Genomic DNA, 112,939 nt, shown 5'->3' on the forward strand with positions numbered 1-112,939 from the left:
TGGTTAGGATTTTCAGCTTTATTACAAATACACTTAGCCCCATTTACCACATAATATTGCCCATCGTGTTCACTCTTTCCTTCTTGTTTTTGTTGTTCGGCAGCGGCTTCTTTCTCTTTTTCTTCTTGCTGTTTTTGCTCTTCCTCTCGTTGTTCTTGTTTTACTTCATCTTTGAATGGTTTTTCCTCATTAAGTTCTCTTACCTCTTCAGAAGAAGGCATCAATAGGGTTATGTTAGGGTGCAACTCATTACCTACCTGACTATTGAAGTCGGCACGCTCATTATGATACTCTTTAAGTTTCATTGGGTCTTTTAAGCCTATTTGTTTAGCTATAGAAACAAAAGTATCTTTACTTTTTACTGTGTATTTTGATTGCTCTTGCATAATCCTTATTTTTTTGTTAGCGTTAGTTTTTGGTCGTATAGAAAAATATTTTCAACTTCAATAGTTACATTGGTTTCTGAATACTTTATTCTTCCTGTTTTGCCTGTATAATCTGTTTGGTGTACAAAGTTAGCATACATTGGTACATTTTCTTGCTCAATTTCTACATAGTATTCTTGTTTATGGATATATGTGATTACTTTATCCATCATCTCTTGTGCATTTGCTATTTTGGGTTCATAATATATTTGGTTGCTTTCTGCTCTTTTTTCTATTGCCCCTTTCCAAAAAGACAATCCTATGGGGAGGATATTCCATTGCAAAGGATAATGAGTATCAGGAGCAAACTTGCGTATGCTAAAGCTCAATGCTTTTACAATATGTAACTGTTTTATGAACTCTCTTAGTTTTTCTTGAGTATCTGTTGCTTTAAAAAAATGTGAGCGGATATGTTCTAATCCTTCTCCTTCATACGTTGCTAAGAGTTCATTATCTACTTGTTTTATTCGTTGTTGTATTTCAGAGATGTTAGTTACAAAAAGCTCATAGTCCTTGCCCTTGCATTTCAGAGGGAAGATGGCTTCCATATATTTATGTGATATAGATAAGAATTTAGTATCTATTTCCTCCCCATTTACTAAAAACTGACTTCTCTCAATCACCACATCATAAGTAGGCTTTTTCTCTGTCTTTACAAAGATATTATAGGTAAGAGTAGTGTTATATTCTTGTTCTCCTATTTTTAATGTAAGTACATCTTCAACGGCATAAGTAGCGGTTGGGAATAAATGAGGTGTATTAATGTAATTATTCATTATAATAAATTATTTTGTCACCTTGTTTATACTTTATATATATAGTATCAGGAGTGTAAAAATCCCCATATTTTTCATAATATCTTATTATTCCTATCTCTTGAATTGAATCATTTTCATATTCTTTTACATCAAAAAGAGCTATGCCTTCCTTTTTTTGATAATTAGATAAAAAATACATACTTGTGGGACCTCCATCATCTTCTATATTTTCTAAAAAATACTTTGTATTTGACGAATATTCATAAATTTGAGCATACCTTACTTTTCTTTCTATCAAATACTTCTTTATTTCTATTTTTAGAATAGAAATATCTTTTGGCAAGTTTTTAATTAAAATCAAATTCATTTCTTTAGAATAAAAAAAAACGGTATTCTTATTCTTGCAAGAAAGAATTAATACTCCTGCCAACAACAATATATAAAAGTAATTTTTTTTCATCTTTTATTCTTTTTCCAATCTTCTATTCTTTCTTTCCTTACTTCCTACTTGTAAACTTTCTGTAAATGTTTTTTCAAATGAAATTTTAGTAATAAAGGGCTTATATCCTCTTAAATGCTGAAGAACCATCCAACATATAAAAACTTCCTTAATAGATGGATAAGCAATAAATTTTTTTTGAATATCTGGAAAATCCAATCCAAAGTGATCCCACAAAATCACTTCATATTTAGCCGAATAAATTATTTCATTTTCAAAAATAATCTCTTTTAAAATAATTTCAGATGCCCAAATGTCATTCAAAGAAATTGTTAATCCTTTTGAAGCTTCCCTTAATCCTTTATTATAAGAATAGGCAGGCTTAGAAAATAGTTTGTTTCTTTCCCCTTTACTTTTATTAAAAAATTTTTGATGCCCAATTTCAAAATAAGGTTCTTTATCTTCTAATATTTGAAGATTTTTTAAATTATTTTTTAGTTGTTCAGCAATATAATCTTCAACTAAAATACAAAAATCTGTTGTATTAGAATGTTCTACTATATGTTTAGTTAGAATTCTGTCTTCATAAATCCCACCTTCATTATTTTTAAATTTATCAATCATTCGATCTAAATTACCTTCTAATTCTCCTTCCGCAAAGTATAATTTTGCTGTTTCTCTAAAATCCCAAAATAAATAGTTGTCATCCCTAAATTTTCCTGTTATTGGAGAGTTCTCTTCATTAAATTTTTTAATATCTTCTCCTGATGAATGATCTTTTTCTATTGTTATACTTTTATCTGTAAAAGGTATTTTTTCTTTCCAATCAAACTTAGCTAGATAACATTCTTCCTTTGAATAAATAGCTTTTTTATTTGCTTTTTTGCTAATCTCCTGAAATTCTTTCACATGATTCGATATTTTTTCCAAAAAAGACTCTTTTTTTTCATTTTTACCAACGACAGTTACTCCTTCTAATTCATTTTCAATATTAGCAAACTGATAATGAGAGTTTATGTCAAACCCTCCTTCTGTATATTCTTTTATGTATTGAGTAATTTCATCTTGTGTGTATATTTGTTTACTCTCGGAATTAGGACGGCCAAAACCATAAGCCATATCTTCAGCTATTCCAGTTCCTTCTGGGTTCAAACCAGGCATCTTATAACGATCTATTACAATCGTTCCTAAACGTAGATAATCTTCCTTATCGAAAGGCAAAGCACAATGTTCTTTTTTTCCTCTGTTATTGTAAGAACAACGAAAATAAAGTTCAAATACTCCATCTTGATCTAATTTTGACCAATTAGCCATTAAATCAGTTGTTAGACGAAATTCTAAAACAACTTTATAGTTTTTATCTACTTTTGCCCATTCATAAGGCTTCTTTGTTTCTTCATACTCCAAAGGAATATGGTCATCATCTTTTTTTACAGTGTCTTTGCCAAAAGCAAATCTATCACAATCATATAGTCCAAAATAAACAACATCCCCCACCTGAGCAAAGTTTTTATTCATTTGAATATGAAAACGAAGTTTTTGCCCATAGATAGCCCTCTTAATGGGCTCATCTCTATGGTTTGTCCACCATCCTTTCATAAAAAAAATACTTGCGGGAGGATTCTTTTTTGAATCTTCTCGCTCTATTTTTTGCCATTTGCCATATTCTACTGCCATAAATAAGTTTTTTGAGTGATGTTATTTTTAAGTTGTTTCTTAGATTTTTTATTTCTAAAGGTTTTTAGATTTTTCTTCTAACTTAGCAAACAATACTTTAATACTTTATCCTGTAGTTGTTTTTTGTATTTTTTTTTGAGAATATCACTCAGTTTTGCTACCTCAGTGTATTTAACCTTTGCATCACTACTTCCCGATAAATTTGCTACTCGTATTATATATGAAAATTTCTCTTTATATTTAGAGTATAGATAAATATCACCAATTTCTTTCTAAAAAAAACAAAATATATAAGACAAATATTAAGAAACTCAAGTTAAATAAGAATTTATTTTTTATGAAATAAAGACAAACACTTAATGTAAAAAACAATATAAAGAATACGTTTGTTATTATATAATTTTTTACAGAACAATAAGACCAAGAATTACAATTTAGTGGATATTTTTGTACATTTGTAGCTATATCGTAAATATCTATTAAGAGAACTACAATAAGAATTAAATAAATTAGTATTATTATATATTGAAATATTTTTATAAATAAATTCATTTCTTTAATATTTTACAAATAGTTTTATTTTTGTACTTTCTTTTCTATATTGTTCTATCTTTCTAAAGAAATCAACATCATTATTTGTCAAATCAATACAACCCGCACTCCCTTCTTCTCTTCCTCCATGTATAGAAAAGTTATTTCTAAGTATTCCATCTATATAAACTTCTGAAGGTTTTATCCATATACGACCTTTTCCCCAGGAATATTCTCCTCCTGGCATAGTTCCTCTTCCAATACGTCCCTTTAGCTTATCAATTTTAGTTCTATTTTCTGAATATTGTATTTCCTGTGGATTGATATAATATTCTCCTTCAGGCAAAGGTCCTTCACTTTTCATTTTTTGTCTTTCTTTGCTATAATCAAATTTTCCATTCTTTAATGCGCGACCTGATACGGCTTTATATGAAAATTTTAGTATTTTGTCTTTTTCTATTACCTTAAATATAAGGAATTTTCCATTGAAGTATAAAGAAAGTGTTTCTTCTAAAACTTTAACTTTTACACTCACCTTCTCCGTAGCTTTTTTCAAAAAAGACATCACAATAATCTCTTTTCCTGTCCATTCTTCTTTTATAGTCAGCTCTAATGTATCGCCTTTTTCTTTTAAAAGTTGCTTTTCTCCGTCAATTTTCATTGCCCATTGTATACGTTTTTTGTCATTTTCAGAGACTTTATCTTGATTATATTTAGTTACTTTGTAAGTTACTTTTTCATAAGGATTAGCACTATTTTTTCCTTCTACTTTTGTTACTAAAAGTTGAGTCTTGTTGTTTTTATCATCACCTTTCCCTTTCCCTAATCCCTGCATCACCACTTTTTTCTGACTAACAAGCTCTAAATCACCATTGGTTGCTTCAATAATTACCTCTTCGGCTTCTTCATAAGAAGAGCCGCTTATAGAGGTATAAGTATCACGAACGGTAATATATATATTATTTGCCTTTTTAAAAATTCCCATAGCTTTACTTTTTAATGTGAACTACCTTGTTCGCCGCTATTAGATTTTACAGATTTTTCACTTTGTAAAATCATATTTTGCTTGGTGCTCACTACGGTTATTTTATCGGAATGAGAGTCGCTCTTCTTAGCTTGTATGCTTCTTTCGTTTTTAGAGATTTCACCTCTTACATTAGAGTCTTCTCGTATATCACCAGAAGCAGATTGAGAAATATCTTTACCTGCTATATCTACCATATTCACCCCTGCATTGCTAACAATGTTTAAAGAAGCTGTTGAAAATATGTTTTTATTTGCATTTATATTAATATCTCCGCCCGCTTTGAAAGTAATATCTTTTGGAGCACTTACATTGATATTTCCTTGTCCGTCCATTAGGTAAGTGTTGCCACTGGGGTCTTCTATAAACACACTACCTTCGGCATCATTGAGAATGATTTTAGTACCTGAGCGGGTGTGTATCACTTTCTTGTCGTTGCCTGTTGTGTGGTATTTACTAAACTCCTTACCGTTGTAGTTGCTGCCTATTACATAAGGGCGTTCGGCATTTTGGTCTTCAAAATCAACTAATACTTCTTCGCCTACTTCGGGGATGAAGTAAAAGCCTTTGTCGGCTCCTGCGTGGGGTTGTACTACGCGTATCCAAGGGGTTTGTAATTTCTTGGCTACTTGCCAAATAAATTGTACGCGCACGCGTCCTAAGCCCTTAGGGTCGTTGTTGTCCACTACTCTGGCTATTTGCTGTTCGGCTCTCGGAAGAGCTTCTTCATCGTAATAGTAAGCGATATATACATCAGGAATAGCGATAAACTCGTTGTAGTAGTCTTGACCTGATTGATAGTGTTTGATATCTATCACTCGGTAGGTTTCCATTGGCTTGCGATTGATGTCTTTGAGTTTTACAAAGCCTCCGATGCGCACGTGTGGGTTGCGACTTTTGCCTCGCACTTGCATCAGCTGTTCACGGCTTTCTTTCTCTCGGCGTACTACATCTTTTAAATAATCACCTCTGAACTGTTCGGGTATGGCTACATAGGGCATCTCGGGTACTTTGGTAAAGACTTTGTTTGAGGCTTTGATAGCAGCAAACTGAAAAGGATTCACTTTGTCCTGCACTCGTACCTCTTGAGTCTTTTTTTGTTCTGTACCTGCTGTTTCGGCATCATAGGACAAATAGGTGAAGTTTTGAGGCTTGATCATTAGTTCAAACTCTACATCGATCATATCATCTCCTTCAAAAAGCTCTACTGTGTTCTGTGCTTCGTTGCTAAAAATGAGCTGGGTGCCATTGTAGTAGAAAAACTCGCCATAACGACGGGCTAACCTACTGATAAAGCGATAATCGGATTCTTTGTATTGTACCGCATAAGGAATTTTATACTTGGTATTGATCATTCCTTCGGTATTTACCTTGGCTTCTTGTGGATATTCAGTCGTGGCTTCAGCAATGATTTCAGGAAGGGTTTTGTTCTCATACGACTGACAGTCTTTGCCATTTTCTAAAATGATACTTGGTGCATAGCCAGAGATATAGAGCCTGCCGTGTCCGCCTCCTTCGTCTTTGCGGTTACGAATATTGGCTATAATGCCTTTGAATGACTGTACAATGTTTCCGCGATGATGGAAATGAATGGTTATATTCTCTCCCAGAAGATTTTTGGAGTTTTTCATCACTTGCCCTGTGAAGTCGTCGATAGCTGTATCGTTTACTACGATGGTAAATTCGTCGTGGGCATTGGTGTGTTGGGAAAGTTGTAAAGAAAAAGTAGCTCTATCTAAAAAACCTTCTCCTTTGAGGGAAAGGGTAATCATCACTACAGGATTATCTTTATCTTTCAAAAAATCTTGAAAACTTTTCACCGAAGCAAATTTTGCAAAGGTTTTGGGGTCGTTTACACGACCTGGGACTGATGAGGTGTTGTTATTATTATTTTTCATTGCTAGTTAGCTTTTGTATTGCTGCGGACAAATGTACGGAAGTTTTTTTGAAAAAACAAGTTTTTGAATAAAAAATCTTTTGAATTTTAGGAGATTAGGAGTTTACAAATAAATGAGTTTCTGTACTTTTCCTTTGTTATCAAAAGAGAATTCTTTGGCTATTTTTGTGCGTTTGATAACTTGGAGTGTTACTTTAGGGGTGAGCTTTAGCATTTTTTCTCGATAGGAAATATCTCCTATAAAACTTTGTCCGTCATTACTATCTACAATGATAAAGTAACTATCTATATCTGTAGGTTTTGTAAAGTCTTCTAAGCTCCCTGCATAGATAAGGAGTTTTTTATCTCCACTTTGAAACTGATAGGACAAAGAATCGTTGGACAATTTGCGATAATGCGATAGCTCGAAACTCTCTATACTGTCTTTTTCAGGTTCAAAGGCTATATTTTCATACAAGAAAGTGGTTTTATCAAAGCGTTTGATGCCTAAGAATGAAAAAAAGCTCTTTTGGGTAGTTTCTTTTTTAAAGGTAAGGAAGTCACGAGTAACCTGAAAAGTCTTTATTTCTTCAGTTTTGTCGTCTGTAACCGTAAGTTTGTAGGTAGGAAGTTCCACCCAATGGTCGTCTATTTTTAGTTGTACACTTCCTATGGATTGTTCTGAAATGAGGAGACTGATGGTGTGTTTTTGAAAATGGGTATCGGTACGTACCACTACTTTATCGGCATCTCTATCATTCCATTTTTCTGACAGATAGCGGTCTTCATATCGCAGTGTTAGTTTTATTTCAGGTAGTGGCATAGTATTTTTTATTATTTCACCTTGTACCTTCTTAGACATTGTATTAGGGTAATGATATCATCGCTTTGTTTAGGACTTATCAAAAACTCATAATTTTTATAATAGGTATAGATACTGATTTTCGTTAGTTCTTTAAAAATAATTTCATCTATTTCTTTGGCATTTAACTTATGTGCAAAAGCTCCTTCACAATTGATGGGAAATTGATTTTTTAGGGTCATCTTTTCTCCTGAAGCAAAGAACATATCAAAATTTTCTTCTTTTTTCAAGCAAACAGATTCGTCTAATATTTTGACATATAGGAATAAATCTTTTCCTCTTCTGCCAAACTGAAACACTCCATAAGTGAGTGTATCTTTATTAGCACGCAAATATAAAGGTTGTGCACTTGCAAAATGTCTTCCTTTTAGTTTTTTATGACCTTGTACTATCTTGCAATTGATAGTAACAGGCTCTTTGGGGTTCTTTGAGATGATTTGCAAGCTATCTTGCTTTTTTTCTTCTTGAGCAAAAGTGATAGAAGAAAAGCATATAAAACTTATGAATGAAAGTAAATATATTTTTAACATATCCAATTTGTCTTTTATAGTTACTTTATTCCTGTTGGTATAGTTGTTTGCAAACTTCTAAATCTACTTTCATCTTATCATATTCCTCTTTTAAAGTTTTGTTGATAGTACTAAGGCTATCTAAGGTTTTTTGATTGATGGTAAGTTGTTTTATTTGTTTCTTAGCATCAATGAGCTCTTTGTATACCAAGATAGTATTGTTGTACATATTTTTATTTCTAAGAGAGTCTTTAGGGATTTGCTTGTACATATCGGCAAGGATAGAAAGGGCTAATTTTTCGTTGAAAAAATCGTTTTTATAGCCCCCTTGAGGTGTTCCTATAGAATCTACAGCCACTTTTACTTTTTCTAACTGAAAAGAAAAGCTATCTTGAAATTTCATTTCTCGTTGTATACGAGCATTTTCTTGCTTGAGCAAATCATTTTCCTTGAAAGGAAAGTAGATATTGACAACGAGTGCTAAAATTATAACAAATACAGCAAGAGCGAAAAATAACACGAAAAAGCCTAATGCTTTTGTGCGTTCTTTTTGATTTAATATTTCCATATAGGTTTATTTTTTTGTTGTTAATTTCTATTAATCGGCTAAGAAAGTCTTGCTTCTCTCAGGTTGTAGAGAGCTTTTTTCATTTGTAATTTCAGATACGAAAATGCTGCCATCACGTTTCTTACCAATGAAGTCTAAGCGGTTTAGAATAGCAAATAAATCTTCTAAGGTTTTCATAAAACGTTCAACTTTCACCACAGCATCGCTTATTTGATTGTGGTTGTATTCTGTATTGATTACCTCAGAGAAGACTGTTTCAAACTCTCCTTGACTTACGTTGCACCAATCGGCAAAGTAATTGAGCAATTCCTCTTTACCCACTCCTGAACGAGCATCGATAAAGTTCTTAAGCACTCTTGCAAAACCTACTACTGACACTAACATTTCGGCAGGGGTACTATAGAGTGTAAGCCAGCGAAAATGATTGATTTCAGTAGCTAAGTAGTAGAGCATTCTATCGGTCATTTGCTCTATGATAGTAGCTAATTTATTGGTCTGGTTTTTAGTATGTATTTTTTGAGCGATTTGGATAGCATAAATTTCCATCTGACCATAGAAACGGTCGATTTCGTTGTATAACTGCTGTAGTTTTTGATGAGAAGCTACCAGTACACAAGGTGGGATATAAGAACTATCAAGATTGGTATTGCCTCCGCTTACCCATATTTTTCCTACAATGAGATAATGCCCTCCTACACCCATATCTTTTCTAAGTTCCTCTTCCTTCACTAAAGAAAGGTAGTATTCAGGCTCGGTATAAGGGTCGCGTGGTGGGTTCTCCTCAGGGTCAGGGTCTCCACAAGGGACACGCTTGAATGGATTGACAGAAATACAAGCTAGTAATGCAACCTCATCTTCTTTTATCTCTTTGATAATTTCGGGATAGGAAAAAGAGAGCGTACTCTGTTCCGTGTTAGAACTGATGTCTATTCGAGAGCCATTAGGGGTAATCGCGTGGCATTCTTCTATACGGAGTCGGAGGTTTTTATGGGTGTCTACTGACAGGTTCATTCTCACTGGGTCATTGACGGGTAATAATCCATAGGTAAGCATTGAGGTATGTACCCCTATGGCATCGCGCACCGAATCGATGACGAAGTTTTGAATATCTATAAAATACCTTTTATTGATTTTCATTCCATCAATAAAGTTCACTGGCAAATGGGTGAGTTTTTCTGTCATTGTTATTCTATTTATTTTATATGTGTTGAGTTATTATCTTAAGTAAAGTGGGACTAATAAGCTTGAACTCGTTCATTGTCCTTTTCTTTACTATATTCAAAATCTGTTTCTTGGTCACTATTATTGATTGCGGTGTCGGAAACGAGTGTTCGCATACAAATGATGTAGCTATTCTCTTCTATTCCATTCATATATAGGGTAAACTTAGGGTCTATATATTTAGTGGATTCGTACCATTTAGGTTGTTTGAAGAATACCCAATTATAAAAGCCTTCTTCATTTTGTATCTCGATAGGGGCATCGGAAAAACGCTCGTTGTAATCTTCTACAAAATTGTAGAACAAGCGCCCGAAATCTATTCGGGTAGGCCCTTTGGCACGATATAAAGTGTAGTCTTTATCATTTTCTTCTTTTTTTATCATTAGTGTGAATACTACTAAATCGCGCATCTCATCATCGCTGACTCCTACTAATTCTTTGTAGTTTTCGGGGAATTGCCAAGTGGTGTAGATTTTAGGTGGTATCTTTAGAGAATGATTGAAGCTCGCATTTACTAAAGTAGGTATGAAAAAGACTATAAAATTGCCCATCATTAGGGGCATATAGTACATTCCGTTTAAAAAAGTGTAAATTAACAAAAAAGGCACTGAAGCATATAACACGACTAATAAGGCGAAGAATAGTTCTTTGAACACATCGTCCTCCAATTTGAATTTGTTGAAAAACAAACGATAGAAATAGCAGTGAAACACCCCAAGTGTTAAGGTACAAATTTGATAGAAGACAAATTCACTTAGAGTTTTCCCTTCAAAGAGGCGGCTATATCCTAAAAAGGCAATGACTGCATATACCAATACTGTTAAGAACAGATAGATGTAGATGTTAGTTTTATACTGTTTGAACTCAGGTACTTTCTTTGAGAAAATAATAGTAATGGCTATACACATAGCTACTAAAAATAGCAGTAATACCAATAGTTGCGGGTCGAACAAATTGATGAAGTAATTCTTTAACTCTTTCATATACAAGTGTTATAACCTAAAATAGGGTCGTTGTTTTCTTTTAATTCAAATTGGCTTTCTTCTTCTGAGAGCAATACGTTTAATTGGATTTCCACTTCTAATGGAAAAAAATGCTCACAGAACATTGTGACAAATTTTTCTTTATTGCCCCCAAGAATGTAATCGGTGAAAGCAGAATGCTTTAAAGGGCCTATCTCAAGGGTTAAATGTTTGGTATAATCTTCATAGGCCGTACCTGTGATCATATCTACTCCTAAGTAGATGTCTTCTCCCAAGCAAAAACCTTGTGATTCATCGGAATAAGTAGCAAACTCTTTTTCTTTAATATGTACTTCTTCACCTAAAAGTTTTGAGAGTATTTGCACAGTAAGAGGGATATTGCCTACTATTTTGTAGCTATAAGGTAACAACCTTATGAATTTAGACACTAAAAAAGTAGAAAAATCTTTTGAAATACCCCAAAGTTCATAGAATAATGTAGAAATTTCGTTGGCATTAAGCTCTTTAAAACTATCTTGTTCAAAGGATTCTATTTCTACTCCTAACTTAAAAATCTCATTCTCAAAAGGACTAAAAAAGGTACGAGCAGCTTTTTCTTCTTGCTTCCTTTCTCTGTAATCTTTGAGCATCGTTTCTACTCCCTTACCTTGAGTTTCATTCTTGGTATGGTGAGCAACGCTTTCGGGAAGTACATCATACAAACTATCGCGAGAAAGGCTTACCTCTATCAATTGGGTAGGATCGTAGTTGAAATCAGTAAGTTTTGCACTTAGTACATCGGTGCGATAACCACGTACAAACTGTCCTTGGTGTTTTACTATATATTCGTTGTCAGAGATGATTCCTTTGTCTAACAAATGGTTTAATAGCACTTCTGCCCTTATATCATAAGGTAACCGATTTATCTCATTTATAACTCCTGTTAGGTGTTCCATTTTGATAGTTTTTCAACGTGGCAAATATACAAATAAATTACAAAAGTGCAAATTTTTTGTTTTTTATTTTTTCTCTTTGAGCCTTCCAGCACTTGTATAGCGTTTTTGGAAGTACTCATCATTGAAATCATAGATATTTAATCCTTGTGTGGTACAAGCCAATATCCTGCCATTTCCTAAATACAAACCTACATCGGAAATAGGTTTAAACTTATCATACCTAAAAAACAAAATATCTCCTTCTTTTAAGTAAGTACGCCCTGTGAAAAGCTGTAAATCCTTAGAGCGGAAGATGCCATCGGGAGTCTTAGGAAAAGTTGTTTCATACACTTCACTGAACAAGGCTTGTATAAAGTAAGAAGCATCTGCTCCTTCTTGTTTTTCTAAAGTTTTTTCTTTGTAGGGTGTGCCTATCCACTCGTCTATAAAAGCATAGAGCTTATAGTTGGTAATTTTCTTAGGAGGAACAGCTAAAATAATAGAGTACTTCTCCCTTAAAGCTAATTCCTTATCGGATAGGTTTTCACCCTTGTCATCTACCAAGGTATATTGCTCATTGATTTGTTTCTTTTGGGCTAATACTGCTTTGTAAAAAGCATCGGTAGGGTAATGATAAGGAAGCTCAGCAAGATAACGGCTTGCCGAGCAAGATAGTAGTAAAGCACTACTTATTAAGTAAATAAACTTTCCAAACATAAATAATTCTTAGTTATTTGTTAAAAAAATATACAATTTACCATTCTGCATTATAACGATATTTTTCTTTCTCAGGGCTTAATATCTCTAATTCTATAGTATCTCCCTTGGTTAGGGTCTCTACAAGTTCTGGGTTCTTTCGTTTGAACTCAGAAAGCAGTTCTTTATAGACAAGAACAATTGTATCTTCATAAGTTTTCCCTGTTAGGTCACTCTTTCTTATAGGGTGTTTTGCCAAGGGTATATATTGCTCTAAACTCTTGTATATTCCCACAAATTCAAAAGGTTCAATAGGAATATATCTCTCATATATAATTTCTCTTTCTCCTAAAGGTGATATTTTTATTTCGCCCCATACTTCCCCTTTATCACTACCAATAAAAGATAAATTTCCATATCTATCGTAATCTAACGCATAAGCATAGATATCATCTATTTGTTCTCCTTGAACAAAATAGTTTAGTTTTACTTTTGCAGATGAAAAATAAGGGTTTCTCAATTTTATTTTTTTATTCAAATATAAAGACACTTTCTTGTCGCTATATTTAATAAAATTTACTTCAATAACATTATTACTCAACTCTACTATTTGAATTTTTTTGCTTGTATTACAACCTATAATAAATAGCATTGCAACTATAAATACACATTTATTCATACACACAAAACAATTTTTATAAATTTATAAAAAAACAATCAATTAAAATACCTTCTTCTACTTTTTTGTAAAATATAGTAACCTCATTGTGTCCTCCTTCAAGCTCTTCTATCTTTTTAATTTTACCATTGAACAAACCTTCTAATGTATTATAACTAATTTCTGCAGTTTTATATCCTTTTACCAAAAATGTAGAACGATGAAGTTCTTTTGTGAACTCCATTACTCCCTCGTACTTAGATTTATCTAACTTCTTCTTATCTAACTGTCTACCTTCTTCCATAAATTCTTCCATTGGCGAAAAAACAATATCCAACGTTTTTTTCATCAACGTTAAATGAAGAGCAACAATCCCTATAGCTCTAAATGTAGCTTTTCCGAGACGTTCAAAAGATTTTGAAAATGTAACAACATCTCTTGCAAATGCATTCACATCATTACCTCCTCCTGCTAAATCTACTAAACTAGAAAAATTAAAATATAAACTTGCTGCATTTTTTACGAAATACAAATTCTTAGGAATCGTTAGTTTTCCTCTCATTGCTTCTAACTGATTAATCCCTTTTGTCGTTTCTCCTTTCATAAAAAAACCTTTATTTCGTACTCTCTTAAAGGTTACTAGTTTATTGTTTAGCAATTCTTTATATTCTTTTAAGGTTTTTATATTTCCTTGAATAATATTCCCTTTATTAGTAACTAAAAAACCTTTTTCTAATTTAGCAATGGCCATCTTTTCAGAAATTAGTTTAGATTTTTCTTCTAAAGCAACTGTAGTTCCTACAATCATAAAATCATTTACATAAGTATTTATATTGTTATTTTGTTTATTAGAGGGTTTTATTTTAGTTAATTCATCTAAGAATTTTAATTTATCCTCTGTAGTAGTTAAAGGATTCTTTTCATCTATTACAGAATTATCCAAATAGCTGATTTCATCAATAGTTGTAAAAAGCAAAGGACTACCATCATAAGCATACATTTCTGGCACGCCATAACTATAGCCATTCTCTTCCATTACTGGTTTTATGAATATATTACGTTCATTTTTAACATTTAAGTAATTTTCACTTTTATCTGGAAGGTTAATTGTAATATCTCTTTTATTATATTTCACTTCCCAATAAAGTTCAATCTCATAGCCTGTATCTTCTTCTATGTACTTATTCCAATCAGGTTTCAAAAAGACTTCAAGTAGAGCTTTTCCATTTTTTATAATACATTCTTTAGGGTTTTCTATTTTATCATCCAAATTAAAACTATCAACCCATATAAAAGTATCATATTCATATAATTGTAAGCTAAGTTTATCCCCATCTTGTATAAGTGCTCCCATTATCTCTATATGAAAATACACAGTATCTTCTAAAGAAGCATTTGTGATAACACTTTTTCCTTCTTTATCAGCACTCCACCATCCTTTTATAAAAACACCTTTTTTTATTGTAAAAGGTACTATGGGATTTCTTTTTATTTCCTGCCATTTTCCAAATTCTACTGCCATAATTTATTATTTTTTAATCCAAACAACTTCATTATTTTCCCAGAGTACCTCTATAATATCTCCTTCTTTAAATTCACCTGCTACAAGTTTCTTAGCCAAAGGACGGCGTAATTTGGCACGAATGATACCTTTTAAAGGACGAGCTCCATAGGTGGCATCATAGCCTTGTTCTGCTAAATGTTCTTTTACTTCTTGAGCAATATTGAGTGAGATGTTTATACCCTCTGTTAGGTTCAAAAGCTCTTTTTTCAAATGTATTTCAAAGATTTTTAGAGCATTTTCTTTGCTAATAGGTGCAAAAGGTACTATCTCGGTAAGACGTCCCAAAAATTCTGGTCGGAAATAACGACTCATTATCTCTAAAAGAGTAGATGAGGAAGGAATATTCCCCTCAGTAAAGGATTTGACAATAAAGTCAGAGCCTATATTGGAAGTAAAGAGGATAATGGCATTAGAAAAATCGCCTTCTTTACCCAAACGGTCGTGCAACTTCCCTTCGTCCATTATTTGTAGGAATACATCAAATACAGAGGCGTGGGCTTTTTCTATCTCATCAAAAAGTACGATAGAGTAGGGCTTTTGTCGGATTTTATTCACTAATAAACCACCTTCCTCATAGCCTACATATCCTGGAGGTGCCCCATAGAGTAAGGCTGCCGAGTGCTCTTCTTTGAACTCAGACATATCAAAACGGATAATGGCGTTCTCATCTTGGAAAAGGAATTCGGCTAAAGATTTAGCCAATTCTGTTTTCCCTGTTCCTGTAGGTCCCAAAAAGAAGAAAGAACCTATCGGTTGTCCTGCTTTGCTCAATCCGGAGCGATTTTCGAGTACAGCCTCACTGATAATAGCAATAGCGTGGTCTTGCCCTACTACCCGTTCGGAAAGAATAGCATCCATATCACTCAAACGCTGTTTTTCTTCTTCTTTGAGTTTGCCTATAGGAATATTCGTTTTTTGAGAGATGAGTACGGCTAAATCCCATTCGGTGATGTGAGAACGTTTTTCTTGAGCTACTTTTTCAGCTTCGGTAATAAGTTTGCGTCCATAGCTCAATAGGTTATCAGCAGTTTCAAAAGTAGTAGTTTGTTCTTCTTCTAAAAGGGTAGAGGCATCTAACAAAAAGGGAATGCGTTGTTTGATATCGTTCAATAACCAAGCAGCGTTCTTTTTGCGTTGCTCTTCTGTAAAACCTTGTGTATTGTCCTCCAAGTGAATTATTTGTGTAAGCAAGGCATTTTTTTCTTTTAAGAAAGATGCTCCTGCTGTTTTCACAACTGACATTGTATGGTCTATGAGGTCTATCGCTGAGGCAGGCAGACTTTTCTCTTTTAAATACCTTTTAGAAAGGCGTATGGCTTCCCAAATTGCCTCATCGGTTATGGCTATATGATGGTGGGTCTCATAAGCTGAAAGCGTTTGACGCAACATTCTAAAATGGGTTTCATCATCACTTTCTTGCAATTCTACCTTTTCAAACAAAGGTTCTAAACCTGATTTTTCTATTTTCTTGGTAAATTCATCGATAGTAGAAGTTCCTATGACAGTAAGTCCTTTGGTAAGTTCACTTTTAAGTAGATTTGCCATAGAGGAATCAAAAGAGTTACCTAAAAGTGCGTGTAATTCCTCGATGATAAGTACTGATTTAGGATATTGCTTGAGTTCTTGGGCTATGTTCTTGATACGGTCTTCAATCTCTCCTTTGTAGGAGGCTCCTGCTATGAGAGCTCCCATATCCAATTCAAATACAGCTAAGTTAGACAACACATCGGGGACTTGACCTGCTATAACCTTCTGTACAAAACTATTGATAAGGGTAGTTTTTCCTATACCTGAATCGCCTATGATAAGCACATTTTGTTTGCTAAATCTGCACAGTATTTCGGTAATTTTTTGAGTTTCGGCAACTCTACCAACAGGTATTTCTTTTGAGGCTTTAGCTTTGAGGACATCTTTTTTATTGACACAATATTTTTGCAAAAACCCTTTAGCTGTGGAAGAAAGAGGAGCAGAAGAGAAAGGTTTTTCGGTAGAGGTAGCAGGAAGAGGAGTCGTTTCCAAAAGTTCAGCACGCGTTACAGGATAGGTTTTCATTTGGTCGAAATTAAAAGCTACTCCCTGAGTACTCAATGCTACAAATACATCCCATAAGGAAATTTCCTCTTCATCTAAAATTTCCCGAATAGCTTCTGCTTCAGTGAAGATAGTGTCTATCACTTCATCGGGGTCGCAGGAATAAGTGTTGGTAGCTTTTAGAGCTTCCTCAATGCGCACTTCAGCCCATTCTTCTAAATAGAACACATCGACTCCTTTAGATTCCAAGAGCTTTAAGAGTGGTAAATCTCTGTTGAGAATGGCTTTTAATAAGTGTCCGCCAGAGTAACGAGCGTTCATATTTTCACGAGCTATTTTCTGTGCTATCTCCAATGCTTTAGTAACCTCTGGGGCATAGCTCAATTTCTTTTCTTCCATTGTTTTGTATTTTTTATGATTGTTATTATCCTTTCTTCCAGAATATTTTTCCTTTTACTTTGTAATAAACATATATATTCTGGATACAAGCGTTATTAACGTCCTTTTGCAGGCGCAAATTTTCTATTTTTACTTTCTTTCCAGAAATTTCTTTGCAAAACTGTACAAAGGGTACGATTTTATCATCATTGATAACTACAGGGACTTGGTAGTTCTCACAAAGATAGTCTTTGAAATCATCTTTGGTTTTAGCTTGAGAGGCTACCCCATTGAGAAGCAGGATAAATTGCTCATTAGAGATATCAGGGACTTTTTTTGCAGAAGGAGGTGTGTCCTCTTTTTTAGGAGTTTTAGGAGCTACAGGAATATTGGTAAGCATATCTACCAAGGGGTCTTTCTGTGCTTTACCCATAGGTAGTGAAAAATCACTATGCGGTTGTTCATATACATAACTCTCCATATCTATAGGCTCTTTAGCCACTACGTGTTTAGGGGCTACATAAATGGTTTTGGAGGCTATATGGTCTAAATCGCCATTGACAATAAGGGTTATCTTCTTTTGTCCTACACGTTTGAACTTATAGGTTACAGAATCACCCACAGCATCAGTAGAGGAAGTTTCTCCAAAGCTCCACTCAAATGAGATACCTCCTTGTTTTTGTCCTATGAATTTAGTGGTTTCACCTAAAAAGACCACATCAGGAGCTTTGATGGTAGGCAGGTAGCCTACTTGTTGATTGAGAGAGGTAATGGTAAGCACCTTTTGAGAAGTACAAGAGCCGTTGATAGTAAGAGTTACCACATATTCTCCAGTCTTTTCATAGGTGTGGAAAGTACGCTGTCTAAAATCGGCAGGAGAACCATCGCCAAAATCCCATTTCCACGATTTAGCATTTTTGGTTTTATCACCAAACTCGATGACTTCCTTCACAGCATAGTTATCGGCAAAGACATAGAAGTTAGCCTCCTCGCAATCTACGTGACGAGAGCATTGAAAAATGAATAAGAAAATACCAAGACAAAGGAGTACTCCAAAACTCCAATAGATTTTAGGGTCAAATTTAGGAAAAAAACCAGTAGAATTATAATTCATATATCTTCTTGTTAAAGAAATAATAGTAATTTAGAGGCGCAAATTAGTGATTTTTGACGAAACAACCAACAAAAAAGAAAATATTTTTCAGTTTTTTAGGTAATTAAATTTTAAATTGTTGAATATTAATTAAATGTAAAACAAAGGAATTGAAGTATTTTTTACTTATAGATGTTCTATAAGTACTTTCTTTTAAGATGATTTTTCTGATATTTTTTGTTTTATCTCTGATTATGTGTAATCTAAAAGAATGTTTTTTGAATTTACTAATAAAATACGTACCTTTGCACAATCAAATTAGTAACTTAACATTAACATTTTAATACTTAACAACAATGGTAAAGAAAATATTTTTACTCACCTTTATGGCAATAGGAATGACTGCCTGCTCTAAATCTGACGACACTCCTACGAATAATGGAGATAACAATAAGCTGCTAGGAACTTGGGTAGGTACAGTAGAAGTTATTGCAGAAAAACCTGCACAACAAAGTAAAGTATCAGAACTTTTTAAAAAATCGTATGGAGCTTTATTAGGTAGTCCTGAAAGTAACTATCAAACCTATACTGTTAAGGTAGTTTTTGGCAATGAAAAGAGACTAAAAATCACCGATAAAACGGGGCAGTATTCTTTTCAAGAAATAAAATACTCAACTTTAGGTAACAAAATAGTTGATGATGAGAAAAAGCAACCTTTAGCTACTTATTCTATTGAGAATAACAGATTATTAGCTGAAAACACAGACTTTTTCTATTTAATAACAGATACTAATTTGGATAATTTAACTAATGCTGAAGAATATCTAAAGGAATTTGCACAGTTAGACACAACAGCTCCTGACTACGCTAACAAGCTAATAGAATTGCAATTAAAATATGGTTTAGCCTACAAGTATAAGTACAAGTACAATCTCGTACGCCAATAAATATAGAAACAGCCCCTGATAAGTAAGTCAGTTTATCAGGGGTGTTTTATTATCGTTTAAAAGCCTTGTAAGTGCGTTGCCCCTCATCTTGAGATGTTTTATTTTCTGCAACCTTATTCTCAGGATTTTCAGCAGTTGGACGAAGTTTAAAGAATGTTTTATTCTCTTCAGCCCGTTCTTCTACAAAGTTTATTTGCGGGGCATTGAGGCGCTCTTGCTTTTCTTGTTTGTACTGCGTAATAAGTCTTTCGCGGATAATCGGTAATTCCTCATTGATTGCTTTGTCTATAGAGGCTATTTTATTTTCTACAATCTCTTGCTGATGTTGAAAATCAGCTATATTGACACCCTTTTTCGCCAGTTTTTCAATTACTTGCTCAATTTCTTTTTTAGCCCTTTCTACTTGTTGAGCTCTATATGGTAGTTTCTCTTTCCAATAATCATCTGTTTCAGCCCATTTTTGCATATCTTCATAGCTTTTTTTCTCTTTTAAATATTCATCATATACTTTGGTATAATCTTCAAATTTGCGAGATATAAAACCTAAATCGGCAGCGTGTTTGGTTTTTTCATTCTCATAGCGTTTTCTCATTAACTCTACTTCAATTTCAGCACGTGTTTCGGGGTTGGTGATGATAGCGGTTTTGAGTTCCTGTGTATCCACATCAGACACATCAATGATATTTGCCCCTTTTTTGATAGCTTCCATATAGCGGGATTGCTTGGCTTGTAGTTTTTGGAGCATAAACACATCAATACTATCGTTGGTGAGCATATAGTTCATACGTACATTTTCCCATTTGTTGCCTTGTCGCCACATTCGTCCCTCTGTTTGTCGTAAAGAGGTAAAGTTGTAAGGCAAGGTAAGAAGGTACATATCGGTAGTGTTTTCCTGCAAGTTCATACCCTCTTGGATAGCTTCTGAGCCAATAACTATCTTTATCTTACCTGCATTGAATTTCTCTTGAATATCCAAACGTTGGTTTTTGTTGGTAGCCCCAGTGATGATACCTACTTCATCGGCTTTGTAGCCTACTTGGTCTACCAAATACTCTTTGAGACGAGGGAATTGTTGTACAGCTAACTCAGAATAGATGATTTGCCCCGCTTCGGGCTTGTCGGTTTTGTTCTGACGAATTAAGTCCATTGTGGTTTTGAGTTTTGGAGAGTTCTCTATAAAATCTTTAGTACTTACTTTGTCTACATCACCTTCGTAATTTTTAGAGAGGTAAGGAGAAAAAGCGATGAGTCTTGCATTGAGGATATGAGAAAGAATAGCCCCTTCTTCACTTTCGTCAAAAAGGAGGTTTAGAGTGTCGTATTCTTTTTTTGTAAGTTCATTTTGTTCAATCTTGTATTCCTTATTGATACGGTTAGGACGTACCAATTGCGGGTTATCCTCTTCGCCTTTAATATCAATAAACTCGGATAGAAGTTGTTGAAACAGCGCGTTGTTCTTAAACCTGCGTACATTAGTTTTAAACTTTACATCACCTTTGGCATCAATTTCCATATCGTTGTCGGCTTCCATAAAGGTCTCAAAAAAGTTATTTACATTGAAATAGCCTGATTTTTCTAATCGCTGATTGGCAATAAGGGATAGCACAGAATAATACTCCAAAGGCTTGTTAGTGAAAGGAGTTGCAGAAAGTAAAGTAACATTACGCCCATCGTAATTTTCTTGTATATACTGAGAAGCTACCCAAGTGTTGAGTCCCAATTTTGAGGGGCGTTGATTCTGACTGCGGAAATCGGAAGCAAAACGCCTGTCCTCAATACGTACCTTATCTATGATATGGTTGGCGTTGTGTACTTCATCAAAAGTAAGGTGGTCAAAACCAAAATCTTCCCAGTCGTATACCTTGCCTCGTTTCATTATGCCTTGCATTTTCTTTTCTTTTGCAATAGCTATTTCTATCTCACGCATCGTTTCATCGGAAACACCTCCCGTAATAGGATTTTCTAAGCTATCAACATCCTTTTTGTTGATATAAGAGAATTTTTCAGCCAATCGTTGGGTAATTTCATCACCAAAACCGATATTCTGGAAACCCTCGTAAGTTACTAAGGTTATTTCTCCATCTTTGTTATCAAAATGAGACAAATCGTAATCTTTACCAAGATTGCCTAATACATTCACTTTGGCGTTAGGAATAGCCTCAAAAATAGTTTCTACCCACTGTTTTAAGATGCTATCATTAGGTACAACAATTAGGGGGCGTTTGGCATTACCACGTTCCATCGCCTCGTGCATAGAGAGTACCCCTGAAAGGGTTTTACCAAATCCTACTTCGTGGGCTAATAGCCCAACTCCTTTGGTAGTAAGGCGACCGATACCCGCCCTCTGCACTTCTGTCAGCTTTAAAGGTTTGCCTTTGAAGTTTTGGTTTATTTTAGAGAACAAAGGAAACTGAGAATAGTCAGGTATATGGAGGTTGTTGTATTTGCGGTTGAACTCGTTTACAAAACGCTCTTTAAGGTCATTAGGAAGTTCTTCACGCAGGAACTTTTGAAAGAGGTTATTAGCCACTTCTTTACGGCGTTCACGTATCAAAGCATTCCGCTCTTTATCACTACCCGTTACCGTTTGATTATCTACAAATTCTCTGACCTCCCAAGAAGAAGAGGGCTCAAGGGCTTGGCTTGGTAATTTTAAAACGAAGTCTTTAAACTTATCCGCTAAATTATAATCTACTTTGACCATATCATAGCGCCTCATATAGCTGTTATAGACCTCTTTTTCCACCTTTCCTAAGTTAAAATTATGTACAAACTCGTGATTAGGTGAAATGATAATATCTTCTAACTGTTTTTTAGGAGGTAAAACGCTTTGCAAGAGTGATTTTTGCTTGTTATATTGTGCTTTTAGCTTTTCATCATCTAATCTACCTGCAAAATCAACTGTTAGACGCTCTAATTTTTCGTAAATATCTCCTTCGGCATAGTAAAAATCGTGAATGTACTTTCCTTTGTAATAATTAGCGTATTGAGCGTGTGCTTCAGGATTGGCTATCTCGCCATTGTAATTGGTATCAGTAAAGGCTTTTACTTGCTCAGGAGTGATGCTATGACTATTCTGTAAAGCTGTATCTACCACGATATCATCTTTTACAAAGTGGTATTTGAGTACCTTTTTACTAATCTCTGGAGTAGATTGTACTTTGTACTCACCAGTATTTTCAGTGGATTGTTTTTTGTTTTTAGCAACAACTTCAATATCCGTTGCTTCTTGTGCCTTTTTAAATTTCGGGGTATGCTCTTGAATAATGCTATCCGCTTTCTTGCTAATATCCGAAAGTTCTTCTTTGGTAAATTTAGTATTTTTTCTATCGAGTTTTCTCAGTAAGGCAGCATAATTATCCCATTCAGTAATGACTGCTAATGATTTAAACTTGATATTCCTAAAGATATTAATTGCTTGTCCTACTTTTTCTTTAGCTTCAACAAGTAAATTGTTATACTCTTCATTAGGGACAGTAGTCACAACAACATCTTCTTCTTTTTCTGCAATAGGTTCTTTGGCAGGAGCACTCTCAAAAGTTGAAAACATATCAAGTTGTACCTCTCGTGTTGTTTGAGTTTGTTCAGGTTGTATGACTTTTTTTGTAGCAAACTCTTGTAGGCGTGTAAGGGCATCATCTAAGTTGCCTTTCACGTAGTCCTCCTCACGACCAAAGCGGTTTTTACGCTGTAAAGTATCACCTAATATCTGTTGAGGGTGTTCCTTAAAATAGTTACTAATATCTTGGTTTTGTGCTTGGCTATTTTTTTTGAGAATTACAATGTCAGTACCTACATCAGTAGCTTTAAAAGCTCCGTTAGGAAGACGATACGCCTCAGAGAGTTCAGCACTTGAGAGTTTATCCTGTCTATTGAGCCAACCTGAAGGGAGTACCATTGCAAGGGTAGCCCCTTCGTTCATTACATCGAGGGAGCGTTTTATAAAATAATCTTCGTAGCGGGGGAGTTTAGTTTCTTCACCTAAACCTAAATAAAGTCCTCTGTGGCTACCATAAGGAGGGTTACCTATTACTAAATCATATTGGGGGGTAAAGTCTTTTTTGGTACCATTGTCGGTAATAAATTCGGTTTCAAAGGAACGCAGGTTAATAGTAGCTTGGGGGTGCAGAAGTTTGGCTATTTTGGCAGTAGTTTCATTGATTTCAAGGGCAGAGACATTGGTTTTTAGTCCTAAATTATCGGTAGCGTGTAAGAAGTTACCCGTACCTACACTGGGTTCTAATACGTTGATGGACTGTTTTTGAGGAAAATTGTTTTTGATAAGGTTGCGTACAGCATTCACTAACTTTTCATCGGTGTAGTATTCATCTAATACCCCGCGATTATCTTTGGTAATACCGCCACTTTTGTATTGGCTAATGGTGTTTTTTATCTCATCAGTGATTTGTACACCTTCATTGAGTTGGATAGTATTATCATCAGCAACGAAAGTCAGCGAATTGACTAAGGTAGTTATTTCCTCGTTGCTGACTTTCGTGTTGTTAGGTTTGTTTAAAAGGGTAGGTCGTACAGATTCTTTAGGTAATTGTTTGCCATCTCCTTGAGGTCGGGGTCGGTCTCCGTTTGGAACATCTCTTCCAGTGCTTTGATGTTCTTCTGTTGAAAGAGGTCTTTGATTAGGTAGAATTTGCGGTTGTGCTCCGTTGTGGCTGCCCATTTGGGGTCTTCCTGTTCGTCTTCCCAAATCGCTCCGCTCTGAGCTGCTAAGTCCATTTCCAACATTGTTGCTGCCCACTGCTTGTCGGCTTGGGTTATCTCTTTCTTGCTTGGATTGGCTTGGCGTGAGAGGCTTTCTAAGGTTTGGTTTAGATGACTGCTTTCCCACTTGCTCAGATGAGGATACTCTGTTGGGTTCAATTGTAGTGCTTCCATTTTGTGTGTAAATTTGTATGTTATTATTATCGGCAAAGATAGTGTTTTTTGAAGAAAGAAACAATCTTTTATTGTTAAAATCAAAAAAATCATAGTCGCTAAATAGTTCACTGAGATGATTGAAATGAACGCTATTCACTTTGGCGATATGACTATCGTATTCACGTTTCAAATCTATATAATTATCAGCTGTATAGCTAATGACAAAAGTCTCATTCGTACTTTTGTCTACCGCTTTCATTCCTTTTTGTAATTTTATTTCTTCAGGGGCATTACTTTGCTCTATGTTTTTCTTGTAGTTAAAAACTTTTAAATGATAGTCGTTCAAGTCTTTTACTTCACTTTTACCTATTCCATAAGCCCCTCTTTGGTCTATGCTGTTCTTCAGATTGTTGAGTATGTTTTGAGTAGCATCGTTACCTGCTTTATCTCCATCCAAAAACAAATGTATTTTACCTGTATAGTTTTGAAATTGCTCAATAAAAGTACCTGTGTTGGTAATAGAGTTTAGTACTACCAATGTACGGTCGTTAGGTTTGCCATTATCTTTAGCCATTTGCAGATAAGAAAACATATCTGTCATTCCCTCAAAGACAACAGTTTCGTTGCGAGTGCCAGTTATAATGCTTATATCACTTGCTCCTACTTTGGCTTTGACATAAGGATTACGTATATCATAACCTCCTGATTGATTGCGTAAACCAATACCAAAATAGTTTTTACCATCACTATTATTGCGGTAATGTACCTGTTGAGCGTATTGTTGTAAAATTTCTTTTGAGATACCACGCCCTGCGAAGTATTCTAACAACTTATCATTGTTAGGTACAGACACTTGAGTAATCTTAGTGCTGGGGGCTTTTTCCGTGTAATGCTGAGTGGGAGTAGGTCTTTTATTTTCTGCTTTTTGATTTTTAACACTTTGGCTAATAGTAGTATTAGAAAAGTCTTTCAGAAACTCAACGGCTTCTTTCCAAGTTTTCTTTTCGAGCTCCATTACAGCTTTGAAAATTTGTCCGCCTTTACCCGCTTTAAAGTCATAATAGCCTTTTTCATCTACTGAAAATTTTTCGTTATCCGTAAGAAAATAGTAGTCGTGTCCGCGTTGACGGTCAAATTTAACTCTACCTTGTCTTTCAAGGTAGAAGAAATAGTCGACAATGGAAGTGTTATTCACAATGTTCTCAATATCTTGTGGTGAAAATATAGCCATAAGGGTAAAATTATTTGCGTTTTAAAATAAAATCATTGAACTCAAAAATGTTTTTAGCTTCACTATCCCATTCTTTACGAGGAAGAAGTTGGAGCGATATAAACACGTCATTTTGCTTGTTGTATAGGTCTATGCGCTCTATACGCCCTCCATATTTATCACCCTCTTTTTTATATAGTGTGTAAGGTAAAAGGGTATCAGTTGGATGAACATAATAAGTTGTGTAATTCTCAGGAGTAATTATCCTAAAACGCTTGTATTCTTTTTTAAAAAGAATAGTATCATTGAGGTCTTTTCGGTAATCGAAATTCAAAAGGTGTTGCGATTTGAATACTGCTCCTTGTTCTTTTTTGTGTTTAGGGATAGAAGGAACATTAGAAAGCGTTGAAAATATGAACTGCTGAGGGTTTCTGTCAGTGATATCAAAGGCAAGTGAGTCGGTAATGATAAAGATTTTTTCAGTGAGTTCAGGTTCATCAACATAAGGAACAAGTTCTACAAGGGTGTCACCTTTGTAATTGAGTTTAGAGATAACAACGCTTTTCATATCATCTAAGCCTTTGGAGGCATCGAAATAGATGTTGGACACTATATCAATACCTCCCTTTTCGGCTTTAATCTCCTTTTTACTACAAGAAAAGCACAGCAATGTAGAAAAGAGAAAAAGAGTTTTTTTCATTGTTTATCAATTGAAGTGTTATCGTGAAATACTATGTTCAGGAACATTGTTCTTTTGTTGAGCCTGTGTAACTTCGGGTTTTACCAATTGATTTTGGATAGTTACCCTATTCATAGCGCTGTCGTACAAATTGAGCATTTTCCACTGAGGGTTTAACACAGCAAAACCTTGTATTTGACGGTTTTCTTGTTGGAAAGTTACCTGAGTGATATTGCCTTTTTCCAAATGTTTTTTAGTGCGTTCTCTCTCAATATCATTAGCAAATGTTAAGTTGGATTTTTGCATAATGTTATCTATATCCACACCATAGGCATTCTTGTTGTACCACTCGTATTTGTAGTTGCCATAGTCTGTTTTAGGCTCTTTCATATTGAGTTTGATAAAGCTCTCTGTACGTGAAAGCTCACCCGTTTCCTTGTCTACTACATCGTGCTCTATTTTTACCGAGCGTCCTTCAAGCAAGTTAATCGCTTCTTTTGCTGTGACACTGTTTTCTTTCTGTACCTTAAAAGTTTGGGAACGTTCCTCACCATTTTTGGTAGTGAGGTTCGCGCGATAAGAGTTTAAAAACACGCCTCCTTGTTCGGTTTTAGTGAGGTTCAAGTCGAATGAGACGGTATTTCCTTTCATCAGTCGGTCGGGGTAGTTGTACTCAGTGCGAACAGTTACTTTATCTTTAGGAGATAGTATAGCATTCTCTAAGTTCTTATGCAGTTTAGTGTCTTCGCCTAAACCGAGATATTTCACTTGGTTTTTGAGGTAGTTTAGCTGGTTGGATTGCTGCTCTGAAAGCTGAGGAGAGGATTGTGCTTGTTGCTGGGTAATCTTTACCACTTTTCCTTCCTTAATGGCAGTATCTAAAGCTAACTTGCTCCAGTTGAACTCTTGGTTACCTACATTTACGCCTACAGGTTTCATTGTTAGTTCATCGCTACCATCTCGGTGAGCATTTTTGTCAATCTTAACAACTTCTAAAACTGAGTTACTCTCTTTGAATTGGAATTTTTGACCTATGCTTACCTCGTTTGTTTGAGCTGTTGATTGATTAACATCTTGATTTTTTTGCTGTTCAATATTGTTAGGTTTAGCAAGTTGGTATTGACCGCTGCTTATGACCTCTTCTAAATTTGACCGATACCAAGGAATTTCTATTCCACTTCCTATAGAAGGGTCTTTTAGAATCACTGTATCTTGACCGTTTGGGTCTTTGGCAAATCTTGTTACTTCAAAAACGTCCTCTTTGTAATGGAGTTTTTGACCTATTTGCAAGTCTATTGTAGGCTGTTGTTTTGCTTCCTTTTGTTCTGTTGTTTCCATTTGTTTTACAGTGTTTAAAAAGTTATTAATCTTGTTTTCTAATTTCTCTTTTTCGTCCTTTGATAGTACATTTTCAAAGACTTCTTCAATAGAATTTACACCTTCTCTCACAGCGTTTTTCTCTACAAATTCTCTCTCTTGAGGAGAAAATGAGAGGTAGACTTGCTTGAGTCTGTTCATTTCAGTATCATTCCCCCAAGCTAAATCACCCATAAAGCTATTGAGAACATCGGTATTTAGGAATTTTTTAGGTGTATTCACCTCTTTCAATCTCTCTTCATTAAGAAGTCGCACAATGTCAGACTTATAAAGAGTAACTTCTCTATCAGAAGTGGTACCACTTAGATAGATTTTAGAGTCGGGTTGCTCACGGATGCTATACACTTGTAGTGTTTCATCGTAATCTTTGGAATAGAGTTGCTGTCCGATACTAATTTGTATGTCTTGCATTTGATTAGTTTTTTTAAGGTTATTATCTTCTAAAGCTACGATGGCGGTGTTGTTCTTCTTCTTGCTCTTCACGGTGACGATTAGCATCTTGATAGAGGTCGTCATCATTCACATCTAAACGGAGTTTAGTCTGCTGTTGCTTCTCTGATTGGCTTTCATTAGGTGTAGCATCGTCTATGGTACTGATGGTCTTGGATATAATGTTTAGATTATTGGTGATTTCTTTGCCAATCTCAGGGAACTTGTCAATTTTATCCTGTAAATAGCCTTTGAGTTTGAGAAGCTCATTTTTAAAACGGTTACTTTCCTGAATATCTTTTTTTTCTGCAACCACTTGGGCGATTTTCTCAGTATCTTTGAGCAGGTCATACTCGGTTACTTGCTGCGTTCTTTGGTCGTAGATAAAAGCTTTTTTCTCAATATCTATCGACTTGCTGTTGGTGAGTTCATTTAGCTGGCTATAGACAATTTCCTTTTGACTTTGTTTTACAATCTTGTCAATGGTTTTGTCACGCTGATAGATATTCACATTTAGACGGGTGTTGTTATCCGTTAGGAGAAAAATCAAACGGTCTTTACCATTGTCAGCAATCATAGCGTGTCCTTTGAGAAAATTTTCAATATCCTTGTTGGAGAGCTTTTTAGAGAAGGTATTGTCTTCACTCATAATACCATACTCTTTTAGGTCTAATGTAGGTAATTGTTCGTTCATATTGTTACTGATTTATTTGTTTTTAAATTTGATTAACTGTCTCACCATTTTGATTAATTCAGGAGCTAATAGCCCTATACATACTCCCAACATTAGATTAACAGGAGCTATAGATTTTTTAATAAGAATAGCTAACTCATTAGCCATTTGAGCTTCTTTAGAGGTAATGAGAGTCGAATCGTCGATAGATTGTAAAGTTTCTATTACCAAACTATTAAAATCAACTACTACTACGGTAATACCTATGAAAAGCAATAGTAGTATAACGTTGCAAATAATTTCTAATTTCTGTTGTTTTGTCATTTCTTCTTATTGTTTTTAAATTCAAAATCTACCTTACAATTTTTGAGCACTAAATACGCTTCAAAGTCTTTTCCTGCCTTGCTTTTAAAGCCTTTTAGTAGACTTGTTTTGCCTTTGGCAATAAGGTCGGCCACTTGCTTGGCGGTGATGGTTTTATGGGCTACCTCTTTCCAAATGGTAAAGTCGCAACCGTTTTTATAGTTGGTGCAGCCAAAGGCTTTTTTACCCTCCACGATTTGCCCTTGTTTACATTTGGGACAAGTTTCCAAGGTAGGGCGTTCCACCTTAACAGTAGCCTCAATGCTAAAGATGTTATGTACCATATTCTGCACGTATTGCAATAGGTTATTGTAATACTGTGTTACTAATAACTTTCCTTCTGTTATCTGCTTTAGCTGATACTCAAGGCGAGCCGTTTGGGCTACATTCACCACTTCTAAATCTTTGATAGCATTGTAAAACTGTAGCCCCAACTCTGTAGGCAAATACTTGTTCTTCTGCAAGGTGATAAACTGCCTTTTTTGAATAAGTGTATCAAGTATGCCAGGGCGAGTTCCTTTGGTACCAATTTGCAAGCCTTTTAGTTCAAACTGAGATGATAATTTCTTGTGTACTTCGGGCGATTGTTCTTGTAGGAACTTGTCCAAGTTACATAAATCATCGGTAAGGGTTGCAGGTGTGTATATAGCGGGAGGTCTGCTCTCAATTTCACGAACGTTTTTCGCCTCGATAGCGACCGCGTCGCCCTGCCTGTAAGGTAGATCCAAAACAGTAATTTTTTCATCGTCTGCTTCACCCTCTTCATCAGTAGCTGCTGTTTTGTTTTTAGGCGTGTAACGCTCCCAACCTGCATATAACAGTTTGTTAGTATTGGTTTTAAAAGGCGTTCCTTGATTGTCAAAAAGATATATTCCTTTTTCATATTGAGAGCTCTCGGAAAAGCTCTCTAAACAGCGATATAGGATAAGTTCAAATACACGGCGTTCCTGCTCGGCTAAACTCTCTAAACCATTGGTGTAACCTGTAGGTATTAAAGCATCGTGTGAACCTGTTATTTTGCTATCATCTACCGATTTGGGTTTTCCCATAAAAGAAAAGTTGGTAACGCCCAAAAAATCTCTACACAAACCGACAAAGAACTTTTGGAGGTTGTAATATCCTTCTTCAGTGATATAGGGGTCTTCAGTACGCGGGTAGGACAAATATTTACCTTCATACAGCTTTTGAGCAGACGCCAACACTTGGTCGGGCGTGTACTTATAGAGTTTGTTAGCTACAATCGTCAAACTGTCCAATGTATGCAATAGAGGCGGGTTTTTAGACACTTTTTTCACCTCGTGAGACACAAACCTATGAGCGGGCAAAAGTCCGTTAAAAACGGCTTGGGCTTGCTCTTTGCTCTCATATATGGGGCTCTCGGTCGTATAGGTAGTACCATTGTAAGAATGATTGGTGATAATCTTGTAAGTATAGGTTTTTTCGTGCCCCTTATTCTTGATGTACCTATCGCAAATAATCTTTAAGATAGTACTCTGTACTCTTCCTATCGATAACAATTTACCTTGCCCTAATTGGAGGGTGGCTGCTTGGGTGGCGTTTACGCCAATGAGCCAATCGGTAAAAGCACGAGCGTAGCCACTTTTACAAAGGTTTTCCAAAAATGGGTCACCCTGCTTGTAGGTAGGGTGTGCAAAAGCCTTGCGAATACCCTCATCAACTAAAGCCGAGTTCCACACACGAATGAAAGGCTTTTTACATTTAAAATAGTTATAGATGTATCTAAAAATGAGTTCCCCCTCACGGTCGGGGTCGGTGGCAACAATGATATTACCGATTTCAGGATTGTTTAGTAAGCTGCCTAACTTATTGAGTTGAGCTTGGCGGTTCTCCTCTTTCTTAGGTTCGTACTTATAATCTTTTATCTGCAGAAGCAGTGGCAAATAGGATTTATCCCATTTTCCTTCCCCTCGATAGGCGGTATCTTCAGCAAGTTCTAACAAGTGCCCAGCTGCACAAGAAAGGATAGTATCACCTTTCTCGTAATGGTCTCCTTTGAGGGTAAAACCTAATGCGCGGGCGTACTCACGCATTTGTGTTGATTTTTCGGCTATGATTAGGGTTTTAAGCATAATGTTTTTAGTTTATTGTTGCTCTATTTCTTTTTCTAATTCCTTAAATTTGGAAAAATTATATTGTTTACCTCCATCTGGAGTACCTAATATGTTACCTAACCTATTAGAAATTATACTATGTAATGTATTATTCTCTTTGCGTAATTTATCTCGCTCTCTTTTGAGACGATACATATTGTGTATGGCTATTGCTAAGAATAACAATAACAGTAGTATATAGTAAGTGTAATTGTCCATCTTATTTGATACTGATTAAATTGTTTAGAAAGGTTATGGGGTTGATATATTCATTATTCTGTTTCACTGAAAAATGCAAATGGGGCGCTGTAGAGAGTCCGGTATTACCGCTTTTACCAATAATAAACCCCGCTTTTACAGATTCCCCTTCTCGGTAATAGACTTCGGAGAGGTGACAGTAGATTGTTTCAAAATTCTGATGTTTAACTTTGATATATACGCCTCCGCCTTTGCTATCCCAGCCTACTGCGCTAATTACCCCGTCTAAAACAGCGTATATGTGTTGGTAGTTAGCCCGTAAATCAATGCCGTTGTGCATACGCTCTTGCTTTAGAATGGGGTGGAAACGCTCTCCAAAATGAGAGGTAACGTACAATTCTCCCTTCAGAGGCAGAGAGAGCCGTACGACTTCTTTGGTAGGAGTAGGTTGCTCATTGTCCTGCTGTTTGGTATGTGCTTCAGTCACTGCCTTTTTAGCAAGGGATAAGATGATAGAATCTTGCACCTGTTTGAGGATATTAGGTGCAGTAGGTTGTGATTGACGGATAAGTGTCTTCAGTGAATCTACCTCTTTGCGAAGGGCTGCCTTCTCACTGCGAAACAATCGCTTCCACACGCCACTACCTTTTTTTTCTGCACTTACATTGCTATTACTTAGCTCATTATTCTCTACTACTCTAAATTTTTGGTACTCTTTTTCGGGAGCTACTTTTGGGATGAGTGTATTGAACTGTGCATAGGTACTACCTATTGCAGAAAAGAAAAGAGATAGGGTTATGGTTTTGATATGTTTTTTATCGGGTTGCATTTTTGAGGTGTTAGGTCTTAAGGTTTAGGTGTCAGTTAGGCTACAGCTTCTCTAATTTCATTAATCATTATTTCAACTTCTTTGTTGATACGACGGAAATTGGTCATAAGGATTTCATTTTTACGGTCGTTACCTGCGCTGTCTTTGAATGAATAGTAGGTAGGCATTTTCACATAATTGGCTTCCTCGTGTTTGATAGCTTTCATATCAAGGTTGATCTTGCCTGAAATAGCTGATGTTTTAAACTCTTCGGTGGCGTTGTCTTCGCCTTGTACGACCATACCTACCATTTCACCTGTGCGTTGTCCTGCAATCTTGCCCGCGGGTATCATTACATCCATCTTTTCGCTGATAGTCATATTGGTACCTTGGTTGGAGATAGATTCCGAATAGCTTTTTTGTTTGATTTTACCAAAGAGTTTTTCAAGCCAATCAAGGGTACCCTTGTCGCGCACAGCTCCTGAGAGGATATTCCCCATAATAGCTGAAATGGTTTCGGCTACTTCTTTTTTGTAGAATTGGCGCAATTGTGGTTGCTCTTGCAAGCCGAGCATTACCGCTACTTTATTGCTACGTGCAGTCGCCACGAGGTTGTCTATCTTGTGAATATAGATAGTAGGGAACTCATCGGCGATAAGTCCGCTGTAGAGATTACCTTTGTCGTTTATTTGACTTATTACCCTATTGAGCACCGCTGAATACAAAGCTGAGTTAATGTCCTGTGTGCGCGGGTTGGAGGCGAGAATGAGGATAGAGGGATTTTCAGGGTCGGATATTTTGAGTTGCACTTCGTCGCCACTAAATACCCAAAAGCTTTCTTTGGTTGCCAAGCGAGATAGGAAAATCTTTATAGTGCCTATTTGTCCTTCAAGCTGGTCAAAGGCTTTGTTTTCATAGGCTGATTTGAAAGGCGACATAAGCGATACTAACTCTTCATTGGTAAAGAGAGTATCGAATATCTCTTCGTAACTGCGATTCATAAAGGCGAGTATATGAGGTAGGTCAGAGTATTTGCCATTCTCATAGGTAGCAAAGTAATAGATAGTAGAGGCAAGGAAATTCACCGCTGACTGCGTAAAGAACTGTTCAGAGCCACCCCCGCCAGAACTGCCTCCTTTTTGCAAGGCACTTACCATAGATTCAGCCATTTCTTGGGCTTGTGCTAAGGTGTTGATATACTCCTTTTTGAAAGGATTTACTCTTCGGGAGTATTCTACTTCATCGAGGTTTACCACGTGAAATTTGTGCTTGTAGTTAGGGTCGGTTTTCTTCTTTAGCAAGTGGTGGTAATAGGCAATTTCGCCTAAGCTTGGAAACTTAAAGTCGTAGATACACAAACAAAAACCTTTGCCTACTAACTGGCGGATAGCAGGGTTAATCACCCCAAAGGACTTACCCGAACCAGGGACTCCAATGACCATTGAACCACGGAAAGGGTCGATATTCATCCAGCCTTGGTGCGTTTGTTTTTGGTAGCGGAACTTGTAAGGGATGTTTACAGAGGTAGGTGTTTCTACAAGTTCCCTATTTTGGTCGAAACTCTCCTCTTCGGTATTCCAACGGTCTTTATCCATTTTAGTTTGCATTAGTTTAGAAATACTATCAGCACCTTTTTGAGTGATCATCGTCCCTGCATACGAAAGCAGGAGGTAGCCTAATTGATAACCATTGAGATAGGGCACTACATAAGGTAAATTGGGATTGCCCGCTCCCCATACAAGGGCTAAAGAGCTTATGATCATTATCAGTCCCACAGATATGGGCAAAAAGATTTCTTTGGTTGCATCTAAGTCGCGTTTCTTTTTAGCTCGTGTGCCTATAGCTACCAAGGTAATTAGTACAAGAGTGCTCAGCTTGGCATTGATAGGAGGAAAGAATACGCCCATCTTTGCAAAACTTTGCAAGATATTAGATAGCACAGGTATCTCGGCATTTTGAAAGAAAAGAATTAGGCAATCCAAAGTTACGACTCCATAGACCATTTTTTGGAAGAAGTCGTATATCTTAATTTGGTTTTGTTGTTCTTGCATACTCATAGGCTTCAGGTTTTAGGTTTCAGGTTTTAGGGGTTAGAAAGTATCGGCTTGTAATACATCGGAGTAATTGACTTTCATATCAATCACACGCCCTGAGATTTGTTCCTCGATAAGGCGTATTTTTAGTATTTTGCTATTGGGGAAAGTAAATTTCTCAAACACAAAAATATTGCGATAGTTCTTGTGTATTTTAGTTTGATTATTGAGTGCATACAAAGGGGTTAGCAAAATACTTTGATTATTTGTAGCTTTGTAAATCTTTTTATCCTCGATACTGAACTTCATAGCGTCGATATTGCAAGGTAGATTAGTAAGGTTTTCGATACTGATGTCTAAGAAAATGTAATCATCTATCACATAAACATTGTTCAGTAGCATTTTGAGTTTCAGATTCTTTTTCTTGCGAATAGGCTTTTTGATTTTCTTTGCTTGAATATCCAATGCAAAGCGTTTGAGCTCGTAATTAGAGTATTTGAGTTTAGGATATTCTAATGGTTGCATATCTTCGGCTTTGATATGAATATTAGAGGCTAACCAGTTGTGCTCTTGCTCTTGGTAAATGGCGCGGTATTGCGCTAAAAACGATTGCCCTACTACTGTGATAATACCGATGTCCATTCCTGAACGCAATTCCTTTTTTTGGGTTGCATTCTCCATTAATTCATCTCCGCTTTGTTCTACTTTAATGCGAGCAATATTTTCGGAAGGCAAATCGCCTATAAGGTAATTTGTAGAGAGGTCTACAAACTGAATGGGTTCGGGGGCGATGATGTGAATATTTACCTCTTTACCCATAAAGATAATGGGGAGGTTATCTACATTAATTTGATTGACAAGGGTTTGTGCTTGTATTTGTCCTCCCCAAAGAATGGCAAATAACACTATAGAGAGTTTTGTAATGATATTATTCTTCATTTTTGTTTAAATCTTGTTCGTTAATTAAATAGATGTAAGAGTTGTACTTGAGTTTTACTTTATTCTTGCGAATGATAGCTGCTACAGCTTCGGAGGTAGAGCGGAATAGATTAGAGGCAAGGCTGGTAAAGAAACCTTGACCTGTTTCTACATTCACCCCTTGTACGGAGTTCGCTCCTAACTCTCGAATCATTTCTCTAAAGGCACTCGCAGGCACGTATAGCCCTTTGAGTCCGTCCATATCGTAAATGGAAAGATTGATAGGGTAAATCTCATTATTGGTCATTACCGATACGATACTCAGGTAAACGCGCTGTTGTGAAAAGCCTGCAATCTCAGCATATAGGAAGCTACCTTTTCTCACCAACCTCTTCTGCTTTTTACCTATGAAAATATCTTCCAAAAGTCGTATACGAATGCGACTTCCTAAGTAGCCTTTAATGTTTTCATCTATTACCGCTTTGATGTTGTTACCCTCTTTCTCTTTAGAAATATGATTAAAATTCCCCAAGTTATTTGCTTTGGTAACCTCTAAACTGCGATTGAGAAAGGCTTCGCGTTTTTCTTTATTAGCTTTTAAACGCTCTGAAGCTGCTTTCTGCCTTATTGCTTCAGGGTCTTTAGATTTCTCCAATGAGTCTAAGAATAACATCTGCTCTCGTAAGCCCTTTACGGGGTCGTATTCTTTCTCCTCTTTTTCTTGCTTGCTACTCGCTATAGGCTGTTGCGACTCATTAAGCATACGAATCATCTCTTTAGAACGTTCATAATCTTTATCGTCTTGTGATTGCGATGAGGAATGAGAAAAAGCACTGTTGTTAGTGCGGTAATAGGTGTTATCTCCTATCTTTGTAACTTTGCTATTAGCGTTGCGCTTGCGCTCGTATTCCAAAGAATCCAAATAACGCTTTTGAGCATCATTCAAATTGTCGGAGTAGTTGTAAAGGCTATCGCTTTCCTTCTCAAAATCTTGAATCATAGAACGACTATCGTTTGTATTCTCAAACATCTTGTCGTAAGCGTCGTTCTTGTTCATAATGGGCGTTTCCACCTTTCCTAAAGAGGTACTCAGGTCTTTCTGTGCTTGCTCCTTTTTATCGTCTTTACTAAATAGGTCTATTGCTTGATAACCTATGAAGCACACAAAAGGCAAAGCAATGAGAGGAAAGATATACTTGGGGTGCTTGAAGTTGATTTTTTTCATTGCTGACTTTGGTTTTGTAGGGTTTGATACTGCTGATATAAAAACTCAATTCTAAGGCTATCAGAAGGGGTGAGGTCTCCTAATTCGCGTTTAGCTTTATATCCTTTTAGTTCCTCAGTAATGTTTTGCATTTGCTCTTGTCTGTTCTCGTTTTGCCTGATAATTTTGCTACTTTGCTCATAAAGCATTGGTATCATACCATTGTTAGCTTGCTGAGACAAACGTATATCCCAAATGGTACTTCCTATAAACGACAGCACTAAGAAAGTCATCGCATAGAGGTAAAACTTTTTAGGATTGGCATACAACCATTTACCTACTGAGGTTTCTTTAAATCTCTCTTTGAGTCTTTCTTTGAGTTTTTTATTAGGTTGCTGTTCTTGTTCCTCTGTTTGAGGCTCTATTGAGGTGTTTTGTTCTACTTCTTTTTCCATTCTAATAGCTGTATTTTTGTTTGACAGATAGTTCAGTATTATCTAAGATATTCCAGTTTTCTAATAGCACTCCGTGTGCATTGTTAGGCGTTCTGGGTATATCCCTAAAAGTACCTTGTGTAATGAGCTTTCGTATGATAAGGCTTGTCTTTCTATTAATCATCTGTGTACCATAGTACATAAACCTTTTGCTGTTCAAATCAATATTGATAGAGTCTGTTTGTATGGAAACAGTTGCATTAGAGGAGATGATTTGGTTATACCAACCTTTTTCGGTTAAGTTACTTCGCTCTTTCTTTGCTGAATCATCCATAAGGTAGAGTGCTTTATCTATATTCTTATTGATATACTCATCATCAGGAGCTAAGGTGAAAAATAAGCGGTGAAATAGTTCCACTTGTGCCTTGTACTCTACGGGGCGATTTAGGAGTTCATCAGTTTGTTTGACCAGCACAGGTACTCCGTTGTCTAAGATATAGATAGATTTTCGAGAGTCCTGTACGATTTTGTAGGAATAGCTAAACCCTACAATCACGATAACAATAGCAAATATCACGGTAGCTATAGCCATTGTTTTATTGATTTTGATACGTTTTTCTATGTTTTTTACTATCATTGTGAATTGAATTTGTTATCTAGATTTAGGTACGTCAGGCATTCTGTTGATATTCTTGCTAACAGCATCAAAAGTGCTATTTGCAACTGAGTTTTTCACGCTATTTGCTAGAGAACGTCCTGCATTTACAGTACCTCCTACAGCCTTACCACCTGCTGAAACTGCACTAGCTGCTTTGCTCGCAGCTCCTTTGGCTTTGGTCATTATGCTAGCTCCTCCAGCTGAAACTACTGAGTCGGCAATAGTAGGTGTCATTAGTACGGCTAATCCAGTTATTACATAGCCTACGCAAGGGAAAATCACAGAGTTCATCATTCCACTATAGGTGGTATATGCCATTAGAAGTCCTTGATTGATTACGTTGCCATTAGCATCAACTATCGTTGAAAGACGTGTAATATCCATAGTGTAGCCTGCCATTATAATCTGTTGCCCTATATTGATAATTGTATAGGCTATAAAGGTGTAGAGGTTGATATTGATAAACTTAGAAACCCAGTTCGTCAGCGAACTTTCAAAACCTGGTATGAGCGACATCCCGACGGCTATAGGCCCTAAAACTATCAGTATATACGACCATACCTTTTGTATAAAGAAGATGAGATAGACCCCCACCCTTAAAATCATTAAACATATTAACTCAATAGCTTCTCCTATGATTTTTTGCATTTTATAATTGAGTCTCTCTAATCCATCTTCAATAGGTGCTGTAAGTTTATCCCATTGGTCGCCAAAAGCTTCTCCTACATCACCATTGCCTACTTTTGTCCAAAAGTCCTGCCTTTTAGCCATAAGAGCTGCTCTTTCTTTGATAGTAGCATCTAATACTTGCATTTGTTTGGTATAGCGAGTTGTCCGAAGATTATTGGTTGTCTTCTCTATCTCTTGGAAAACTCCCTTGGGCATTTCAGCAAGTTTTAGAAAAGGATATTGTACCATTTGGGTGAAAGGTACCCAGTAGATGAGTATAAGTCCTATGATAACGGGTTTTATCATTGGCTCTACATCCCATTCGGCACTTCCGCTTTGCATTCTAAAACCTATGATTGAAAAGTAAATAAGCATTCCGAGTGCTCCAATAGCTTTTCCCAGTATAGAGGCTTGGTAGGCGTAACTTTCTATAAAAGTATCCAAGTGCGTAAAGGCTTCCATAAACCACTCTTCAAAGTCACCACTACCTTTCACAAACTTTACGGTTTTATCTCCTTGCTCCATACTAGGTGGTGGCGGGCCTATTATAGATGAGCCCGCCCCTGAATAAGGAGGTCTGGGTTGTGCTAAAGAAGCAGGAGTTGCCAATATAAAGAGCAAACTTGCTATAATGATTGTAATTTTCTTTAAGTTCATATACTTAGAATTTATGTTTGTATTGTCGCATTATACCTTCCATTATTTGTACATCTTCAACATAAGGAGCTATTTCATCGGTAGCTTTATAAGAATTATTAAGGAGTCGTTCTGTTTCTAAAAACCACTGATTGATGTTCCCCGTGTTCTGTAGCATACGTTTAAATTCTCGCCAGCCTATCAGTGCTTTGTGATACATTAAAAATCGCTTGCCTCGTGGCATATCTAATGTAGTTGCCTTTTCGTAAATTCCTTTGATGATGTCTAACTTCTCTTGCAAAGGCTGTAATTGTCCTGTGTGTTTAGCATTCTCAAACGCTTTTTCATCTTTAAAACCCCATTGTGAATAAGTCTCAGGTTTGTCTGGAAACTCTTTAAGAGGGGTGAGCATTCTTTTATAGTACAACAAGAATAATGGGTCGGCTTTGACGGTTAAAGATGTCCAATGTGCCATATCACTGAGACTGCGTTTATAAATACTATCTACGTGCTTTTTGATGGTTTCTGCTTCTCTTTGCATTACCATAGCTTTGAGCTGCCGTTGTGTCTCTAAGCCTGTAGCACTGAGCGGACGGATATCCTCACCGTCCATATAACGGTGGTTATACTTGCGCCCATTATAGGAGAGCCATCCCCACACCATTGAATGGTTCTTGCTCAATTGAGGGCCTACCTTTGTCCCAAATATTTTATAATACTCTGCTTCGGGCTTAAAATCTCCCCACTGCTGAAATACCTGCCGTTTTTCTTGTGCATTGAGGGCTTCATCTCTTACCTTGGTAATTTTATACTGAGCAAAGACCACAGTAGAAGCTAATAGGCACACATAAAGAATAGTTTGTTTCATCGTATTAATATTAATAATGTTTATAACGTCTATACTTTTGCATAATCTCTTCAACAAGTTGTTTGTCGTGTTCTATAAAGTTGTTGAATACAGGTATAGAATAGATATAAGCGCGACTCTTGTTAAACTCTATGATATTGATAACGTTTAAAATAGAAACATTGAGCAAACGTAACTTCATATATATACGGTCGAGAAGTGCATCTCTATCGGCTGAGTCTATCAATCGTTTTCTGTCTTCAGTTAAGAAAGCTTTCCGCTCTTCAATAATTAACAATACTTTAGAGTACACTTGATCTGTTTCTTTTTTGATCCAAAAACTATATTGAGGGTTTTCTACAGCTAATTTGTTCATTTTTCTAAGATTCCCTATAACACTAAAAACATAATCTTTTATATACTTGATTTGCTTGCTTTGACCAAAAAGAGAATTAACATTATATAGATTTTGGTAAATTTTCTCGTGGATAGCTACTACTTGTACTATTTTTTTATTAGACTCTTCATAAAACTCTTTCTGTTTTTTAAAGATACTATTAAAGTTCGCTAAACTCGCTTCCCTTGTTACGTGATTGGCACTGATATGCGCTAATAAAGAACTATTGATCACCGTCTCATAGTAGCTTTGGGCTTGCAGTGTAGTTACTGCAGAAAAGAAAAGCAATACAGATAGTTGGGTAAATTGTTTCATATGCCAAGGCTTTTTACATTTTTTAAAATATCTTGTGCTAACTCTTTATCTCGGTCTATATAGTACTGAAATAAGCTTCTTCTGCGCTGTATAGCATAACTTGTTTCACGAATGACCGTAAGAGTAGCATAAGAATCATTGTAGAGTCTATCGACTTCACTGAGGGCATAGTCAAGTAATATTTGGCGTTCAGCACGCTCCATTTGATTGATGGCTCCATAAGAGAGCACTATACCTGCTAAAAATCGGGTAACCATTTGCAAATCGTCTATAAAATTGATTTGCTTGGGCAGGATGATAGGGAAAGCTTCTCTAAAAACATCAGGTGCATTGCGCATTTCTCTGTAAATCTTCTGTTGCACCTGTTTTATTTCTTTGGCTCTCTCACTTATTACATAGCCCGTAGGAATTGCTTGCAGGGTAAAATCTACTATTCGCAAGCGGTCTTGTATCTTGCGACCTGTTTCCTTATACTTCTCCCATTGACTTCTATTAAGTGCTTCAGTAGTAGTATTGAGCGTTTGTTTGTTATTCAGCGTTTTTTGTCGCTTGTTTTCATCTACTGACCGCTCTACCTCGTTGTTAATCATCACGGGGGATAATGATTCTTTTTCCAAAGGAGCTCTACTTCTCCCTCCTGAAGAGCTAAGCCAAAAACCGAGTGTACATACTCCGATGAGATAAATAACCTTTTTCATTAGAAAGTGTGTTTGAATTTTCGCATTATGTTTTCTACTATATCCTTATCGGTATTGATATATTGGTCAAAAGGACTGATAGCCCTCCAAAAGCCAATACGCTGAGCGTTTTCCATTCCTATTTGAATGGTCAAAAGCCATAGTTTAAAGGAACGTATTTTGCTCTCTATAGAATCTAATAACCTATAACGGTCGCCAGCGGTCATTAGATTTTTACCCTTACTATCAATCACGCTGTTAATCTCTGCCGTGAGCTTGAGTATTTCCTCGTAAGCCTTTTCACTTGCTTTTACTCCAAAGACAGCGTACTGAGGATGTTTCTTAGCAAGGGTGAGTACATTAGAAGAATACTCTTGGCATTGCTTGAGTTGCTCCCATATATTTTTGAGTTGCATTCCGTTGGTAATGGTAGTAGAGACTTCTGTAAATCCTTTATATACTTTTTCTTGTACCTGATTAACCAATGCCATTTGACCACTTATAAAGGTTTGCGCTTTTTGCAATTTGGTTTGCTCATCGGCAATTTTGTTCTGACCATTTTTAAGCGAAATAGCATAACCTGCCATTGAGGCTGTAACAGCTGGATCAAAATAAATGGTTTGTGCCTCTCCTATCGCAGGCAACAACATTGTGGTAAGTAATAATTTAAATAGCTTGTTTTTCATACTGTTGTGTGTTTATAAGTTCAGATAAGGGTAATTCTCTGTCTTTTACATATTGGTCAAATTTCTTTAAGGTATCTTTAGGGTGCTCCTTCTTGAACTCCTTAAAGAATGCTACTACTTTTTCATCTAAAGGCTTTTTATAGAGGTTTACCAAGGCAAATATGGCATCTGTCTTTTCTTTGTACTTTTTTACATCAGCTACAAAAGCGCCTAAGGCTTTGTCATAATTACCTAATGCTTTTACATAGTACAGAATAGCTGATTTTTCGGGCTTTTCAGTAGTATAGGTGAGGTATTGTTCCATAGATACTTCATTGCCATATACCTCTCCTTTTGAACCTCGCTTTAGATAAAACTCCTTAAAACGCCCTCTACCTGTTTTGTTGTTTAGGTTATTAATCGTAAAGATTTTGTTTTGCTCTACTTTGTTGAGCGATAATAAAGCTGCTATACGGTCGAAATTGTCCTTAAACTTGGTTTGGTCAAGTAGTATGAACGTATCGGAGTTATTGATAATAGAGTCCTTTACTACCGTATTACCGATGATATCGTCTAACTCTTGGGTAACTACTACCGCTTCACCCCAAAACTTGCGCACTGTTTTGTACAGATAGAGTATATAACCTCCCATTAGTTTAGAGGCGATGGCTTTCCACGCCTCTTCAATAATCAGGGCTTTACGCCTATCACTGCGCAAACGCATTTTCTGAATGAACGTGTCCATAATGATAAGCGTTACTATGGGGAACAACTTAGGGTTGTCCTTCACGTTATCTATCTCAAAGACAATAAACGGCTCGTAAAACAAAGAACTATCGGCTTTTTCGTTGAGTGTGGTACCATAGCGTCCACCTCTGTAAAAGTCCTTTAACACAAAGAGAAAAGTACGCAGATTAAACTCCTGTTCAGTAATGCGGTGGTGTTTGTTGTTCATATACACGGGCAGGAACTTTTCACAAAAGTCATAGAAGGTATTAAAAGACAACTCTTGTACTTTAAATTCTTCTGCTACCTTTTTTACGCGTTTTACAATTGCTTGTCTTTGTCTATCAGTCTCTAATTCTTCATCATCTAAGGGGATTATTTCTCGTTTTACAGCAATGAGTGCCGCACTTTCATTATAGGCTTTACGCCTTTTTTCATCAGAAAGAGTTTCGTAAGCTTCGTATATCTTATAAAACATATCTGCCGTATTGGCGTTATATTCTTCCTTGCGTTTATCGGGGTGGTATTCCTTTAAAAGTTTACGTCCTCTGTCCTTTATCTCTTCAGTACTCGCATCTAAAGGCAGTCCCAGTATATCATAGAAAGTCTCTTCCTCGTTGTTGTCTAAATCTTCTTCATAGATGTTGAACTTATTGAGATAGAGCAATAACTCCTCATTTGTTTTGGTTTTGTACCACTGGGTATCTCCCTCAAAATGTTGGTGATAATAGGCAAGGAGCGCGTTGTCTATAATGGATTTCTGAGCGGGGGACATTGTTGCATCAGCTCCTTGCCATATTAAGAAAATGAGATTGGTGAGAAATTCAGTTTTTTCAATGTTAAACTCTTCTTTACCTACCGCAAAAGGATTCATTGTAATGGGTTTTTCCTCTGTATACTGCACATAGCGACCTCCTTTATAGGAACAAGTACCTGAATAAGAATCACCCGTATCCACGATTACCACATCGTAATGAAAATTAAAAAAATAGTAGAAATATTTTTGTGGATAGAAATAAAAACCTTATCTTTGTCGCACTTTTAACGAAAGTGTATAATGTAAAATTTTATAGAAATGCCAATAAAATATAAAGTTATTCAACGAGGAGAACCGGGCGTAAAAGGTGGGGGAACAAAGAAATTCTATGCCTCTGCAAATCTTACAGGAGAGAAAACCTTAGCAGACCTCACCAAAGACATTGAGAAAATGTGTACTGTAAATGGTGCAGACATTCGCGCTGTGCTTTATGCTTTAGTAGAAGCAATGCAATCTTCTTTGTCAAATGGGCAAGCTGTACGATTAGGAGAGCTTGGAAGTTTGCGTGTGAGTGTAGCAAGTGAAGGAAAAGCAACAGAGAAAGAAGTAAATTCTTCCTCTATTAAAAATGCTAAAGTTATCTTTACACCAGGGAAAGACATCAAAAAAATGCTTGATACACTTGAATACGAAAAAATGTAGTGTACCTTTGAAAAAGCTGTATGTTTTTGAATAAACATACAGCTTCTATTTTATAAAGCAATAACTATATTTTTGCAAAGCAATGCTTATATTTTTTTGAAGCGATGCTTATATTTTCACACATCATCAGTTACAATTGAAAATTAGACAGCTATAAACATAATACAAACTCACAAAAACAATGGGAATCTTCAAGAAAGCTAATAACATATACATTACAGTTCGTGATACTTACACTATGAGAGCTGGCTCTTCTTATGAAGAAGCTGAAGAAATAACTATTACAGCTACAGACGAAATAGAACTAATAAGCGCCAAGAAAGTAATAATGCAAGGTTTAAATGGAGGTGTAGAATATGGTACTGTTAATAAAGATGAACCTAAAATTATTATGAGCTATTTTACCGACCTCAATGATAAAATCTTAGGAAATAGAGGAGAGATAGGAGATGAAGTATATTTAGTAGTAGAAGGAAAAAATCTTGCAGGGAAAAAAGCAAATTTAGACTTAACTGATGATGAAATTGATTTTGAATATAATGGCGAACGCTTAGAAAACGATATACTCAAAGGATATGTTTTTAAAAACGACAAAACAGAACACATCAAACTAAAAATAATAGAACAAAAAAACGACTAAACTATGGCAGGCATAAGAATAACATTATTAGAAACAGGACAGGAATCCGTAGCAAGACTATGGGTTAATAAGCAAAATTCTGCCAATCCTAATTTAGATGTACGTGAAGAATTACGAAAACTAAGATTATGCAAAAAGTATCAAATAAAATACGAAGAAGCTATAAGAGGTAATTCAGGAATTTTATATAAAGGAAGCTGTTTTTTTGAATATGTTACTAAAGAGAATGTCGTTTTAATGTTTGAAAAAAGAGTAAATTTTATTCCTACTTTCACTAAATATTATGATGACAAAAGAAAAAAATATGTTATATTTATTTCTCAATATGGGACTATTTACTGTTCTTCAGAAAAAGACAGAGATATTATATATGACTTTTTATTAGATATTAATCCAGAGAAATATTGGGATACCAATAATGAAGTGTATATCAAAGATAAAAAAACATATACTTATTCTTTATTGTATAATGACTTAGAGAAAATAAAAGCTGGCTTGATAAACGAAAAAAAATATAATACACTTAATGAAAAAGAACAATTGATTTTAGATTTACCCTTAATTATGTGGAGTAAGAAATGGAAATATGGAAGTATTTTTATGTACAATTGGTTTATGGAAGAAGGTGATATTATTATGGATAACACCTTATTTGCTTTCTTAGATAATTGGAAAGAATTAAATGAAAAAAGGAATGAATTTTATGAGTTTATTAAAAAATACAAAAACAAACCAATTCTGAAAGAGGTAAAAGAAAAAACTTCTCGTTTATATGCCTTAGATGAATTAAAAAAAGAACTACAGAAAAGAGAAGAAAAAGAATTTCTTATAGATAGAAAATTTAATAGTAAATACACAAATTTTTCTCGTTTTAGTATTAATATTGATTTTTTTGATGATATTAATACTCCTTATGTTGCTTCTTTTGGAACATTGGGGATAGGCTATTTATTAGAAGGGAAATACAATAGGGAAAAAGAAGAAATTTATATAACAAAAATTTGGGAAGAAATAAATGATTCATTTGATTTTATTGGTTCTCAAGTTTTAGGAGGGTGGAACAAATCTATTTTTAGTTATCATTCTAAAGTTGATAAATATACTTTTTTTGATGAAAGAAATTTAAATATTAGTAATAGTACATTCAATTCTTTTAGGAACAAAGCTGAAATAGGAAAAGACTTCAGAATAAAAGGAATAAGAAATATTAACGATAAAAATCCTTTTATTAAAACTATTAAAATTAATTCTAATAAAGTTATATATGAATAAAACTTTGAAAAATAATTTCTTTTTTTCTTGTATTCTTTTTATCATTACATTTGCTATATATGAATATAAGTATTTTTGAATATTATTGAGAGGAAAAGTTATATTGGCAAGAATTAAGAACAGGAGTTGGAGGTCATTAGATGGAATAGACCTCTTTTAATTTCTCTGATTATGAGGAATATGGATCAACAAATATTAAAGATATCTTTTTACCCTACATATATAGAAAAGATAATCTTTTCTTATTGTTATTATTATTATCAAGTGTACTATTCACTTGTTATATTGCGTTACCCATTATAATGATATTGTTAAAAAAAATAAATCAAAAAATAGTATTTATAGTTATTGATAGTATTATTCTTTCAATATATCTGTTATGCACTTTTCCAAGAGTATTATATTATCCTATGATAGGTGTTATTCCAATGTGTATACTTATTTCAATGGCATTTTTTATTTTGCTATTTTTCAGAATTTATCAATATAAAAAGAAATTGATATTCTAAAATCTAAATTTAGCTTAGGAAAGGGTTGTAAAATAATAGGATTAAGAAAATTAAATAATAATTTTATTTCAAAGATAAAAATAAATAATAATTTATTTTATGAATAAAAATTTTAAATATAATTTACAATATTTTCTATTACTATGGTTATTGTTCGTCTGTACTTACGAATCTTTAGCTTATTTAGTTAATAGTATCAGTTCTATTATATCTAATTTTTGTACAGCTATTTCAGATTCATTTGTTTATTTATTTAGTGATGGCAGTGGGAAAGACACTTTTTTAGTTTTTCTTTCTAAAACAGCTTTTTTCTTTCCTTTTGTTTTTCTTCTTGTTATTCCTATTTTTTTAGAGAAGAAGAAAGGGGAGAAAAGTTATTTTTATTATTACAATATTGAACGTGAGAGCTACTATCTTTTAATAGATATTATTACACTTGTAACTCATATAATACTATTGATATTATCAATTCTTTTTTCTTTTGGTATTATAACTTCATTGCCATTATTTTTGCTCATTGTTAGCTTTAGAATTTACCAATATAAGAAGAAACTTATTTTTAAAGAATAGAATAAACTCTTTTCAGCTTGTGAGTTAGGAGCATACAAATCCTGCCCTAATAAACTTTACAACATAGATTAGAACGCACAAACACCCTATTTGCTTGGCTTTCTATCATTCCCAATAGATTGATAAATACCATTGTAGATTTTACCGATACATCAGAATACTCAAAAGGAATGATGATAAAGTCGCTGTATATGAGCAAATCAATATAACGCTCGTCCAATGTTCCTGCTAAGTCAAAGAGGTATACTGTCTCTTCTTTTTTCATATCCATTAAGGTCTGAAAATCTAAAAGACTCTCTTGGTTGTCATCGCCTATCACCTCTACCTCATAGAGTTGGGGGATAGAAAGCATTTTATCTTCTTCCCATTTTTGATGGAAAGATTTCTGAAAGTCAAAGTCAAAAGCTTTTACTTTTTTCTCCTTTACTAAGGTAAGGTAGTTAGCAAAAGCAACCGCTAAGGTAGTCTTGCCTACCCCTCCTTTTTGGGTAGCAAATGTTATAACCATTTTATTTTCGTTTTTTACGTCGTTTTTTTAATTGTTTATCTAATTCGTCTTCTGTAGTATTGCGTGGAGCATAAGTACTTTTACCTAAAGCTTTAAAGATGTCTGCTACATCGCTTAAAACCTCTGAGATTTTACCGCTTGGGCTGTGTTTGAGGTCAGTTTGGCTTCTTATCTCAGAGGTATTGTGTATGGATGTTCCTACGATAAATGCGTGGTATTCCTCTTTATCTAAAAGAAAGGATAGTTTGTGTATTTGGTGGTAACGCTCGTGTATGGCGTAATACGCTCCGTTGTCGTCTTGTTCCAAAATGACAAAATCATCATTCTGTGCATTATGAATATGTTGTCTTACATCTTCTTTGAGCTGCTGAAAATCAGGATTGCTCTCTTTGCTTTTAAAACGTTTGTTTTCAAACAACATAAAATCTTTAAGTTCTACTCCTTTTTTGAGCAAGTACTGTATAAGGATTTGCTTTTCTTTATCGCTTCTCAGATTGTAGTCCTTTAGGCGTTCAAACTCTTTTTTGTCGATACTATCTTCAGTAAAGTCAAAGATGTCTTTCATTTTCACTATCTCACTGCCTTTATATATTTGTTGGTTTTTATTGTCAATAAGCGTATAACCAAAAGGCTGTTTATCGTCTTTAAAGTGAAAAACGATGTCTATCCCAAAGATTTGGCGCAGTTTTTCTTGTAACTCGCTCACATATTCTATCTGTGGCGGAATAGGCTCTTGCGGTAGAATGTTTCGTTCGTATAGTCCCTGTTGAACTCTATTATCTATCACCTTAAAGACTTTGTTACTATACATTTCTTTGTACTTATCTATAAAGGCTTTGATTTGCTTAATGCGTTTGTCGCCTTTTTGCTTCTCTTGGTAATGGAGTTTATCACTGAAAAGTGTTTTCTGAACAACGCCATTGTACAATATATCCACCTGATTAGGGGTGTCATCACTTTGAACTAGTTTAAAACCATTACGTGTGAGTAGCATTTCTAACTGCTGAAGGTTGCTAAACCTATATTGCAAAAGCTTCTCTATAGTAGCTTGATGATTTGTGCCTAATACCTTTTCCATTGCCTTTGCTAAGGCTTGTTGGGATTTAAGTCGCTCAAAACTGTCGTTTATCTTCTTGCCTGTGCTTTTATCTACACGGGTAGAAACAATATGCACATGGTTGTTTTCTGTATCTTTGTGAAAGACTACAAGGTAAGGTTGCCGCCCATAGCCCATCTCTTGCATAAAATTATCGGCTATCTCAGTGAGCTGCTCCTTACTGTGTTCTTGGTACTTTGTAGATATTACCGCGTGAAATTGTGGTTTTCGGGTGCGTTCACTTTCTGAGATGGCTTTAAAGTAATCTCTTACCTCCTCTTGAGAGCTGCTCTCATTGATAAATGAAGGAAAGTTTTTCATCAGCATTAGCTTGCCCTTCTCGTTATGTACTTTCTTGTCGTTGTACTTTACTCCGTGAAAATCCCTACTTGCTGAGCTAAGAATTTTTACTATCATTCGCAATGAGTTTATATATCTGCCTAAAGATTTGGTTTTGTTCAGCTTTGAGCTTTACAATCTCGTCTAAACGCTGAGTAAAGGCAATGAGCTCTGCTCGGTGTACCTCCTTCTTGGCGTTGGCTACATAAGCGAACTGATTGATGTTATTTTCAATCTTAGCAAAGATGTTGTCTTGCTTTTCAATGAACTTTAAAACCTCACGTCGTTCTTGTGCGTTCATATTACCTTCCACTGCTGATATTATCAAATCGGTGAGGGTAATTTTTCTTTCTGCACTTAGCCTTTTCCACCGCTCTTTCTGACTTTCAGTAATTCTAAGAATAAGGTATTTCGATTTGTTAAGTGCTGCCTTTTCCAATGATTTTAGGGTTAATTTTTGGGCAAAGTAAAAGAGGATTTTTCAGGTGTACAATAGGTGAAGAGGGGGTGTAGACTATAATAGACTATAAACAACATAAAAGGACGTAACTTTTTAAAAAATAGACTATTTTATACATAAATAGACACAAATAGACGGTATTGGTGTTTATTGGATTCTATTGGTACGTATTAGAACGTAAAATATTGGGTTTTTGAAGATTTTTTGATGTATGATTTCTATTTCCGTTGCAGAAAGAAAAACAAGTTCCGAAGTTTTTCTACCCTTTTAGCTTCCTTTGTAAAAATGCAGACGATAGGCAAATTTTTCAAAGAAGCTAAAAGGCAAGATGAGTCTTTGTATACCGTTTTTTCAAAAACTATGTATATACAAAGACACATCTTGCTCCCAAAACCGCGACCAAATACAGAATTGAAGAATATTGTTGATTAATAATGAGTTATAGTTTTAGAGGATTTTAGTTGCAGAAAAAGAAGATACGGGGTGTAGTGTTAGTGTGTGTATATCAAGTCTTTTAATATATAATTATAATATATATGGGGGCGTTATTTACTTACTTTTGAAAAATTAAAGTATTTATTTGTAAATCAGAAGTTTATAAATTAATAAGTAGTATCAAAATTAAGCTACCTAATAGGGTGGATAGTATCAAAATTAAGCTACCTAATGGGTAAGTAGTATCAAAATTAAGCTACCTAATAGGGCGGGTAGTATCAAAATTAAGCTACCTAATGGGGTAGGTAGTATCAAAATTAAGCTACTTTGCTAATAGGTGGTATCAAAATTAAGCTACCTAATGGGTAGGTAGTATCAAAATTAAGCTACCTAATGGAGAGGTAGTATCAAAATTAAGCTACCTAATGGAGAGGTAGTATCAAAATTAAGCTACCTAATAGGGTGGGTAGTATCAAAATTAAGCTACCTAATAGGGTGGGTAGTATCAAAATTAAGCTACCTAATGGGTGGATAGTATCAAAATTAAGCTACCTAATGGGTAAGTAGTATCAAAATTAAGCTACCTAATAGGGCGGGTAGTATCAAAATTAAGCTACCTAATGGGGTAGGTAGTATCAAAATTAAGCTACCTATATTGTTCTAATGAAACAAGGACTAAAAATAAGGTTAGTCCCTGATTTAGTCCCTGATACAATATAAATTACTAATAATCAGTGTTATTTGTGGAGTCGGAGAGAATCGAACTCTCGTCCAAATAAGTCATCAAAGAGCTTTCTACATACTTAGTACTCGTTTGATTTTCGTCGTAAAACTGACCGAGCACCGCCCATTTTACGCTTAGCTTCCTGAAATTAAGAACCATTAGCAGAAGCTTACTGCAGGTTCGATGTTGACTTTTATGGTGCCTCTATACGAAACGCCGTCAACAAGGGCTTTTCAGAGACATCTCGCTTCCCTACCTTGTAGGGACTTAGCCAGAAATCTTACTAAACTTCAGATTAGGCAGCAAGAGCGTAGTTATTCTCGCCATTTAAAATTTTGAAATAGAGATTAACGAGCATTCATTTCACAGCTCGGTATGCTTACTGTTCAATGCCACTTACTGTCAAAACCGGTCGACCCCAAGTGTTCATTTATGTAATTTGGGTGCAAAGATACGAATAATTTGCAAATTAGCAAATTTGTTATAACAAACTTTGCCAAAGGCGCGAGCCGTATGGGCAGGAAGCTTTGGCAAAGTTCGCAACACAAAAGCGACTATTTTTCTTTTTCTAACTTAATGGTAAGCACTGGAGTATTAGAGTGGTTTACAAGGTCGCTACTAATACTGCCGTTGAAGAAATGAGCGATACCTTTGCGTCCGTTAGGGAACATACAAATAAGGTCTATTTTATTATCCTTCACGTAGTTGAGAATACCTGTTTCTACACGAATATCGTTGTATACGTGAGTTTCGTAATGCTGACGTACGTGTTCAGCTTCTTTGAGAAATTCTTGCATACGGTGGTTAATTTCGTGAGTGGTAAGGAATTGATAAGGGGTATTCACATACACTAAATCTACTTTAGCACCAAAGAGTTTTGCTAATTTCAACGCTTTTTCAAAAGGTTTTAAAAATCGTTTAGAGAAGTCGCAACCGAACATAACGTGTTTAATTTTGAGTTTTTCGTGTGGATTTTTAATTACTAACACGGGTACAGAAGCAGAGCGAATTACTTTCTCGGCATTGGAACCTATAAAGAGTTCTTTAGCTCCTGAAGCACCGTTAGAACCCATTAACACGAGGTCGATATGGTGTTTTTTCACAACATCTTCTACGGCATCGGGTAGAGGAGATGTTTCTACCAAATCAAGGATTTCTACATCGGTATTGAGAGTTTGGCGGAGATCGGTGAAACGTTGCTTGGTGAGGTTGAGAAAGTACATAGCCTCGGGCACAGATACTTGACTCTCGGTCATTAAGCGCAGTGGCAATTCTATAGCGTGAAGCAAATAGATTTTAGCTTTGTGTTTTTTAGCCAATTCTATTGCTACGTGGAGAGAAGCGATAGACTTCTCAGAGAAATCGGTGGTTACTAAGATGTTTTTCATAAGACTCTATTTTTTTAAATTATTTCATTTCCACAAACTTTTGTTTGATGAGGCAAATGTACGACTTTTATTTTTTATTTGCAAGAAAAAAGTTTCTTTTCTTTTCATTTTAGTAATAAATTATTATGAAATCAGCCTTTTATTATGTTAATTTCCTAAACTTCATTTTGTTACGTTACTCAAAATATAATATATAAAGCTATAAAACACTACATTCAACAACAAAAAGAAATAAGTAATTTTTACAATTTTAAAGACTTTATAATGAGACTTTTGCATTAATCTCAACACCGTTTGATATATGAGAAATATAGGCGACACTATAAAAGCAGTAAAAAATATAGTCCCCCCTATTATTTCAACCGCATTATTATACCTAAAACTATCACTTGTATGCAAAAGATTATTAAACAACATCTCCCAAAATACAAAAGGGTTGATTATCACACAAATCAAACACCAAATACCCAACAATAAAGTTACTTTTTTCATTTCTATTATTCATTCTTAATAGCACATTCTATCCATATAAAATAAAAGTTATTATCCTTTTTTTCAAACCAATAAATCCTCAAAAGGTCATCAACCTTACCATCATATTCCTTTAAAACAAGACCATAAAGTTTATGCTCTGTTTCTGGTGTAGTATTATAATCTATAGCAGGATAATAGAACAACTTAAAATCTTTTTCTTTGAGTTTTCCCTCGAAAAACTCATCAAAAATAGTGTTAAACGCCTTCTTTACTTTTGCCCTGCTATAGGTAGTAGAGTGGTGCATATCTATGGAAGGAATGCAATCAATTGTTACTTTTTTATCTATCTTAAAACTTTTATCTTTAAGCTGACAGAGCAACATAATAGAATCTTGCTGAGAAAAGCTATTTTCTTGCGCCCCAGCGAGAGTACTCACACAGCACAATATTGTTAATAGAAATGTTTTCATTATTTTTCAATTATCTTGTTTTTATGAGGTCTAATTGCCATTAGCCCTTACACAAATTTTCTATGGAAGGATACTATCGCGTTCAAACTTTTTGGAAATTAGAAGTTTCTTCATTATTTCTATTGTTTTATAGAGCCCCAAAATTACCACCTATTTATCTAATTTCCAAAACTTTTTTTACTTTTTTTCTTGTTATTTAAAAAAAACGTTGTATCTTTGCCCCGAAAAACAACATCAGAGGGGACATTTAAGTCCCCTCTTTTTATAGAAAATGAATTTTAAAGACCAAGTTAAAGAGTTAGTAGACAAAGCTTTAAGCAATCACCCTGAACTCTTCCTCACCGATTTAACCGTGGGGGCTGATAACACTATCCGCATCACTATCGATGGCGATAAAGGCGTATGTATAGATGATTGTATAGAACTCAGCCGTGCTGTAGAAGGTGCTTTAGATCGTGAAACTGTGGATTTCGCTTTAGAAGTAACCTCTTTTGGTGCTACCGAACCCTTTGTAATGGAGCGCCAATACACCAAAAACGCTGGTAGAACTGTACAAATTACAACCCTTGACGGCAAAACTCACGAAGGAGTACTCAAAGGATTGCAAGAAGGTAAAGCCGTTCTCGAAACCGAAACTCGCGAACCTAAACCTATAGGCAAGGGAAAAATCACTGTAAAAAAAGAGCAGCTTTTTGCGCTCACCAACATAAAAGAAACTAAAGTAATCATTAAATTTTAATTAAACGTATATGAATAGTCTTGAATTAATCGAATCGTTTTCAGAGTTTAAAGATGATAAACTCATCAACCGCGAAACCTTGATGGCTATTTTGGAAGAGGTTTTCCGCAACACCCTTAAAAAGAAATACGGCTCTGACGATAATTTCGATATCATCATCAACCCCGATAAAGGCGACCTACAAATCTTCCGCAACCGCGTGGTAGTGGAAGACGATGCGGTTACTAACGACAACCAGCAAATCGCCCTTTCGGCAGCTCGCAAAATCGAACCCGACTTTGAAGTAGGGGAAGACGTTTCTGAAGAAATTAAAATTAATGACTTAGGTCGTCGTGCCATTTTAGCATTACGCCAAAATCTTATCTCCAAAATCCACGAATACGATAGTATGACTATCTATCAACGTTTCAAAGACTTGATAGGTCAGCTATACGTTGCCGAAATCCACCACATTCGTCACAAAGCTATTATTCTGCTTGACGACGAAGGCAACGAAATCATTCTCCCTAAAGAAAAACAAATCCCATCCGACTTCTTCAAAAAAGGCGAACACGTGCGCGGAATTATTGAATCGGTAGAGCTTAAAAGCACTAAACCTACCATTATTATGTCGCGTACCTCTCCAGTGTTCTTAGAGCGCTTGTTTGAGCAAGAAATTCCAGAGATTGCCGATGGACTTATCTCCATTAGCAAAGTAGTGCGCATCCCTGGTGAAAAAGCCAAAGTAGCTGTAGATTCATTTGATGAACGCATTGATGCAGTAGGGGCTTGCGTAGGTGTACGCGGAGCACGTATTCACGGCATTGTGCGCGAGTTAGGCAACGAAAACATCGATGTATTGCCTTTCACCACTAATCCGCAATTGCTCATCACTCGCGCCTTAGCACCTGCACGTGTATCTTCAGTAATCATCAATGAAGAAGAAAAGCGCGCTGATGTGTATTTAGCTAACGAAGAAGTATCTAAAGCTATTGGAAAATCAGGTTACAACATCCGCTTAGCAAGTCAGCTTTCAGGTTATGAAATTGATGTATATCGCGAAGGAGTAACCGAAGAAGATATTGAACTTACCGAGTTCAACGACGAAATTGAACAATGGGTAATTGAAGAGCTCCAAAAAGCAGGTCTTGATACCGCTAAAAGTGTACTTGAACTTTCAGCTGAAGAGCTAATGCAACGCACCGACCTTGAGGAAGAAACCGTAAAAGAGGTGCTACAAGTACTTGCTGCTGAATTTGAGTAGCAGGTAAAAAGTAAGTGAAAAGAGGTAACAAAAAAAGGGAATTGACAATTGTGAATTGCCAATTGCTAATTGATAATTAAAAACATATATATGAGCGAGGGAAAAACAATAAGAATTAACAAAGTTTTAAAGGATTTGAACATCTCTTTGGCGACAGCCGTGGACGAACTCAAAAAACATAAAAATGTTGAAATTGAAGCGAGTTTGAACACTAAAATCACTGAAGAAGATTTTCAGTTTCTTTCTAACAAATTTAAAGCCGACAAAAACAAGCGTGCGGTTTCTAAAGAAATTGTAGAAGATAAGCGCAAAGAGCGTGAAGCCATCCGTATGGAACAAGAGAAGGAAAATAAAGAAAAACGCAAGCAACAAGAACAGGAAGTGATTCGTGCCAAAGCTCAATTGGCAGGACTCAAACCTGTAGGCAAAATTGACCTCGACGGGGGTAAAAAAGAGGAAAAAACTCTTCCTGCCGAAACTCCTAAAACCGAAGTAGTGAACACCCCTCCTACTCCTGTGGAGCCCATAGTAGCATCTAAAGCAGCTGTAACCCCTCCTGCTGAGCCTGCTAAAAACAACGAAAATAAAGATCATAACCACAAAGACCAGAAAGATATCAAAAAGAAAGAATCCCCAAAACCCGACGCTCAAAAAAATAAATCTGTTTATCAAAACCCTTTGATGCAAGCCCCTACCCCGCCTAAGAAAAAGGAACAACACGCCAAACACAAAGAAGAAGCTACCCCTGAGACTCCTACTGGCGTGATTGAAACTCAATACCAAAAACTTACAGGCCCTAAAGTGGTAGGTGAAAAAATTGACCTCAGTCAGTTTGAGAAAAAGAAGAAAAAACGCAAACGCAATCGCCATAAGGACAAGGACAAAGATAAAGAGGCACAAACCGCTATTGGTGCTACTGGTGCTATTAACGATAGCGAAAAACGCAAACGCAAACGCATCCGCAAAGATGAAGTGAATGTGGCTAAAGGCGGCGACACTCCTAAAAAAGAAAAGAAAAACAAGATTATTGCTAAAATAGAACCTACTGAAGAAGAGGTACAAAAACAAGTACGCGAAACCCTCGAACGCTTGCAAGGAAAAGGTGCCAAATCTAAAGGAGCTAAATACCGCAAAGAAAAACGCGAAACTCACCGCCAAAAAGCAGAACAAGAACTCGCAGAACAAGAACAACAAGAAAAAGTACTCAAAGTAACCGAGTTCGTTACCGTAAACGAATTGGCTACAATGATGGATGTGCCTATCAACAAAGTGATTGGCGCTTGTATGTCACTCGGTATTATGGTTACAATGAACCAGCGTCTTGATGCCGAAACACTTTCTATCGTAGCCGATGAATTTGGTTATGAAGTAGAGTTCGCAACCGCTAACATCGAAGAGGCTATCCACACCGAGGAAGATAAACCTGAAGATTTAGTACCTCGTGCGCCTATCGTAACCGTAATGGGGCACGTAGACCACGGTAAAACGTCTCTCCTCGACTACATTCGTAAAGAAAATGTAATCGCAGGTGAAAGTGGTGGTATTACCCAGCACATAGGGGCTTATGGAGTGAAACTCGAAAGCGGTGAACGCATCACTTTCCTCGATACCCCTGGTCACGAAGCCTTTACTGCTATGCGTGCTCGTGGTACCAAAGTAACCGACATCGCTATTATTGTAGTAGCTGCCGACGACGATGTGATGCCACAAACCAAAGAGGCTATTAGTCATGCTCAAGCGGCAGGAGTGCCTATCATCTTTGCTATCAACAAGATTGATAAACCTAATGCGAACCCCGATAAAATTAAAGAACGTTTGGCAGGTATGAACCTACTTGTGGAAGAATGGGGTGGTAAAATACAATCACAGGACATCTCAGCCAAAAAAGGTATTGGCGTTCCTGAACTATTGGAAAAAGTACTCTTAGAAGCCGAAATTCTCGAGCTAAAAGCAAACCCTAACAAGCCTGCTGTAGGTACTGTAGTAGAAGCTGCTCTCGACAAAGGTCGTGGTTATGTATCTACTGTACTCGTAGAATCAGGAACTTTGCGCGTAGGTGATTATGTGCTTGCAGGTACTAACTCAGGTAAAATACGCGCTATGCAGGATGAGCGTGGTAGAAAGGTGAAAGAAGCAGGCCCTTCAACTCCTATTACTATCTTAGGTCTCGATGGCGCTCCTCAAGCTGGTGATAAGTTTTACGTATTTGAAGATGAGAAAGAAGCTAAACAAATAGTAGCTAAACGCGCTCAATTACAACGCGAACAATCGGTGCGTACACAGCGCCACATCACCCTCGACGAGATCGGACGACGCATTGCCCTCGGCGATTTCAAACAGTTGAACATTATCCTCAAAGGAGACGTAGACGGCTCGGTAGAAGCGCTCACCGATTCATTCCAAAAACTCTCTACCGAAGAGATTCAAGTATCTATCATTCACAAAGGTGTGGGTGCTATCACCGAATCGGATGTATTGTTGGCTTCAGCCTCTGATGCGATTATCATCGGTTTCAACGTTCGCCCAATGACCAATGCACGTGCTTTGGCAGAAAAAGAATCTATCGATATCCGTACCTACTCTATCATCTACGACGCTATCAACGATTTGAAAGACGCGATGGAAGGTATGCTTTCACCTGTGTTCAAAGAAGAGGTTACCGGTACAGTAGAGATACGCGAACTCTTCAAGATTTCTAAAGTAGGAACCATTGCGGGCTGTATGGTAACCGATGGTAAAATCTACCGCAACTCTAAGATACGCCTATTGCGCGAGAATGTGGTGATTTATACCGGCGAACTTTCTTCACTCAAGCGTTTCAAAGACGACGTAAAAGAAGTGAGCAAAGGTTACGATTGCGGTTTGCAAATCAAAAACTACAACGATATTCACGAAGGCGATGTTATAGAAGCCTTCCAAGAAGTTGCCGTTAAAAAGACTCTTAAATAATAGGTAAGAGGTAACAGGTAACAAGTAATAGATAAAAAGCTGTTTAAACAATGTGTTTAAACAGCTTTTTTATAACTTAATCTTCTCAAAAAATGTCTCTTTGCAGTGTTCGGCAATGGTGATGCGCTGTTTGCCAAATACTACTTGGTTGCGCTCTACCACCTCCACTTTATCTAAGGCTACAATAAACGAGCGATGTACGCGCATAAATTGTTCAGGAGGTAACTCTTCTTCTAATTTCTTTAAACTCATCAGGGTGGTGATAGGAGGTGTATCACCGATGAGGTATATTCTCACATAGTCTTTTAGACTTTCTATATAAAGAATATCACTGTAGAGCACCTTCACTTGTTTGTAATCGGTTTTTACGAACATATAATCAGGTACTTCGGTGAGTTGAGGGGCAGTAGTTTCGGTGAGAAGTAGGGCTTTTTCTACCGTTTCCAAAAACTCGGAATAATCAAAAGGTTTCAGCAAATAGCCTATCGCATTTACTTTATAACCTTCTAAGGCATACTGATCGAAAGCTGTAGTAAAGACGATTTTAGAAGCCGTGGGGAGCTTTTTGGAGAGTTGCAAACCGTTGAGTTCTGGCATCTGTATATCCATATAGATAAGCTCGGGAGCTGGGTGGTTGTGCAGAAATTGCAATACTTCTATGGCATTGCTAAACTTCCCTACAAGTTGCAAGGAAGGAGTTTTCTTCACATAACTCTCTAGAAGGCAGAGCGCCATAGGCTCATCATCTACTATAATACACGTAAGCGGTTGCATATTCGTTTAGAAAGGATAGTTGATACCAAAGTTAAACACCGTTTCTTTTATTCTGAATTTCTTTATCCAGCGATCGCCTATAGGTTCAGCAGGATCATAGGTAGGAATACCCATATCAAGGCGAATGACAAAGAAATTGAAATCATAACGCAAGCCTAAACCTGTACTCAACCCTACATCTTTTAGTGATGAAAGATTCTTAAATTTATTTTCTTCAAAAGGTGTGTTATCGGCTACATTCCATATATTTCCCACATCGGTGAAAAGTGCACCTTTGAGTGCCCCTAAAATAGGAAAACGATATTCAAGATTGAGAGTAATCTTCATATTTGCCTCGTTGTAATCCAAAATCGACTGACTTGAGCCTGGACCTAAACGATAGGCTTTCCACCCGCGATTATCGGTAGTACCTCCCGCAAAATAACTCTGTGAAAACGGTATATTATCGGAATTGCCATACGGAATTGCTACTCCTAAGAACGAACGGAATGCCAAAGAACTTTGTTTGCCAATAGGAAAGTGTTTGATAAAATCGACTTCAGCCTTGGCATATTGGGCATATTCCACCCCAAAGAGTTTATTTTTGGTACTCCCATCGGTATTCACCACTTTATAAGTAGCTGTAATAGCATTGAGCAAACTGCCTGCTCCTTCTATTTTGAAGCGGAGTTGAGAGAAATTGCGTTCAAAAAACTGTGATTTGCTATTGATGATATAAGTAAAACTACTCGCCACGATAAAGTCGTTGTTAGTAATACGGTTATATCGCTCCAAAATACCGAATAAAGGCAACACATCATCAGGTTGAACAGTTATTGTTCGATTAAAAATATCTTCTAAGAAATTGAATGTACCTTCGCTGGGGGTAAGATTTCCTCTGCCGTCTACATATCGGCTGCCTAGGCTATATTTGCGAGCAATATCGTTCAGCTTTTCATACGTACTTTGGTAAATATTGAAAAAGTTACCAGGGTTGATATTGTTCACATATTGTACGTTTATCAAATCGAAAATGACCTTATTCTTTTGGTTACGCGGATTCCACACATAGCGCAACAAGCCCGAAGTAGTGCGTTTGTCGAGCCCTATATTCGTTTGATAGCTCATACCTCCTTGCAAAATAGTTTGAGGGGTCATATAGTATGGAATGAGTTTACGAGTATTCAGTGGAAAAACGATAGAAGGGAATATTAAGCGGATATCACCACTCACTTCTGAGGTATTGAAAAAGCGCGTATCCTTAAGTGTAGGCTGAGAGGCAAAAGCCCCTTGGAAGTTCAGTTCTAAAGTTTCAGCCCCTCTAAATATATTACGCGCTGCAAACGAAGTACCTATCCCAAAACCAATAGCTTCAATTTCCGAACGCTTAATCTCATTGGTAAGGCGCAGTGAAAATTTATCCATAGACGATAGGTAAATATTCGCATCGAGTTTGTTTTGCAAGGTATCATTGGCAGCGTATTTAAACTCCATATTGGGGTAGCGAAACACGCGCAAGTTATTGAACTGACGATAGGTATTACCGCGTTCCACATCGGAGTAGACGGCCCCTTTCCGCAGCCCCGTAGCGTGGTACAGCACACGCGGACGATAGCGAAGTTTGCCTTTGTAATAAATAAGCATATCGCGATACTGCAATGAGTCCAAAGTACTCTTATCTACCTTGCTGTCATAATCGGTGTAGAGGCGTATTTTATTGATGTGGTGTACTTTGTATTTTTTGGTGGTAATCACATCGCCATCGCGTTCTACAAGGTCGCCTATATCGGTGGTTACCTGCAATTTAGTGTCTTTTTGGGCGGTAACTGTATCACGCACAATTTGGAAGTTAATGGAACTCTGCTGAAAAGTGTAAAAACCATTATTGCGGAAAAGTTCGTATAGGCGTGAACGCTCGTTGCTAAAATCGCTAAGCTGATAGGGCGCCCCCGATTTGAGGAAAGTTTTTGATTTGTGCAATTGGTAAACCGAATCAATTTCGGGAGAAGTGATTTTCGTTTTGAGGCTATCCAAATAGTAACGCTCACCCGTGGTGATGTAGTAGCCTACTTTGGCTTGTTGTTTTTCTTCTTTAGGAAGAGGGAAAATGCTATCGGTTACTTTGTTGTTGAAATAGCCTATACTGCGGAAGTACGCTCCCAATTGTTTGGTAGATTTATGTACGCGGGCTGTATCAAGCACGGCAGGAGCTTCGCCTATACGCTGCAATTGGTGGTCGATACCCGATACTAAAAACGATTTCTGAAGTCTGCCCACCTGCTTTTCGGACAAGAATCCTTTGAGAAAACGATGCCAACGCGGGTGTGTATCAATCCATTGAGCGAAGTCTTTTTCGGCATTAGGATTGCCCAAATTGTAGATATACAAACTGATGGGCATTCCTAAAATATACGAATTAGGCTTTTGTAACACAAAATTGTTTATCTTTGCATCGTCGGTTTTAGCACCATTCACGTACACGAGATTTTCTCTGAGCAAATGGCGGTCTTTAGGCACACGCTTGGTAGCATCACACGCGCTGAGTGCAATGGTCAAGACGAGTAGCATACCGATAAGGCTTAGTGGGGAACGCGTATTTCTCACAAGTTTTTGTTTTTAGGGCTCAAAAATACACAATTATTTTATGCTTAGCAAAAATCAACTCAAATTAATTCAGAAACTACAACAGAAAAAATACCGCAATGAGCTGAATCTCTTTATAGTAGAAGGAAAAAAGAGCATCGTGGAATTTCTGCAAGCAGGCTACCGATTGGAACTGCTCATCGCCACCGAAGTGTTTGCCGAAGCTCTTAGCAATCACCCTATCACGCTGGTTAGCAAAGAGGAATTGAGGAAGGTAAGCACCCTCAAAAACCCTGATGAGGGTTTGGCAATTTTTCACCAACGCAAGCAAAAGGGCATACTGCAAGAGGGGGTAATTCTCGCTTTGGACAACGTACAAGACCCTGGTAATTTAGGCACACTGATACGCCTCTGCGACTGGTTTGGCATCGAAACTTTGCTCTGCAACACCCAAACCGTAGATTGCTATAACCCAAAAGTAGTGCAAGCCACTATGGGCTCACTTACCCGTGTAGCGGTGCATTATGTAGATTTAGCGGGATTTTTAGCTACTTGTAGTCTGCCCGTATATGTAATGGATTTGGAAGGTGAGAGCCTCTACACTACCGAATTTCCCAAAAATTGCATACTTATCTTAGGCAATGAAGCCAATGGGATAAGCTCCGAAGTGCGTGCCTTAGCAAATAAAGCAATCACTATTCCGCGTTTTAGCAAACACCAACAAACAGAAAGCCTAAATGTGGCAATGGCAGGAGCGATTGTTTTAAGTAAGGTAAGAGGTAACAATTAACAATTAACAGGTAAGAAGTAAGAGTTAAAAAAATTATCTAAACGACAAGAAATATGATAGAATTACTATTTTTAGTTGTATTTGCGATATGCTTTATACTACTATTGCGCAAATTTGTACCTATATGGCAGATTATTATAGCAGAATTCTATTTTGTTACATTTTTACTATTCCTTTTATTTTCAGGAGAGGAACACCCTTATTACGAAGCGATTGACCCTGCTGGACTTGAAAGTTATGAATTTGTTGCTTCCAAACACCGGCTGATATATATGATATTTTTTGTGTTATATCATATTTCCCTGCTACTACTTTGGTTTCGCAAATCAGATTTACCCCCACTAATTTTAGCATCGGGATTGTGTGTACTCTATATAGGGTTGTTTTTTAACGGGATACTCATCTTGCAACTTTTAGGCTCACAAGAAGGTGTTGAAATCTTAGCATGCTTCCCTATTTTCAGTCTGTTAGTAGGTTTAGGCATCATCATTCGCACGCTCTACGATTTGCCTAAAAGCTTGTCTTTTAGTCCTTCTAAATACCAATGGATCAATAAAATAAACGAAAAAATCTCTACAAAAAGCACTCTGTTTTGCTCCTCGGTAATCGCTATATTGCCTGTGTTTGTGCTCATTACCTTAATACTGATGCTCTTTGGAGATGATTACGATGCTGTGAGCAAAGCACTGACCGAGACTACTACTTGGGGGTTCTCACAACACGACCATCCTCCACATTTACCCCACCAAGGGCATTACCTTTGCACTGTAGCTGCCTGCGGAAGTCCGCAATTAGTAAAACCTTTGCGCTGGGGGATACGGGGCAAGCAGCGCATTATCGTAAACCGACAGCTGCAAATTGCCAACGCCTTTGAAGAACTCATCGCCGACCTCTCCCCTACCCTACACCGCTTTATACGCAAGAACTATGACCGCTATGGTTACGACCTCTCTAAAAAAATTAAAAGCCGCTGGGCTTCGAACCTCACTTATATACTGATGAAGCCCTTAGAATGGGGATTCCTACTTTGTTTATACACCTTTTGCTTACGACCAGAGGAGAAGATTAGAAGACAGTATTCTTTACAATTAACAATTAATAATTAACAATGAACAGATAACAATAAAGAGGTTAGAGGATAAGGTGTAAGGATTTAATTATCAACCATTAAGTATAGTTGATAGAAATATTACAAATAAAGAACAGTTAAAAAATTTGCGTATGTATTAAAAAAGTAGTACCTTTGCAACGCAAAACAGATTAAAATCGTTTTGAATGGTGCGGGACGAGACTTTGGGTCTCTATACGCCTTCACCCCTCCGGGAGGCAAATTGATGAAGAGTCAGTTTGCCTCCTTGTTATTTAAATCGTTTTGTATCTACTTGCAAAACTCTTTTGTCAGGCATTATAAATATGATAATTTCTATGTTTTTTGCACGCTTTTGTCTAAATGTAGCTTTAAGCATATTAAAAGCTTCTCTATTAGAGTCCAGCTTTTTAGTAAAATAAATAATCACTTCACTGACATTTTGGCTATTAGCCTCCTTCAAAGCGCTCTGAATAGCATTCTTCCCATTGGTACTTTCTGCTACTTTTATATCTACATACCTTAGGTTTATTAAATTAAATGCATCAGGATTTTTCTGTCTATCTTGAATTACAGGTAATAGGCGATACTTCCTCCCATTATCAGCTAAGATTTTCAAAGCCTCAATATTCTTGTACTTTTCGGTTTTACTTTGAGTACCTTCATTAAATTTCTCTACAAGTCCGCCATTGATAGTCTCGTACATTACACTAAAAGTAACATCTTTATACCTCTTTCTTAATACAATATGGCTATAGGTGGTAAGGTGGTGTTTCATTTTTATAAAGTTTGTAGGCTCACATTTTTTCTAAAAGATTGAGACGCAAAGGTAATAATAATTTGACAATTAGGAAAGTTAGGACAATAAAAAAACCACCGCTGAGCGCGTAAATGCATAGCGGTGGTTTTTGTTTGATTATTACTAAACACCTGACACCTGATTAAGGTTTAGCCTTTATAAGACTCACATAACAGGGGAGTGCTTGAAAGTGATCAAATTATTTACCTTCTACTAAGTTTTTTAGCTTTTCAAATTCTTCGTCGTTGAGACTTTGTTTATACAATTCATTCACTAACCAAAGTCCGCTTTTTTTAATCTTTTCATTAGGAGAATAACTGCCTAACCAATTTTCAGAAGGTTTTATTTCACCTGCTTTTGCAGCATTAGAAAGGGTAGAAATGATTCTGCTCTCCCAGAAAAGTCGGTCGTCTTTAGTTTTTACTTCAAATACTGCAAAAGAGAGGTTTTGCTGTATATATTCACTAATTCGCTTTTCTAAAGCCTTTTCAAAATTTACATCCAGCAAGTGAGCATATTTTTGTTTACCTTCCTTTGAGGTAGTATCATACTCCCATTTTTCAGCATAAGGGTGATGAGGATCATCTTTACGCAACAGACTACGCCCTATATTTTTTCTAAAAATGCTTCTATTCTTATTCTCTTTTACAAAATGTTGTTTTAAGCGAGAATAGAGTTGATTGTCCCCTATATGGGTACCTACTCTGATGATTCTATCACAATCATTAAATTTTTCACCTTTCTCAAAGATGATATAAATACCATTAGTAGGAATTTCATTCTTATTTACTTCAAAAGGAAAAGTAAAACGCTTTTGCGCGTTAAATAACTGATGTAATTGTACTGCGAATGAGTTCATTTTAAGCTGTTTTATTCGTTAAAAATTGTAGTCGTTCACCTATTTTCATTCCTTTTAAGGGGAGTTCGAGATGTTTTAGGTGAGATTGGATAGGTGTGAGGTAGTTTTCTCCTGCCAAAATCACAAAAGTATCTTTTTCTAAATTTGTCACTTGTTTAAGTTGCTCCACTACTTTCTTACCCCATTCTGTTCTTTCCTTTTTACTCATAGTGTTGAGAGTAAGGTTATATGGGGCGGTTACTTTATCAAGAGGGAGCAGATGATGTAGTGCCGATAATATGTAAATAGCATCGGGTCTTAGCTTTTTAGCATAAGCTAAACTTTTTACAAATAAAGGGCTTTGGTATAGCTCCTCTGCTTGCATAGGCTGAGGAGCTTTTTTTGAAACACAAGAGATTAGTACTATTTTTTTCATAAACTAATAGTATCTATTATTTTAACTCATTTATAATTTTACGACCAAATTGCTGAGTATTCCAAGTATCTTGATAGTCTATTTCAAATTCCTCAGCGATTTTTCTTAAAGCTTCCTTGACTGTTCCCGCGTAGCGATTTCCACAAATAAGAGTATTATTTTTGTTTATATACAAACAATCTTCTCCTCCCACGATAGCATTGGGGTCTCCCAATGTGTCAAGTATCTTTTTAGCAAACCATTCTATGCCATTTTCAACGGCTGTATCTTGATGAAATTTAAGCCCGTTTTCGCCAGCTATTTTATGCAGAATTGCAATAGTCACTTTTTGTTTTACATATACTTCTACAGCATTATTGTCATACAAAACCACTATATATTTCCCTTTAACTGCTATTTCTTTATATTTTTTCATTGTACAAATATTTATTTTTTCTTTCTTCCTTTCTTTTTGCTTGTGCCAAATAGGGCTCCCAATAAAGTTGCACCTATTTTGCGTTCTACCCCTTGGCGAGAAGTAGGCACTCCTATTCTGCGAGAGGTTTTACTGCGGAGTGCTGTAAGTCCTACAGCACGTTTCCACGAAAAAGAGAATCCTGTTCCTTTTAAAATACTGCTAAATAGTCCCATAAGTTGATTATTTAATATTAACTTTGCCTAAGTTAGGAACTCAGGCAAAGTTGAAAAAAGTGTGTATTGCTATTATACTAATTTTTTAATGAGTCGTGACAATACGCCGCCTTTCTTTTTATTTTTTTCTTTGGCTTTACGGGCTTTTTCCATTCTTTCGGCTATAGCTTTTCCTTCTTTGGTACGAAGGTCTACTTTACCGTCAGCTTTTCTTTTTACCCCGCTTGAAGTTGTAGTTTTCTTGTCGGATTTTTTAGCTGCCTTTTCTTTTTCTTTTTTAGCAGCTTCACGAGCTTTTTTTGCTCTTTCTACCATTTCTTTGTATTCAGTAGTTCTTTTATCTACTTTTCCAGTTGCTGTTTTTTTTAGTGCCATAGTTTTAAAATTTAAGGTTATACATTAGGCTTCGATTTCTAAATCATCAGCTTCTTCTACAAAATCGTCAAACAATTCGCTTGCTTTTTCATCGTCTATGCCAAGTAGTTCAGCAAAAGCAAAATAGTTTTCCATCTCGTCGGCAGTAATCACACCATCGGATGCTAATACTTGCAGGCTAATAAGCAATGTAGCTTCTTTTTCACCAGCTTTCACAGCTTTAGCAGCTTCCTCGAGATAAGCATCGAAATCGTCATCGCTGAGTTTTTCTATTTTTTTGAAAGCTGCCTCTACTTCTTTTTGTAGGTCGTTGAGTTCGAGTTCTTCAGCCAAATCGGCTACACATTCTTGTGCAATTTCATCGTAGGCTCCTTGTGCAGTTGCAGCAGCAGCGATAAAAGGGGCAATAGTTTTTGTTTTAATTCCCATAATATTAGAATTTTTAAGTGTTAAAAAAATGTTTTATTTAAGTACGATAAACTCCACACGTCTATTTTCATCGGAGTTGGGGGTATTAGTGTTTTTTGTTTGCTACTTCCAAAACCTTCATAGCTGAGGCGACTCTACTTTTTGTACTTCTTCAGTAAGAGAAATGGTTTGAGTAGCAGCAGGTTTCTCTTATTTATTGGTTAATAAAAAATAGGCGATTCCTGCCAAGAATACTAACAATACAATCCACACCCAAAAAGGAATTCCTTTTTTACCACCTTCATAAGTGATTGCATACCCTACTTTGTAGTTAGGGTCGGTTTTAGGAAGGTCGCCTACTTGGGCTGTGATACCATATTGTTCGGCTTTTTGTTGTAGTTTAGCAAGGCTGGGAGCTGTCCACATTTTGCAGAAAGCGATTTTATTGTCTTTTACTTTTAACCATTCACCATCTTGAGTAAAGCAAGCTTGGTCTTTTTCAAACCATTCATTTCCTGCTTTTTTCTCAGCCTCAAGGTCTTTAGTAGTGTAGAATAGTTCACCAATACCTGCATCGGGACATACACTACTTTTTGCGAATATTTGTTTTAACTCACTTAGAGTTGTACTAGGGTACATTTCTAAATAAGCAGCAATAATACCAAGGGCTGTTCTGTTCTGTGTTCTTCCTGTTACAAGAGCTTTTTTTGCCATTTTTATTTCTTTATTTAGTGTTAGTATGTTTTAGTGTTTTTTTTAGAGAGTGCCTAAAAAATAGACACTCTCTTAGAAATCAGTTCTTATCGTAAAGCTTCAATTACTTTTTTACCGAACTGTTGAGTATTCCAAGCCTCGTCGTACTTAATTTTGTACTTAGTAGCTACGGTACGCAAACCTTCTTTAGTACTACCTTCAAACTTGCTTCCACAGATAACGGTACCTTTGGCATCGGTATACACACAGTAAGTTTCATCAGCAATAGCAGGAGCTCCACCACCAAGAGCATCAATTAATTTTTTGCCAAACTGACGAGTATTCCAAGATTCGTCATACTTGAAGTTGTTTTCATCAGCGATTTGGCGCAAAGCACCTTTAGCATTTTCGTAGCGGTCGTACACGTCGATAGACTTGTTGTCGTAGATAGCCACGATATACAAATCAGTAGCTACCAATTCTTTGTATTGCTTAATCATATTATAAAAATTTTAAATTGTTTACTTGTTTATTTTTTTCTTGCCTTTTCGCGAGCAAGACTTTCTTTAGAACGCTCTATTTGTTTTTTGAGACTTTCGATAGCACGGTCGTGAGAAGCGGCTTTATCTACTTTAGTCTTTTTATAAGAAGCTTTACTACTAGGAGAAGAAGCTTTTTTTGCCATATCGCCATAATAAGCATTGTCCTTCTTCTTGTTTTCTTTCTCTTTGGCTAATCGCGCTCTGAGGTCGATGATTTGTTTTCTGTAATATTCTACTGACATTATTTATTATTTTTCGGTTTCTGTTGTTATCTTTTTTCAGGGGCAAAAGTATAATCGCTTCAAAAAATACGAAAGTCCAATTTTGTACAATTGTGTATAGAATTTCTGTACAATTTTGTACAGTTTGGTGTTTTTTGTGTATATTTGCACCCTTATTATAAATACTTGACGTGGAAAATGACAAATGATTTAGCTACTGATAACGCTTATAAACAACACATTAACCGCTTACAAAACGAAGTAAACCGCTCCTTTGGAAAAACAGTTACTTCTATAGCTGACTTTGAAGAATTATCGGAAAAAACGCGTCTATCTACCCAAACCTTGCGCCGCTTCTTTGGAAAAATTGACAAGGAGAAACAACTTAGCACTGCAAGCTTAAATTTGCTGTGTAACTACATTGGTTTTGCTGACTGGCAGAGCTTTTGTAACAACACAACCCCTGCTACCCCTACACAACTGCGCGAGGTTATCAACTCTTTCTACGACACTATTGCTTTCTCGGGCGCGAGTTTTTTCGACGTTAAACTGCGTGACACTCACGAGGCTTACGCTCCTATCATTTTAAACGATTTGCCTTATGCCTATTCGTTCTTGGAACGCTATAAGAACACCCCAAAAATCACTCAGTCGCTTTACCCTTGGTTCCCGTACTACGATTATATGGCACAAGCGAGTTATGTTCACCTCATTGAAACCTATCTCGCCACTCAACCTTTGGAACACTTGAGAGTATGCCAAAATTCTTTTCTGGCTTACGGCGTATTCTGTAGTACAAAATGGGGGGGGGGGCAGGTTTTGTAGAAAAATATACTACAGAAGCTGATAAATACATTGAATCGGTATGGCGAGATTATCCTGATAGTTTCTTTCATTACCCTGAAACACGCTATACCATAGCCAAAGTAGTATTGGCTTACTTGAACAACAATGAACAAGAAGCGATTCGCGTGGCTGAAGCTGCTTTACATCGCAATCTACGCGCCAAACCCTTACACGTGTTTGATGAGGAATTTAACACTCCTGATATCCTCATTTCTAAACTGTGTAATGCTCTTATATGGATGGGAAAAGTGGATTTTGCAATAGAGATTTATAGTACTTTTAGCGAAGAACTTTTTCTAACGAAAGATCCTGTAGAAAATATGTCGCAGCGTTTTGTATATGAGCGCGACACTCAATTTGCTGCCCAAACGGTGGATATGTTGCGTTTGTTTGACCCTTCTATTCCTGAGCTTGTTTCTAAACGTCAGCCGCATTGGAAAACGAGGGTATATGAAGAAATTCAGCAACTTCTCATCGATTTGAAGCGCTGTAAAAAAGGAGAGTTAAGCAAGCGTCTGACCTTAAAAGAGCGCTTGCGCACCCTTGCTAAGCAAACAAACTTCGGGGTCATAGAAAATTTGATACAACTATTCCAATAAAAAATAAATCTGTTTGAAGAATTTTATTTGTGTGGGCGTTTGCAAAACGTCCACACATAACATACTACAAAAGTGATTGATTATCAGATTTATAGAATCTGTCAAAGTTTTGGGACTTTGACAAAGTTTATGATGCAAAAGCTATTTTTAGACTTTTCGGACAGCCCCATTTTTCTTACTTCTTATCTCTTACCTAAACTAAACTCCTGTATAGTTCTCGGGGGTGATGACTTTTAGTTCTGCCTTTACATCTTCACTTACTTCCAAGGTATCAATGAAGTTACTGATAGTCTCGGCTGTGATAGCAGTATTGGTGCGCGTGAGGGCTTTGAGGGCTTCATACGGATTAGGATAACCTTCACGACGTAAAATCGTTTGAATAGCTTCGGCTACTACTGCCCAATGGTCTTGTAAATCTTGACGGATTTTATCTTCGTTTAAAAGGAGTTTATTGAGCCCTTTGAGGGTAGATTGCAGGGCGATGAGTATATGACCAAAAGGCACCCCTACATTGCGCAATACTGTACTATCGGTGAGGTCGCGCTGTAGACGGGAAATAGGCAATTTCGCCGATAAATGCTCTAAAAGAGCGTTGGCAATACCTAAATTACCTTCAGAGTTTTCAAAATCAATAGGATTTACCTTATGAGGCATAGCCGAAGAGCCTACCTCGCCTGCTTTTATCTGTTGTTTGAAGTAATCCATAGAGATATACGTCCAAATATCGCGATTCAAATCGATGAGAATCGTATTGATGCGTTTGAGAGCGTCGAAAAGAGCAGCTAAATGGTCGTAATGTTCAATTTGGGTAGTAGGGAATGAGTGGTGTAACACCAATATTTCCTCAACAAAGCGGGTGCCGAAAGCCTTCCAATCGATATTAGGATAGGCTACTTTATGAGCGTTGTAGTTGCCAGTAGCTCCGCCAAATTTGGCAGCATAAGGCACTGCAATAAGGGTTTGTAACTGTTGTTCCATACGCACGACAAACACCTCAAACTCTTTACCCAAACGCGTAGGAGATGCTGGCTGACCGTGAGTGCGCGCTAACAATGGCACATCTTTCCATTGGACTACTAAACTTCTCAGTTTGCCGAGTAATTGCTCTAAAGCAGGCAAATACACTTGTTGTACGGCTTCCTTGATGCTAAGCGGAATAGCGGTATTGTTGATGTCCTGAGAGGTGAGCCCGAAGTGGATAAACTCCTTATAGGGTTGCAGTTGCAGATAATCGAAAGCTTCTTTTATAAAGTATTCTACCGCTTTCACATCGTGATTGGTAGTTTGCTCTATTTCTTTTACTTTTAGAGCTTCCTCTTCGGTAAAATTTTGGTAGAGTTTTCTCAAATCGGTGTATTTTTCCTTAGGAAAGGCAGCGAGTTGAGGCAAGGGGAGTTCACAGAGCGCGATGAAGTACTCTACTTCCACTTGTACGCGATAACGAATGAGTGCCATTTCGGAAAAGAAAGGCACAAGGGAGGTCGTTTTATCGGCATAACGACCATCAATGGGGGAAATTGCGGTTAACATAATTTCAAATTAGCAAATTAGCAGATTAGAAAATTAGAAAAATTGTCTTATTGCTTAGTGTGTAATAGTCGGGTGAGTTTGATAGCCAAATCGGTAAAAATAACTTTGCCATTACCATTGCGCTCCACGTGTAACTGGGCTTCTTCGAGGAGGTTATGTATTGCCTCGATATTGTTGCCGTGAATAAAAGGCGCAAATTTAGCAAGTTGAAAAGTAGGATCGTTGAATTGCATATACACCAAATTGGAGGCTGTGTAGTTCAGCAAAAATGCCTGACGAAACACCTCTGCACAATAGAGTAAAAATTGTTTTTGCATCTCTCTATTCACCGTATTAATCTCGTCGCTCCATTGCAAGAGTCCTCGTATAGAGGCTTTGTTGCCACGCGCACGGTAGGCAGTACGCACCCACGCAATAAACCAACGTTCAAAAGTTGCTTCTTCGCTTTCTTTGTTGTCCATCAGTTGGAGGGCTTTGTTGAAGTTTCCTTGAGTGCGTAGGGCTATTTTGGTTGCTTCGGCTTCAGCCAAACCACGTGCGATGAGCGCTTCCTTGATAGCTTTCTCACTGAGTGGCGGAAAGCGCAGAATTTGGCAACGCGATTTGATAGTGTCTAACAAGGCATTTTCATCTTCTACCACCAAGAGAAAGACCGTTTTATCGGCGGGTTCTTCAAGGAGTTTGAGGAGCTTGTTAGAGGCTTCGGGATTCATCTTCTCTGCCATCCAGATAATCATCACCTTATAGCCCCCTTCAAATGATTTCAGTGCTAACTTATTAGTAATCTCTTTAGCCTCATTTACCCCTATGTTGGCTTGTTTTTTCTCAATTCCAAGGAATACGAACCAATCGAAAAGAGAGCCATAGGGCTGTTCCTTTACAAAAGTGCGCCATTCGTCCATAAAGAGCGAGCTAATAGGGTCTTTTTTCACCTTGTCGTTAGTCGCTGTGGGGAAAGCAAAATGGAGGTCGGGGTGAGCGAGTTGAGCACATTGGTTTTTTGCTTTAGGGTTATCGTGCGAAAGAATGAGAGTCGCGTAGGCGATTGCCATTAGCAGTCCTCCTTGTCCTTCGCCAGCGACAAATAACTGAGCGTGTGGAATGCGACCTGCTTCCACACTAGCTTTTAAATAGTTCTTTATAGTGTCATATCCTAAAATATTGTTCATTGTTTAGGGAGTGTTAGGGGTCAGGGATTAGGGATTAGGTTTCAGGGGGTTAGTAGTAAAGCAAGGGCAAGAAAAATAATACTGCTCCTAACAAAAATAGCACTGCCAGAATGTGAATTACAAAACTATTTTTTCTCAAAAATATATATTGTTGTACCAAACGTATTGCCCAGAACAACGAGTTACCAAGTAAGAAAAATTTTCCTAAATTAGTAGTGAGAAGTTCGTTAGTAAAACAGAAACAAACTATTGCTACTGCTACAAAATAATAGATTATTTGTATATTGAGGATTTGGATAATTCCGCGATTGGCAAAACTGAGTTTTTGCACCTCTTCCTTCCATTTAAAAAGTCTCCAAAACAACAAATGGAAAACAGCAAAAAGCAAATTATAAAATCCTAAAAAGATAATAACAGAGTACATAATAATATTTTGGACTTTTAAAGCTGTTAAAACAAAGGTTTTTGTTTGGCACTTCTAAAATAGGTAATTAGTATTATATTCCTTTCCTCATCTATTTCATAAAATATAGAAAATTTCCTATCAAGGAGCGCTTTTCTATGTGTTTTTAGTCTTTCACTATATTCATCAGAGCGATAAGGATTTTCTTTTATTTCTTTTTCAGCTTTTGCTACTGCTACTGCTATTTTTTCAGAATAAGCATTTGATTTATTTCTTCTTATCCAATAGGTAAGTGTCTCATCAAGATTATCAATAGCATTATTTGTCCAAAATAATTCCATGTTTTTCTTGTATTAATTTGTGAACTTCTGAAGTATGTTTGTAAAGACCTAATCTTTTTTGTTCTTTAGATTTTTCTATATTTTCTATATCTTCTGCCGACAAATCGTTGTAGAAATCATCGTTTTCTACAACTGTTGTCTTTATTTTAAATCTATCAAACAAAGGTTGAAACAACAATAAATCGGCGTTGTCAAAAGTTATTTTAAGTGTTGTTGTATTCATTGTTTTAATCTTATTTAGTTAAAGAAAATTTAGCTCTAATTTCAAATACCTTATAAAGGTTCTTGCTTATTACTTCTAAAGTGCATAATTGATATTACCCTTTCTTCTTCTAGAACCTCATACTATACTGAAAATTTAGAATTTAGAAAATTCTTCTTATACAATTCTAAATGTTCAATATATTTAGCCAAAAAATAGGGAGCTTCTTTCAACTCTTTCTCAAGTACATCTACAGCATCAATAATCTTTTGAGAATAATTGTATGATTTGTTATGCTTATACCAAAAATCAAGTGTATCAAGATAACTTATCCTAGCCCTCAATGACCATCTTATTTCCATAACGCGCTTTTGCATCTTGTTGTACTTCTAAATGACTAAACCATAGCCCTGCATGAGTTTCTTTTTTAGAAAGTTCTATTTGCTCAAGCTCTTTTTGGGTAAGCCCATCATAGAGGTCTTCTTTTTTAACTCCCTCTACATAATTCTCTGATTCTATTACATTTGTATTCATTGTTTTAATCTTATTTAATTAAAGAGATTGCTCGTTATTCTCGTTGTGATTTTCTTCTAAAAAGCACTTGGTTAAAACTGCTTACTCTACTGCGGTCTTGTTGGGTGATAATCGCATAGACAGCCCACGGAATCAGCAAATAGCCTCCTAATACTATGTAGTTCTTTCCTGCAAAAGCATAGATAAGTGCAGGCACTCCCAAAATGAGAATGGCTAAGGCTACTATTTGCCCTATTTTTGAGGGTTTGGCGCGAAAATCGTTGGGTTCATAAGTAAAACGGCGATTGCAGTTAGGGCAGACGAGTGATTTTTCTTCCCCCTCTTGCATCGCAAACTCCACACGGTCAGTAGCTTCTGTAGTGCAAGATAGTTCTTCAGCGCAATGTTTGCATTTGGTGTATACTTTCATTTCTTACTTTTTAAAAAGTTCTGAATGTGAGCCTAAACGGGTAAGAACAATTCTCTTTTGTTCTTCATCATATTGTAGCCAAATAATGAGTAAATCTGGCTCTATATGACATTCTAAATGACCTTTGTATTTCCTGTTAAAAAATGAGCTTTCATTTTTAGAGGTAACTGTTCTACACCTCCAATTCTTAATTGTTTAATAGTATCATCTATCTTAGCTATTTTTACCTTATCATTCAAAAACTTCTTATAATCCTTCTTAAAACTTGTAGAAGAGAATAACTGATACTGATACTTATACTCATCTTCTTTTTTAGTTTCTGTAGACTCCATAATCTTAGTTTTTTAAGAACGACAAAAACGCATCAACATCATCAAAGAAAGGTGTATCTTTGTCCTTTATCAACCTTTCTGCTTCAGCCATAGCTTCTTTGGTTTCTTGATTAGGAATCTCTTTCTCTTCCTTCTTTAATTTTTTAACATCAACAATATTAAAGTTAAGACTTTTAAGGATATTCATAGCATTTTCCAAAGAAATACCTTGTGGAGGAGTGGTTAAAATTGCATTCATATCTTTTTATTTTTTTAGTTATTAGTCTTCTTCCGCATTTTCATATTCAAAAACTCAACGCCCAATGAGAAAGCTATCGCAAAGTACAAATAACCCTTAGGCACTGCCCCTACTGTTTGTCCAGCGAGTACCGCTTCCGAAAGGTGCATACTCTCGGTAATGAGCATAAAGCCAATGAGTATCAGGAAGGAAAGGGCTAATATTTGAATTGACGGATTGCGGTTCACAAAATTACCTACTGGGTTGGCAAAGAGCATCATTATTCCCACCGAAAGAATTACAGCGATAATCATTAGGTAAATCGCACCTTCCAATCCATTGGTCATTCCCACAGCTGTGAGGATACTATCTATTGAAAAAATGATGTCTATCAGTAAGATTTGCACGATAACTCCGCTAAATGAAGCGTGTTGTCGCGCTTGAAGCTGTTCCGATTCGGTAACGTGCTCTATATGATTTACTTTGGCGTGAATTTCTTTAGTTGATTTGTATAGTAAGAAAATACCTCCCGCGAGAAGTATCAGTGCTTGTCCGTTGAAATGTGCTGAGAACCAACCCCAATCAAAACTGATAAGCGGGTCTTTAAGACGAATGAGGAAGGAAATCCCTAATAGCAAACCTATACGCATAAACATTGCCAAGAAGAGTCCCAAGCGAGTAGCACGTTTGCGTTGGTTTTCGGGTAATTTACCTGTAACGATAGAGATAAATATCACATTATCAATCCCCAAAACTATTTCGAGGAAAGTAAGGGTAAGGAGCGCCACAAGGGCATCAACAGAAAATAAAAAATCCATAATATTTCAATTAACAATTGATAATGAATAATTAACAATAATTGAGGCGACAAAGGTAGTAAAGAATTTGCTAATGAGCAAATTTGGAAATGAGCAAATTAACCTTTATCTTTGCGCTTTCTAAAAAAACTAAAACAATTCATCTGATGAAAAAAATGCTATTAGCCCTTTGTGGCTTCGCTTTTGCGCTGAAAGCAGGCGCACAAGACAATCCTTGGCAACAACAAGCTGATTACCAAATGGACGTGACAATGGATGTGAAAACCTTTCAGTATAAAGGCACCCAGAAACTTACGTATACAAACAACTCCCCCGACACTCTTCGCGTGGTATTCTACCACCTCTACTACAATGCTTTTCAGCCTAATAGCGAGATGGACAGCAACTTGCAAGCCCTCCCCGACCCCGATAGACGTATGGCTAACAACGTAGGTACTAAACAAAAACCTATCTACGAGAGTAGAATTGCCAAACTATCACCTTCCGAAATAGGCTCTTTGCGCATTACAGCTATGACTCAAGATGGGCAAAAAGCGACTTTCACTCACGAGAGTACTATCTTGAAAGTTACCCTCCCCTCCCCTATCCTCCCTCATAGCAAAACAGTGCTCGATATGACTTTTGAAGGTCAGTTGCCCGTGATGATACGCCGTGCAGGACGCAACAACCCCGATGGCGTAGCTCTTTCAATGGCACAATGGTACCCTAAAATGGTGGCTTACGATCACCAAGGTTGGCACACCACAGAGTACTTAGGACGTGAGTTCTATGGCGTTTGGGGTAATTTTGATGTGAAAATCACCCTCGACAAAACCTATATGGTAGCAGGTTCGGGTATACTCCAAAACGCTAATGAAATAGGCTTTGGCTATGAAGATGAAGGGGTGAAAGTTCCTGCGCTACCTAAAAAAGCAAAAACCAGAACTTGGCACTTTGTCGCCGAACGCGTACACGATTTCACTTGGGCTGCCGACCCTCAGTATGTACACGACAAACACAAACTTGCCGATGGTAAAACTATACACTTCTTCTACAAGAAATATCCTGAAACTTGGAAACGCATTCAGCCTGATATGCTAAAAGTATTTGATTATTTCAACAAGCTCATCGGTGCTTACCCTTGGCCTCAATACTCTTTTATCCAAGGTGGTGACGGCGGTATGGAATACGCTATGTGCACCCTTATGGTAGGCGGTGAAAAATATGAAAAATTAGTAGGTACTGCCACTCACGAATTGGCTCACTCTTGGTTTCAGCATCTTTTAGCTACCGATGAAGCGGCTTATCCGTGGATGGACGAGGGCTTTACTTCGTATATACAAACCCTTGCGGAACAGCAAGTTTTAGGACTTGTCCCTCAAAACGCATATCCTTTTGAAGATGCTTATGAGGGCTACCTCAATTTGGTACAATCGGGTTTGCAAGAGCCTACTATCACTCATTCCGATCGTTATGCAACCAACTACGCCTATAGCATTGCCGCTTATTACAAAGGTCAGTTGTTTCTCACCCAATTAGATTACTTAATGGGCAATGAGGCACTACTAAAAACTCTCAAACGTTACTACCGCGAATTTGCTTTCAAAAATCCTACCCCTAACGATTTTATTCGCATTGCCGAAAAAGTATCGGGTTTGCAATTGCAGTGGTTTCTCAACGAGTTTATGCAAACCGACCACGTAGCCGATTACGCTATCGACAAGGTGACTGCCAAAGGCAATAAAACTACTGTTACCCTCAAGCGTTTAGGCAGATTGCCCCTCTCTATCGACCTTTTTGTAACTGATAAAGCTGGAAAAACTCAATATGTATATGTGCCTTTGCGAATGACTTACGGCGAAAAACCTAATACTTATCCTGCTTACTCTCACCTTGTGCTCCCTGCTTGGGGGTGGGGTAACCTCACTTACACTTTTGAGCTTGATATGCCACTGAGTGATATCCAAAGCATAGTGTTAGACCCTAACAACAGAAGTGTGGATATCAACAGAGAAAACAACGTGTTTAAACAATAGGCTCTAAATAATAATCAAAGGTTGAAGGTGGTGTAGAGGAAAGCAAAACCATTTTTCAACCTTTGATTTTTTACTAAACCTTTGACTTTTAAGAAGAATATAACGAGACATTTCGATTGAAATAATTAAAACTATAAAAGATTCTTTCTTAGGAATAGACAAACAATATTTGACTGAAAACACAATGAAACACCTCCTATTATTCTTTTGCTTGGTTACAGCCCCTATATGGGCGCAACAGACGAAAACCATACACGTTTTGGTAGCCCTCTGCGATAATAAGTATCAGGGCATTGTGCCGGTACCCAAAGGGATTGGCAATGGGCAAGATGCTGATAGCAACCTCTATTGGGGTTGTGGTTATGGCGTGCGCACTTATTTTAAACGCAGTAAGGAATGGAAGTTCATAAAATCGGAAAAGCCTTATAGTGATATTATTTTGGAGCGAGTAACCTTTAAACACGCTACTAAAAACTATACGCTCATCGCCGATGCTTACGACGGCAAATATATCAAAACTTGTACAGAAAACTTCTTGAAAAATGCCGCTGCTGGCAATGCCGATTTGGTTGCGTATGTAGGACACGACGGACTGATGGATTTTCAACTCAACACCACTTATAAAAATACCGATGGCAAGACACGCGATGTGATTATCTTGGCGTGCTATAGTAAGCGTTTTTTCGAGCCTCACCTGCAACACGCAAAGGTAAATCCACTGGTTTGGACTTCAGGATTGATGGCTGCCGAAGCCTACACTCTTCACGATGCACTTACGGGCTATGTGAATGGTGAAAGCGATGAACAGATACGCCTGCGTGCAGCTAAGGCTTATGCTAAACACCAAAAATGCAGTGAGAAAGCAGCGAGGAACTTGTTTCGGAAATAGGTTTTATATCTTGTTTATTTGAAAATAAAATAGTGTTTTTGTAAAAAGTAACCTATCAAAAATTACTCCCTACCCCCTATAAAAATGATTGAAAAACATAAAAAAGAGAGCAAATTTCTTAGTTTGGTACTGCGACACCACCCTGAGGCGATTGGTATTACCCTCGACACACACGGTTGGGCTGAGGTAAATGTGCTTATTAAGAATATGAAGCGTAAATTCCCAGTATTCAGCCTTAAAATGTTGGAAGAAATCGTCGCTACCGATAGCAAACAACGGTATGCTTTTAGCGAGGATAACACAAAAATACGCGCCAATCAAGGGCATTCACTTGCCGTAGCGTTAGAATTACAGCCTCAAACACCCCCCGAATGTTTGTACCACGGCACTGCCAGCAGGTTCGTAGAGAGCATTCTCAAAAGCGGACTCCAAAAGCAAACCCGCCAACACGTACACCTTAGTATGGATATAGCAACCGCAACCAAAGTAGGTGCGCGACACGGCAAGCCCGTCATCTTTAAAGTAAATACAATGGCAATGTATGAGGCAGGGTATGTTTTTTATCTCTCTGCCAATGGAGTTTGGCTTACAGATGAAGTACTGCCGAAGTTTTTAGACCTAATTGTTAACGTATGAAATTATTCAAGCAAAAAACGTGGCAGTTTGAAACCTCGGGAGTAGAAGGCGAGGTAAAACTCTTTGGCGTAAATATATTTGACTACCAGTAGCAAGAAACGGGAGAATATGTAAAAGTAACAGACCCTCTCTATCACGCCGAAAGGTCTTTTTGCCTTTATAAAGTAGTGATAAACGGCGAGACACACAGCTTTGTAGCAGGAGAATTTAGCAATATGATATGGGGCTTTTATTTATTGAAATATTAAACAATTGTGATTATGAAAACTTTAAAGGATAAGGCTAAGAACTTTATAATGAGTTTGTTCAATAAAGTAAAAAGAAGCGAAATAGTTGCTAAAGATTATTTAATTGCAACATTAACTCCTGATGCAATGGAGGTATTGAAAAATATTTCAGCTATTCAATTTAGATATGAAATTGCTTATGTTGCTATCAATCCCTCTGAATTAAAACACATTTTTGATAGACATTACCTAGAAAATGAGAAAGCTACTCATCAAGGAAATCCTCTTACAGATGTAGAAATAGAGGCTATAGTAGATATATTGGATAAACCAGATAAACTCATTTCTTTAGGATACGTGAAAAAACACCAAGCAGAAACATATTTATTCTTAAAAAAGAAAGAAGACAATACAACTGTAATAGTTGAAATATTTGGAAGCAAAAATAATAAGTTACGACTAAAAACAATGTATAATAGTATTAAGCCAGAAGATAAAATAATAGAAGATGAGTTAAAATCCTTACTCAACACGTCCGATAACGCATCTGGGTTATTAGCCCAGCGAGTCTATGACTTTAACTCATCTTCGGGGACAAAAATACAACACTTTTTAGATTTTACCAAATATTTCAGTTAATTAATTAAAAAACAAGTGTTATGAGTGATATGGAAAACATCAAAAAACTATACAATCTCACACCAAAGAACTGCAAAGGCTTCTCGGAAGCACAGTTGTTAAAAGCTGAAAAGCGCTTGCAAATCACCTTGCCTCAAGTGTTCCGAGCGTATTACTTACAGTTAGGGGCAACAAAAAGCGTAAACCAGTCGTTTAACAGTTTAGCAACACCCCAGCAGTTGTACTTTGCAGGGGATTACCTTTGCTTTTGTGAAGAAAACCAAGGGGTGGTAATGTGGGCAATTCGCAAAGAGGATTTGACAATCTCTAACCCACCCGTTTGGGGAGATTACGGCTCAGAAACCGACCCAGATTGGGTATTAGAGACTCAAACGCTCTCCGACTTTTGGCTGTACATAGCTATTTACAACGGTGTGATGGGAGGCTTGCGTTACAATGCTAATGCAATGGGCGGTTGGAAAATGGAAGACTTTGAAGTGCCCACAGGAGCAGTTGCCCATATAGAAAAACAATATACCGAACTTACCTCTCTCAGTTGGGAAGGACAACGCACCTTTACCGATGAAGATTTTAAGCTTGTGATAACACTCTCTATATACCGAGATACTGGAAAACCCACAGCTATCTTTATAGGGACTACCCAAAAAGCTCTTTTTGATAAACTATTAAATGATTTAGGAAGTTATGGTCTGCAATGGGACTACACTTCGTATGATGATTAAAATTAACGAATATGAAAAATCTTAGAAAAGAACTACGCCCCGATTTTGCGACAGCAGAAAAGCTGTACCCCCTTGTACTAAAACGCCTGAAAAGTTATGAAAAGTTTTATGATTCTTGTTATGCATTTTCAGAAGAAGAACTTGACAAAGAATACAAGGCGATGGAGCAATACCTCAGTAAACTCACGGGTAAAGACCTTTCCGATACTTGGCTATGGGAATGGTGGGAAGGCAATGGTATTGAGGTTTTTGCCTTTGATTTGGCTATGCCCGACCCTGTAAAGCATAACAACCTTACTCGTGAAGATATCGCTGCTTTTGTACGTATCATCATAGACAATGAATTTAAGTGCGAAAACGATTTTCAGGAGGAGTTTATGCCTTATATGTTCTACGAAAATCAATACTTTTATAAGTTTTTAGAGCTCAACTGTCCGCATTTTGACCCTTCTGTATTCAATACCACCAAAGATAAAAAAGGCAATTATCACGAGCCTACTGTGGAGGAGGTAATGAAAAAAATATGGAAATAGCCTACCCCTTACATATCTATACAAAATGAAATTAATAAACAAATGCAAACACTTAGAAAAGAACTACGTCCCGATTTTGCTACTGCTGAAAAACTCTACCCTCTTGTACTAAAACGCTTAGAAGACTATGAAGCCTTTTGGGATGCCCAAAGTGAAGACACTCCCGAAGAAGTATTTGACAAAGAATACAAGGCAATGGAGCAATACCTGAGTAAACTCACGGGTAAAGACCTTTCCGATACTTGGCTATGGGAATGGTGGGAAGGCAATGGTATTGAGGCTTTTGCCTTTGATTTGGCAATGCCCGACCCTATAAAGCACAACAACCTCACTCGTGAAGATATCGCTGCTTTTGTACGTATCATCATAGACAATGAATTTGAGTGCGAAAACGACTTTCAGGAGGAGTTTATGCCTTATATGTTTTACAGCGATGGCTACTTCTTTCAGTTTTTAGAACTCAACTGTCCGCATTTTGACCCTTCTGCATTCAATACCACCAAGGATAAAAAAGGTAAGTATCACGAGCCTACTGTGGAGGAGGTAATGAAAAAAATATGGAGGTAGGTGTCAGGGGATAGAATTTTATTATTGTTCTTTTTGAAAAATTCCCATTGAAAGTCTAAGCATAGGAAGTACGCTGTGTGTTACCCAACCCTTGTTCTCTGTTTTATCAAAGGTAAAGGTTCTCATATACGTGTCATCTTTACCTAAAAAAGACAAATCGTAAAAAGGCGTTCTATCTTCTTTTTTAAAAATAGCTTTTACACGTGCTTTGTTCTGCATTACTATTTGTATTTCGTCAGTTTTATCAAATACAAGAGTGTAAGCACGCACTCTATTACCAATCATATAAGGTTTAGCTTTATCAGTAAAAGCTATATCATAGCTACTTTTACTAATAGTACCATAAGGCAACTCTGTATTTTTCATAGTGATATAGCCTTCTTGAACTAACTTCTCATAGATAGGTAAATCATCTTTAGAAATAAATTCTCCTTTACTTTCTGAAATACGGGCAGATCCATAAAAAGGAGTTGTTTCTGCCAAGGCTTCTTTTATTAGCTTGTCAGTTTTAGAAGTTGTTAGATTATCAGAACAAGACATTAATCCCATTCCAAAAATTAGAAATAATAGAAAGTTCTTCATTGTTTTATGGTTTTTAAATGATTTTTAACGGTGCAAAAGTAAGCGTTTAAAACAATATTCTATTTAAACTTTTTCAAAATATATTTTACTTTTTCGATAATATTCTTTACTTTTGCCTCTCAAATCATTAACTTATTATGATGGATATAGAAAAAGTAATCAATAAAATTGTACAAGAGAGAACTAAAAAAGGGTATTCTTATGAAAATATGGCGGAGGAATTACACCTCTCTGTGCCTGCTTATCGCAAATTGGAAATAGGAGAAACTAAACTATCAGTAGAAAGACTCTTTCAAATTTCTATGATATTAGAAATCCCCGTAGGAGAATTGCTCGATTTAGAAAAACAACAAATGGTACAGAACAATTACCATAACGATGCTGTATACCAACAAAAAATAGAACATTTTTACCAAGAAAATAAGGAAATAACTGAACTACTCATCAAATCTAAAGATGATTTAATTGCTCAGTTGCAGAAAGAAATAGCCTATTTAAGAAAAGAATAATTTTCTAAAGTGAAATATTCTAAAACCTAACACTTAAATATCTAAACAAATGGAACTAAATCGTATCAAAGGAAAAATTGCTTTTATCTCGGGCGCCAGTAGCGGGATAGGTAAAGCAGTAGCCGAAAAATTGGCGCAAATGGGCGTAAACCTCATTCTTTGCGCACGCCGTGCTGAGGTGTTGGCTGAATTGAAAGCTCATCTCGAAAAAGAACACGCTATAGAGGTCATTACCTTAGCTTTCGATGTGAGAAACTATCAAGAAGTAGCTAAAAATATCCAATCCTTACCCGAAAAATGGCAACAAATAGATATCCTCATCAACAATGCAGGCTTAGCAATAGGATTGCAACACCTCCATACCTACGCGATAGAAGATATAGACCAGATGATAGACACCAATATCAAAGGGTTTACCTATATCGCCAACAGTGTGATTCCGCTAATGATTGCCACTGGCAAGGTGGGAACGATTGTAAATGTAGGGTCGGTAGCGGGAGAAATAGCCTACCCTAATGGCAGTATTTATTGCGCGACCAAGTTTGCCGTAAGAGCCCTCAGCGATGCGATGCGCATAGAGCTAATGGACAAAAATATAAAGGTAACCAACGTAAAACCAGGGTTGGTAGAGACCAATTTCAGCAAGGTGCGTTTTAAAGGTGACGAACAAAAAGCTGAGAATGTGTATAAGGGTATTACGCCCCTATATGCCGAAGATATAGCCGACACTATCGCCTATATCGTCAATCTACCTGATAAAGTGCAGATTACTGATATTACCGTCACCCCCCTCCACCAATCGGATGCTATTCACGTACACAAATTAGCAAATTAGTCAATTTGCCAATTTGCTAATTCTCTAATTTGCTAATTTTCCATTATGTTAAAAGCCTTAGACTTTGATAATGAATTAATAAATCTTATTGAAAAGGAAATGGACTCAATGCGAAAGAAATTCAAAAATAAAATTGAAAAGATTCCTTTTTGGCAGTTAGAAAGTATTTTTCCTAAAAACAAAAAATATTCTTCGCAAGAGGAATATATTAATGATATATTAGCTAACTATGAAAAAGAAGATTTTATATATCAAATTCTTGACAAGGACATATCTATTCTAAAGAACAATGAAAAACGAGATTTGAATATTTTTTCTATTTGTCCTAGAGCTTTAGAAGGAAAAGGCTTTTCAGAAAATCAAATTGAAGAGTTTTATAATTTCGTTGATAAGGCAAGATTATTGATGAATTTTAAAGGTTAAAAAGTAACATATATAATTTAAAAACCTTAGAAAATAAGAAGAATAAAAGTATAAAGCTTAAGAAACAATGAACATCTTAAAAACCTTAGAACAACAATACCAATTTCAATATCCTGAACTATATCATCGACTTTATGCTGACCAAATGCTCGATATAGGCGAATATGCTTTGCTTTGGAGTAAAGAAGTATATCCCCGCTTGAAAAACCACCCACCACTCTTTTTGTATAGCGGTGATTTTGAGTTGATTCCACTTGCTAATATTGCCGAAACTATCGAAGAACTCAACGGCGAGGACAGTTGGTTCAGTATCAACCCCGATTACCTTTTTATTCCATTCGGAGAAACAGGGGGTGGTGATTATTATTGCTTTTTGTACGACCAAAACACTCCTAAACCTACTCCTCCTATAGCCTTGCTACAACACGATTCTGACGAGGCTGAACTATTAGCAAACACCCTCGAAGACTTCTTTTTCTATGAGATGCTCAACTCGGTGAACGATATATACGAGGGGTCACTCGTACGCAGTGAAGGTGATTTCTACGAGAATATCACCCGCCTGCTACAAAGTCACCTGCCTTATATAACCAACGAGGCGCAACGGCAAGTAATACAAGAAGTTTATAGCCGGAAACTCACCGATTTTACACGTGTGTTGCCACGTTCTACCCAAACCTATCAAGGATTATTATCTGATGAAGAATTGGAGCAACTCCTGCAACAACATATCCCCATAACAGGCGAAAAGACCTTTGTATATACAACTGAAAATGAGATAGAAAGCACCCCTTCGCGATATATAGACGGAACGCTCTATGTAAGGGTAAGTCCTATTCCTGCTAAAAACGACAAAGTGTATGATGCCCTCAAAGCCCTCAATTGGCGACAAAACAAAGCCGTTACCGATCGCTTAGAGTACAGCAAGAAAATGCAATTGTACTACAACGACCAGTATGGCGTTCCGTGGGAAGAGTATATTTTAGGCGCTTTCAAAGAGCGTATTGAGGTGCTGAAGCAATTCCCCAATGTAACCGTAACTTTTGAAGAAGCAAACAATGACTAAACAAGAAAAAGATTTCAGCGACCTCTCTCAAAAACTCCTCACCACTACCGATGGCAGTGAGTATCACGAATTGGTAAGAAAAATAGTGAAGAAGTACGGCGAGAAAATGCGTCAAGAAACCTTACAAACCTTAGTACGAGCAGTAAAAGAAAGCAAAATTACCCACGCTCGCAACTTTGTAATCGCACGTATCTCGGAACTTGTGACCGAAAACGACACTGCGCTCGCACCTTTCTTCTACGAAATGATAACCAAAGGCTTACCCTATTGGGCTTTTAGCGGACTGCTGAAAGTAGAGGGCGACAAGTGCTATCCTTTTTTGGTAGACTACTTGCAAAAGGAGGATAGCAAAGAAAATAAAGGGAGCGCTATCATCGCCTTAGCTGAACATAGCGGACAGCCTTTTAATAACGATCTCCCCTCCGACCCTGCTTATTGGCAAGCCTTGCCTATGGAAAAAGTACTTGAATGGCAGGCGCAAGGTTACCCAAGAAAACAAGCACACAGCGAGTATCCGTTTTTAATAACTCATCCACAAACCGACTTAGAAAAGGCAATGGCTAAAATAGAACAGGTTTTAGCAAAAGAGAGAGATTTTTGGCACGTGAAATCATATCAATACAACCGCGCTATTTTGGAAGTACCCAAAAAGCAAGTTATCGAAGAGATTAAAGCGCGTTGGCAACTGCCTGCGGTTTATCTCACTTTCTTAGAGCGCTTTTCACCTGCCGATGATGCTTTCCTCAAGGGCATCAATCTGTATGGTGCTAATACTTTAATAGCACATCAATGCGGTTATGCTTTCAGTAGCCCCGATGATGAACTCTTCCCCGATTGGAAAGCCCATTGGCTCGTAATCGCCGATAAAGATGCCGACCCTTATATACTTGACCTTTCCAAAAGTGACAGCAACGATACGCCTATCTACAAAGCTCCCCACGGAGCAGGTGAGTGGAAATGGCGCAAAGTAGCGGGAAGTTTCTTAGAATTTTTAGAGAAATTAAGCTAATGAATTATATATATTATGGAAGAAATAATACTTTTAGAACTTTCTAAACAGATAAGAGATCAAGGGTACGATGCTACTCCAGATTTGCCTAATCTTATGATACGAATAGGCGACAAAATGCGTATTGAGCTCGATCCTATCCCTATCACCCCCGATATTCATAAAAGTGTGTTGCCAATGCATATAGGCACTTATTTAGAGGATGGATTTTTCCCACAAGGAATTTTGGATAATATAGCAGGTTTTGGTGATACCGATGAGGAAAAGATAGATTCATTCATAGAAAATTACCTTTCTACTACATTCCAAACCATCATCAATAGCTTGGGTTGCCTTTTTGATAAAGGTTGCGATATCTATCGGGACAATTATCATTGGCATACCTCTATAGGCAATCTATATTTGTTAGGAAAATGGCAAACGCCTCCCAATGAAAGAGATTTCTACAACCTTTTGATAGACATTCTGCCTCAAAATTTCACTACCGAATACCGTATCCAGTCGCTAAAATGTTTTGTAGCACGTACAAAAAGCGGATATGTAACCGAGTGCTTGTTAAACAATGAAGATTGGGACGAAGGAGCAGAACGCCTGCACCAATACGCCCAAACTTGGCAAGACGAAGCTTCTTTCCTATCTATAAAACAAATACTGATATTCCGCCTTTGCGACGCAATACACAATGAGAAATAAGTAGCTAATTTTGCATAATTCAAAATAATATCGGAACTTTGCGCCCTTAACGCTAAACTCAATTAAAATGTTAATAATAAAAAATCTCCACGCTGGTGTGGACGGCAAAGAAATCCTCAAGGGGATTGACTTAGAAATAAAAGCAGGTGAAGTTCACGCTATTATGGGACCTAACGGAGCCGGAAAATCTACCCTCTCTTCGGTGATTGCAGGCAACGAAAACTTCGAGGTAACCGAGGGTGATATCCTCTTAGAAGGCGAAAGTCTGTTAGAAGATGCCCCCGAAGAGCGCGCTCATAAAGGTATCTTTATGTCTTTCCAATACCCAGTGGAAATCCCTGGTATATCAGTAACCAACTTCATCAAAACAGCTATCAATGAGAGTCGCAAAGCAAAAGGACTCCCCGATATGCCTGCTGCCGAACTCCTCAAAAAAATACGCGAAAAAGCAGCCCTTTTAGAAATAAACCCCGATTTCCTCTCTCGCTCCCTCAACCAAGGATTCTCTGGCGGTGAGAAGAAACGCAACGAAATCTTCCAAATGGCAATGCTCGAACCTAAAGTCGCTATCCTCGATGAAACCGACTCTGGTCTCGATATCGATGCCCTCCGCATTGTCGCTAACGGGGTGAACAAACTCAAAAACGAAAACAACGCCGTGCTCGTTATCACCCACTATCAACGCCTCTTAGACTATATCGTTCCCGATTATGTACACGTGCTTTCCGATGGTAAAATCGTAAAAACAGGCGACAAAAACCTCGCCTTAGAATTGGAAGCTAAAGGTTATGATTGGCTGAAAGGATAATGGTTAATTATTAATTATTAATTACGGTTATGCTCATTGAAAAATACACAGAAACCTTAACAAACCCTTTGTTGCCTGAGGCGTTTCAGTTCTTAAAAAGAAAAGACATCTTTGCTATTGACTATGAACATCAGCAAATAGGCGTATGCAATGAGTCAGAAGGATTTTCGCTCTACACTTTTGAAAAAGAACTGCTTTGGGAAATAAATAAACCTATTGTTGGAGCTTTATTAGCGATAGAGCGCCAGCAAATTTGGCTTGCCCAGCGCCACGATGCTGAACACATCACCGTATGGGTGTATGATTTACAAGGGAAGGCATTGGCTTCTATGCCTATGGACGACGAAATCTACGATGCTAATATAGAGCTGAAAGCATTACCTAACAACAAGGTAGTTATCACTTTCTATGGCGGACAAGATGGTTGTATGAGCTATCTGCTATCTTTTGAAAACGAAAAACTAAAAGTAGCCAAACAATTGCCTAACGATGTGGATTTCTGCTGTATGCTCAATGAAAAAGAAGCTGTATTCACCAATTTCTACGAGGCAGAGCTTTATGTAATGAATTATCCATCGCTAAAAACGCTCAAAAAGCACCATTTCTCCGAGGATTGGGGAGCTGTAGCACAACCTTTCAAAGGTGACAAAATACTGATTACCGATATGTACTGCAACCGGCATTACATTCTTGATGTCAGTACCCTCACAGTGGAAGACGAAATCATTTTCAAAGGTTTTGAACCTTATCAAGATGAGGTAGAAGAGTTTTTAGTAAGTGATATCGACGAACTCCACTATCACAACGGTCAGCTGATAGGAGGATATACCGAAGTAGATAGCGAGCGCAACGCCATATACCATTGGCTCATTAGTAAATTAGAAAATTAGCCAATGTGCTAATTAGCAAATTGACAAATCGGCAAATTAATTAAATGTTTGAACTCAACAACGAACAACGCAAATACGTAGGCTTAGACCCTATATTACCTCATTGGGATAGGGTTTTATTGGCAGGCGACAAACACCGCCCAGAGAGCATATTGTATTTTGACGGCGATATCATCAAAAGGCAAATCATCTCCACAAAGGAAAAATATATTGAAAAACAGTACGAGGAAGCAACACGCAACCGCGAAACATTGTTACCTAAAACCTCAAAAGGTAAAGAAGTGCCTTTGCAAGCCAATCATTTTGAAAAACGCACCCCTATTGGCGTGTGGGTAGAAATCAAAAATGACCGGTTGGCAATAACGAGCTACACTTCCGAAATCACTTTTTACGACACTCTTTGGGAAAAGCCTTCCGATAGAAAGCAAACCTCTATCCCACAACAAATAGCTGATTTTATCGCTCAATCACCAGCAAATCATTTAGAGGAAATAGCCGAATTTAAACAACAGAAACGCAAGCACGTAAAATTCAAAAAAGGCGATATTTTCTGTTTTAAACTCAATCGCACCCAATACGGATTTGGCAGAGTGGTTTTAGATATCTATAAGATTCAAAAAGAAAATATGATTCCTAAAAACCATTTTTGGAGATTTCTTTTTGGTCGAGCTGTGATGATACAGTTCTTTGTATATGCTTCCGATACTAAAAATGTAGCTATAGAAGTATTGCAACAGCAGAAAACAATGCCCTCTAACGTGATGATGGACAACAATTTGTTCTATGGCGAATACGAAATTATAGGCAACGTTCCTATCCCCGATGAAGAATACGACTTCCCTATCAACTTTGAAGACGATGGATTTATGTTATACGGCGGTCCTAAATATTTTTTGCAATGGGGATTGATACAATTAGGAATGAGTGAAGCCGCCTTTGACGAAAGAGCCGAAAAACTCAAAACCCTCACCGATAATTTGGATTATAACAATAGAGGAAATGGTATTTCACCACAGATGTATAGAAAACATCGTTTAGCGCAAATGCTCAGTGGCGAGGACTTATGCTGGTGTGATAGAGATTTGCGCGCTCCTTTCAACAAAGCTATCAAAGATGAAATCCTTACAATTTTCGGTCTTGACCCTACAGCAAGCTATGCCGCAAATTGCAAGAAGTTATACACAATACCCTTACCAAGTGAATTAAAAGATTAAGAAGATGAATTTAAAAGAAAAATGGGTTACTGCCTTCGAGGCATTCCCTCATAAAGACGATATATTAAAAGACATTCGCAAAGAAGCCCTTAGTTTCTTTGCCGAAAAAGGTTTCCCACATAAAAAAGTAGAAGCGTGGAAATACACTTCACTCTCTGACCTCCAAGCTACTGATTACAGTTTGTGGCAACCTATTCACAATAAAACAAACCTCTCACCCGAAGTATTACACAAGTACGCTATCGCAGATTGCTATCAGCTTGTGTTTGTAAACGGCTATTACTGCCCCGAAATGTCGAGCAAAGAGATTGCAGGCGCTACTATTAGCCCTCTATTAGAGGCGTTGCACAAGGGAGGAGAAGCCTTTATCAAAAAATACTTCAACTCCAATACCGAAAAAGGTGATATATTCACAGCCCTCAACACAGCTTTTACCTCAGAAGGGCTCTATATAGAAGTACCTAAGGGGAAAGTAGTAGATAAACCTATACAATTGTTGTATTTCAACGACAGAAAAGAAACCACTTGCTATCAGCCGCGCAATATTATTGCCGTGGGAGAGAATGCACAGCTCAAAGTCATTGAAGTACACCAAAACCTATCAGATACTGCTACGGCTATCCTTACCAATGCAGTAACCGAGGCATTTGTAGCCAAAGAGGCTTTCCTCGATTATTACAAATTGCAAAACGATAGTCTTACCACTTCTCTTATTGATAACACCTATATTTCGCAAGAAGCAAATAGCCACGCCAGCGTGCATACCTTCTCATTTGGGGGTACACTCACTCGCAACAACCTCAATTTCTATCACCAAGGCGAGCATTTAGAATCTACCCTCAAAGGGTTGAGCATCCTCAAAGGCTCACAACACACCGACCATTATACGTTGGTGAACCACGCTTGTCCTAATTGCGAGAGTCATCAGGATTATAAGAGTATCGTAAGCGATGAAGCTACCAATGTGTTCAATGGTAAGATAATGGTAGAACAAATCGCCCAGAAAACGAATGCTTATCAGCAGAACGACAATATCCTTCTCTCCGATAAGGCAACGGTATACACCAAGCCCCAACTAGAAATCTTCGCCGATGATGTGAAGTGTTCGCACGGTTGTACCGTAGGCTCTCTCAGCGCAGACTCCTTATTCTATTTACAAACACGTGGGATAGGCAAAAAAGAAGCCTCTGCCCTACTTACTTATGCTTTTGCAAATACCGTATTAGAAAGCGTAAAAATCCCCGCTCTTTCGGAGTATATCAATGGCATTATTGCTAAAAAATTAGGCGTAACCGTAGATTTTTAAGAGAAGAAGTATGAGCTAACAACGTGTAAAATGAGAAAGTTATACAAAATTTCCGTGTAGCGTATATACAAAAAACTGTAACTTCATTTTTTGGCACGAAGTATCAAAACTTTATTTAACACTGATAATAAGCAACTTATACGTAAAACAGATAGACTTTCCATTTTTGGCACACTATTTTCTATATAGTAAGCGTAAGTTTGACAGACGGGATGTTAGTAAAGCTTACAAGTGCATTTAAATCATAATAAATGATTATACTGAAAATTGCTTGAAAAAACTGAATTAAACAAAATTACTGAAAAATTGCTATAAGAAACATTGTTAGATAAAGATTATTTCATTGAAAACAAGATTTTGAGAAACAGAGATTGCTAATTGTTAATCAAAATTGCTTACTATAAGAAACATTATCATTAAAGCAGAAATTGAAAAAAATTAAATTACTGAAAAAGATCATTTATTAAGCTATTTATAGGACAAAATTTTATGGAAAAAACAAATACTTTTAAGTTCATAAAATTTTTATTAGCTTAAAAGTATTAATTTTGGAGTTAGTAGTAGTATTTATATGCATTGTGAAAAAAGGCTCTTCCGAAAGGGAGAGTCTTTTTTTAATTGATAACAATTGATAATTATTCGTTGTTTACTATCAATCTTACAGTTTCTATTTTGGTTTGGGAACAAGCTTCAATTACAAAAGTAAATGGAGAAATTTCTATCTTTTCACCTTGGGTAGGGATTCCTTCATTGTGAAGCACAATAAAGCCTCCTAAGGTCTCGTATTCTTCACTTTCAGGAATTTCTAAATGATATGTCTCATTGAGGTATTCCACCTCTAAACGCGCTGAAAATAGGTATTCAGTTTCCGATAGTTGTTCCTCTATAAACTTATCTTTGTCGTGTTCGTCTTCAATTTCGCCAAAGAGTTCTTCTACAATATCTTCTAAGGTTACAATCCCTGAAGTACCACCATATTCATCGAGTACTACAGCCATACTTTTGCGCTTACGGGTAAGGAGATTCAACACTTCGTTTATTTGAATAGTTTCAGGGATATTCACGATAGGAATGAGTACCTCTTTGATATTTTTAGGTTTCTTGAACATATCAAACGAGTGTACATAGCCCAAAATATCATCGATATTTTCGTTGTATATCAATATTTTAGAAAATCCCGAAGAGACAAAAGTAGCAATCAGATTTTCAATAGATTCGTTGAGTTCTACAGCTACTATTTCGGTGCGGGGTATCATTATCTCACGCGCTTTTACTCCCGAAAACTCTAAAGCGTTTTGGAACATCTGCACTTCACTATCCATTTCTTCTTTTTTAGGCACATTTTCCAGTTGTTCAGAGATGTAGTCTACTAATTCTACTTTAGTGAATGAAAGAGGCACGTAATCACCTTTTGTTTTGAAGAATACTCGCAGTACAAAATCGGAAATCCACATTACAAAGCTGGAAAGCGGATAAAACAGTAGGTAGAAAAAATAAGCAGGAATAGCAAATATTTTCAACAACTGATTGGCATAAATTTGGCAGAATACTTTAGGCATAAACTCTGCTGTAATGAGGATGATAAGGGTAGAGATTATAGTATGCCAAAGCACATTTTGGAAGAATTCGGGCAAGAGGGCAGTCATCACCTTGCCCATTTCAAAACCGTAGACTACCAAAGCCACATTGTTACCCACGAGCATAGTAGCCAACAGTTTAGAGGGCTTTCGGGTGAGTTTAGTAAGCACGTTGGCAATCACACCCTCTTGCTTTTTGAGGATTTCTAAGTGTACTTTGTTAGACGATACGTATGCTATTTCAAAGCCCGAAAAGAAGGCTGAAAGTGCCAGCGTAGTAAGGATAATAATTATAGAAATAGGTTCAACCATAAGAATAATAGAAAAAGGCAGTTGCTACCAACTGCCTTTTATTTATGAAAAGAATTTTTACTTGGTAGCCTTAGCTTTTACTACTAACTCTACATCATCGTTGATAAATTTATCTTTTAAATCATCAAACACTGATTTAGAACCATAGTTCACTCCAAAATCTACACGATTGATTTTGAAGGGTTGAGAAACGATGCTCACTTCGTTATCGGTAACAGTAACAGTAGCAGGGAAAGACACTTCTTTAGTTTTACCTTTGATAGTAAGGTCACCAGTAAGGTTTTTACCATCGAATTTCTTGAATACAAAAGAAGCTGTTGGGAAATCTTTCACATTGAAAAAGTGGTCTACTTTTTCAGGATCAGTACCTTTAAGGTGAGCTTCGAGGTCTTCTTTACCTTTGCCTGCTTGGAGGTCGAGTACTGTGATAGTATTCATATCCAACACGAACTCAGCTTTGGTAATAGCACCATTCTCTACATTTACACCGCCTTTGGTAACATTTACGGTACCCTTGTGTTTACCTGCAGGTTTACTACCTACCCATTCTACTACTGAAGTAGGATCAACTGAGTAAGCAAAAGTAGATGTTTGAGTAGCTTCAGGTGCAGTAGTTTGCTCGGTAGTAGGGGTAATTGTTTCAGTACTTTGTTGAGTGTTTGTATTGTTACAACTCACGAGTGCAATGCTTGCTATAACAGCTAAGCTCAAGACGATTTTTTTCATTAGTGATTTCATTTTTAAGTCATTAATTGGGCAAAGGTATGAAATATAATCTATTCTGCCAAATTTATTTAGAAAACGAAAGAGGCTTGCCGTGGCAAACCTCCTTATTTTTATTAACTTAAATAATTGCAATTATTCAGCTGTTTCAGCTTTAACCTCAGATTTTGCTTCAGATTTAACCTGAGACTTTACTTCAGATTTAACTTCAGCTTTTGCTTCAGTTGCAGTCTCTTCAGTTGCTTTTTTTCTACCACGACGAGTAGTTTTCTTTTTAGCTGTTTTATTAGCTACGTTGTAAGTAGTGTTGTAGTCTACGAACTCAATCATAGCCATTTCGGCGTTATCGCCTAAACGATTTCCTAATTTGATGATACGAGTGTATCCACCTGGGCGGTCGCCTACTTTTACTGCTACTTCTTTGAAGAGTTCGGTTACAGCGTATTTGTTGCGCAATTTACTAAAAGCGATACGACGATTGTGAGTAGTATCTTCTTTAGATTTAGTTACCAATGGCTCTACAAAAAGTTTTAGAGCTTTTGCTTTTGCCAAGGTGGTATTGATTCGTTTATGCTCGATAAGAGAGCAAGCCATATTGGCGAGCATTGAATTTCTATGAGCAGATTTTCTTCCTAAATGATTAATTTTATTTCCGTGTCTCATTTTTCCTTAGTTAAAATATCGCAAGAGCGAGTTAATCTTTATCCAATTTATACTTTGAGGTATCCATACCGAACACCAAACCTTTGTTAGCCACTAATTCGTCGAGTTCGATGAGGGATTTTTTACCGAAGTTTCTAAATTTCATCAAATCGGCTTTGTTGAATGATACTAAGTCGCCTAATGTTTCTACTTCGGCGGCTTTCAAGCAGTTGAGAGCGCGCACTGAAAGGTCCATATCTACCAATTTAGTTTTGAGCAACTGACGCATGTGTAATGATTCCTCGTCGTAAGCATCGGTTTGGGCTACTTCATCGGCTTCGAGGGTAATTCTCTCGTCGGAGAAGAGCATAAAGTGATGGATGAGGGTTTTAGCGGCTTCAGTAAGGGCTTGTTTAGGGTGGATGGAACCGTCGGTTTTAATTTCGAAGACTAATTTTTCGTAGTCAGTTTTTTGTTCAACACGATAATTTTCAACGGTGTATTTCACGTTTTTGATAGGAGTAAAGATTGAATCGGTAGCGATGACTCCTATAGCGGCGTTTGGTTTTGCGTTTTCTTCGGCGGACACGTATCCACGACCTTTTTCAATGGTAATTTCCATAGTAAAGGCGGCGGAAGTTTCCATATTGCAAATCACCAAATCGGGGTTTAGCACTTGAAAACCTGAAAGAGTTTTTTGAAAATCACCGGCAGTCAATTGTTTTTTACCAGAAACAGTAATGGTAGCTGTTTCATTTTCTACATCTTCGACTTGGCGTTTGAAGCGAACTTGTTTCAAGTTGAGAATGATTTCGGTTACGTCTTCTCTCACGCCTGGTATAGTAGAAAATTCGTGGTCTACTTTATCAAATTTCACAGAGGTAATAGCGAAACCTTCGAGGGAGGAGAGCATAACTCTGCGCAATGCGTTACCTATAGTTAAACCATATCCTGGTTCCAAAGGGCGAAATTCAAATCGCCCTTCGAAATCAGATGATTCAATCATTATAACTTTATCTGGTTTTTGAAAGTTAAATAATGCCATATTTTGACTGCTGTCTTTTTTATTTATTATTTAGAGTACAACTCTACGATTAACTGTTCTTTAATATTTTCAGGAATCTGAATACGTTGAGGTACAGCTACGAAAGTACCTTCTAATTTTTCAGGGTTCCAAGTGATCCATTCGTATACGGTGCTGTGAGCAGCCAATGAATTTTCGATCACGCTTAAAGATTTTGATTTTTCGCGAACGCCTACTACATCGCCAGGTTTAAGTGAGTAAGATGGGATATTTACGATTTCTCCGTTTACAGTGATGTGGCGGTGAGACACCAATTGGCGTGCGGCGCTACGAGTAGGAGCGATACCCATACGGTATACGACGTTGTCTAAGCGAGATTCGCAAAGTTGAAGAAGCACCTCACCGGTGATGTGTTTACTTCTTTTAGCTTTTTCATATAGGTTATGGAATTGTTTTTCGAGGATTCCATAAGTATATTTAGCTTTTTGTTTTTCTTGTAGCTGGGTGGCGTATTCAGAGCGTTTTGCTCTACGGCGAGCCAAGCCGTGTTGTCCGGGAGGATAGTTTTTTCTTTCAAAAGATTTATCATCTCCGAAGATAGCTTCACCAAATTTACGAGCTATTTTAGTTTTTGGTCCTGTATATCTTGCCATTTTGAATTGTTTAAAATGAAAGGCAGTTATGAATTAAGGCATTCCTTCGATAACAACTCACCTTTCTTACTTGTTATATTAAATTTATACTCTACGTTTTTTAGGAGGGCGGCATCCGTTGTGAGGAAGGGGAGTAACGTCGATAATTTCGGTTACTTCGATACCAGCGTTGTGGATAGTGCGGATAGCGGATTCTCTACCGTTACCTGGACCTTTTACGTATACTTTTACTTTTTTAAGACCGGCGTCGAAAGCTACTTTAGCAGCATCTTCGGCGGCTACTTGTGCGGCGTAAGGGGTATTTTTCTTAGAGCCTCTGAAGCCCATTTTACCTGCTGACGACCAAGCAATTACATCTCCTTTTTTATTGGTAAGAGAAATGATAACGTTGTTGAAAGTAGCTGAAACGTGAGCTTCGCCAACAGACTCAACGACTACTTTTCTCTTTTTAGAGACTTTTGCATTTTTTGCATTTTGTTTTGCCATACTCTACTACTTATTATTTAGTTGCTTTTTTCTTGTTCGCAACAGTTTTTCTTTTACCTTTTCTTGTACGAGAATTGTTTTTAGTTTTTTGACCGCGCAAAGGTAATCCGTTACGGTGGCGGATACCGCGGTAACAACCGATGTCCATCAAACGTTTGATGTTTAATTGGATTTCGGAGCGCAATTCTCCTTCGATTTTGTAAGACGCAACGATTTCGCGAATGCGGCTGATTTCGTCGTCATTCCATTCGTTTACTTTAGTGTCTTCGTTTACTTGAGCTCTACTTAATATTTCTTTAGCTCTACTTTTTCCAATACCAAAAATGTAGGTTAAACCAATAACCCCTCTTTTGTTTTTTGGTAAGTCAATACCTGCAATTCGTGCCATAATTATCCTTGTCGTTGTTTAAATTTAGGATTTTTCTTGTTAATTACGTACAATCGTCCTTTCCTGCGCACAATGATGCACTCGGAACTTCTTTTTTTAATTGATGCTCTAACTTTCATTTTGTTTTGTTTATATCAATAGAGTGCGCAAAACTACAATTTTTTTTTGTAATAGCCACATTTTTAGTGTACAAAAATTTCATTTTGCATTTAGTTCACTCGTTTTTTTGAGCGTAATTTTTGTATTCAACATTTTGAATACAAATGTTTTACGCTAAAAATACCACAAATAAAAAATTCTTATTTTATGATTGTAATTTCTCACAGATATAACTAAAAGGGTTGTATCTGTGAGAAATTATCAACCAAAATATTGGAAGAATTCTCTTAATTAAAACTAATAACGGTAGGTGATGCGAGCTTTACTTAGGTCGTAAGGGCTCATTTCGAGTTTTACTTTATCACCTGGGAGTAGTTTGATGTAATGCATACGCATTTTTCCTGAGATGTGTGCGATGACTACGTGCCCATTGTCTAACTCCACTCTGAACATTGCATTAGACAGTGCTTCTACAATAGTTCCGTCTTGTTCAATTGCTGCTTGTTTAGCCATAAATTTTAATTAAGATACTTTTCTATTTTTACCTGTTTTCATCAAACCATCATAATGGCGATTGAGCAGATATGAATTTACTTGTTGCATAGTATCAATAGCAACCCCTACTAAGATGAGTAGTGAAGTACCTCCGTAGAACAATGCCCATTGGTCTTGCATACCGATAATTTTGAGCAGTGAAGGGAAGATAGCTACCAAGGCTATACATATAGAGCCAGGGAATGTGATGAGCGACATAATTTTGTCTAAATAGTCGCCCGTTTCTTTACCTGGGCGTATACCTGGGATGAAACCTCCGCTACGTTTTAGGTCGTCGGCCATTTTGTTAGTAGGCACTGTGATTGCAGTGTAGAAATACGTGAATAGTATAATCATAGCTGCAAAGAGCAGGTTGTACCAAAATCCGAAGACGTTGGAGAAGGCTGCTTGAACGCTTTTTGCAAATTCGGATTGTGATAATCCGGCTACAGTGGCTGGAATAAACATCAAGGCTTGAGCGAAGATGATAGGCATTACCCCTGCAGCGTTGAGTTTTAAAGGAATATATTGGCGAGCGCCGAAGATATTTCTCTCGTTAGCAGTTCCTCCATCGGCTGTTCTACGGGCGTACTGTACTGGGATTTGTCGTACTGCTTTGATCAGATAGATACAGAGCAGGATGATCACGAACCAAAGGATTATCTCGATGAGAATTAACAGAGGTCCACCAGTACCGGTAAGTCGAGAAGCGGTTTCGGAGAGGAATGCGCGAGGGAGGCGAGCGATGATACCTACCATAATGAGTAGGGAGATACCGTTACCAATTCCTTTATCGGTGATTTTTTCACCTAACCACATTGCGAAAATAGTTCCTGTTACTAAGATAAGCACCGCGGGTACGATAAAAGAGAGTCCCTTGCCTAAAAGGAAGGCAGAATCAGGGACTCCTAATCTATTGATACCGTATAGGTATACGGGTGCTTGTACAATACATATTGCAATAGTAAGCCATCGAGTGATTTGGTTTATCTTTCGGCGCCCGCTTTCACCTTCTTTTTGTAGTTTTTGGAGATAAGGAATAGCGATTCCCATCAACTGAACGACGATAGAAGCTGAGATGTAGGGCATAATCCCGAGTGCGAATACTGAGGCATTGGAGAAAGCGCCACCAGTAAAAGCGTTGAGGATGTCGAGGAGACCACCGCCAGAGGTTTTGGTAGACAACTCGTGTAATTGAGCGGAGTCGATACCAGGGAGGACGATGTGAGCTCCGAAGCGATAAACTAACAAAATTCCGAGAGTTAAAATGATTCTATTTTTTAACTCTTCAATTTTCCAAATATTGGTCAGGTTCTCGATAAACTTCTTCATAAATTGAATATTACAAGGTTACTGCTTCGCCACCAGCAGCTTCGATAGCGGCTTTAGCACTTGCAGTAAACTTATGAACAGATATTTTTAATTTAGATTTTAGTTCTCCACCTCCTAAAATTTTGACCAAGTCGGTTTTTTTAGCGAGGTTTAGTTGAACTAAGGTTTCGAGGTCAACTTTATCGGTAATTTTACCGTTATCAACGAGTTCTTGGATACGACCCAAGTTGATACCGACGTATTCTTTACGGTTAAAGTTTTTGAAACCGAATTTTGGTACGCGTCGTTGTAGGGGCATTTGACCACCTTCGAAGCCAATCTTATTAGAAAAGCCAGAACGAGATTTAGCTCCTTTGTGACCGCGGGTAGAAGTTCCTCCTTTACCAGAACCTTGACCGCGACCTACGCGCTTCCCTTCTCTGTGAATTGAACCCTGTGCGGGTTGTAAATTACTCAAGTTCATAACTTTGTATAAAAATATTATTTAACTTCTTCTACAGAAATTAAGTGTTTTACCTTATTGATCATACCAAGGATGCTTGGTGTAGCGTCGTGTTCGACGGTTCTACCGATACGAGTAAGACCTAAAGCTTCGAGAGTAAGTTTTTGGTCTTTAGGGCGTTTGATGCTACTTTTAATTTGAGTTACTTTAATTTTTGCCATAGCTATATAAATTAACCTTTAAACAATTTTTCTAAAGAGATGCCACGTTGAGCAGCGACAGTTTTAGCGCTACGCAATTGTAATAAAGCGTCGAAAGTAGCTTTGACCACGTTGTGAGGGTTAGAAGAGCCTTGAGATTTAGAGAGTACGTTATGGATACCTACGGATTCCAATACGGCACGTACTGCACCACCAGCAATAACTCCAGTACCATCGGTAGCGGGTTGTAGGAATACACGGGCACCGCCGTATTTTCCTTTTTGTTCGTGAGGCAAGGTAGTACCGTTGAGGGGGATACGCACTAAGTTTTTCTTAGCGTCTTCAACAGCTTTAGCTATAGCTTCGGAAACCTCTTTAGATTTACCTAACCCGTGACCTACGACTCCGTTTTCGTCGCCAACTACAACGATAGCGGAGAAACCGAAAGCGCGACCACCTTTAGTTACTTTAGTAACACGTTGTACACCTACCAAACGGTCTTTCAATTCCAAACCACTTGGTTTTACATATTCTACATTTTTATATTTCTGATACATAGTTATTAGAATTTAAGTCCGCCTTCTCGAGCACCGTCGGCTAATGATTTTACACGTCCGTGGTAAAGGTAACCTCCGCGGTCGAAGGATACTTTTTCGATACCTTGTTTTAAAGCTTTTTCAGCAATAGCTTTACCGACCAATGCTGCTTTTTCAGTTTTAGTACCTTTGGCGGCACTAATTTCTTTATCGCGTGAAGATGCAGCCAACAGGGTAGTACCTTTAGTATCGTCTATGATTTGGACATAGATTTCGTTATTACTTCTGAAAACAGCCAAACGAGGTTGTTCAGCAGTACCTTTTACTACTTTTCTGATTCTGCTTTTAATACGTTGTCTTCTTTCTATTCTTGATAATGCCATTGTTCTAACTATTAAGCTGATTTACCTGCTTTTCTTCTCAACACTTCGCCTACGAATTTAACGCCTTTACCTTTGTAAGGTTCAGGTTTACGGAAGCTACGGATTTTAGCCGCTACTTGACCGAGTAGTTGTTTGTCGTGAGAAGTTAATTTAATGATGGGGTTTTTACCTTTCTCGTTGATTGTTTCGAGTTTAATTTCTTTAGGCAATTCGAGAATGATATTGTGGGAGAAACCGAGGGCTAAGTCGAGTTTTTGACCTTGGTTAGCTGCACGGTATCCAACCCCTACTAACTCTAATTCTTTAGTGAAACCTTCAGAGACACCTACGACCATATTGTGTACTAATGCACGGTATAATCCGTGTTTAGCGTTTTGGTCTTTGGTAGTATCTGTAGTTTCAAACACTAAATGTCCATCTTCTTGCTTTACAGCAATGTCTTTAACCTCTTGGGTTAATTCGCCTAATTTCCCCTTTACGGTTACGGTGTTATCTTTGATAGTAACTGTAACTCCTGCGGGAATATTGATGGGTGCTTTACCTATTCTTGACATTGTTTATTGTCTTTTTATTGATTAGTAAACGTAACAAATTACCTCACCACCGATATTGAGTTCTCTCGCTTTTTTACCAGTCATCACGCCTTGTGATGTAGAGATGATAGCGATACCCAAACCGTTTAATACGCGAGGTAGGTTATCAGCGCCCGCGTACTTTCTCAGACCTGGGCGGCTGGCTCTTTCAATATGCCTAATAACGGGTTCTTTGGTTACTTTGTCGTATTTCAGAGCTATTTTGATGGTACCTTGAACGGTAGAGTCATCGAATTTATAGCTAAGGATGAACCCTTGGTCGAAAAGGATTTTAGTAATTTCCTTTTTGAGTTTAGATGCTGGGATTTCAACGACTCTGTGACCAGCGCTATTAGCATTTCTAATTCTTGTTAAATAATCTGCGATAGGATCTGTATACATAAATTTTGTCCTTTTAAATTATTACCAACTTGCTTTTTTTACACCAGGAATTAATCCTTTGTTTGCCATTTCGCGGAATAACACACGTGAAATTCCAAAGGTGCGCATATACCCTTTAGGGCGTCCGGTGAGTTTGCAACGGTTGTGCAAACGGACAGGGGAAGCATTTTTAGGGATGAGCTGAAGTGCTTCATAATCACCAGCTTCTTTTAGAGCTTTGCGTTTAGCAGCGTATTTAGCTACTAACTTTTGACGTTTCACCTCGCGGGCTTTCATTGATTCTTTAGCCATATACTTAGTTCTTTTTAAAAGGTAATCCTAATTCGCTTAATAATGATTTAGCTTCTTTATCAGTGTGAGCTGAAGTAACGAAGGTAATATCCATACCTGCAATCTTATTGATTTTATCGATGTCGATTTCAGGGAAGATGATTTGTTCGGTAACGCCTAAGTTATAGTTACCTCTACCGTCGAATCCATTTGCTTTGACGCCTTGGAAGTCTCTTACACGGGGAAGAGCTGTAGTGATAAGGCGGTCTAAGAACTCGTACATTCTTTCGCCTCTGAGGGTAACTTTGGCACCTATAGCCATACCTTTACGGAGTTTGAAAGAAGCGACGTCCTTTTTAGAATAAGTGGGAACAGCTTTCTGACCAGTAATTTTGGTAAGTTCGTCTACGGCGTAGTCGATTTGTTTTTTATCGGCTACGGCAGCACCAACACCACGGCTCACAACTATTTTTTCAAGTTTAGGAACCTGCATTACGTTTTTATAGCCAAATTCTTGTTTAAGAGCCGCAATGATGCGCTCATTGTATTCTTGTTTTAATCTAGGTACGTAAGCCATATTATATTACTACATTAGATTTTTTAGAGATTCGCACTTTTTTACCGTCTTTCACTTCGAAACCTACACGAGTAGCTTTTTTTGTTTTAGGGTCGATGAGGGAGAGGTTAGAAATGTGAATAGATGCTTCTTTTTCTACGATTCCACCTTGAGGGTTTTGTGCGTTAGGTTTGGTGTGTTTTTTCACCAAGTTAAGCCCCTCAACAATCGCTCTGTTCTTCTCGCGGTCTACACGTAATACTTTGCCTTCTTTACCTTTTTCTTCTCCGGCAATTACTTTTACGGTATCTCCAGTTTTAATTTTTAGTTTCATCATTTACTTTAGTTAAAAATTAAAGCACTTCTGGTGCTAATGAAACGATCTTCATAAATTGTTTATCACGAAGTTCGCGTGCTACGGGACCGAATACACGGGTACCTCTCATTTCACCAGCTGCGTTCAAGAGAACGCAAGCGTTTTCATCAAATCGGATATAAGAACCATCGGCACGGCGTACTTCTTTTTTAGTTCTTACAACCACCGCGGTAGAAACTTGTCCTTTTTTTACGTTTCCGTTAGGGGTAGCTTCTTTGACGGTAACTACAATCTTATCGCCAACAGAGGCGTATCGGCGCTTAGTACCACCGAGTACACGGATAGTTAGCACTTCTTTAGCGCCAGTATTATCGGCTACTTTTAGTCTTGATTCTTGTTGTACCATAATTACTTAGCTCTTTCAATGATTTCTACTAATCTCCAACATTTGGTTTTGCTCAATGGGCGTGTTTCCATTATGCGTACAGTATCACCAATGTTGCAATCGTTTTTTTCGTCGTGCGCAACGTATTTTTTGGTGCGCAACACGAACTTACCGTACATAGGGTGTTTTACACGTTTCACTTCTGAAACGACGATAGATTTATCCATTTTGTTGCTTGTAACAACCCCTATTCTTTCTTTTCTTAAATTTCTTTTTTCCATAAGGCAGGTTCGAATTATTGTAATTCACGTTTAGTTAGCTCACAAGCCAATCTCGCGATAGTTCTTCTTACGTTACGTAATTGAATTGGTTTTTCCAATGACGAAATTGCGTGTGCCATTTTCAAATCTGCATACGATTTCTTAAACTCACCAAGCTTTTCTTGTAGCTCAGTTATTGTCAATTTGTTAATTTCAGACTGTTTCATTGTTCTTTAATTAATTTTGATAATCTCTTGCTACAACGAATTTTGTTTTCACGGGTAGCTTTTGAGCGGCGAGGCGTAGCGCTTCTTTGGCTACGTCGAGCGGCACTCCGCCAACCTCGAACATTATTCTACCTGGTTTTACTACGGCTGCCCAGTATTCAACGGCACCTTTACCTTTACCCATACGTACTTCGAGTGGTTTTTTGGTAATAGGTTTATCTGGGAAGATTTTGATCCAAAGTTGACCTTCGCGTTTCATATAACGGGTAGCAGCGACACGAGCTGACTCGATTTGACGAGAAGTGATGAATGCTGAATCTAACGATTTAATTCCGAAAGTACCATTAGAAAGGAGCGCACCGCGGTGAGCTACGCCTTTCATTCTGCCTTTTTGTTGTTTACGATATTTCGTTCTTTTTGGCTGTAACATCTTTCTTGTTCTTTAAAAAATTACTTTTTGCGACGCGCTCTTTTGGGTGCACCAGCAGGCTTGTCAGTTGATTTACCGGAGAAGTTTCCACCGGTAGCTTTTTTAGTCATACCTACGAGTGGGGAGAGTTCTCTTTTACCATAGATTTCGCCTTTCATAATCCACACTTTGATGCCCATACGGCCATAAGTAGTGTGAGCTTCGTCAATAGCGTAATCGATATCAGCTCTAAAGGTTGAAAGAGGGATACGACCTTCTTTAAAGCTTTCGGAACGTGCCATTTCGGCTCCATTCAAACGGCCAGAAATCATTACCTTGATACCTTCGGCGTTCATACGCATAGCTGAAGCGATAGCCATTTTGATAGCGCGTTTGTAAGAGACACGACCTTCGATTTGGCGGGCGATGCTTGCTGCAACGAGAGCGGCGTCGAGCTCAGGGCGTTTGATTTCAAAAATGTTGATTTGGATGTCTTTACCGGTGATTTTCTTAAGTTCTTCTTTCAGCTTGTCTACCTCCTGACCTCCTTTACCGATGATGATACCGGGGCGAGCGGTGGTGATAGTAACGGTTACAAGTTTAAAAGTACGTTCGATAATCACGTGAGCAACACTAGCTTTAGATAAACGAGCGAGAACATATTTTCTGATTTTGTCGTCTTCAGCGAGTTTATCTCCGTAATCATTGCCTCCATACCAGTTAGACTCCCATCCTCTGATAATTCCTAGGCGATTTCCGATTGGATTTGTTTTTTGTCCCATAGTTTATCTTAGCTTTCTGTGTTAAAATTTTTAGCTCCAAGCACTAAAGTTACGTGGTTAGAGCGTTTTCTAATTCTGTGTGCTCTTCCTTGTGGAGCTGGGCGTAAGCGTTTAAGGATAGCGCCACCATCCACGCGGATTTCTTTGATGAATACTCCTGCTTCTTCCAAGTTAGCGTTCTCGTTTTTAGCTTGCCAGTTAGCGATAGCTGAAAGCAACAATTTTTCTAAACGAGCTGCTGCTTCTTTTTGGTTGAATTTCAAAATAGCCAAGGCTTTATCTACTTGCTGACCGCGAACTAAATCTGCTACTAAGCGCATTTTTCGTGGGGAAGTAGGGCAGTTATTTAACTTTGCGAAAGCCAAGCTTTTTTTAGCTTCTTTAATTTCGTCTGCTCTTAATTTTTTTCTAACTCCCATAGCCTTAATTATTTTTTACCTTTATTTTTTGCACCTGCGTGTCCGCGGAAGGAACGAGTAGGTGAAAATTCTCCTAATTTATGTCCCACCATATTTTCAGTAATATATACAGGGACGAACTGACGACCGTTGTGTACAGCGATAGTTTGGCCAACGAAATCAGGTGTAATCATAGAAGCTCGTGACCAAGTTTTGATAACGTTTTTCTTACCTGATTGTATATTTTGTTGGATTTTCTTTTCCAAGCTATAGTGAACGTAAGGTCCTTTTTTTAATGAACGTGCCATTTGTTAGTCTCTTATTTTTTTCTGCGTTCTACAATATACTTATTACTTGCTTTGGTTTTAGAACGGGTTCTATAACCTTTAGCTGGTATTCCTTTACGTGAGCGTGGGTGACCACCGGTAGCACGACCTTCACCACCACCCATTGGGTGATCGACAGGGTTCATTACTACGGCACGTGTACGAGGACGGCGTCCTAACCAGCGAGAGCGACCAGCTTTACCAGAAAGTACCAATTGGTGGTCGGAGTTTGATACAGCTCCTATGGTTGCGAGGCAAGTGAGGAGGATCATACGGGTTTCACCAGAAGGTAATTTTACGGTAGCATACTTACCATCTTTAGCCATTAGTTGGGCGAAAGTACCTGCGGAACGAGCGATATTAGCTCCTTGTCCAGGGCGCAATTCAATGCAAGAAATTACGGTACCGAGTGGGATTTGAGAGAGCGGCATTGCGTTACCGATTTCAGGGGCGATATTTTCTTGACCTGCAACGATTACTTGATCAACTTTCAAACCTGCTGGAGCGATGATGTAACGTTTTTCGCCGTCGGTGTATTGAACAAGAGCAATGAATGCTGTTCTGTTAGGGTCGTACTCGATAGAAACTACTTTGGCGTCGATGCCGAATTTGTTTCGTTTGAAGTCGATGATACGGTACTTTTTCTTATGACCACCACCAATGTAACGCATGGTCATTTTTCCTTGATTGTTTCTACCACCAGTCTTTTTCAACGGAACGAGTAAGCTCTTTTCCGGCTTATCAGTAGTAATGGTGTCGAATTCGTTTACTACTCTAAAACGCTGACCGGGGGTAATTGGTTTTAATTTTCTAACTGACATTTTTGTCTATTTGTTAAATACTTATATATTACTATAAAAATCTATAGTTCCATCTTCTACTTGCACAACTGCTTTTTTCACTGCGTTGGTTTTAGCGATTTGCAAGCCTGTTTTTGTATAACGAGTAGAACGTTTAGGGCCGTAGTTAAGGGTACGTACGGATTTTACTTTAACGCCATAAGTAGCTTCAACCTCATTTTTGATTTGAATCTTGTTAGCGTCGTTAGCTACTACGAAAGTATAGCAGTTTTTTAACTCGCTATTTTCGGTTGCTTTTTCTGTATTTACAGGTTTAATTAATACGCTCATTTTCTTCTTATTTTGTTAAAATTGACTCTAAAACTGCTACTGAGCTCTCAGTAAGTACTACCTTTGCAGCGTTGACTACTTGGTAAGTATTTAATTCTGAAGCTGTTACTACGCTTGAAGTAGGTACGTTACGAGAGGACAAATATACGTTATTATTTGTATTTGGCAACACAAAAAGTGATTTTTTATTTTCTAAGCCGAGGGATTTCACAACAGCTGTAAAATCTTTAGTTTTAGGGGCGTTGAAATTTAAATCTTCAACTACGACGAGGGCTTGGTTTTGCACTTTAGCGCTGAGGGCAGAGCGGCGAGCCAATCGTTTTACGTTTTTAGTAAGTTTTTGTGTATAATCTTTAGGACGAGGACCGAATATGCGACCGCCACCCACAAATACAGGAGATTTTACGCTACCTGCACGAGCTGTACCAGTACCTTTTTGTTTTTTGATTTTGCGAGTACTACCAGCTACTTCGTTTCTTTCTTTAGCCTTGTGAGTACCTTGACGTTTGTTAGCTAAATAGCGTTTTACATCTAAGTATACTACGTGATTGTTAGGCTCGATACCGAATACAGCATCAGAAAGGGTTACCTTTCTACCTGTTTCTTTTCCTTGTATGTTTAATACTGCTACTTCCATTATTTGTGAATAGTTACGTAAGCATTTTTGTGACCTGGGATACAACCTTTTACTAGTAAAAGATTTTTCTCAGCAACCACTTTTAATACTTTCAAGTTTTGTACTGTTACCTTTTCAGCTCCCATACGTCCAGCCATACGCATACCTTTGAATACGCGAGAGGGGTAAGACGAAGCACCTACTGAACCTGGTGCTCTGAGGCGGTTGTGCTGACCGTGAGTAGTTTGACCTACTCCGCCAAAACCGTGGCGACGTACCACCCCTTGGAAGCCTTTACCTTTGGAAGTTCCTGTGATATCGACGAACTCGCCTTCGGTGAAGAAATCGACGGTGATAGTATCACCTAATTTGTAATTGTTTTCAAAACCTTGGAATTCAACAACTTTTTTCTTTACAGAAGTACCTGCTTTTTTGAAGTGACCAAGCTCAGCTTTGGTAGCACGTTTTTCTGCTTTGTCATCGAAACCAAGTTGAAGAGCCTCATAGCCATCAACCTCTTTGGTTCTGACTTGGGTAACTACGCAAGGACCTGCTTCGATGATGGTACAAGGTACATTTTTACCGTTCTCATCAAAAATGCTGGTCATTCCTACTTTTTTTCCGATTAACCCAGACATAAAATTAAATATTAAATTAGTTATTAGTTTTTTATTTAGGAGTCAGGGGACAGGTGTGAGGTATCAGGGAATGATACCTATAAATGTTTCAGGGTCAAAAAATGCCCGAGGCTTTTTAACCCTGAATCATTTTTATCCGTTTTTCCCTAACCCGCAGTTTCGGGACATTTTAGTAAAGTTATTAAACTTTGATATCTACGTCAACACCGCTTGGTAATTCCAATTTCATCAAAGCGTCGATAGTTTTAGATGAAGAGCTGTAGATGTCGAGGAGACGTTTGTGAGAGCTCAATTGGAATTGCTCACGAGCTTTTTTGTTTACGTGAGGAGAGCGCAATACAGTAAATATTTTTTTGTGGGTAGGTAGCGGAATAGGTCCTACTACTACAGCACCGGCTGCTTTTACTGTTTTTACGATTTTCTCAGCAGATTTATCTACCAAGTTGTGGTCGTAAGATTTTAACTTTATTCTTATTTTTTGTTGATTACTCATTTGCTTAATAATTTAGTTGCCTCTGGCGTTTTTAATTACTTCGTCTGCAATGTTAGAAGGAGTTTCGGCATAGTGAGAGAACTCCATTGTAGAAGTAGCACGACCTGATGAGAGAGTTCGAAGTGCTGTTACATAGCCGAACATTTCTGATAATGGAACAAAAGCTTTGATTACTTTAGCGCCATTACGGTCGTCCATATTATTTACTTGACCACGACGGCGGTTCAAGTCGCCTACGATATCTCCCATATTTTCTTCTGGAGTAATAACTTCCAATTTCATAATAGGTTCCATCAATACGGCTTTTGCAGCGCGAGCAGCTTCTTTGTAACCCAATTTGGCTGCCAACTCGAATGACAATGAATCGGAATCGACAGGGTGGAAAGAGCCATCGATAAGAACGATTTTCATTGCGTCCATTTCGAAGCCTGCCAAAGGTCCGTTTTTCATAGCTTCTTTGAAACCTTTTTCAACTGATGGGATATACTCTTTAGGGATGTTACCACCTTTGATTTCGTTGACAAACTCAAGACCTACTTTACCTTCTTCGGCTGGTTCCATACGGAATACGATGTCGGCGAATTTACCACGACCTCCAGTTTGTTTTTTGTAGACTTCGCGGTGATCAGCTTTACCAGTAATGGCTTCTTTGTACTCTACTTGAGGTTGTCCTTGGTTTACTTCTACTTTGAATTCGCGTTTGAGGCGGTCTACGATGATATCCAAGTGCAACTCACCCATACCAGAGATGATAGTTTGTCCAGAGGCTTGGTCAGTTTTTACTTGGAAGGTAGGGTCTTCTTCAGCGAGTTTAGCTAAAGCCATACCTAATTTATCAACGTCGGCTTTTGTTTTAGGTTCTACAGCAATACCGATTACTGGATCAGGGAATACCATACTTTCGAGTACGATAGGATATTTTTCGTCGCAAAGGGTATCACCAGTTTTGATATCTTTAAAACCTACTGCAGCCCCTATATCACCAGCTTCGATGTATTCGATAGGATTTTGTTTATTAGCGTGCATCTGGTAGATACGAGAGATACGCTCTTTGTTGTTTGAACGAGTGTTCAATACGTAAGAACCTGCATCGAGGTGACCAGAGTAAGCACGGAAGAATGCTAAACGTCCTACATAAGGGTCGGTTGCGATTTTGAATGCCAAGGCTGAGAAAGGAGCATCAACGGCTGGTTTGCGTAGGGCAGGTTCTCCAGTTTCAGGATTAGTACCCTCGATAGCTTCTTTGTCAAGAGGTGAAGGCAAGTAGCGGCAAACAGCATCAAGCATAAACTGTACTCCTTTGTTTTTGAATGATGAGCCGCATACCATAGGAATGATAGCCATATCCATTACTGCAGCGCGCAATGCTTTGTGGATTTCGTCTTCAGTAATAGAATTTTCATCTTCCATAAATTTCTCAAGAAGACCTTCGTCATAGCCCGCTACCTCTTCAATCAATTGAGCGCGGTATTTGGCTACATCCTCTTTCATATCGGCAGGAATTTCTACTATATCAAAAGTAGAACCTGAATTTTCTTCGTGCCATACAATAGCGCGGTTTTTAATCAAATCTACAACGCCTTTAAAGTCAGCCTCGTCACCGATAGGCAATACGATAGGCACAGCGTTAGATTTGAGCATATCTTTTACTTGGTTGCAAACATTGAGGAAGTTAGCTCCTTGACGGTCCATTTTGTTTACGAACCCAATACGAGGAACTTTGTAGTTATCAGCCAAGCGCCAGTTAGTTTCAGATTGAGGTTCTACACCGTCTACGGCAGAAAAGAGGAATACTAATCCATCAAGTACGCGCAAAGAACGGTTTACCTCAACGGTAAAATCGACGTGACCGGGAGTATCGATAATATTGAAGTGATACTCTTTGGCATCGGCGGTAGGTTTACCATTTTCGGTAGGGAAGTTCCACTTACAAGTGGTTGCTGCTGATTGGATAGTGATACCACGTTCAGCTTCTTGTTCCATCCAGTCCATAGTAGATGCACCATCGTGAACTTCACCGATTTTGTGAGTTTTGCCGGTATAGAAAAGTATACGTTCGGTAGTGGTGGTTTTACCAGCATCGATGTGAGCGGCAATACCTATGTTTCTTGTATATTTTAAATCTCTACTCATCGTGTTAATTAGAATCTAAAGTGTGAGAATGCTTTGTTAGCTTCAGCCATACGGTGCGTATCCATTTTTTTCTTCACGGCAGCACCTTCTTCTTTAGAGGCAGCGATAATTTCGGCAGCCAATTTCTGAGCCATAGATTTCTCGTTGCGTTTACGAGCGTACCCGATGAGCCATTTCATAGCCATAGAGACTTTACGGTCTGGGCGAATTTGCATAGGAATTTGGAAGGTAGCACCCCCTACACGGCGAGAGCGTACTTCGACGTGAGGCATTACGTTGCTAAGAGCATCTTTCCAAACTTCTAATGCCGACTTTTCGTCGTTATTTTTCTTTTGTTCTACGATATCGATAGCGTCGTAGAATACTTTAAAAGCCACTGATTTTTTACCGTCCCACATAAGGTTATTCACGAAGCGGGTAACCAATTGGTCGTTAAACTTAGGATCCGGTAAAAGTGGGCGTTTTTTAGCCTGTCTTTTTCTCATTTCTTTTCAGTTAAAAGATTTTGTGTGTTAAATTACTTTTTCTTACCTTTAGCTGGTGCGGCAGCGGCTTGTCCTGGTTTAGGGCGTTTAGCACCGTATTTAGAGCGACGTTGCGTTCTACCGGCAACACCGGCAGTATCAAGTGCACCACGCACGATGTGATATCTAACACCTGGTAAATCTTTTACCCTTCCGCCTCGTACCAATACTATCGAGTGCTCTTGGAGATTGTGTCCTTCACCTGGGATGTAAGCGTTCACCTCATTGCCATTAGTTAAACGAACACGAGCTACTTTACGCATAGCAGAGTTCGGTTTTTTAGGCGTAGTGGTGTACACACGTGTACATACACCGCGGCGTTGTGGGCACGAATCCAAAGCAACCGATTTACTCTTCTTGGTAATTCTGGTTCTTCCTTTTCGTACTAATTGTGAAATTGTTGGCATAATTTACAATACTATATATTTATTTATTTGTTTACTTGAGTTTTAGGCTTTAATTATTCAAAGCGGGTGCAAAAGTACAATTATTTTTTAAAACCACAAAACTATCTGAAAGATAAGAGGTAAGAGAGGTTAGGGGTTAGGGGTTAGGGATTAGATGCAGCAATTACTTATTATATGCTGATTATCAACATATTATACATTTACTTTTTATAGAAGTGATTATATTATAAGGAGTTATGTACTTTTAATTTTGTTACAAATATCACAAAAAAGTTGTTTTTTAGGTAAGAGATAAGAAAATGTAAGGTGTTTAAAAAGTTCTATTTGTAAGGGCGTTTGCAGCACATACTCAGCTATCGCTGACTTTCCTACACAACATACTTCAAAAGTGATTGATTATCACAACTCCACGAATTTTCACTAATTTTCACCTGACGGTAAATTACGAATCTATTTGTATTTGTTATTAGAAAGTATTACCTTTGCCTTTGATAAACATTTTTTTACAATGAGGAGTCTTTATTTCATTACTATTAATAGTAATTATAATGCTGGGGGTGGTACACTCGGCACTGAGTTTTAAGAAGTATGAGCATTTTTCAGCTGAAGGTTTTTGGTTTTTCAGTGCTGGATTAGCTCTTATCTTTGCTGGGATTGCTAACTTGATGCATTACCAACTGCAACTGCCTCTTAGTTTTCGTTATTGTATTATTATAAATGTACTTTTGGTGGGATTCACTGTGCTATTAGCTGTAAAAGTTCATTTACCTACTACATTATTGGTAGCGTTTTTTTCGGTATTGATGACCTTTCTGATATTAATAAACAAGTAAATATGGGAAATATATGTTTTTACTCAACATTACCTTTTACTATTGAGGAAGAAAAAATAACGCAGTGGTTTGACGTGTTGAGAAATTTTAATAAAAAAATACACCCGAAAAGGTATAATCTAATTAGCTAATTTGCTAATTAGTCAATTTACTAATTATGAATATCGCTTCTTTTGTAAAGGAAGAAGGTGTCCGAAAAGTTTTATTTATGTGGGCGTTTGCAGCACATACCCAGCTATCGCTGGCTTTCCTACATAACATACTACAAAAGCTATTGATAATCAGAATAATCAACTTTACCAAAGTCTGAAACTTTAGCAAAGTATAGCGATGCAAAAGTGATTTTGAGACTTTTCGGACAGCCCCTACACAGCCTGAATTGGCAATGCGAGCGGGCGTTGGGTTGCGCTTTGTACGTGAATTGGAGCAGGGTAAAAAAACCTTGCGTTTAGATAAAGTAAATCAAGTATTGGCTCTCTTCGGTGCCGAAGTAGGGGTCGTAACTCTTGTAGAGAAATGAAACAAGTAGTAAGCATTACCTACTTGGCAACAGTGGATTGAGCGTAGTTTTTTTCTGCTACAATGAAAGAACAGTACGCCTATTTGCTGATTTCCAAATTTACTAATTTACTAATCGATTTAAAAAACTAATAACTATATATAATTTTGACGAAGTCGACGCCCTTACTGATCACCTTATAGACGAGGAAATACAAGCGTATGACCTGCCTTATTATATAGAACTAATGTTTGAAGGTTCTACTCTTATAGATTTGCCTAAATACGCAAGGCAGTACAAGGCAAACTTTGTGATACATTGAAAAAGGAATCGTTTAAATGATAATTAAAAAACAATTAAAATGATTAGAAAAATAATTTATCTTTTCTTCCTTATAGGAATACTTATCTCTTGTGATTTTATTAATAATCAAAATAAACAAGAGGAAGAATTAGATTGTGAAGGGATTATTTCAAAAATCGTACAATCAAGTTCTTTAGATTGGAAACATTACCCCAAAGTTTCCACAAGAATAGATCGCATTTCGGGAGATAGTATATTTATCAAAGTCTTTTTTGATATGGATATCACTGATGAGAATGAACCTAATACCCAACAAGTGGTTGAAAATGCCGTTGCTTGGTTATTACTTTGTGTAAAGGAAAAAAAACTGTACAATATAACTTACGATATAGAAAATCCTATTATTCTAACTTTCGACGAAAATTTACTTACTGCAGATAACATTGAAAAAATATGTAAGGAGAGTAATGAAAATAAAATTATATCGGAATCTGAAAGTAGTAACCATATCAAGATAAAGAAAAATTTAGTGGATAAAAGATATGAGGGAAAATGGGAATGTTTTAAATATATTAAAGACTCCGGAAATGACAATGAAAATGAAATATTTAATGAAAAATACGCTGAGCAATTTTCTCATTTTGCTCAATTTTCACTAAAAAAAGATTCTTTGCTCGTTC

General features: G+C 37.3%; 126 protein-coding genes, 1 other RNA gene and 3 pseudogenes (2 of these 130 running past the window's edge). 32 read left to right on the forward strand and 98 right to left on the reverse strand.

Annotated elements, in window-relative coordinates:
- The 17 genes from CBG49_RS14550 to CBG49_RS14630 form a co-directional block, all read right to left on the reverse strand.
- Positions 1–386, reverse strand: partial view of a PAAR-like protein gene (locus CBG49_RS14550; protein ID WP_088595053.1) — the start only. The gene continues 4,042 nt to the left of window position 1, outside the view; 386 of the gene's 4,428 nt are visible here — the first part of the coding sequence; its start codon is at positions 384–386; the stop codon falls past the left edge of the window.
- A 5-nt stretch (positions 387–391) separates the two neighbouring features.
- The gene (locus tag CBG49_RS14555) at positions 392–1,201 is read right to left on the reverse strand and encodes a hypothetical protein (RefSeq protein ID WP_088595054.1); all 810 of its coding nucleotides are present in this window, start codon (positions 1,199–1,201) and stop codon (positions 392–394) included.
- The gene (locus CBG49_RS14560) at positions 1,194–1,643 is read right to left on the reverse strand and encodes a hypothetical protein (protein ID WP_088595055.1); all 450 of its coding nucleotides are present in this window, start codon (positions 1,641–1,643) and stop codon (positions 1,194–1,196) included. Before CBG49_RS14560 ends, CBG49_RS14555 begins: the two co-directional genes overlap by 8 nt.
- 3 nt (positions 1,644–1,646) lie before the next feature.
- A complete protein-coding gene (locus CBG49_RS14565) occupies positions 1,647–3,299 on the reverse strand; it encodes a DUF3289 family protein (RefSeq protein ID WP_088595056.1) in 1,653 nt (550 codons plus the stop codon).
- Between the two features lie 556 nt (positions 3,300–3,855).
- Positions 3,856–4,815 carry a tlde1 domain-containing protein gene (locus CBG49_RS14570; protein WP_088595057.1) on the reverse strand — a complete coding sequence of 320 codons (960 nt, stop codon included), beginning with the start codon at positions 4,813–4,815 and terminating at the stop codon, positions 3,856–3,858.
- Between the two features lie 11 nt (positions 4,816–4,826).
- Entirely contained in the window at positions 4,827–6,752 is a 1,926-nt protein-coding gene (locus CBG49_RS14575) for a type VI secretion system Vgr family protein (RefSeq protein ID WP_088595058.1), read from the reverse strand.
- 102 nt (positions 6,753–6,854) lie between these two features.
- Positions 6,855–7,592: a hypothetical protein gene (locus CBG49_RS14580; RefSeq protein WP_227002883.1), complete on the reverse strand. Its 738-nt coding sequence runs from the start codon at positions 7,590–7,592 to the stop codon at positions 6,855–6,857.
- Positions 7,565–8,122, reverse strand: a complete 558-nt coding sequence (locus tag CBG49_RS14585) for a hypothetical protein (protein WP_088594451.1) — start codon at positions 8,120–8,122, stop codon at positions 7,565–7,567. The genes CBG49_RS14580 and CBG49_RS14585 overlap by 28 nt, the downstream gene beginning before the upstream one ends.
- Positions 8,123–8,147: 25 nt before the next feature.
- Complete coding sequence (gene tssO / locus CBG49_RS14590) at positions 8,148–8,669, reverse strand: type VI secretion system TssO (protein ID WP_088594452.1); 522 nt, start codon at positions 8,667–8,669, stop codon at positions 8,148–8,150.
- Between the two features lie 30 nt (positions 8,670–8,699).
- The gene (locus CBG49_RS14595) at positions 8,700–9,851 is read right to left on the reverse strand and encodes a hypothetical protein (RefSeq protein WP_016479348.1); all 1,152 of its coding nucleotides are present in this window, start codon (positions 9,849–9,851) and stop codon (positions 8,700–8,702) included.
- 53 nt (positions 9,852–9,904) lie between these two features.
- Entirely contained in the window at positions 9,905–10,873 is a 969-nt protein-coding gene (locus tag CBG49_RS14600; protein WP_088595059.1) for a TssN family type VI secretion system protein, read from the reverse strand.
- Positions 10,870–11,808 carry a type VI secretion system baseplate subunit TssG gene (locus tag CBG49_RS14605; RefSeq protein WP_088595060.1) on the reverse strand — a complete coding sequence of 313 codons (939 nt, stop codon included), beginning with the start codon at positions 11,806–11,808 and terminating at the stop codon, positions 10,870–10,872. Before CBG49_RS14605 ends, CBG49_RS14600 begins: the two co-directional genes overlap by 4 nt.
- Before the next feature lie 63 nt (positions 11,809–11,871).
- Positions 11,872–12,504, reverse strand: coding sequence for a C40 family peptidase (locus CBG49_RS14610; RefSeq protein WP_016478648.1), 633 nt, complete (start codon positions 12,502–12,504; stop codon positions 11,872–11,874).
- A gap of 37 nt (positions 12,505–12,541) precedes the next feature.
- A complete protein-coding gene (locus CBG49_RS14615; protein ID WP_157668410.1) occupies positions 12,542–13,162 on the reverse strand; it encodes a hypothetical protein in 621 nt (206 codons plus the stop codon).
- A gap of 16 nt (positions 13,163–13,178) precedes the next feature.
- Positions 13,179–14,663, reverse strand: a complete 1,485-nt coding sequence (locus CBG49_RS14620) for a hypothetical protein (RefSeq protein WP_088595062.1) — start codon at positions 14,661–14,663, stop codon at positions 13,179–13,181.
- Between the two features lie 6 nt (positions 14,664–14,669).
- Positions 14,670–17,135, reverse strand: coding sequence for an AAA family ATPase (locus tag CBG49_RS14625; RefSeq protein ID WP_088595063.1), 2,466 nt, complete (start codon positions 17,133–17,135; stop codon positions 14,670–14,672).
- 25 nt (positions 17,136–17,160) lie between these two features.
- Entirely contained in the window at positions 17,161–18,228 is a 1,068-nt protein-coding gene (locus tag CBG49_RS14630) for a PKD domain-containing protein (protein ID WP_088595064.1), read from the reverse strand.
- Positions 18,229–18,563: 335 nt separating this feature from the next.
- On the opposite strand from CBG49_RS14630, the gene CBG49_RS14635 reads away from it, so the two are divergent.
- Positions 18,564–19,154, forward strand: coding sequence for a hypothetical protein (locus tag CBG49_RS14635; RefSeq protein WP_088595065.1), 591 nt, complete (start codon positions 18,564–18,566; stop codon positions 19,152–19,154).
- Positions 19,155–19,203: 49 nt separating this feature from the next.
- On the opposite strand, the gene CBG49_RS14640 is transcribed toward CBG49_RS14635, so the two are convergent.
- The 18 genes and pseudogenes from CBG49_RS14640 to CBG49_RS14730 all read right to left on the reverse strand — a co-directional run.
- The gene (locus tag CBG49_RS14640; protein ID WP_088595066.1) at positions 19,204–25,260 is read right to left on the reverse strand and encodes a toprim domain-containing protein; all 6,057 of its coding nucleotides are present in this window, start codon (positions 25,258–25,260) and stop codon (positions 19,204–19,206) included.
- 10 nt (positions 25,261–25,270) lie between these two features.
- Positions 25,271–25,939, reverse strand: coding sequence for a hypothetical protein (locus CBG49_RS14645; protein WP_088595067.1), 669 nt, complete (start codon positions 25,937–25,939; stop codon positions 25,271–25,273).
- 18 nt (positions 25,940–25,957) lie between these two features.
- On the reverse strand, positions 25,958–27,793 hold the full coding sequence (locus CBG49_RS14650) for a hypothetical protein (protein ID WP_227002910.1): 1,836 nt from the start codon (positions 27,791–27,793) through the stop codon (positions 25,958–25,960).
- Complete coding sequence (locus CBG49_RS14655; RefSeq protein WP_088595069.1) at positions 27,729–28,418, reverse strand: hypothetical protein; 690 nt, start codon at positions 28,416–28,418, stop codon at positions 27,729–27,731. The genes CBG49_RS14650 and CBG49_RS14655 overlap by 65 nt, the downstream gene beginning before the upstream one ends.
- 12 nt (positions 28,419–28,430) lie before the next feature.
- Entirely contained in the window at positions 28,431–28,721 is a 291-nt protein-coding gene (locus CBG49_RS14660; protein WP_088595070.1) for a hypothetical protein, read from the reverse strand.
- Positions 28,718–30,850: a type IA DNA topoisomerase gene (locus CBG49_RS14665; protein WP_088595071.1), complete on the reverse strand. Its 2,133-nt coding sequence runs from the start codon at positions 30,848–30,850 to the stop codon at positions 28,718–28,720. Before CBG49_RS14665 ends, CBG49_RS14660 begins: the two co-directional genes overlap by 4 nt.
- A gap of 241 nt (positions 30,851–31,091) precedes the next feature.
- On the reverse strand, positions 31,092–31,898 hold the full coding sequence (locus CBG49_RS16320) for a M23 family metallopeptidase (RefSeq protein WP_088595073.1): 807 nt from the start codon (positions 31,896–31,898) through the stop codon (positions 31,092–31,094).
- A 35-nt stretch (positions 31,899–31,933) separates the two neighbouring features.
- On the reverse strand, positions 31,934–33,928 hold the full coding sequence (locus CBG49_RS14680; RefSeq protein ID WP_193433101.1) for a type IV secretion system DNA-binding domain-containing protein: 1,995 nt from the start codon (positions 33,926–33,928) through the stop codon (positions 31,934–31,936).
- 39 nt (positions 33,929–33,967) lie between these two features.
- The gene (gene traN / locus CBG49_RS14685; RefSeq protein ID WP_088595075.1) at positions 33,968–34,849 is read right to left on the reverse strand and encodes a conjugative transposon protein TraN; all 882 of its coding nucleotides are present in this window, start codon (positions 34,847–34,849) and stop codon (positions 33,968–33,970) included.
- Positions 34,839–36,053 (reverse strand): conjugative transposon protein TraM, encoded by a 1,215-nt coding sequence (traM, locus tag CBG49_RS14690; RefSeq protein ID WP_088595076.1) that lies wholly within the window; start codon positions 36,051–36,053, stop codon positions 34,839–34,841. Before traM ends, traN begins: the two co-directional genes overlap by 11 nt.
- Positions 36,050–36,487 (reverse strand): hypothetical protein, encoded by a 438-nt coding sequence (locus tag CBG49_RS14695; RefSeq protein ID WP_088595077.1) that lies wholly within the window; start codon positions 36,485–36,487, stop codon positions 36,050–36,052. Before CBG49_RS14695 ends, traM begins: the two co-directional genes overlap by 4 nt.
- Position 36,488: 1 nt before the next feature.
- The gene (gene traK, locus CBG49_RS14700) at positions 36,489–37,103 is read right to left on the reverse strand and encodes a conjugative transposon protein TraK (RefSeq protein WP_009419764.1); all 615 of its coding nucleotides are present in this window, start codon (positions 37,101–37,103) and stop codon (positions 36,489–36,491) included.
- A gap of 15 nt (positions 37,104–37,118) precedes the next feature.
- A complete protein-coding gene (locus CBG49_RS14705) occupies positions 37,119–38,450 on the reverse strand; it encodes a TraJ family protein (RefSeq protein ID WP_088595078.1) in 1,332 nt (443 codons plus the stop codon).
- Positions 38,451–38,454: 4 nt separating this feature from the next.
- Positions 38,455–39,297 (reverse strand): hypothetical protein, encoded by an 843-nt coding sequence (locus CBG49_RS14710; RefSeq protein ID WP_088595079.1) that lies wholly within the window; start codon positions 39,295–39,297, stop codon positions 38,455–38,457.
- A gap of 10 nt (positions 39,298–39,307) precedes the next feature.
- Positions 39,308–39,988, reverse strand: a complete 681-nt coding sequence (locus CBG49_RS14715) for a hypothetical protein (protein ID WP_088595080.1) — start codon at positions 39,986–39,988, stop codon at positions 39,308–39,310.
- On the reverse strand, positions 39,985–40,686 hold the full coding sequence (locus CBG49_RS14720; protein ID WP_088595081.1) for a hypothetical protein: 702 nt from the start codon (positions 40,684–40,686) through the stop codon (positions 39,985–39,987). Before CBG49_RS14720 ends, CBG49_RS14715 begins: the two co-directional genes overlap by 4 nt.
- Positions 40,686–41,351, reverse strand: a complete 666-nt coding sequence (locus CBG49_RS14725) for a hypothetical protein (protein WP_088595082.1) — start codon at positions 41,349–41,351, stop codon at positions 40,686–40,688. The genes CBG49_RS14720 and CBG49_RS14725 overlap by 1 nt, the downstream gene beginning before the upstream one ends.
- A pseudogene (locus tag CBG49_RS14730) lies at positions 41,332–43,035 on the reverse strand (TraG family conjugative transposon ATPase); the annotation flags it as partial. The pseudogene CBG49_RS14730 and the gene CBG49_RS14725, both read right to left, overlap by 20 nt.
- A 96-nt stretch (positions 43,036–43,131) precedes the next feature.
- On the opposite strand from CBG49_RS14730, the gene CBG49_RS14735 reads away from it, so the two are divergent.
- The 4 genes from CBG49_RS14735 to CBG49_RS14750 all read left to right on the forward strand — a co-directional run bounded on the left by CBG49_RS14735 (position 43,132) and on the right by CBG49_RS14750 (position 46,506).
- Entirely contained in the window at positions 43,132–43,515 is a 384-nt protein-coding gene (locus CBG49_RS14735; RefSeq protein ID WP_088595083.1) for an HU family DNA-binding protein, read from the forward strand.
- 181 nt (positions 43,516–43,696) lie between these two features.
- Entirely contained in the window at positions 43,697–44,155 is a 459-nt protein-coding gene (locus CBG49_RS14740; RefSeq protein ID WP_088595084.1) for a hypothetical protein, read from the forward strand.
- Between the two features lie 3 nt (positions 44,156–44,158).
- A complete protein-coding gene (locus tag CBG49_RS14745; protein WP_157668411.1) occupies positions 44,159–45,427 on the forward strand; it encodes a hypothetical protein in 1,269 nt (422 codons plus the stop codon).
- Between the two features lie 608 nt (positions 45,428–46,035).
- Positions 46,036–46,506: a hypothetical protein gene (locus CBG49_RS14750; RefSeq protein ID WP_088595086.1), complete on the forward strand. Its 471-nt coding sequence runs from the start codon at positions 46,036–46,038 to the stop codon at positions 46,504–46,506.
- A gap of 70 nt (positions 46,507–46,576) precedes the next feature.
- Here CBG49_RS14750 and CBG49_RS14755 read toward each other — a convergent pair.
- The 6 genes and pseudogenes from CBG49_RS14755 to CBG49_RS14790 form a co-directional block, all read right to left on the reverse strand.
- Positions 46,577–47,014, reverse strand: a pseudogene (locus tag CBG49_RS14755) (ParA family protein); the annotation flags it as partial.
- Position 47,015: 1 nt separating this feature from the next.
- Positions 47,016–48,527 (reverse strand): relaxase/mobilization nuclease domain-containing protein, encoded by a 1,512-nt coding sequence (locus CBG49_RS14760; protein WP_088595087.1) that lies wholly within the window; start codon positions 48,525–48,527, stop codon positions 47,016–47,018.
- Complete coding sequence (locus CBG49_RS14765; RefSeq protein WP_088595088.1) at positions 48,508–48,888, reverse strand: hypothetical protein; 381 nt, start codon at positions 48,886–48,888, stop codon at positions 48,508–48,510. The genes CBG49_RS14760 and CBG49_RS14765 overlap by 20 nt, the downstream gene beginning before the upstream one ends.
- Before the next feature lie 1,197 nt (positions 48,889–50,085).
- Positions 50,086–50,488, reverse strand: a transfer-messenger RNA (tmRNA) gene (gene ssrA, locus CBG49_RS14775).
- Between the two features lie 134 nt (positions 50,489–50,622).
- The gene (locus tag CBG49_RS14780; RefSeq protein ID WP_088595090.1) at positions 50,623–51,456 is read right to left on the reverse strand and encodes a universal stress protein; all 834 of its coding nucleotides are present in this window, start codon (positions 51,454–51,456) and stop codon (positions 50,623–50,625) included.
- 497 nt (positions 51,457–51,953) lie between these two features.
- Positions 51,954–52,400 (reverse strand): hypothetical protein, encoded by a 447-nt coding sequence (locus CBG49_RS14790; protein WP_088595092.1) that lies wholly within the window; start codon positions 52,398–52,400, stop codon positions 51,954–51,956.
- A 271-nt stretch (positions 52,401–52,671) separates the two neighbouring features.
- On the opposite strand from CBG49_RS14790, the gene rimP reads away from it, so the two are divergent.
- From rimP to infB, 3 genes are all read left to right on the forward strand, one after another.
- A complete protein-coding gene (gene rimP, locus CBG49_RS14795) occupies positions 52,672–53,139 on the forward strand; it encodes a ribosome assembly cofactor RimP (RefSeq protein ID WP_088595093.1) in 468 nt (155 codons plus the stop codon).
- A gap of 10 nt (positions 53,140–53,149) precedes the next feature.
- The gene (nusA, locus tag CBG49_RS14800; protein WP_088595094.1) at positions 53,150–54,382 is read left to right on the forward strand and encodes a transcription termination factor NusA; all 1,233 of its coding nucleotides are present in this window, start codon (positions 53,150–53,152) and stop codon (positions 54,380–54,382) included.
- 90 nt (positions 54,383–54,472) lie between these two features.
- Positions 54,473–57,331, forward strand: coding sequence for a translation initiation factor IF-2 (infB, locus tag CBG49_RS14805; protein WP_088595095.1), 2,859 nt, complete (start codon positions 54,473–54,475; stop codon positions 57,329–57,331).
- Positions 57,332–57,400: 69 nt separating this feature from the next.
- Here the strand turns inward: infB and CBG49_RS14810 are convergent, their stop codons facing one another.
- Together CBG49_RS14810 and tamL are read right to left on the reverse strand one after the other, a co-directional pair.
- Complete coding sequence (locus CBG49_RS14810; protein ID WP_088595096.1) at positions 57,401–58,105, reverse strand: LytR/AlgR family response regulator transcription factor; 705 nt, start codon at positions 58,103–58,105, stop codon at positions 57,401–57,403.
- Between the two features lie 6 nt (positions 58,106–58,111).
- The gene (gene tamL, locus CBG49_RS14815) at positions 58,112–60,688 is read right to left on the reverse strand and encodes a translocation and assembly module lipoprotein TamL (protein ID WP_088595097.1); all 2,577 of its coding nucleotides are present in this window, start codon (positions 60,686–60,688) and stop codon (positions 58,112–58,114) included.
- A 40-nt stretch (positions 60,689–60,728) separates the two neighbouring features.
- On the opposite strand from tamL, the gene CBG49_RS14820 reads away from it, so the two are divergent.
- Positions 60,729–61,457 carry a TrmH family RNA methyltransferase gene (locus tag CBG49_RS14820; RefSeq protein WP_088595098.1) on the forward strand — a complete coding sequence of 243 codons (729 nt, stop codon included), beginning with the start codon at positions 60,729–60,731 and terminating at the stop codon, positions 61,455–61,457.
- A 53-nt stretch (positions 61,458–61,510) separates the two neighbouring features.
- Positions 61,511–62,563, forward strand: a complete 1,053-nt coding sequence (locus tag CBG49_RS14825; protein ID WP_088595099.1) for a DUF6688 domain-containing protein — start codon at positions 61,511–61,513, stop codon at positions 62,561–62,563.
- Between the two features lie 252 nt (positions 62,564–62,815).
- Here CBG49_RS14825 and CBG49_RS14830 read toward each other — a convergent pair whose 3' ends face one another.
- The 10 genes from CBG49_RS14830 to CBG49_RS14875 all read right to left on the reverse strand — a co-directional run bounded on the left by CBG49_RS14830 (position 62,816) and on the right by CBG49_RS14875 (position 67,507).
- Complete coding sequence (locus CBG49_RS14830) at positions 62,816–63,322, reverse strand: hypothetical protein (RefSeq protein ID WP_088595100.1); 507 nt, start codon at positions 63,320–63,322, stop codon at positions 62,816–62,818.
- 220 nt (positions 63,323–63,542) lie between these two features.
- Complete coding sequence (locus tag CBG49_RS14835) at positions 63,543–64,202, reverse strand: GIY-YIG domain-containing protein (RefSeq protein WP_088595101.1); 660 nt, start codon at positions 64,200–64,202, stop codon at positions 63,543–63,545.
- A gap of 1 nt (position 64,203) precedes the next feature.
- Positions 64,204–64,617 (reverse strand): DUF6884 domain-containing protein, encoded by a 414-nt coding sequence (locus tag CBG49_RS14840; RefSeq protein WP_088595102.1) that lies wholly within the window; start codon positions 64,615–64,617, stop codon positions 64,204–64,206.
- Between the two features lie 16 nt (positions 64,618–64,633).
- Entirely contained in the window at positions 64,634–65,032 is a 399-nt protein-coding gene (locus CBG49_RS14845) for a hypothetical protein (RefSeq protein WP_088595103.1), read from the reverse strand.
- 11 nt (positions 65,033–65,043) lie between these two features.
- Entirely contained in the window at positions 65,044–65,247 is a 204-nt protein-coding gene (locus tag CBG49_RS14850) for a hypothetical protein (protein ID WP_088595104.1), read from the reverse strand.
- 72 nt (positions 65,248–65,319) lie between these two features.
- Entirely contained in the window at positions 65,320–65,622 is a 303-nt protein-coding gene (locus CBG49_RS14855; RefSeq protein ID WP_009413792.1) for a hypothetical protein, read from the reverse strand.
- A gap of 24 nt (positions 65,623–65,646) precedes the next feature.
- A complete protein-coding gene (locus CBG49_RS14860) occupies positions 65,647–66,051 on the reverse strand; it encodes a cysteine--tRNA ligase (RefSeq protein ID WP_009413793.1) in 405 nt (134 codons plus the stop codon).
- A gap of 189 nt (positions 66,052–66,240) precedes the next feature.
- Positions 66,241–66,744 (reverse strand): hypothetical protein, encoded by a 504-nt coding sequence (locus CBG49_RS14865; protein WP_088595105.1) that lies wholly within the window; start codon positions 66,742–66,744, stop codon positions 66,241–66,243.
- Positions 66,745–66,830: 86 nt separating this feature from the next.
- Positions 66,831–67,223: a hypothetical protein gene (locus tag CBG49_RS15950; protein WP_193433070.1), complete on the reverse strand. Its 393-nt coding sequence runs from the start codon at positions 67,221–67,223 to the stop codon at positions 66,831–66,833.
- Positions 67,224–67,252: 29 nt separating this feature from the next.
- Positions 67,253–67,507 carry a hypothetical protein gene (locus CBG49_RS14875; protein WP_009413796.1) on the reverse strand — a complete coding sequence of 85 codons (255 nt, stop codon included), beginning with the start codon at positions 67,505–67,507 and terminating at the stop codon, positions 67,253–67,255.
- 177 nt (positions 67,508–67,684) lie between these two features.
- On the opposite strand from CBG49_RS14875, the gene CBG49_RS16200 reads away from it, so the two are divergent.
- A complete protein-coding gene (locus tag CBG49_RS16200) occupies positions 67,685–68,311 on the forward strand; it encodes a hypothetical protein (RefSeq protein WP_227002911.1) in 627 nt (208 codons plus the stop codon).
- Positions 68,287–68,931 (forward strand): hypothetical protein, encoded by a 645-nt coding sequence (locus tag CBG49_RS16205; RefSeq protein ID WP_227002912.1) that lies wholly within the window; start codon positions 68,287–68,289, stop codon positions 68,929–68,931. Before CBG49_RS16200 ends, CBG49_RS16205 begins: the two co-directional genes overlap by 25 nt.
- 198 nt (positions 68,932–69,129) lie before the next feature.
- On the opposite strand, the gene purB is transcribed toward CBG49_RS16205, so the two are convergent.
- The 10 genes and pseudogenes from purB to CBG49_RS14935 form a co-directional block, all read right to left on the reverse strand.
- Complete coding sequence (purB, locus tag CBG49_RS14885; RefSeq protein WP_088595106.1) at positions 69,130–70,461, reverse strand: adenylosuccinate lyase; 1,332 nt, start codon at positions 70,459–70,461, stop codon at positions 69,130–69,132.
- 47 nt (positions 70,462–70,508) lie between these two features.
- Positions 70,509–71,630, reverse strand: coding sequence for a DNA polymerase III subunit (locus CBG49_RS14890; RefSeq protein ID WP_088595107.1), 1,122 nt, complete (start codon positions 71,628–71,630; stop codon positions 70,509–70,511).
- Between the two features lie 49 nt (positions 71,631–71,679).
- Positions 71,680–72,054, reverse strand: coding sequence for a hypothetical protein (locus tag CBG49_RS14895; protein WP_088595108.1), 375 nt, complete (start codon positions 72,052–72,054; stop codon positions 71,680–71,682).
- A 26-nt stretch (positions 72,055–72,080) separates the two neighbouring features.
- Positions 72,081–72,374, reverse strand: coding sequence for a type II toxin-antitoxin system RelE/ParE family toxin (locus CBG49_RS14900; RefSeq protein ID WP_088595109.1), 294 nt, complete (start codon positions 72,372–72,374; stop codon positions 72,081–72,083).
- A complete protein-coding gene (locus CBG49_RS14905; protein ID WP_088595110.1) occupies positions 72,352–72,597 on the reverse strand; it encodes a hypothetical protein in 246 nt (81 codons plus the stop codon). The genes CBG49_RS14900 and CBG49_RS14905 overlap by 23 nt, the downstream gene beginning before the upstream one ends.
- Before the next feature lie 312 nt (positions 72,598–72,909).
- Positions 72,910–73,110, reverse strand: coding sequence for a hypothetical protein (locus tag CBG49_RS14915; RefSeq protein WP_088595111.1), 201 nt, complete (start codon positions 73,108–73,110; stop codon positions 72,910–72,912).
- A gap of 34 nt (positions 73,111–73,144) precedes the next feature.
- A complete protein-coding gene (locus tag CBG49_RS14920; protein WP_088595112.1) occupies positions 73,145–73,519 on the reverse strand; it encodes a hypothetical protein in 375 nt (124 codons plus the stop codon).
- A gap of 3 nt (positions 73,520–73,522) precedes the next feature.
- Positions 73,523–73,851 (reverse strand): annotated as a pseudogene (locus tag CBG49_RS14925) (type II toxin-antitoxin system YafQ family toxin).
- Positions 73,852–73,855: 4 nt separating this feature from the next.
- Positions 73,856–74,089 carry a hypothetical protein gene (locus tag CBG49_RS14930; RefSeq protein ID WP_009750893.1) on the reverse strand — a complete coding sequence of 78 codons (234 nt, stop codon included), beginning with the start codon at positions 74,087–74,089 and terminating at the stop codon, positions 73,856–73,858.
- A gap of 14 nt (positions 74,090–74,103) precedes the next feature.
- Entirely contained in the window at positions 74,104–74,886 is a 783-nt protein-coding gene (locus tag CBG49_RS14935; protein ID WP_088595113.1) for a TerC family protein, read from the reverse strand.
- Between the two features lie 146 nt (positions 74,887–75,032).
- Between CBG49_RS14935 and CBG49_RS14940 the strand changes: the two genes are divergently transcribed.
- From CBG49_RS14940 to CBG49_RS14975, 7 genes are all read left to right on the forward strand, one after another.
- On the forward strand, positions 75,033–76,901 hold the full coding sequence (locus CBG49_RS14940; protein ID WP_088595348.1) for a M1 family metallopeptidase: 1,869 nt from the start codon (positions 75,033–75,035) through the stop codon (positions 76,899–76,901).
- A 184-nt stretch (positions 76,902–77,085) separates the two neighbouring features.
- A complete protein-coding gene (locus CBG49_RS14945; protein WP_088595114.1) occupies positions 77,086–77,790 on the forward strand; it encodes a hypothetical protein in 705 nt (234 codons plus the stop codon).
- An 84-nt stretch (positions 77,791–77,874) separates the two neighbouring features.
- Positions 77,875–78,426 (forward strand): RNA 2'-phosphotransferase, encoded by a 552-nt coding sequence (locus tag CBG49_RS14950; RefSeq protein ID WP_418219519.1) that lies wholly within the window; start codon positions 77,875–77,877, stop codon positions 78,424–78,426.
- 260 nt (positions 78,427–78,686) lie between these two features.
- Positions 78,687–79,292, forward strand: coding sequence for a PBECR3 domain-containing polyvalent protein (locus CBG49_RS14960; RefSeq protein ID WP_088595116.1), 606 nt, complete (start codon positions 78,687–78,689; stop codon positions 79,290–79,292).
- A gap of 29 nt (positions 79,293–79,321) precedes the next feature.
- The gene (locus tag CBG49_RS14965) at positions 79,322–80,014 is read left to right on the forward strand and encodes an SMI1/KNR4 family protein (RefSeq protein WP_088595349.1); all 693 of its coding nucleotides are present in this window, start codon (positions 79,322–79,324) and stop codon (positions 80,012–80,014) included.
- 11 nt (positions 80,015–80,025) lie between these two features.
- Complete coding sequence (locus CBG49_RS14970) at positions 80,026–80,547, forward strand: hypothetical protein (RefSeq protein ID WP_088595117.1); 522 nt, start codon at positions 80,026–80,028, stop codon at positions 80,545–80,547.
- A gap of 42 nt (positions 80,548–80,589) precedes the next feature.
- Complete coding sequence (locus CBG49_RS14975; RefSeq protein WP_088595118.1) at positions 80,590–81,114, forward strand: hypothetical protein; 525 nt, start codon at positions 80,590–80,592, stop codon at positions 81,112–81,114.
- Positions 81,115–81,135: 21 nt separating this feature from the next.
- Here CBG49_RS14975 and CBG49_RS14980 read toward each other — a convergent pair whose 3' ends face one another.
- Complete coding sequence (locus CBG49_RS14980) at positions 81,136–81,696, reverse strand: hypothetical protein (protein WP_088595119.1); 561 nt, start codon at positions 81,694–81,696, stop codon at positions 81,136–81,138.
- Between the two features lie 137 nt (positions 81,697–81,833).
- On the opposite strand from CBG49_RS14980, the gene CBG49_RS14985 reads away from it, so the two are divergent.
- From CBG49_RS14985 to sufD, 10 genes are all read left to right on the forward strand, one after another.
- Positions 81,834–82,205, forward strand: a complete 372-nt coding sequence (locus tag CBG49_RS14985) for a helix-turn-helix domain-containing protein (RefSeq protein WP_088595120.1) — start codon at positions 81,834–81,836, stop codon at positions 82,203–82,205.
- 49 nt (positions 82,206–82,254) lie between these two features.
- Complete coding sequence (locus CBG49_RS14990; RefSeq protein WP_088595121.1) at positions 82,255–83,040, forward strand: SDR family NAD(P)-dependent oxidoreductase; 786 nt, start codon at positions 82,255–82,257, stop codon at positions 83,038–83,040.
- Between the two features lie 45 nt (positions 83,041–83,085).
- Positions 83,086–83,463 carry a hypothetical protein gene (locus CBG49_RS14995; protein WP_088595122.1) on the forward strand — a complete coding sequence of 126 codons (378 nt, stop codon included), beginning with the start codon at positions 83,086–83,088 and terminating at the stop codon, positions 83,461–83,463.
- Positions 83,464–83,530: 67 nt separating this feature from the next.
- Positions 83,531–84,529 (forward strand): SMI1/KNR4 family protein, encoded by a 999-nt coding sequence (locus tag CBG49_RS15000; protein WP_227002913.1) that lies wholly within the window; start codon positions 83,531–83,533, stop codon positions 84,527–84,529.
- Entirely contained in the window at positions 84,522–85,538 is a 1,017-nt protein-coding gene (locus CBG49_RS15005) for an SMI1/KNR4 family protein (RefSeq protein ID WP_088595123.1), read from the forward strand. Before CBG49_RS15000 ends, CBG49_RS15005 begins: the two co-directional genes overlap by 8 nt.
- A 15-nt stretch (positions 85,539–85,553) precedes the next feature.
- Complete coding sequence (locus CBG49_RS15010) at positions 85,554–86,231, forward strand: DUF6348 family protein (protein ID WP_088595124.1); 678 nt, start codon at positions 85,554–85,556, stop codon at positions 86,229–86,231.
- Positions 86,232–86,298: 67 nt separating this feature from the next.
- Positions 86,299–87,039 carry a Fe-S cluster assembly ATPase SufC gene (gene sufC / locus CBG49_RS15015; protein ID WP_002665630.1) on the forward strand — a complete coding sequence of 247 codons (741 nt, stop codon included), beginning with the start codon at positions 86,299–86,301 and terminating at the stop codon, positions 87,037–87,039.
- A 29-nt stretch (positions 87,040–87,068) separates the two neighbouring features.
- On the forward strand, positions 87,069–87,929 hold the full coding sequence (locus CBG49_RS15020) for a hypothetical protein (protein ID WP_088595125.1): 861 nt from the start codon (positions 87,069–87,071) through the stop codon (positions 87,927–87,929).
- 44 nt (positions 87,930–87,973) lie between these two features.
- Complete coding sequence (locus CBG49_RS15025) at positions 87,974–89,143, forward strand: immunity 26/phosphotriesterase HocA family protein (RefSeq protein WP_088595126.1); 1,170 nt, start codon at positions 87,974–87,976, stop codon at positions 89,141–89,143.
- A gap of 4 nt (positions 89,144–89,147) precedes the next feature.
- Complete coding sequence (gene sufD / locus CBG49_RS15030; protein ID WP_088595127.1) at positions 89,148–90,449, forward strand: Fe-S cluster assembly protein SufD; 1,302 nt, start codon at positions 89,148–89,150, stop codon at positions 90,447–90,449.
- A 635-nt stretch (positions 90,450–91,084) separates the two neighbouring features.
- On the opposite strand, the gene CBG49_RS15035 is transcribed toward sufD, so the two are convergent.
- From CBG49_RS15035 to rpsL, 34 genes are all read right to left on the reverse strand, one after another.
- Positions 91,085–92,338, reverse strand: a complete 1,254-nt coding sequence (locus CBG49_RS15035) for a hemolysin family protein (protein ID WP_009750917.1) — start codon at positions 92,336–92,338, stop codon at positions 91,085–91,087.
- 57 nt (positions 92,339–92,395) lie between these two features.
- Positions 92,396–93,064, reverse strand: coding sequence for a YceI family protein (locus CBG49_RS15040; protein ID WP_088595128.1), 669 nt, complete (start codon positions 93,062–93,064; stop codon positions 92,396–92,398).
- A gap of 132 nt (positions 93,065–93,196) precedes the next feature.
- Positions 93,197–93,724 carry a 50S ribosomal protein L17 gene (rplQ, locus tag CBG49_RS15045; protein ID WP_088595129.1) on the reverse strand — a complete coding sequence of 176 codons (528 nt, stop codon included), beginning with the start codon at positions 93,722–93,724 and terminating at the stop codon, positions 93,197–93,199.
- Between the two features lie 31 nt (positions 93,725–93,755).
- Positions 93,756–94,748: a DNA-directed RNA polymerase subunit alpha gene (locus CBG49_RS15050; protein WP_088595130.1), complete on the reverse strand. Its 993-nt coding sequence runs from the start codon at positions 94,746–94,748 to the stop codon at positions 93,756–93,758.
- Between the two features lie 26 nt (positions 94,749–94,774).
- A complete protein-coding gene (rpsD, locus tag CBG49_RS15055; protein WP_009750921.1) occupies positions 94,775–95,380 on the reverse strand; it encodes a 30S ribosomal protein S4 in 606 nt (201 codons plus the stop codon).
- A gap of 84 nt (positions 95,381–95,464) precedes the next feature.
- Positions 95,465–95,866 (reverse strand): 30S ribosomal protein S11, encoded by a 402-nt coding sequence (gene rpsK, locus CBG49_RS15060; RefSeq protein WP_002679512.1) that lies wholly within the window; start codon positions 95,864–95,866, stop codon positions 95,465–95,467.
- 13 nt (positions 95,867–95,879) lie between these two features.
- Positions 95,880–96,254, reverse strand: a complete 375-nt coding sequence (rpsM, locus tag CBG49_RS15065) for a 30S ribosomal protein S13 (RefSeq protein WP_009750922.1) — start codon at positions 96,252–96,254, stop codon at positions 95,880–95,882.
- 2 nt (positions 96,255–96,256) lie between these two features.
- Complete coding sequence (gene ykgO, locus CBG49_RS15070; protein ID WP_002676536.1) at positions 96,257–96,373, reverse strand: type B 50S ribosomal protein L36; 117 nt, start codon at positions 96,371–96,373, stop codon at positions 96,257–96,259.
- Positions 96,374–96,650: 277 nt separating this feature from the next.
- Entirely contained in the window at positions 96,651–96,866 is a 216-nt protein-coding gene (gene infA, locus CBG49_RS15075) for a translation initiation factor IF-1 (protein WP_002675066.1), read from the reverse strand.
- 9 nt (positions 96,867–96,875) lie between these two features.
- Positions 96,876–98,219 carry a preprotein translocase subunit SecY gene (gene secY / locus CBG49_RS15080; protein ID WP_009750923.1) on the reverse strand — a complete coding sequence of 448 codons (1,344 nt, stop codon included), beginning with the start codon at positions 98,217–98,219 and terminating at the stop codon, positions 96,876–96,878.
- A gap of 10 nt (positions 98,220–98,229) precedes the next feature.
- Entirely contained in the window at positions 98,230–98,682 is a 453-nt protein-coding gene (gene rplO, locus CBG49_RS15085) for a 50S ribosomal protein L15 (RefSeq protein WP_009750924.1), read from the reverse strand.
- 17 nt (positions 98,683–98,699) lie between these two features.
- Entirely contained in the window at positions 98,700–98,882 is a 183-nt protein-coding gene (gene rpmD / locus CBG49_RS15090; RefSeq protein WP_002679387.1) for a 50S ribosomal protein L30, read from the reverse strand.
- 11 nt (positions 98,883–98,893) lie between these two features.
- Positions 98,894–99,418 carry a 30S ribosomal protein S5 gene (gene rpsE, locus CBG49_RS15095; RefSeq protein ID WP_002679388.1) on the reverse strand — a complete coding sequence of 175 codons (525 nt, stop codon included), beginning with the start codon at positions 99,416–99,418 and terminating at the stop codon, positions 98,894–98,896.
- Between the two features lie 5 nt (positions 99,419–99,423).
- Complete coding sequence (gene rplR / locus CBG49_RS15100) at positions 99,424–99,780, reverse strand: 50S ribosomal protein L18 (protein WP_002679484.1); 357 nt, start codon at positions 99,778–99,780, stop codon at positions 99,424–99,426.
- Between the two features lie 11 nt (positions 99,781–99,791).
- A complete protein-coding gene (gene rplF / locus CBG49_RS15105) occupies positions 99,792–100,334 on the reverse strand; it encodes a 50S ribosomal protein L6 (protein WP_009750926.1) in 543 nt (180 codons plus the stop codon).
- Positions 100,335–100,355: 21 nt separating this feature from the next.
- Complete coding sequence (gene rpsH / locus CBG49_RS15110) at positions 100,356–100,754, reverse strand: 30S ribosomal protein S8 (RefSeq protein ID WP_002675052.1); 399 nt, start codon at positions 100,752–100,754, stop codon at positions 100,356–100,358.
- Positions 100,755–100,775: 21 nt separating this feature from the next.
- Positions 100,776–101,045 carry a 30S ribosomal protein S14 gene (gene rpsN / locus CBG49_RS15115; RefSeq protein ID WP_002675050.1) on the reverse strand — a complete coding sequence of 90 codons (270 nt, stop codon included), beginning with the start codon at positions 101,043–101,045 and terminating at the stop codon, positions 100,776–100,778.
- Between the two features lie 4 nt (positions 101,046–101,049).
- Positions 101,050–101,601: a 50S ribosomal protein L5 gene (rplE, locus tag CBG49_RS15120; RefSeq protein ID WP_053581609.1), complete on the reverse strand. Its 552-nt coding sequence runs from the start codon at positions 101,599–101,601 to the stop codon at positions 101,050–101,052.
- A 1-nt stretch (position 101,602) separates the two neighbouring features.
- Positions 101,603–101,917 (reverse strand): 50S ribosomal protein L24, encoded by a 315-nt coding sequence (gene rplX / locus CBG49_RS15125; RefSeq protein WP_009750928.1) that lies wholly within the window; start codon positions 101,915–101,917, stop codon positions 101,603–101,605.
- A gap of 16 nt (positions 101,918–101,933) precedes the next feature.
- Entirely contained in the window at positions 101,934–102,302 is a 369-nt protein-coding gene (gene rplN, locus CBG49_RS15130; protein WP_002675043.1) for a 50S ribosomal protein L14, read from the reverse strand.
- A 2-nt stretch (positions 102,303–102,304) separates the two neighbouring features.
- Positions 102,305–102,562 (reverse strand): 30S ribosomal protein S17, encoded by a 258-nt coding sequence (gene rpsQ, locus CBG49_RS15135; protein ID WP_002675041.1) that lies wholly within the window; start codon positions 102,560–102,562, stop codon positions 102,305–102,307.
- A 14-nt stretch (positions 102,563–102,576) separates the two neighbouring features.
- Entirely contained in the window at positions 102,577–102,768 is a 192-nt protein-coding gene (gene rpmC / locus CBG49_RS15140) for a 50S ribosomal protein L29 (protein ID WP_002675028.1), read from the reverse strand.
- A gap of 10 nt (positions 102,769–102,778) precedes the next feature.
- The gene (gene rplP / locus CBG49_RS15145; protein ID WP_002679503.1) at positions 102,779–103,198 is read right to left on the reverse strand and encodes a 50S ribosomal protein L16; all 420 of its coding nucleotides are present in this window, start codon (positions 103,196–103,198) and stop codon (positions 102,779–102,781) included.
- 20 nt (positions 103,199–103,218) lie between these two features.
- Positions 103,219–103,959, reverse strand: a complete 741-nt coding sequence (rpsC, locus tag CBG49_RS15150; RefSeq protein ID WP_002679516.1) for a 30S ribosomal protein S3 — start codon at positions 103,957–103,959, stop codon at positions 103,219–103,221.
- An 8-nt stretch (positions 103,960–103,967) separates the two neighbouring features.
- The gene (gene rplV, locus CBG49_RS15155; protein ID WP_009750929.1) at positions 103,968–104,378 is read right to left on the reverse strand and encodes a 50S ribosomal protein L22; all 411 of its coding nucleotides are present in this window, start codon (positions 104,376–104,378) and stop codon (positions 103,968–103,970) included.
- A gap of 8 nt (positions 104,379–104,386) precedes the next feature.
- Positions 104,387–104,665, reverse strand: a complete 279-nt coding sequence (gene rpsS / locus CBG49_RS15160; RefSeq protein WP_002675018.1) for a 30S ribosomal protein S19 — start codon at positions 104,663–104,665, stop codon at positions 104,387–104,389.
- 11 nt (positions 104,666–104,676) lie between these two features.
- Positions 104,677–105,504: a 50S ribosomal protein L2 gene (gene rplB, locus CBG49_RS15165; protein ID WP_088595131.1), complete on the reverse strand. Its 828-nt coding sequence runs from the start codon at positions 105,502–105,504 to the stop codon at positions 104,677–104,679.
- A gap of 21 nt (positions 105,505–105,525) precedes the next feature.
- Positions 105,526–105,813: a 50S ribosomal protein L23 gene (rplW, locus tag CBG49_RS15170; RefSeq protein WP_009750932.1), complete on the reverse strand. Its 288-nt coding sequence runs from the start codon at positions 105,811–105,813 to the stop codon at positions 105,526–105,528.
- Positions 105,814–105,820: 7 nt separating this feature from the next.
- Entirely contained in the window at positions 105,821–106,450 is a 630-nt protein-coding gene (rplD, locus tag CBG49_RS15175; RefSeq protein ID WP_009750933.1) for a 50S ribosomal protein L4, read from the reverse strand.
- Positions 106,450–107,067, reverse strand: coding sequence for a 50S ribosomal protein L3 (rplC, locus tag CBG49_RS15180; protein ID WP_009750934.1), 618 nt, complete (start codon positions 107,065–107,067; stop codon positions 106,450–106,452). The genes rplD and rplC overlap by 1 nt, the downstream gene beginning before the upstream one ends.
- Before the next feature lie 181 nt (positions 107,068–107,248).
- The gene (gene rpsJ, locus CBG49_RS15185; RefSeq protein WP_002679460.1) at positions 107,249–107,560 is read right to left on the reverse strand and encodes a 30S ribosomal protein S10; all 312 of its coding nucleotides are present in this window, start codon (positions 107,558–107,560) and stop codon (positions 107,249–107,251) included.
- A gap of 12 nt (positions 107,561–107,572) precedes the next feature.
- A complete protein-coding gene (gene fusA, locus CBG49_RS15190; RefSeq protein WP_088595132.1) occupies positions 107,573–109,693 on the reverse strand; it encodes an elongation factor G in 2,121 nt (706 codons plus the stop codon).
- An 8-nt stretch (positions 109,694–109,701) separates the two neighbouring features.
- Entirely contained in the window at positions 109,702–110,178 is a 477-nt protein-coding gene (gene rpsG / locus CBG49_RS15195; protein ID WP_002679527.1) for a 30S ribosomal protein S7, read from the reverse strand.
- 32 nt (positions 110,179–110,210) lie between these two features.
- On the reverse strand, positions 110,211–110,624 hold the full coding sequence (gene rpsL / locus CBG49_RS15200; RefSeq protein WP_002679283.1) for a 30S ribosomal protein S12: 414 nt from the start codon (positions 110,622–110,624) through the stop codon (positions 110,211–110,213).
- A 548-nt stretch (positions 110,625–111,172) separates the two neighbouring features.
- Between rpsL and CBG49_RS15205 the strand changes: the two genes are divergently transcribed.
- From CBG49_RS15205 to CBG49_RS15210, 3 genes are all read left to right on the forward strand, one after another.
- Entirely contained in the window at positions 111,173–111,457 is a 285-nt protein-coding gene (locus tag CBG49_RS15205; protein ID WP_088595133.1) for a hypothetical protein, read from the forward strand.
- 379 nt (positions 111,458–111,836) lie between these two features.
- Positions 111,837–111,977: a helix-turn-helix domain-containing protein gene (locus tag CBG49_RS15885; RefSeq protein WP_167372075.1), complete on the forward strand. Its 141-nt coding sequence runs from the start codon at positions 111,837–111,839 to the stop codon at positions 111,975–111,977.
- A gap of 340 nt (positions 111,978–112,317) precedes the next feature.
- Positions 112,318–112,939, forward strand: the 5' portion of a protein-coding gene (locus CBG49_RS15210) for a hypothetical protein (RefSeq protein ID WP_088595134.1). 563 nt of this gene lie beyond the right edge of the window; only the first 622 of its 1,185 coding nucleotides appear in the window; the start codon lies at positions 112,318–112,320; its stop codon lies off the right edge, out of view.

The sequence above is a fragment of the Capnocytophaga endodontalis genome (assembly GCF_002209445.1).
Lineage (GTDB): Bacteria > Bacteroidota > Bacteroidia > Flavobacteriales > Flavobacteriaceae > Capnocytophaga > Capnocytophaga periodontitidis.

What these genes read in the sequence shown, in the direction of transcription:
- CBG49_RS14555 (WP_088595054.1), bottom strand. Translation starts at nt 1,201, where the DNA reads ATGAATAATTACATTAATACACCTCATTTATTCCCAACCGCTACTTAT.
- CBG49_RS14560 (WP_088595055.1), bottom strand. Translation starts at nt 1,643, where the DNA reads ATGAAAAAAAATTACTTTTATATATTGTTGTTGGCAGGAGTATTAATT.
- CBG49_RS14565 (WP_088595056.1), bottom strand. Translation starts at nt 3,299, where the DNA reads ATGGCAGTAGAATATGGCAAATGGCAAAAAATAGAGCGAGAAGATTCA.
- CBG49_RS14570 (WP_088595057.1), bottom strand. Translation starts at nt 4,815, where the DNA reads ATGGGAATTTTTAAAAAGGCAAATAATATATATATTACCGTTCGTGAT.
- CBG49_RS14575 (WP_088595058.1), bottom strand. Translation starts at nt 6,752, where the DNA reads ATGAAAAATAATAATAACAACACCTCATCAGTCCCAGGTCGTGTAAAC.
- CBG49_RS14580 (WP_227002883.1), bottom strand. Translation starts at nt 7,592, where the DNA reads ATGTCTAAGAAGGTACAAGGTGAAATAATAAAAAATACTATGCCACTA.
- CBG49_RS14585 (WP_088594451.1), bottom strand. Translation starts at nt 8,122, where the DNA reads ATGTTAAAAATATATTTACTTTCATTCATAAGTTTTATATGCTTTTCT.
- tssO (WP_088594452.1), bottom strand. Translation starts at nt 8,669, where the DNA reads ATGGAAATATTAAATCAAAAAGAACGCACAAAAGCATTAGGCTTTTTC.
- CBG49_RS14595 (WP_016479348.1), bottom strand. Translation starts at nt 9,851, where the DNA reads ATGACAGAAAAACTCACCCATTTGCCAGTGAACTTTATTGATGGAATG.
- CBG49_RS14600 (WP_088595059.1), bottom strand. Translation starts at nt 10,873, where the DNA reads ATGAAAGAGTTAAAGAATTACTTCATCAATTTGTTCGACCCGCAACTA.
- CBG49_RS14605 (WP_088595060.1), bottom strand. Translation starts at nt 11,808, where the DNA reads ATGGAACACCTAACAGGAGTTATAAATGAGATAAATCGGTTACCTTAT.
- CBG49_RS14610 (WP_016478648.1), bottom strand. Translation starts at nt 12,504, where the DNA reads ATGTTTGGAAAGTTTATTTACTTAATAAGTAGTGCTTTACTACTATCT.
- CBG49_RS14615 (WP_157668410.1), bottom strand. Translation starts at nt 13,162, where the DNA reads ATGAATAAATGTGTATTTATAGTTGCAATGCTATTTATTATAGGTTGT.
- CBG49_RS14620 (WP_088595062.1), bottom strand. Translation starts at nt 14,663, where the DNA reads ATGGCAGTAGAATTTGGAAAATGGCAGGAAATAAAAAGAAATCCCATA.
- CBG49_RS14625 (WP_088595063.1), bottom strand. Translation starts at nt 17,135, where the DNA reads ATGGAAGAAAAGAAATTGAGCTATGCCCCAGAGGTTACTAAAGCATTG.
- CBG49_RS14630 (WP_088595064.1), bottom strand. Translation starts at nt 18,228, where the DNA reads ATGAATTATAATTCTACTGGTTTTTTTCCTAAATTTGACCCTAAAATC.
- CBG49_RS14635 (WP_088595065.1), top strand. Translation starts at nt 18,564, where the DNA reads ATGGTAAAGAAAATATTTTTACTCACCTTTATGGCAATAGGAATGACT.
- CBG49_RS14640 (WP_088595066.1), bottom strand. Translation starts at nt 25,260, where the DNA reads ATGGCTATATTTTCACCACAAGATATTGAGAACATTGTGAATAACACT.
- CBG49_RS14645 (WP_088595067.1), bottom strand. Translation starts at nt 25,939, where the DNA reads ATGAAAAAAACTCTTTTTCTCTTTTCTACATTGCTGTGCTTTTCTTGT.
- CBG49_RS14650 (WP_227002910.1), bottom strand. Translation starts at nt 27,793, where the DNA reads ATGCTAATCGTCACCGTGAAGAGCAAGAAGAAGAACAACACCGCCATC.
- CBG49_RS14655 (WP_088595069.1), bottom strand. Translation starts at nt 28,418, where the DNA reads ATGAACGAACAATTACCTACATTAGACCTAAAAGAGTATGGTATTATG.
- CBG49_RS14660 (WP_088595070.1), bottom strand. Translation starts at nt 28,721, where the DNA reads ATGACAAAACAACAGAAATTAGAAATTATTTGCAACGTTATACTACTA.
- CBG49_RS14665 (WP_088595071.1), bottom strand. Translation starts at nt 30,850, where the DNA reads ATGCTTAAAACCCTAATCATAGCCGAAAAATCAACACAAATGCGTGAG.
- CBG49_RS16320 (WP_088595073.1), bottom strand. Translation starts at nt 31,898, where the DNA reads ATGCAACCCGATAAAAAACATATCAAAACCATAACCCTATCTCTTTTC.
- CBG49_RS14680 (WP_193433101.1), bottom strand. Translation starts at nt 33,928, where the DNA reads ATGCAAGAACAACAAAACCAAATTAAGATATACGACTTCTTCCAAAAA.
- traN (WP_088595075.1), bottom strand. Translation starts at nt 34,849, where the DNA reads ATGAAGAATAATATCATTACAAAACTCTCTATAGTGTTATTTGCCATT.
- traM (WP_088595076.1), bottom strand. Translation starts at nt 36,053, where the DNA reads ATGAAAAAAATCAACTTCAAGCACCCCAAGTATATCTTTCCTCTCATT.
- CBG49_RS14695 (WP_088595077.1), bottom strand. Translation starts at nt 36,487, where the DNA reads ATGGAAAAAGAAGTAGAACAAAACACCTCAATAGAGCCTCAAACAGAG.
- traK (WP_009419764.1), bottom strand. Translation starts at nt 37,103, where the DNA reads ATGATAGTAAAAAACATAGAAAAACGTATCAAAATCAATAAAACAATG.
- CBG49_RS14705 (WP_088595078.1), bottom strand. Translation starts at nt 38,450, where the DNA reads ATGAACTTAAAGAAAATTACAATCATTATAGCAAGTTTGCTCTTTATA.
- CBG49_RS14710 (WP_088595079.1), bottom strand. Translation starts at nt 39,297, where the DNA reads ATGAAACAAACTATTCTTTATGTGTGCCTATTAGCTTCTACTGTGGTC.
- CBG49_RS14715 (WP_088595080.1), bottom strand. Translation starts at nt 39,988, where the DNA reads ATGAAACAATTTACCCAACTATCTGTATTGCTTTTCTTTTCTGCAGTA.
- CBG49_RS14720 (WP_088595081.1), bottom strand. Translation starts at nt 40,686, where the DNA reads ATGAAAAAGGTTATTTATCTCATCGGAGTATGTACACTCGGTTTTTGG.
- CBG49_RS14725 (WP_088595082.1), bottom strand. Translation starts at nt 41,351, where the DNA reads ATGAAAAACAAGCTATTTAAATTATTACTTACCACAATGTTGTTGCCT.
- CBG49_RS14735 (WP_088595083.1), top strand. Translation starts at nt 43,132, where the DNA reads ATGCCAATAAAATATAAAGTTATTCAACGAGGAGAACCGGGCGTAAAA.
- CBG49_RS14740 (WP_088595084.1), top strand. Translation starts at nt 43,697, where the DNA reads ATGGGAATCTTCAAGAAAGCTAATAACATATACATTACAGTTCGTGAT.
- CBG49_RS14745 (WP_157668411.1), top strand. Translation starts at nt 44,159, where the DNA reads ATGGCAGGCATAAGAATAACATTATTAGAAACAGGACAGGAATCCGTA.
- CBG49_RS14750 (WP_088595086.1), top strand. Translation starts at nt 46,036, where the DNA reads ATGAATAAAAATTTTAAATATAATTTACAATATTTTCTATTACTATGG.
- CBG49_RS14760 (WP_088595087.1), bottom strand. Translation starts at nt 48,527, where the DNA reads ATGATAGTAAAAATTCTTAGCTCAGCAAGTAGGGATTTTCACGGAGTA.
- CBG49_RS14780 (WP_088595090.1), bottom strand. Translation starts at nt 51,456, where the DNA reads ATGAAAAACATCTTAGTAACCACCGATTTCTCTGAGAAGTCTATCGCT.
- CBG49_RS14790 (WP_088595092.1), bottom strand. Translation starts at nt 52,400, where the DNA reads ATGAAAACATTTCTATTAACAATATTGTGCTGTGTGAGTACTCTCGCT.
- rimP (WP_088595093.1), top strand. Translation starts at nt 52,672, where the DNA reads ATGAATTTTAAAGACCAAGTTAAAGAGTTAGTAGACAAAGCTTTAAGC.
- nusA (WP_088595094.1), top strand. Translation starts at nt 53,150, where the DNA reads ATGAATAGTCTTGAATTAATCGAATCGTTTTCAGAGTTTAAAGATGAT.
- infB (WP_088595095.1), top strand. Translation starts at nt 54,473, where the DNA reads ATGAGCGAGGGAAAAACAATAAGAATTAACAAAGTTTTAAAGGATTTG.
- CBG49_RS14810 (WP_088595096.1), bottom strand. Translation starts at nt 58,105, where the DNA reads ATGCAACCGCTTACGTGTATTATAGTAGATGATGAGCCTATGGCGCTC.
- CBG49_RS14820 (WP_088595098.1), top strand. Translation starts at nt 60,729, where the DNA reads ATGCTTAGCAAAAATCAACTCAAATTAATTCAGAAACTACAACAGAAA.
- CBG49_RS14825 (WP_088595099.1), top strand. Translation starts at nt 61,511, where the DNA reads ATGATAGAATTACTATTTTTAGTTGTATTTGCGATATGCTTTATACTA.
- CBG49_RS14830 (WP_088595100.1), bottom strand. Translation starts at nt 63,322, where the DNA reads ATGAAACACCACCTTACCACCTATAGCCATATTGTATTAAGAAAGAGG.
- CBG49_RS14835 (WP_088595101.1), bottom strand. Translation starts at nt 64,202, where the DNA reads ATGAACTCATTCGCAGTACAATTACATCAGTTATTTAACGCGCAAAAG.
- CBG49_RS14840 (WP_088595102.1), bottom strand. Translation starts at nt 64,617, where the DNA reads ATGAAAAAAATAGTACTAATCTCTTGTGTTTCAAAAAAAGCTCCTCAG.
- CBG49_RS14845 (WP_088595103.1), bottom strand. Translation starts at nt 65,032, where the DNA reads ATGAAAAAATATAAAGAAATAGCAGTTAAAGGGAAATATATAGTGGTT.
- CBG49_RS14850 (WP_088595104.1), bottom strand. Translation starts at nt 65,247, where the DNA reads ATGGGACTATTTAGCAGTATTTTAAAAGGAACAGGATTCTCTTTTTCG.
- CBG49_RS14855 (WP_009413792.1), bottom strand. Translation starts at nt 65,622, where the DNA reads ATGGCACTAAAAAAAACAGCAACTGGAAAAGTAGATAAAAGAACTACT.
- CBG49_RS14860 (WP_009413793.1), bottom strand. Translation starts at nt 66,051, where the DNA reads ATGGGAATTAAAACAAAAACTATTGCCCCTTTTATCGCTGCTGCTGCA.
- CBG49_RS14865 (WP_088595105.1), bottom strand. Translation starts at nt 66,744, where the DNA reads ATGGCAAAAAAAGCTCTTGTAACAGGAAGAACACAGAACAGAACAGCC.
- CBG49_RS15950 (WP_193433070.1), bottom strand. Translation starts at nt 67,223, where the DNA reads ATGATTAAGCAATACAAAGAATTGGTAGCTACTGATTTGTATATCGTG.
- CBG49_RS14875 (WP_009413796.1), bottom strand. Translation starts at nt 67,507, where the DNA reads ATGTCAGTAGAATATTACAGAAAACAAATCATCGACCTCAGAGCGCGA.
- CBG49_RS16200 (WP_227002911.1), top strand. Translation starts at nt 67,685, where the DNA reads ATGACAAATGATTTAGCTACTGATAACGCTTATAAACAACACATTAAC.
- CBG49_RS16205 (WP_227002912.1), top strand. Translation starts at nt 68,287, where the DNA reads ATGGGGGGGGGGGCAGGTTTTGTAGAAAAATATACTACAGAAGCTGAT.
- purB (WP_088595106.1), bottom strand. Translation starts at nt 70,461, where the DNA reads ATGTTAACCGCAATTTCCCCCATTGATGGTCGTTATGCCGATAAAACG.
- CBG49_RS14890 (WP_088595107.1), bottom strand. Translation starts at nt 71,630, where the DNA reads ATGAACAATATTTTAGGATATGACACTATAAAGAACTATTTAAAAGCT.
- CBG49_RS14895 (WP_088595108.1), bottom strand. Translation starts at nt 72,054, where the DNA reads ATGTACTCTGTTATTATCTTTTTAGGATTTTATAATTTGCTTTTTGCT.
- CBG49_RS14900 (WP_088595109.1), bottom strand. Translation starts at nt 72,374, where the DNA reads ATGGAATTATTTTGGACAAATAATGCTATTGATAATCTTGATGAGACA.
- CBG49_RS14905 (WP_088595110.1), bottom strand. Translation starts at nt 72,597, where the DNA reads ATGAATACAACAACACTTAAAATAACTTTTGACAACGCCGATTTATTG.
- CBG49_RS14915 (WP_088595111.1), bottom strand. Translation starts at nt 73,110, where the DNA reads ATGAATACAAATGTAATAGAATCAGAGAATTATGTAGAGGGAGTTAAA.
- CBG49_RS14920 (WP_088595112.1), bottom strand. Translation starts at nt 73,519, where the DNA reads ATGAAAGTATACACCAAATGCAAACATTGCGCTGAAGAACTATCTTGC.
- CBG49_RS14930 (WP_009750893.1), bottom strand. Translation starts at nt 74,089, where the DNA reads ATGAATGCAATTTTAACCACTCCTCCACAAGGTATTTCTTTGGAAAAT.
- CBG49_RS14935 (WP_088595113.1), bottom strand. Translation starts at nt 74,886, where the DNA reads ATGGATTTTTTATTTTCTGTTGATGCCCTTGTGGCGCTCCTTACCCTT.
- CBG49_RS14940 (WP_088595348.1), top strand. Translation starts at nt 75,033, where the DNA reads ATGAAAAAAATGCTATTAGCCCTTTGTGGCTTCGCTTTTGCGCTGAAA.
- CBG49_RS14945 (WP_088595114.1), top strand. Translation starts at nt 77,086, where the DNA reads ATGAAACACCTCCTATTATTCTTTTGCTTGGTTACAGCCCCTATATGG.
- CBG49_RS14950 (WP_418219519.1), top strand. Translation starts at nt 77,875, where the DNA reads ATGATTGAAAAACATAAAAAAGAGAGCAAATTTCTTAGTTTGGTACTG.
- CBG49_RS14960 (WP_088595116.1), top strand. Translation starts at nt 78,687, where the DNA reads ATGAAAACTTTAAAGGATAAGGCTAAGAACTTTATAATGAGTTTGTTC.
- CBG49_RS14965 (WP_088595349.1), top strand. Translation starts at nt 79,322, where the DNA reads ATGGAAAACATCAAAAAACTATACAATCTCACACCAAAGAACTGCAAA.
- CBG49_RS14970 (WP_088595117.1), top strand. Translation starts at nt 80,026, where the DNA reads ATGAAAAATCTTAGAAAAGAACTACGCCCCGATTTTGCGACAGCAGAA.
- CBG49_RS14975 (WP_088595118.1), top strand. Translation starts at nt 80,590, where the DNA reads ATGCAAACACTTAGAAAAGAACTACGTCCCGATTTTGCTACTGCTGAA.
- CBG49_RS14980 (WP_088595119.1), bottom strand. Translation starts at nt 81,696, where the DNA reads ATGAAGAACTTTCTATTATTTCTAATTTTTGGAATGGGATTAATGTCT.
- CBG49_RS14985 (WP_088595120.1), top strand. Translation starts at nt 81,834, where the DNA reads ATGATGGATATAGAAAAAGTAATCAATAAAATTGTACAAGAGAGAACT.
- CBG49_RS14990 (WP_088595121.1), top strand. Translation starts at nt 82,255, where the DNA reads ATGGAACTAAATCGTATCAAAGGAAAAATTGCTTTTATCTCGGGCGCC.
- CBG49_RS14995 (WP_088595122.1), top strand. Translation starts at nt 83,086, where the DNA reads ATGTTAAAAGCCTTAGACTTTGATAATGAATTAATAAATCTTATTGAA.
- CBG49_RS15000 (WP_227002913.1), top strand. Translation starts at nt 83,531, where the DNA reads ATGAACATCTTAAAAACCTTAGAACAACAATACCAATTTCAATATCCT.
- CBG49_RS15005 (WP_088595123.1), top strand. Translation starts at nt 84,522, where the DNA reads ATGACTAAACAAGAAAAAGATTTCAGCGACCTCTCTCAAAAACTCCTC.
- CBG49_RS15010 (WP_088595124.1), top strand. Translation starts at nt 85,554, where the DNA reads ATGGAAGAAATAATACTTTTAGAACTTTCTAAACAGATAAGAGATCAA.
- sufC (WP_002665630.1), top strand. Translation starts at nt 86,299, where the DNA reads ATGTTAATAATAAAAAATCTCCACGCTGGTGTGGACGGCAAAGAAATC.
- CBG49_RS15020 (WP_088595125.1), top strand. Translation starts at nt 87,069, where the DNA reads ATGCTCATTGAAAAATACACAGAAACCTTAACAAACCCTTTGTTGCCT.
- CBG49_RS15025 (WP_088595126.1), top strand. Translation starts at nt 87,974, where the DNA reads ATGTTTGAACTCAACAACGAACAACGCAAATACGTAGGCTTAGACCCT.
- sufD (WP_088595127.1), top strand. Translation starts at nt 89,148, where the DNA reads ATGAATTTAAAAGAAAAATGGGTTACTGCCTTCGAGGCATTCCCTCAT.
- CBG49_RS15035 (WP_009750917.1), bottom strand. Translation starts at nt 92,338, where the DNA reads ATGGTTGAACCTATTTCTATAATTATTATCCTTACTACGCTGGCACTT.
- CBG49_RS15040 (WP_088595128.1), bottom strand. Translation starts at nt 93,064, where the DNA reads ATGAAAAAAATCGTCTTGAGCTTAGCTGTTATAGCAAGCATTGCACTC.
- rplQ (WP_088595129.1), bottom strand. Translation starts at nt 93,724, where the DNA reads ATGAGACACGGAAATAAAATTAATCATTTAGGAAGAAAATCTGCTCAT.
- CBG49_RS15050 (WP_088595130.1), bottom strand. Translation starts at nt 94,748, where the DNA reads ATGGCATTATTTAACTTTCAAAAACCAGATAAAGTTATAATGATTGAA.
- rpsD (WP_009750921.1), bottom strand. Translation starts at nt 95,380, where the DNA reads ATGGCAAGATATACAGGACCAAAAACTAAAATAGCTCGTAAATTTGGT.
- rpsK (WP_002679512.1), bottom strand. Translation starts at nt 95,866, where the DNA reads ATGGCAAAACAAAATGCAAAAAATGCAAAAGTCTCTAAAAAGAGAAAA.
- rpsM (WP_009750922.1), bottom strand. Translation starts at nt 96,254, where the DNA reads ATGGCACGAATTGCAGGTATTGACTTACCAAAAAACAAAAGAGGGGTT.
- ykgO (WP_002676536.1), bottom strand. Translation starts at nt 96,373, where the DNA reads ATGAAAGTTAGAGCATCAATTAAAAAAAGAAGTTCCGAGTGCATCATT.
- infA (WP_002675066.1), bottom strand. Translation starts at nt 96,866, where the DNA reads ATGGCTAAACAAGCAGCAATTGAACAAGACGGAACTATTGTAGAAGCA.
- secY (WP_009750923.1), bottom strand. Translation starts at nt 98,219, where the DNA reads ATGAAGAAGTTTATCGAGAACCTGACCAATATTTGGAAAATTGAAGAG.
- rplO (WP_009750924.1), bottom strand. Translation starts at nt 98,682, where the DNA reads ATGAACTTGAGTAATTTACAACCCGCACAGGGTTCAATTCACAGAGAA.
- rpmD (WP_002679387.1), bottom strand. Translation starts at nt 98,882, where the DNA reads ATGGCAAAAATTAAAGTAACTCAAATTAAAAGTAGCATCAAACGCCCT.
- rpsE (WP_002679388.1), bottom strand. Translation starts at nt 99,418, where the DNA reads ATGTATCAGAAATATAAAAATGTAGAATATGTAAAACCAAGTGGTTTG.
- rplR (WP_002679484.1), bottom strand. Translation starts at nt 99,780, where the DNA reads ATGGCATTATCAAGAATAGAAAGAAGACAACGTATTAAAAGCAGAATC.
- rplF (WP_009750926.1), bottom strand. Translation starts at nt 100,334, where the DNA reads ATGTCAAGAATAGGTAAAGCACCCATCAATATTCCCGCAGGAGTTACA.
- rpsH (WP_002675052.1), bottom strand. Translation starts at nt 100,754, where the DNA reads ATGTATACAGATCCTATCGCAGATTATTTAACAAGAATTAGAAATGCT.
- rpsN (WP_002675050.1), bottom strand. Translation starts at nt 101,045, where the DNA reads ATGGCTAAAGAATCAATGAAAGCCCGCGAGGTGAAACGTCAAAAGTTA.
- rplE (WP_053581609.1), bottom strand. Translation starts at nt 101,601, where the DNA reads ATGGCTTACGTACCTAGATTAAAACAAGAATACAATGAGCGCATCATT.
- rplX (WP_009750928.1), bottom strand. Translation starts at nt 101,917, where the DNA reads ATGATGAAACTAAAAATTAAAACTGGAGATACCGTAAAAGTAATTGCC.
- rplN (WP_002675043.1), bottom strand. Translation starts at nt 102,302, where the DNA reads ATGGTACAACAAGAATCAAGACTAAAAGTAGCCGATAATACTGGCGCT.
- rpsQ (WP_002675041.1), bottom strand. Translation starts at nt 102,562, where the DNA reads ATGGAAAAAAGAAATTTAAGAAAAGAAAGAATAGGGGTTGTTACAAGC.
- rpmC (WP_002675028.1), bottom strand. Translation starts at nt 102,768, where the DNA reads ATGAAACAGTCTGAAATTAACAAATTGACAATAACTGAGCTACAAGAA.
- rplP (WP_002679503.1), bottom strand. Translation starts at nt 103,198, where the DNA reads ATGTTACAGCCAAAAAGAACGAAATATCGTAAACAACAAAAAGGCAGA.
- rpsC (WP_002679516.1), bottom strand. Translation starts at nt 103,959, where the DNA reads ATGGGACAAAAAACAAATCCAATCGGAAATCGCCTAGGAATTATCAGA.
- rplV (WP_009750929.1), bottom strand. Translation starts at nt 104,378, where the DNA reads ATGGGAGTTAGAAAAAAATTAAGAGCAGACGAAATTAAAGAAGCTAAA.
- rpsS (WP_002675018.1), bottom strand. Translation starts at nt 104,665, where the DNA reads ATGGCACGTTCATTAAAAAAAGGACCTTACGTTCACTATAGCTTGGAA.
- rplB (WP_088595131.1), bottom strand. Translation starts at nt 105,504, where the DNA reads ATGTCAGTTAGAAAATTAAAACCAATTACCCCCGGTCAGCGTTTTAGA.
- rplW (WP_009750932.1), bottom strand. Translation starts at nt 105,813, where the DNA reads ATGAGCGTATTAATTAAACCTGTAAATACAGAAAAAGCAACCGAAAAT.
- rplD (WP_009750933.1), bottom strand. Translation starts at nt 106,450, where the DNA reads ATGGAAGTAGCAGTATTAAACATACAAGGAAAAGAAACAGGTAGAAAG.
- rplC (WP_009750934.1), bottom strand. Translation starts at nt 107,067, where the DNA reads ATGTCTGGGTTAATCGGAAAAAAAGTAGGAATGACCAGCATTTTTGAT.
- rpsJ (WP_002679460.1), bottom strand. Translation starts at nt 107,560, where the DNA reads ATGAGTAATCAACAAAAAATAAGAATAAAGTTAAAATCTTACGACCAC.
- fusA (WP_088595132.1), bottom strand. Translation starts at nt 109,693, where the DNA reads ATGAGTAGAGATTTAAAATATACAAGAAACATAGGTATTGCCGCTCAC.
- rpsG (WP_002679527.1), bottom strand. Translation starts at nt 110,178, where the DNA reads ATGAGAAAAAGACAGGCTAAAAAACGCCCACTTTTACCGGATCCTAAG.
- rpsL (WP_002679283.1), bottom strand. Translation starts at nt 110,624, where the DNA reads ATGCCAACAATTTCACAATTAGTACGAAAAGGAAGAACCAGAATTACC.
- CBG49_RS15205 (WP_088595133.1), top strand. Translation starts at nt 111,173, where the DNA reads ATGCTGGGGGTGGTACACTCGGCACTGAGTTTTAAGAAGTATGAGCAT.